We start from the raw sequence: 112652 nt of genomic DNA, 5'->3' as shown, positions 1-112652 counted from the left end.
TCAGATTGTCTTTGGTGTGCAGGCGACCGGCGGTATCGGCGATCAATACATCGATGTTGCGCGCCTTGGCGGCCTGCACGGCGTCGAAGATCACCGAAGCGGAGTCGGCCCCGGTGTGCTGGGCGATCACTGGAATCTTGTTGCGCTCACCCCACACCTGCAACTGTTCAACGGCAGCGGCGCGGAAGGTGTCACCCGCAGCCAGCATGACTTTCTTGCCTTCTGACTGCAGTTTTTTGGCCAGCTTGCCGATGGTGGTGGTCTTGCCGGCGCCGTTGACACCCACGACCAGGATCACGAATGGCTTGTTCGGCGTGATCACCAGCGGGGCTTCCACGGGCTTGAGCATCGCGGCCAGCTCGGCCTGCAGGGATTTGTAGAGTGCGTCGGCGTCGGTCAATTGCTTGCGCGCAACCTTTTGGGTCAGGCTCTGGATGATCACCGCGGTGGCTTCAACGCCCACGTCGGCGGTGAGCAGACGCGTTTCGATGTCTTCCAGCAGTTCGTCATCGATGACCTTCTTGCCCAGGAACAGGCTGGCCATGCCTTCGCCGATGCTCGCACTGGTCTTGCTCAGGCCCTGCTTAAGGCGAGCGAAGAAGCCGGTTTTGCCGGCCTCGGCAACAGCGGCGGCGACAGGTTCCGGCTCGATCACAACCGCAGGCACCGACTCTACGACCGACGGCGCTTCGACCACCACCGCCACGGGCTCAATGACGGCGGGAATCGGTGGCGCGATATGTTCGGCCTGCACATCTTCAACCAGTGCCACGGGCTCTTCGGCCACCGGTAGCTGCGGCCACGGCGTATGGGCTGGAGCCTGTGCCTGTGCCGGGATCGGCTCAGGCTCAGGTTCAGCCTCGACCACCGGCTGCAACACCGGTTCAACCATCGGCAACACCACCGGCACCGGAGTTTCGGCAACCGGCTCGGCCTCTACCAGGGGCTCAGGAATCGGCTCAGGTTGAACCTGCGGCTGTTCGACGACGGGTTCCTGCGGCTTTTTGCGCAGCCATCCGAACAGGCCTTTTTTCTCGCCAGCCGCAGCTGGGCTCTTCTTGTCGTCGTTGGAACCAAACATGGAGGACGGCTATCTCAAAGTAGCGATGCGCCAAGGCGCCTCGGTAAATAAATTCGATGCAGAACAGACTGCTTTAAGGCCCGCTTGTTCATGCGCAACATTTTCAAGGGCATAAATAAAGGCCCTGACAAATCGATTCAATATAGGACTGAAGCGATAACATCGGCGAAAAAGGGAAGATCGTCGGTGAAACCTACGTTCTATTCCAAAATTCCGACGACTGAACCCGGGACAAGATGACCGCCGCAGTGGCCGTGCCCAAATCGGATCAGTATCCTAGCACCTCCTCGCCCGCCGACGCTAAGACCAAGCGGGCAGCCCAACAGGTTTAAAAACGAATGAATGCTCTAGCCCGCCGCGCCGCAGGCCTGCTGCTCAGCACAGTTTGTCTGCCCCTTTCAGCTTTCGCTGCCGACCCACAACCTACCCATGAATTCACCCTGGATAACGGCCTCAAAGTGGTCGTGCGCGAAGACCATCGCGCACCGGTGGTGGTTTCCCAGGTTTGGTACAAGGTAGGTTCGAGCTATGAAACCCCGGGCCAGACCGGTTTGTCCCACGCCCTGGAACACATGATGTTCAAGGGCAGCGCCAAGGTCGGCCCCGGCGAAGCCTCGCTGATCCTGCGCGACCTGGGCGCCGAAGAGAACGCCTTCACAAGCGACGACTACACCGCCTACTACCAGTTGCTGGCCCGCGATCGCCTGGGCGTAGCCTTCGAGCTGGAGGCCGACCGCATGGCCAGCCTGCGCCTGCCGGCCGATGAGTTCAGCCGCGAAATCGAAGTGATCAAGGAAGAACGCCGCCTGCGCACCGACGACAATCCAATGTCCAAGGCCTATGAGCGTTTCAAGGCCATGGCCTACCCGGCCAGCGGCTACCACACGCCGACTATCGGCTGGATGGCAGACCTTGAGCGCATGAAGGTCGAGGAGCTGCGTCACTGGTACCAATCCTGGTACGTGCCGAACAATGCCACCCTGGTGGTAGTCGGCGACGTAACGCCGGACGACGTTAAAAACCTGGCCCAACGCTATTTCGGCCCGATTCCCAAGCGTGACGTACCACCGGCCAAGATCCCGTTGGAGCTGGCCGAGCCCGGCGAGCGCCTGCTGACCATGCACGTGCAGACCCAACTGCCGAGCGTTATCCTCGGCTTCAACGTACCTGGCCTGGCGACTGCCGAAGACAAGCGCTCGGTACAAGCGCTGCGCCTGATCTCCGCCTTGCTCGATGGCGGCTATAGCGCGCGTATTTCGGAGCAACTGGAGCGCGGTGAAGAACTGGTTTCCGCCGCCTCCACCAGCTACGACGCCTATACCCGTGGCGACAGCCTGTTTACCTTGACGGCCACGCCGAACCAACAGAAGAAAAAGACCGTGGCCCAAGCCGAAGCCGGCCTGTGGCGCCTGCTGGACGAACTGAAAGCCAAACCACCGACCGCCGAGGAACTGGAACGCATCCGTGCCCAGGTTATTGCCGGCGTGGTCTACCAGCGCGACTCCATCACTAGCCAAGCCACGGCCATCGGCTCGCTGGAAACCGTCGGTCTGTCCTGGAAGCTGATGGACACTGAATTGGCCGAGTTGCAAAGCGTGACCCCGGAAGATATCCAGAAAGCCGCGCGCACCTATTTCACCCGCGAGCGTCTGAGCGTCGCCCATGTTCTGCCCGAGGAGACCGCTCATGAGTGATCGCAAAAGCAGCCGCCTGATCTTTCCTGGCCTGATCGTCATTACCCTTATCGCCGCCGGCACCGTGTACTTCCTGCGTCCAGGCGAATCCGTCGCCAGCCAGGCGTTGGACAAGGCGCAATCGAGCAACACACTGCAATCCCTGGCCGAGCTGGATGGCAAGGCGCCAACCAACCGCAAGCTCGATGTGCAGACCTGGAACACCGCTGAAGGCGCCAAGGTCCTGTTCGTCGAAGCCCATGAACTGCCGATGTTCGACATGCGCATCCTGTTCGCCGCCGGCAGCAGCCAGGACGGCGACGTTCCGGGCCTGGCGCTGATGACCAACGCCATGCTCAACGAAGGTGTGCCGGGCAAGGACGTGAGCCAGATCGCCAGCGGCTTTGAAAGCCTGGGCGCCGACTTCGGCAATGGCGCTTACCGCGACATGGCGCTGGTGTCCTTGCGCAGCCTGAGCGACAGCGATAAACGCGAAGCCGCCCTGGCGCTGTTCGATCAGGTGATCGGCAAGCCGACTTTCCCGGCCGACTCCCTGGCGCGCATCAAGAACCAGATCCTTGCCGGTTTCGAATACCAGAAGCAAAACCCCGGCAAACTGGCGAGCCTGGAGCTGTTCAAGCGCCTCTACGGCGACCATCCTTATGCACATCCAAGTGAAGGCACGCCCGAGAGCGTTCCAAAAATCACCCTCGCCCAGCTGCAGGCGTTCCACGCCAAGGCTTACGCCGCGGGCAATGCAGTGATTGCGGTGGTGGGCGACCTGACGCGCGCCGAAGCCGAAGCCATGACAGCCAAGGTTTCCGCGTCGCTACCCAAAGGTCCGGCCCTGGCCAGGATCGCCCAGCCAACCGAGCCCAAAGCCGGCCTGAGCCACATCGAGTTTCCATCCAAGCAGACTCATCTTCTGTTCGCCCAACTGGGTATCGACCGCGCCGATCCGGACTACGCCGCTTTGTCCCTGGGCAACCAGATCCTCGGCGGCGGCGGCTTCGGCACTCGCTTGATGACTGAAGTGCGCGAAAAACGCGGCCTGACCTATGGCGTGTACTCCGGTTTCTCGCCGATGCAGGTACGCGGTCCGTTCATGATCAACCTGCAGACTCGCGCCGAAATGAGCGGCGGCACCCTGCGCCTGGTAGAAGACGTGCTGGCCGATTACCTCAAGACCGGCCCGACGCAAAAGGAACTGGATGATGCCAAGCGCGAGTTGGCCGGTAGCTTTCCACTGTCGACGGCCAGCAACGCCGATATCGTCGGGCAGCTGGGCGCCATGGGTTTCTACAACCTGCCGCTGAGCTATCTGGAAGATTTCATGAAACAATCCCAGGCCCTGACCACAGAACAGGTCAAGGCTGCCTTGAACAAACACTTGAGCGCCGACAAGATGGTCATCGTGACCGCCGGCCCGACGATTGCGCAAAAGCCACTACCGCCCCCCACTGATAAACCCGCCGAGCAGCCGCTCGGGGTTCCGGAGCATTAATGGCCAGTTCATCTCGCCCGAAAAAACCTGTCCACAACGTCCATAACGGCGTGGGCCAACTGCGCATCATTGGTGGTGAATGGGGCAGCCGCAAGCTGAGCTTCCCCGATGTCGTGGGCCTGCGCCCAACGCCGGATCGCGTGCGTGAAACCCTGTTCAACTGGCTCGCGCCGTACATCGGCGGTGCCAAGGTGCTGGACCCGTTTGCCGGCAGCGGCGCGCTGTTCCTGGAGGCCCTGTCCCGTGGCGCGGCCCAAGGCCAGGCGCTGGACGCCAGTAATGTGGCGGTGTCCAGCCTCAAGGAACACCTGGGCACCCTGCGCTGCACCACCGGCCAGGTCCAGACCGCCGACGCATTGCGCTACCTGGAAAACCAGCCGGCCAGCGAATACGACGTGGTGTTCCTCGACCCACCGTTCAACCAGAACCTGTTGCCGACCGTCTGCACGTTGCTGGAAGAACGCCAATGGCTGGCAGCCGATGCCTGGATCTACACTGAAAGCGAGACCGCACCATCCACCCTTGGCTTGCCGGGCAGCTGGCGCCTGCATCGAGAGCAGAAGTCCGGTCGGGTGTATTACGCGTTGTGGCACCGTTTGGTATAGGGGCGGGCTTGCTCGCGAAGATCCTCAACGATGACACGGAAAACAGGGAGCGCGCGGTGACCTTGGATTTTTCGCGAGCACGCTCGCGCCTACAGAGCAGGTGCTCATGACCCCTTCTTCCGACCTGTTCAAACCCGCCTTCGGCCTCGGCAACCCACACCTGCAAACGCTGTGGGGGCCTTTATGGCGCCCGACCACCCACATCGAGCGCCAACGCGAGCGCTTATGGCTGGAAGACGGCGACTTCCTCGACCTCGACTGGCATGGCCCCCACGACGCCCAGGCACCTTTGGTGCTGGTGCTGCATGGACTGACCGGCTCATCCAACTCACCCTATGTGGCCGGCCTGCAAAAAGCCCTCGCCGCGCAAGGTTGGGCCAGTGTGGCGTTGAACTGGCGCGGCTGTTCAGGTGAGCCGAACCTGTTGGCACGCAGCTATCACTCGGGTGCCAGTGAGGATTTGGCGGCGGCGATTGCGCACCTGCGCGCCAAACGGCCGTTGGCACCGCTGTATGCGGTGGGTTATTCGTTGGGCGGCAATGTGCTGCTCAAGCATCTGGGCGAAACCGGTGAACTGTCGGGCTTGCAAGGCGCAGCAGCGGTATCGGTGCCGTTTCGCCTGGATCAGTGCGCAGATCGCATTGGGCTGGGGTTTTCCCGGGTTTATCAAAAGCATTTCATGCGCGAAATGTTGGCCTACATCCGCGTCAAGCAGAGCCGGTTCCTATTGGATGGACGTGCTGAAGGGCTGAAAACCCTGGAGGCGCTTGGCTCATTGGAAAAGATGCGCACGTTTTGGGATTTCGACGGGCGGGTGACGGCACCGCTGCACGGTTTTCTCAGTGCCGAGGACTATTACCGCCGTGCATCGAGCCGTTACTACCTGGGTGAAATCCGCACGCCAACCCTGATCATCCAGGCTGCCGACGACCCCTTCGTGTTCCCCCATAGCCTGCCCGAAGCCAGCGAACTGTCGGATTGCACCGAGTTCGAGCTGCTGGCCAAGGGTGGGCATGTGGGGTTTGTGGACGGCTCGCTGAAACAGCCGGGTTACTACCTCGAACGACGAATCCCGCAGTGGCTACAGACACAACGCGGTTGAATTTCGATCGGAATTACCTCGGTAGCTTCAGTCGCCGGTCGCAATCCCACGCGTCGGATCGGTAATCCACTCGCTCCACGATCCCGCATACAACTTGCCCAATGGATAACCGGCCAGGCTCAAGGCGAACAGGTTGTGACACGCCGTCACGCCTGAGCCGCAATACGCCACCAGCTCATCCGGCGAGCGACCTTGCAACTGCGTGGCGAAACGCTGCTTGAGCTGTTCCGCCGGCAGGAAGCGCCCGTCACTGCCCAGGTTTTCACTGAATGCCGCACATTGCGCGCCAGGAATATGCCCGGCGACCGGATCGATGGGCTCCATTTCGCCGCGAAAACGTGGCTGAGCGCGGGCATCGATCAATGTCATGCCCGGATCACCCAAACGTTTTTGCAAATGTTCGGCATCCAACAGCAGATGATTGTCCGGCGTGCCGGTAAAAGCTCCCGGCTCAATCACCGGTGCGTCCAGGCTCAACGGGAAACCGGCCGCATGCCAAGCCTTGAGACCACCGTCCAGAATAAACACACCATCACGCTTGCCCAGCCAGGCCAGCAGCCACCAGGCGCGGGCGGCATAGGCGCCAGGGCCGTCGTCATACAGCACAATGTCGGTGTCGGCGTTGATGCCCCACGCCCGCAACTGTTGCACCAAGGTGTCCGCCGCCGGCAACGGGTGACGACCGGTCACGCCCTTCGTCACCGGGCCGCTGAGGTGACGCTCCAGGTCAGCGTATTGCGCACCTTCGATATGCCCTTCGGCATAGCTGCAAAGTCCATAGTCGGGGTCTTCCAGGGCAAAACGGCAATCAAGGATCACCAGCCCTCCACGCTGTTGGCGCTCGGCCAGTTGCTGAGGGCTGATCAGTTGCGCAAGCGGCATGACGGACTCCTGTGAACAGATTAGGGAAAGGTCCTACTTCACTTCTTCCAGTGCCTGATTCAACGGCACGTAAAACTCTTTGAACAGCGCATCCACCGCGTCTTTCGCCTGGGGCGTGACAAACCCCGCCTCCAGCACCAGCACCTGATACACCCCACGCTTGATCGCTTCAGCGCTCAAGTGGGCAGAGTTTTCATTGGTGGTACACAGGAAACGCACCCAGGACGTGAGGATGATCCAGGCGTTGAGGGTCAGGGCTTCGGTTTGCACCTTGTCCATATTGAGGATGCCGGCATCGACAAACCCCTGGTAAATAGCGCCGCCCTGGGTCAGGCAACGCTGGGAGAAACGCCGGTAACCGGTGGCCAGTTCCGGGTCGCTTTCCAGCAAGTGTTCCAGGTCACGGTGCAGGAATCGGTAGCGCCACATGCCGGCCAGCACGGCCTGCAGATAGAAGCGTTTGTCTTCAACGGTGACGGCGCGGCCTTGGGGCGGGCGCAGGAAGCTGTCCACCAGGGCTTCGTATTCACGAAACAGTACGGCGATGATCGCCTGCTTGTTAGGGAAGTGGTAGTACAGGTTGCCCGGGGAAATTTCCATATGGGCGGCAATGTGGTTGGTGCTGACGCTCCGCTCGCCCTGCTGGTTAAAAAGCTCCAGGCTGGTTTGCACAATGCGCTCGCTGGTCTTTACTCGTGGTGCCATAGGGGATCAGCTTCTGTACACGTGATGAGGCATCTTACGGCCTATCCTTGCCAGGATAAATCCGCATGTTGCTGCAATGTTATTTGACAATTTAGAGCAATGACTCTAATAAATGGTACATTCCAATAATAGTCGGGAAGTGCGCCATGTCTGCCAACGTTGCCTACCTGCAAGATTCCCAGGAGCTGGATCAACTCCAGCACCTGTTCGCTGCCCAACGTCGAGCGTACGCGGCCAACCCGATGCCGCCGGCCGAGCAACGCCAGCAATGGCTCAAGGCTCTGCGCGATCGGCTCAGTGACGAGCGCCAGGCGCTGATCAATGCGATCAGCCAGGACTTCAGCAACCGCAGCGCCGACGAAACCCTCTTCGCCGAATTGATGCCCAGCCTGCATGGCATTCACTACGCGAGCAAACACCTCAAGGGCTGGATGAAACCATCCCGCCGCTCCGTAGGCATTGCCTTTCAACCGGCCTCGGCCAAAGTCATCTACCAACCGCTGGGTGTGGTGGGGGTGATCGTGCCCTGGAACTATCCCTTGTATCTGGCTATTGGCCCGCTGGTTGGAGCTTTGGCAGCAGGTAACCGGGTGATGCTCAAGCTCAGCGAATCGACCCCGGCCACCGGTGAGCTGCTCAAAGCACTACTGGCGAAAATCTTCCCCGAGGACCTGGTGTGCGTGGTGCTGGGCGAGGCCGAAGTGGGCATGGCGTTTTCCAAGCTGCCCTTCGATCACCTGCTGTTTACCGGTGCCACCAGCATCGGCAAGCATGTGATGCGCGCTGCCGCCGAGCACCTCACGCCGGTCACCCTGGAACTGGGCGGCAAATCTCCCGCCATCGTTTCCGCCGACGTACCGCTCAAGGATGCCGCCGAACGCATCGCCTTCGGTAAAGCCTTGAACGCCGGGCAGACCTGCGTGGCACCGGACTACGTGTTGGTGCCGGAAGATCGCGTCGAGGGTTTCGTCCAGGCCTACACCCAAGCCGTGCGCGGCTTTTATCCGACCCTGGCCGACAACCCGGACTACACCGCCGTCATCAACGAACGCCAATTGGCTCGGCTCAATAGCTATGTCAAAGACGCGACCGACAAAGGTGCCACCCTGATTCCGCTGTTTGACCAGGGCCAGGCGCGGCGCATGGCCCACAGCCTGCTGCTTGACGTCAGTGACGACATGATCGTGATGCAGGATGAAATCTTCGGCCCTTTGCTGCCGATTGTGCCTTATCACGGTCTCGACCAAGCGTTTGCCTACATCAACCAACGCCCTCGCCCATTGGCCCTTTATTACTTCGGCTACAACAAGAGCGAACAGAACCGTGTGCTCCACGAAACCCATTCCGGCGGCGTGTGCCTGAACGACACCCTGCTGCACGTGGCTCAGGACGACATGCCGTTCGGTGGCATCGGGCCGTCAGGCATGGGCCACTACCATGGCCATGAAGGCTTCCTGACATTCAGCAAGGCCAAAGGCGTACTGGTGAAACAGCGCCTGAACGCGGCAAAGTTGATCTACCCGCCCTACGGAAAATCGATCCAGAAGCTGATCCAAAAGCTGTTTATCCGTTGATATCACCACCTTCGGGACAATAAAAACAATGAACCCCAGCCTGACTGAATCACCCGCGCTGTCACGGCGCGGCGTCTTGAAAATCGGCCTGTGCGCCAGCGCTTTTCTGGCCACCGCCGGGTTGGGCGCCAGCCTCAGCGGTTGCTCCAGCAGTACCCCGGCCAGCGGCTTTGCCATGCTGCGCAGCAGTGACCTGCCCTTCCTGCGCGCGGTCATCCCGGTGCTGCTTGAAGGCGCGGCCAGTGCCCAGGCAGTGGCCGACGGGATTGAAGAGACCCTGAAGAAACTCGACTACAGCCTGCAACATCTGTCGCCGGAGATGTTCAAGCTCACCCAGCAACTGTTCGATGTATTGGCCATGGGCATCACCCGTGGGCCGCTGACCGGGGTCTGGGGCAGTTGGGAAAACGCCAGTGCAGAGCAGATCCGCAATTTCCTGCACCGCTGGGAAAACAGCTACCTGAACCTGCTGCGCATGGGCCAGGGTTCGCTGCTCAAGCTGGTGATCATGGCCTGGTACTTCCGACCGGGATCCTGGGCCCATTGCGGCTACCCCGGCCCGCCGAAGATCTGATGCGTACCTTCCATCATAAAAACAAGAGACGACCCTGATGCCCGTACCCGATCTGTTCCGCGACGGCCTTGCCCGCGGCTGGAAAACCCACAATGGCGCCGCCCTCGACAACGACCTGACCCTGGAAGCCGATGTGGCGATCATCGGCAGCGGCGCCGGCGGCGGCACAACGGCTGAAATCCTCAGCGCCGCGGGTTACAAGGTGCTGCTGATCGAAGAAGGTCCGCTCAAGACCAGCAGCGACTTCAAGCTGTTGGAAGATGAGGCCTACGCCAGCCTGTACCAGGAAGGCATCGGCCGCATGAGCAAGGATGGCGCAATCACGATCCTGCAAGGCCGGGCGGTTGGCGGTACGACGCTGATCAACTGGACCTCCAGTTTTCGCACGCCCGACGCCACGCTTACCCACTGGGCCAGCGAATATGCGGTCAAAGGCCACAGCAGCGCCGAGATGGCGCCGTGGTTCGAGAAGATGGAGCAACGGCTTGGCATCGCCCCCTGGGCCCTGCCGCCCAACGCCAACAACGATGTAATTCGCAAAGGCTGCGAAAAGCTCGGCTACAGCTGGCACGTGATCCCACGCAATGTGCGCGGCTGCTTCAACCTGGGATATTGCGGCATGGGCTGCCCGGTCAACGCCAAGCAATCAATGCTGGTGACCACCATTCCCTCCACCCTGGAAAAAGGCGGCGAACTGCTCTACCTGGCCCGTGCCGAACATCTCAAGTACAGCGGCGACACCATCAGCAGCCTGGAATGCGTGGCCATGGACGAACGCTGCGTGGCCCCCACCGGGCGCAGGATTACGGTCAAGGCCAGGCATTACGTGCTGTGCGGCGGCGGCATCAACAGCCCGGCATTGCTGATGCGCTCGGATGCGCCCGACCCGCATTCGCGCCTGGGCAAGCGTACGTTCCTGCATCTGGTGAATTTTTCCGCCGGGCTGTTCGATGAGGTGATCAACCCATTCTATGGCGCGCCGCAATCGATCTATTCCGACCACTTCCAATGGCAGGACGGCACTACCGGGAAAATGTCCTACAAGCTTGAAGCGCCGCCTCTGCATCCAGGTTTGGCCAGCACCTTGTTCGGTGGCTATGGCACGCAAAACGCGCTGGATATGGGCCAACTGCCCCACACCCACGCCATGCTGGCGTTGCTGCGCGACGGCTTTCATCCCGACAGCCAGGGCGGCACCGTGGGCTTGCGCGGGGACGGCACGCCGGTGCTCGACTATCAAGTTTCACCTTACGCCTGGGACGGTCTGCGCCGGGCGTTTCACAGCATGGCCGAGATCCAGTTCGCCGCCGGCGCCAAGTCGGTCAAGCCGCTGCATCACGACGCTCGTTATGTGAACACCTTGGCCCAAGCGCGTGAGCTGATCGACGGTCTGAATCTGGAACTGCATCGAACCGTGCTGGGCAGCGCCCATGTAATGGGCGGTTGCGCCATGGGCGAAGACCCGAAAATCGCGGTGGCCGACAGCCTCGGCCGCCATCACCAACTGCGTAATCTGTCGATCCACGACGGCTCGCTATTCCCCACCAGCATTGGCGCCAACCCGCAATTGTCGGTATATGGCTTGACGGCGCAACTGGCGACGGCGTTGGCCGAACGTCTGAAAACAGCATGAAAAAACCGGGTATTCACGGTATCTATCTACATAAGTCGACTTGGCCGACCGGGATGGCTGCGATACCATCCGGTTCCCCAACGGACTCCGCCAGGACGACGCGATGAACCGAGTGTTGTACCCAGGTACCTTCGACCCGATTACCAAAGGCCATGGCGATCTGGTCGAACGCGCCTCTCGCCTGTTCGACCATGTGATCATCGCAGTCGCGGCCAGCCCCAAGAAAAACCCGCTGTTTCCCCTGGAACAGCGCGTGGAGCTGGCGCGTGAGGTCACCAAGCACCTGCCCAACGTGGAAGTAGTGGGTTTCTCCACACTGCTGGCTCACTTCGCCAAAGAGCAGAACGCCAATGTATTCCTGCGTGGCCTGCGTGCGGTGTCGGACTTCGAATACGAATTCCAGCTGGCCAACATGAACCGCCAATTGGCGCCGGACGTGGAAAGCCTGTTCCTCACGCCGTCGGAACGTTATTCGTTCATATCCTCGACCCTGGTCCGTGAAATCGCGGCCTTGGGCGGCGATATCACCAAATTTGTGCACCCGGCCGTCGCCGATGCGCTGACGTTACGCTTCAAGAAGTAAGAATTATTGTGGTGAGTGAGCTTGCTCCCGCTGGACGGCGCAGCAGTCCCAGCCTCGTCAAGCAAAGAGCCGGGGCCGCTTTGCGCCCCAACGGGAGCAAGCGCCCTCGCCACAGGCTCGCACTACGAGCGCCAATGCGGCACAATTGCGCGCATTAGTTTTCAGATGCCTTGGCTGACCGCCCTGGCAGGAGTTCCCATGTCCCTGATCATCACCGACGATTGCATCAATTGCGACGTCTGCGAACCCGAGTGCCCGAACGCTGCAATTTCCCAGGGCGAAGAGATCTATGTGATCGACCCCAACCTGTGCACCCAGTGCGTCGGCCACTACGACGAGCCTCAGTGCCAGCAAGTGTGCCCGGTGGATTGCATTCCACTGGACGAAGCTCATCCGGAATCGCATGAGCAATTGATGGAGAAATACCGGAAGATTACCGGTAAGGCCTGAAGAATTATCAGCGCCCCCGCGGGCCTCATCGGGAACAAGCCCGCCCCACAGTCAACCGCATCCTCATCTTGAAGCCTGGTCAACTGTGGAAGACGGTTTGCTTCCGATGGCGATACCGGTCATCACCCAGCAATCAACGCTGGCATTTAGGGCAAAACACGCTCGCCCGCTGCCCCAGCACCACATTGCGCAACTCGCTCCCGCAGACCTTGCACGCCTCGCCTCCGCGACCGTAGACGAACAGTTCCTGCTGGAAATACCCCGGCTGCCCGTCACCCCCGATAAAGTCCCGCAGGGTGGTGCCGCCACGCTCGATGGCGGCCGCCAGCACGCGTTTGATCTCGATCGCCAGCTTCAAATACCGCGCTCGCGAAATACCACCGGCCTCTCGACGCGGATCAATCCCCGCCGCAAACAGCGCTTCCGTCGCGTAGATATTGCCCACGCCCACCACCACCGCGTTGTCCATGATGAACGGCTTCACTGCCATCGAACGACCACGGGACAACTGGAAGAGGCGATCGCCATCGAACAGGTCGGTCAACGGCTCCGGCCCCAGGCGGATCAGCAGTTCGTGGTTGTGCGGGTCCTGGCTCCACAGCATCGCACCGAAGCGCCGCGGGTCGGTGTAGCGCAGGGCCAGCCCCGACTCCAGCTCGATGTCCACATGCTCATGCTTGGCCGCCGGCATGCCGGTTTCCACCAAGCGCAGGTTGCCTGACATGCCCAAATGGCTGATCAGGGTGCCCACTTCAGCATTGATCAACAGGTACTTGGCCCGCCGTTCCACCAGCACGATACGCTGCCCGGACAGGCGCACATCCAGGTCCTCCGGGATCGGCCAGCGCAGGCGCCGTTCACGCACCACCACGCGGCTGACGCGCTGGCCTTCCAGGTGCGGAGCAATCCCGCGTCGGGTGGTTTCGACCTCTGGTAACTCGGGCATGTATACCTCTTGAAGACAGGTTTAGTGGGCGCCCAGTTCGCGGATCGACAATTTCATGCTTTCGAAGTCGTAGTCCGACAGGCCCACGTAGTCCAGCACCAGATGGCCGATGGCGTTCCACTCATGGTCCACCGCCTGGTTACCCAGCACGCGGCAGGACGAACAAATGTGCTCGGCCATTTTCAGGATCGCCAGCAGGTTTTTCAGTTGCGAATTACGCGATGACTCATCGCTGAAAATCGCCAGGGCGTTGTGATGGTTGGCGATGGCGTCGGTCACATGCTCCGGCAGGCGCCAGGATTTGGCGGTGTAATAGCCGACCACGGCATGGTTGGTGTGGAAGGCGTTGTTCTCCGTGTCGACTACGCGGCAATCCGGGCCGGCGTTGGCGTACGCCTCTTCCAGCACCGCCATGTAGTTGGGAAAACGCTTGAGCATCAACGGCACGCCGCAATCGTGGAACAGGCCCAAGGCATACGCCTCGTCGACCGCTTGCGAGCCGGTGCGCTTGGCCAGGGTCAGGCAAGTCATGGCCACGTCCTGGGCGGTGTCCCAAAAGCGGTTGAGGGTGACGATGGTGTCGTCGCTCATCTCGCCCTTGATCGACTGCGCGTTGATCAGGTTGATGACCGAACGGCTGCCCAGCAGGTTCACTGCGCGCTGGATCGAGGCGATCTTGTTGCTCAGGCCGTAATACGGCGAATTGACGATTTTCAGCAAGGCCCCGGAGAGGCCCGGGTCCTGGGCGATCAACCGGGCGATCACTTCCAGGTCCGGGTCGGGCATGTACTGCTCCATCTGCAAATCCACCATGATTTGCGGTTGAGGCGGCACGCTGATGCCTTGCAGGGCCTGTTGGATCTGTTCGGCGGAAAGCTCTTGGGACATAAGTACACACTCTGGGCTAGGCGGGGATTCTACCCCTTATCAGGCACTGCCCGACACCTTCCCGCACATCCGGCTACCCGGCCATTTCCTGCACAACAAGGTATACTCCCGCTCTTTTTTCCGGAGCGACGTCATGTCCCTGCCAAGCCTGCGTCTCAAAGCCAACGCCGATCGTCGTTTGCGCAACGGCCACCTGTGGGTCTACAGCAACGAAATCGACGTGGCCGCCACCCCCCTTCACGGCTTCCAGGCAGGCGACCAGGCTATTCTGGAAGCGGCCGGCGGCAAGACGCTGGGGATCGTGGCCATGAGCCCGAACAACCTGATCTGCGCCCGCCTGCTGTCGCGCGACATCAAGTTGCCACTCGACAAGTCGCTGCTGGTGCACCGCCTCAACGTCGCCCTGTCCCTGCGCGAGCGCCTGTTCGACAAGCCTTTCTACCGCCTGGTCTACGGCGACTCAGACCTGCTGCCGGGCCTGGTCGTCGACCGTTTCGGTGACATCCTGGTAGTGCAGATCGCTTCGGCGACCATGGAAGCGCACAAGGACGACGTGATCGCCGCCCTGACCCAGGTGCTCAAGCCCAGCGGCATCCTGTTCAAGAACGACTCCGCCGCGCGCGATGCCGAAGGCCTCAACCGCTACGTCGAAACCGTGTTCGGCCTGGTGCCGGAGTGGGTGGCGCTGGAAGAGAACGGCGTGAAATTCGAAGCCCCGGTGATCCAGGGCCAGAAAACCGGCTGGTTCTACGACCACCGCATGAACCGCGCCCGCCTGGCCCCGTACGCCAAGGGCAAGCGCGTACTGGACCTGTACAGCTACATCGGCGGCTGGGGTGTGCAGGCTGCAGCCTTTGGCGCCAGTGAAGTGTTCTGCGTCGACGCCTCCGCCTTTGCCCTCGACGGCGTGGAGCGCAATGCCGCGCTGAACGGCTTTGCCGAGAAGATGACCTGCATCGAAGGCGACGTGTTCGAAGCCCTCAAGGAACTGAAAGCCAGCGAAGAGCGCTTCGACGTGATCGTCGCCGACCCGCCGGCCTTCATCAAACGCAAGAAAGACATGAAAAACGGCGAAGGCGCCTACCGTCGCCTGAACGAGCAAGCCATGCGCCTGCTCAGCAAGGACGGCATCCTCGTCAGCGCCTCGTGCTCCATGCACCTGCCCGAAGACGACCTGCAGAACATCCTGCTGACCAGCGCCCGCCACCTGGACCGTAATATCCAGATGCTGGAACGCGGCGGCCAGGGTCCGGACCACCCGGTGCACCCGGCGATTGTCGAGACGCGGTATATCAAGAGCATTACGTGCCGGTTGCTGCCTAATAGCTAAAAATGTTGGAGGGGCTTGCCCCCTCCCACCTTTTGATCCCGATACTGACCAGCGCCCTGGCCGTGACGCTGGTTCGTCCGGCGGCGATTTCAGCGGCTGGTTGACGAGCTTACGGATCGGGCGCTACCGCTCCTACAGGGGAAGATGGGTCATAGCCAGATGGCATCCCATAGCGGGTACTGACCAATGTGCTCGACCAAACCTGCACGCAAAGGATTCGCGACGATATAGCGGGCCGTTGCTTTCAAGTCATCCTCACGACGCAATGCCCGGTCGAAATAGCCTTTTTGCCAAAGCGTCCCGCAGGAGCCCCTTGCCCTGTTTATCGCGCGGGCACTTCGCGACTTGGTTATTCGCATCAACCTTGGTAAGTCGCCATTGTGCAGTTCGACCAGCCAATGAAAATGGTCAGGCATCACGACCCAGGCCAGCGAGGTCGCCTCACCGTCTTCCTGAGCTTTCCTGAATTCGCTGACGAGCAGGCGACCCGTGCGCCAGTCCTGAAAAATTGATTGTCGTTGGTAAGTAACAGCGGTGATCAGGTACACGCGGCCCGATTCTGAATAACACCCGGTGCGTAGGCGATGGGCATTCTGTTGCGTGGACATTCCGTCGTCCTCTTCTGTGATTGGAAGATAAACGGTAGGAGGCGCAACATCTGAAGGCCTTTAAACAATGGTTCTGAATATCTCCTGGCTGTTTAGGCGCGAGCAAGCTCGCGCCTACAGGAAGACGGTGTAGAATCGGCCTATTCATCGCCAGTCATCCCCCGGCGGGTTTATGAGCTCGAGGCCCACGCAAGCGGCGATCCCGCGATGCGAGTGGCAACTTCCGGACACACGGCCATTTTTCGGGTGTTCCAGTGGTCAATAGAAGCTCACTCCCCTTTAGTACTTGATTAGCCGCCCGGAGTGCTCCAATGCCTGATTACCGCTCGAAAACATCCACCCACGGCCGCAATATGGCCGGCGCGCGCGCACTGTGGCGTGCCACGGGGATGAAGGATGACGACTTCAAGAAGCCGATCATCGCGATTGCCAACTCGTTCACTCAGTTTGTACCTGGTCATGTCCACCTCAAGGACCTGGGACAACTGGTCGCCCGCGAGATCGAACGCGCCGGCGGTGTGGCGAAAGAATTCAACACCATCGCCGTGGACGACGGCATCGCCATGGGCCATGACGGCATGCTGTATTCCCTGCCGAGCCGCGAAATCATCGCCGACTCCGTGGAGTACATGGTCAACGCCCATTGCGCCGACGCCATCGTGTGCATTTCCAACTGCGACAAAATCACCCCTGGCATGCTGATGGCTGCCCTGCGCCTGAACATCCCGGTGATCTTCGTGTCCGGCGGCCCAATGGAAGCCGGCAAGACCAAGCTCGCCTCCCACGGCCTGGACCTGGTCGACGCCATGGTGATCGCCGCCGATTCCAGCGCTTCTGACGAGAAGGTCGCGGAATACGAGCGCAGCGCCTGCCCGACCTGCGGTTCATGCTCCGGCATGTTCACCGCCAACTCGATGAACTGCCTGACCGAAGCCCTGGGCCTGGCCCTGCCGGGCAATGGTTCCACCCTGGCCACCCACAGTGACCGCGAGCAGCTGTTCCTGCAGGCCGGCCGCACCATTGTCGAGCTGTGCAAGCGTTACTACGGTGAGAACGATGAGTCGGTGTTGCCGCGCAACATCGCCAACTTCAAGGCGTTCGAAAACGCCATGACCCTGGACATCGCCATGGGCGGTTCCACCAACACCATCCTGCACCTGCTGGCTGCCGCCCAGGAAGCCGAGATCGATTTCGACCTGCGCGACATCGACCGTCTGTCCCGCCACGTGCCGCAACTGTGCAAGGTCGCGCCGAACATCCAGAAGTACCACATGGAAGACGTGCATCGCGCCGGCGGGATCTTCTCGATCCTGGGCTCCCTGGCCCGTGGTGGCCTGTTGCACACCGACCTGCCGACCGTGCACAGCCGTAGCATGGAAGAAGCCATCGCCAAGTGGGACATCACCCAGACCAACGACGAAGCGGTGCATCACTTCTTCAAGGCCGGCCCGGCGGGCATCCCGACCCAGACGGCATTCAGCCAGTCGACTCGCTGGGACACCCTGGACGACGACCGCGAAAACGGCTGCATCCGCAGTGTCGAACACGCTTACTCCCAGGAAGGCGGCCTGGCGGTGCTGTACGGCAACATCGCCCTGGACGGCTGCGTGGTGAAAACTGCCGGCGTGGATGAATCCATCCATGTGTTCGAAGGCAACGCCAAGATCTTCGAAAGCCAGGACAGCGCGGTGCGCGGCATCCTCGCTGACGAAGTGAAAGAGGGCGACATCGTGATCATCCGCTACGAAGGCCCGAAAGGCGGCCCAGGTATGCAGGAGATGCTCTACCCGACGTCCTACCTGAAATCCAAAGGCCTGGGCAAAGCCTGCGCCTTGCTGACCGACGGCCGTTTCTCCGGCGGGACCTCGGGCCTGTCCATCGGCCACGCCTCCCCGGAAGCGGCTGCCGGTGGCGCAATTGGCCTGGTGCAGGACGGCGACAAAGTGCTGATCGACATTCCAAACCGTTCGATCAACCTGTTGATCAGCGATGAAGAACTGGCGGCTCGCCGGGTCGAGCAGGACAAAAAAGGCTGGAAACCGGTGGAGAAGCGTCCGCGCAAAGTCACCACCGCACTGAAGGCTTACGCCCTGTTGGCCACCAGTGCCGACAAAGGTGCGGTGCGTAACAAAGCGATGCTCGACGGCCTGTAAGCCTCGCCCATAAAAATGCCCCGCACTTGGCGGGGCATTTTTTTGCCTGGAGATAACCCTCCAACAAAGAAGATCAACCGTGGGAGCGGGCTTGCTCGCGAATTGCGGTGTGCCGGCCACTGAATACGCAGGCTGCTGCACCTTCGCGAGCAAGGCCCGCTCCCACAGTGTTGACCGGGTACTTCCGTGCTTACTGAATCTCGTCCGGCTTGACGATCACCCAATTCTTATCGGCCGTCACCGGCAACCCTTCCTTGGCCTGCGCCGCCGCATGCTTGGCCATCATGCCGTTGAGCTGGGTCATGTATTTGTCCTTACGGTTGACCCATAAGTGAATACCACCCTTGGCCACGTCCACATCGTGAAACAGCATGTAGCCATCGCTGGTTGGGGTATCACCCCCGACGATCACCGGTTTTTTCCATTCGTCGATGTAAGTGAGGATCGCCGCGTGCTTGCCGGCCATCCAGGTTGCCGGGGTCCACAGGTAGGGAGTGAGTTCCAGGCCGAGGTTGGCTTTCTCGTCATATTTGCCGGCCGCAATCTGCTTGCGTGCAGTGGTCAGCTCGCCGGTCTTGCGGTCCTTGAGCAGGGTGCTGACGCCGATGACGTTCTCGGGTTTGACGTTATAGCCGTACTTCGGATCGGCAGCGACCATGCGCACCAGTTCCTCCGAGGCCGCCGTCATCACGTACACCTCGATGCCGTTTTCCATCAGCTTGTTGTACAGCTCGGCCTGGCCGGTAAAGACTTTCGGCGGTTGGACCTCGGAGGTCTTCACCACATCACCTTCGTAATAGGTGACTGGCACGGGCTTGCCGGAGGCCATCAACTCATCCACATAACCCTTGAGTTCCTTGAGAGTGAAGCCGGAAAAGATCTGCGCAACCCACGGGTAGCAAACCATGTCGTCGACTTCACACAGGCGGTAGTAGTAGCTGAACAGGCTTTCCTTGTGGTCGGCAGTGTCCTTGAACGGCATCAGCTTCAGGGACGGGTCCATGGTCTCGCGGGTGATCAGGCCCTTGTTTTCCAGGTACGGCAGCAATGACTCTTCGAGGTCGTAGCGGTAGCTGGTGTTGTCCATGTCGAACACCGCGAAGTTACCTTTGTTGGCGTTCGCGGCGATCATCTTGTTCAGTTGCTCGGCGGCGGGCGCCGGCCAGTGCTTCAACTCGGTTGCGGCAAATGCCTGGTTGGCGAGACCGAGGCAGAAGGCGGCGGCAAGTAATGTTGGCGCGAGCTTCATAAGCGTTTTACCCCTGAGTGAAAGACATCGACGCTAACAAATCTGTATGACAGTTATCGCCCGAGCACGACCGCTTCCATCGTGATCACGCCAGGGACATGTGCCTGGGCGTCAAACGCTTATTCCAAAAACGACAGACACCATTCCATATCGGTATTAAATCAATATATTTCAAACTGTTAGGCTTCCCGGTTCGCAATCGCAGGCTCGTGCGATTGGCTGCCTTCTCAACGGAGCTTCAATGAATCTGCCCCTGATTCTCAACTTACTGGTGTTCGTGGCCCTGTTGCTGGGCCTGGCACAAACCCGTCGGACCCAATGGAGCCTCGCCAAGAAGGTCCTGTTCGCCCTCGCCCTGGGCGTGGTGTTCGGTACGGTCCTGCATACGATCTACGGTGACGGCAATCCAGTCCTCAAGGCGTCCATCGGCTGGTTCGACCTGGTCGGCAACGGCTACGTACAACTGCTGCAGATGATCGTGATCCCGCTGGTATTCGCCTCGATCCTCAGTGCCGTGGCGCGCCTGCATAACGCCTCATCCCTGGGCAAGATCAGTTTCCTGACCATCGGCACGCTGCTGTTCACCACCGCGATTGCGGCGCTGATCGGCATCGGCCTGACAAACCTGTTCGGCCTCACCGCCGAAGGCCTGGTAGCCGGCACCCAGGAAATGGCGCGCCTGCAAGTGATCCAGAGCGATTACGCGGGCAAGGTCGCCGACCTGAATATCCCGCAGTTGCTGCTGTCGTTCGTGCCGGCCAACCCGTTTGCCGACCTGGCCCGGGCCAAGCCGACGTCGATCATCAGTGTGGTGATTTTCGCCGCTTTCCTCGGGGTTGCCGCGCTGCAACTGCTCAAGGACGACGTGGAAAAAGGCCAGAAAGTGCTCAATGCCATCGACACCCTGCAAGCCTGGGTGATGCGTCTGGTGCGCCTGGTGATGAAGCTGACCCCTTACGGCGTATTGGCGCTGATGACCAAAGTGGTCGCCGGCTCCAACCTGCAAGACATCATCAAGCTCGGCAGTTTTGTGGTGGTGTCGTACCTGGCCCTGGGCCTGATGTTCGTGGTGCATGGCCTGCTGCTGTCCCTGGCCGGTGTCAACCCGCTGCGCTTCTTCCGCAAAGTATGGCCGGTGCTGACGTTTGCCTTCACCAGCCGTTCCAGCGCGGCGGCGATCCCGCTGAGCATTGAGGCGCAGACCCGCCGGTTGGGCATCCCGCAGTCCATCGCGGGGTTTGCTGCGTCGTTCGGCGCGACCATTGGCCAGAACGGTTGCGCAGGGCTTTATCCAGCCATGCTGGCAGTGATGGTTGCACCGACCGTGGGCATCAACCCGCTCGACCCACTGTGGATCGCGACCCTGGTGGCGATTGTGACCTTGAGTTCGGCCGGGGTGGCCGGTGTGGGCGGCGGTGCCACCTTTGCCGCGCTGATCGTGCTGCCGGCCATGGGTTTGCCGGTGTCACTGGTGGCGCTGCTGATTTCCGTGGAGCCGCTGATCGACATGGGCCGTACGGCGTTGAACGTGAACGGTTCGATGACGGCGGGGGCAATTACCAGCCAGATCATGGGGCAGACGGATAAAGAGCTGCTGAATGCCGATGAGCATGCTCAGCTAGCCAGCTGAGTTGCATGCTATAAGCCTCAAGCTGCAAGAAAGAGCACCGCGCTTTTACTTGCAGCTTGTGGCTTAAAGCTAGTGGCTGCTTCTCTCCCAGACTTCGAAGGTGTACGCCGGCTTATCGGCGTCGGCCGGGTTCTCGACGTTCGACACCAGCTTCCACCGGTTCAGGTCAAACTCCGGAAACCACGCATCCCCTTCCGGGCTCAGTGCTACCCGCGTCAGATACAGGCGATCCGCCTGCTCCAGTCCCTGCGCATATAACTGCGCACCACCAATCAGCATCAGTTCGTCCACGCCTTGCGCCTTGGCCCATGCCTCAGCGCGCTCTACCGCAGCGTCCAATGACGGAAAAACTTCCGCACCTTCAAGCTCAAGATCGGTCTGACGGCTGACCACGATGTTCAGGCGCCCCGGCAACGGTCGGCCCAGGGAGTCCCAGGTCTTGCGCCCCATGATGATCGGCTTGCCGAGCGTGGTGGCCTTGAAGTATTTGAAATCCCCCGGCAAATGCCAGGGCATGCTGTTGTCGACGCCGATCACACGGTTTTCACCGAGGGCTGCGATCAGGCTTAAAGGGAGAGTTTTTTTCATGGCGACGAGAATACCAGAGGCTCGTGCAGCTTTCCCCAACAGGGTGCACTGGGGTTATGCTCCCAACTCACTCACACAACAGGACGGCGCGTGACTGCACTGAACCCGCTGCACTCTCTCTGGCTGACAGAAACCGTGCGCCTGCGTGAAGAACACGCCGGCCCCCTGGAGGACCTGGAAGCCAACCGCCTGGCCCGCACCGCCGGTGGCGACCTGCCGACGCGCATTCAACAACGTGCCCTGCACCTGGCCGAGCGCGATGGCCTGACCGCCGCCCTCACCCGCTGGCTGCAAGGCGCACGTTTGGCCTTGGGGTTGCTGGCAATCGTCGCCATCGTCAGCGGCGCGGGCCTGGCCTTTGCCGCGCTGGGCAACGGGCTGACACCGGTCAACGTGTTCTGGGCCTTGGGCAGCCTGCTCGGCTTGAACCTGATCCTGCTGGTCAGTTGGGCCCTGGGCTTGCTATTTGCCGGTGAGCACGGCGCCAGCCTTGGACGCTTATGGTTGTGGCTCAGCGAAAAGCTCGCCCGCGATGCCAAGGCCGCACAGCTGGCGCCGGCGCTGCTGTTGTTGCTGCAACGGCAAAAGCTCAATCGCTGGGCGGTCGGCGTGCTGGTCAACAGCCTGTGGTTTCTCGCCTTGCTCAGTGCCATGGCGATTTTGCTGACGTTACTCGCCACCCGCCGCTACGGTTTCGTGTGGGAAACCACCATCCTCGGCGCCGACACCTTCGTCGCCGTGACCCAGGCGCTGGGTGCCCTGCCCGCCTGGCTGGGCTTCAATGTACCGACGGTCGAGATGATCCGCGCCAGCGGCGATTCTGCGTTGAATATCGAAAGCGCCCGCCAGGCCTGGGCCGCGTGGCTGGTGGGTGTGTTGCTGGTTTACGGCATTCTGCCAAGACTGATTCTCGCCCTGCTGTGCCTGTGGCGCTGGAAACGCGGGCGCGCCGCCTTGCGCCTGGACCTCAACCTGCCCGGCTACAGCCAGTTACGTGAACGCCTGATGCCCAGCAGTGAACGGCTGGGGGTCAACGACGCCGCGCCGGAGCAACTGCACCACGTCAGCGGAGGCATCAGCGAATTGCAAAGCGACGGTGCCTTGCTGGTGGCCATCGAACTGGACGACCAACACCCATGGCCGCCCAAATTGCCAGCCAACGTGAAGAACGCCGGTATCCTCGACAGCCGCGAATCACGCCACAAACTGCTGGAGCAACTCAGTCGCTTCCCGCCCGCACGCCTGGCCATCGCTTGTGACCCACGCCGCTCTCCCGATCGCGGCAGCCTGGCGTTGATCGCCGAACTGGCCCGTAGCGCCACGGCCACCCGCGTGTGGCTGCTGCAAGCGCCGCCCGGCCAGTCCCTGGATGCCGAACGCCTGGGTGACTGGCACACGGCGCTGCACCAGCTTGAGTTGCCATTTGCCGACTGCGCACCGCTGAACTGGCTGGAGACCGGTCATGACTAAACCGCTGAAACTTGCCGTGGTCGGCCACACCAACGTCGGCAAGACCTCGCTGCTGCGCACGTTGACCCGTGATGTGGGCTTCGGTGAAGTCTCCCATCGCCCCAGCACCACCCGGCATGTCGAAGGTGCGCGGTTGTCGGTGGACGGCGAAGCCTTGCTGGAGCTGTACGACACGCCCGGCCTAGAAGACGCCATTGCCCTGCTCGACTACCTGGAGCGCCTGGATCGCCCCGGCGAACGCCTCGATGGCCCGGCGCGCCTGGCGCGTTTCCTGGATGGCAGCGAAGCGCGCCAACGTTTCGAACAGGAAGCCAAGGTGCTGCGCCAACTGCTGGCTTCAGATGCTGGCCTGTATGTAATCGACGCCCGCGAGCCGGTGCTGGCCAAGTACCGCGATGAGTTGCAAGTGCTGTCCAGCTGCGGCAAGCCGTTGCTGCCGGTGCTCAACTTCGTCAGCAGCAGCGACCACCGCGAGCCGGACTGGCGTGACGCCCTCGCCCGCCTGGGCCTGCATGCGCTGGTGCGCTTCGACAGCGTGGCGCCCCCGGAAGACGGTGAACGGCGTTTGTATGAAAGCCTCGCGCTGCTGCTGGAAAACGCCCGGCCGCAGTTGCAACGGTTGATCACAGATCAGGAAGCCCAACGCCAGGCCCGCCAGCAAAGTGCCGCACGCTTGATCGCCGAGCTACTGATCGACTGCGCCGCTTGCCGTCGCAGCGTGGTCATCGAAGATGAGCAGCAAGCCATCGGCGATTTGCGCAAGGCCGTGCGCCAGCGCGAACAGAAATGTGTGGAAGCCCTGCTCAAGCTGTTCGGCTTCCGACCGCAGGATGCCGCCGCCAGCGACCTGCCACTGTTGGACGGCCGCTGGGGCGATGACCTGTTCAACCCGGAAACGCTCAAACAGCTGGGCGTGCGTGTCGGTGGCGGGATCGCCGCGGGAGCGGCAGCCGGTGCTGGTGTTGACCTGTTGGTCGGCGGCCTGACCCTGGGTGCCGCCGCCCTGGCCGGTGCGATTGCCGGTGGCGCACTGCAAACCGCGCGCAGTTATGGCAGCCGCCTGTTGGGCAAGATCAAAGGCCAGCGCGAACTGACCGTGGACGACAGCGTGTTGCGCCTGCTCGCCCTGCGCCAGCGCCAACTGCTCAAGGCCCTCAACCTGCGTGGCCATGCGGCCATGCACAGCATCAAGGTCGACACGCCACAAGACAAAACCTGGCGCGAAGGCAAGCTGCCGGACGCGCTGCACAAAGCCCGTGCGCATCCGCAATGGTCGTCGCTCAACCCTCACGCCAAACTGAGCCAGGCCGAGCGTCAGGAACAGGTCGAAGCGCTGGCCCAGCGTCTGGACGATACCTAAGCCGCCAATACTTGCCGCGCCTTGGCCTTGAGCACATCAAGGTCGAGTACCGGCACCTGCATTTCCTTGGCCTGTTCGTCCCACTGACGCATGCGCAAACTCACGGCGCACAGCGGGTCCTGCTCGAACGCATGGGCTTCTTCGGCGCTCATCACGCCCCCCTGGTAAGCCAGGGTGCGGCGACTCGCTTCACTCAGGCTTGCGTAGTAGCCGGGCTGGCTGAAGGTCAGGTAACGCTTGGCTTGCACGTGATACTCCACCAACCGGGCCATGCGCTCGCTGAAGCCTGCGCGGCGCAGGTAATCGGCCCCCAGCCGCTCATGGCTGACCACTCCATAACCGCCCATATTTTCGCCACCCTCGCCGCACAGATGCCCGATATCGTGGAAAAACGCGGCCAGCACCACTTCATCATCAAAGCCTTCGGCCATCGCCCGTTGCGCGGCCTGGGACATGTGCTCGATCTGCGACACCGGCTCGCCGATATAGTCTGCGGTGCCGTACTGCTCGTACAGGCCGAAGACATCGGCAATTGCCTGTTCCGGGTTCATCACGCCTCTCCCCACAATATGCCGATATTTCGCTCGGCCATTGCCGGCCCCACGCTCATGCCGACACCCGTGTGCATCAAGGCTGCGCTTACCCCCGGTGCCGCGCGCAGGAACGAAAACGGCCCCGGCCCGCGCGAGCCGTACACGCCCTGCCAGCGCTCCACCACCTGGATCCGGCAGCCCAGGGTCTGCTCGGCCAGTTCGATCATCCAGTCGTCGATCTGCTCGGCATTGAACGGCGATGCATCGCTGCCGTAGTCATGGGAGTCGCCAATGATCAGTTCGCCATGGGGCGTCGGGCTGATCAGCAGATGGATGCCGTGTTCGTTCAAGTGTGGCGCTTCACGCAGAATCTGCGCCTGCACCGGCGCAGCTTCCGGCAAATCGGCAAAGGCGCCGTAATGCACACAGCTCAGGCCGGTGAGTAAAGCGTGCTGCAGGTTCAGGTTCACCGCTGGGCGCGCGCGGAGCATTTGCAGGCGGCAGATGCTCGGTTTGAGTTCAGCGATCGATTCGGCCAGCAGGGTCTGGTAGTCGTGGCCGGAACACACGATGATCTGCTCGCCGCGAAAACTGCCCGCCGTACTGTGCAACTGGCCCGGCTCTACGTCGCGCACGAGGGTGGAGAAATGAAATTCCACCTTGAGTTCACTGCGAAGGTAGTTGATCAACGCCGGAATCGCTTCCCGCGAATACAGTTGTTGATCGTCCTTGCCATGCAATGCAGCGCGATGATGGCGGAACTGTCCGCCGTATAGATCCGTCATCGCTGCGCCTTGCAGCAGTTCGACGTTGTAGCCGTGCTCTATGGCGCGGCCGGCGCAGAAGGCTTCCAGCAGATGTTCTTCCGCTTCGGTGCGGGCAAACAGATAGGCGCCGTTACGCTTGAGTTGCAGCCCGGCTACCTGCGCCCAATGCCCCCAGATGTCACGGCTTTCCCGCGCCAGGTCCAACATCGGTCCCGGCGGCTGGCCGGTGACCAGCGCCTGGCCGAAGTTGCGCACCGAGGCGCCCAGTGGTGTAGCGCTGCGTTCGAAAACTGTGACCTTCAGGCCGCGTTTGGCCGCGGCATAGGCGTGGGACAAGCCGAGGATGCCGGCGCCGATGATCAGCAGGTCGCTGTGGTGTGTCATGAAGTGAAGTCCTGAATTCGAGGCCGCCATCGCGGGCAAACCCGCTCCCACCTGCAAAAGCTGTAAACCTTCAAAGGTGGGAGCGGGGTTGCCTGCGAAGAGGCCATCTGCCCTGACGAAAATCTTACTGGCCGGCGACTTTTTCCGACTTGCCGTCATAGCGCTTGCGCCATTCGGTCAGGATGCTGTCGCGGTTCTTCGAGGCCCAGGCAAAGTCGTTCTTGATCAGGCGCTGCTCGTAGTCGGCCGGCAGTTCGGTCTGCGGCTTGGCGATGCCTGGTTGGGCGAGGACGGCGAAGTTGTCCTTGTACAGGTCCATCGCAGCGGGGCTTGCGGAGAAGTCGGCGAGTTTCTTCGCGGCGTCTGCGTGAGCAGTGCCCTTGAGCACAGCGGTGGCCTCAATGTCCCAGCCCAAGCCTTCTTTCGGCAGGATGATATCCAACGGTGCGCCCTGGCGCTTCAGCTGCACGGCTGGGTATTCAAACGAAATGCCGATCGGGAACTCCCCCGAAGCCGCCAGCTTGCACGGCTTGGAACCGGAGTGAACGTACTGGCCGATGTTCTGATGCAGGTCGTCCATGTACTGCCAGCCCTGCTTCTCGCCGAAGGTCTGCAACCAGGCGCTCACATCGAGAAAGCCGGTGCCGGACGATGCCGGGTTAGGCATCACGATCTTGCCCTTGTACTCAGGCTTGGTCAGGTCCTGCCAGCTCACCGGCTTGGTCAGGCCCTGTTTCTCGGCCTCGACGGTGTTGAAGCAGATGGTCGCAGCCCAGACGTCCATGCCGACCCAGGCCGGTGGGTTGGCGGCGTCGCGGTAGTTCTTGCCTATCTTGTCCAGGTCCTTGGGCGCGTAGTTGTCCAGCATGCCCTGCTGGTCGAGGATGGCCAGGCTCGATGCCGCCAGGCCCCACACCACGTCGGCTTGCGGGCGAGCTTTCTCGGCCAGCAGCTTGGCAGTGATGATGCCGGTGGAGTCGCGTACCCACTTGATCTCGACGTCAGGATTGGCTTTTTCGAAAGCCTGCTTGTAGGTTTTCAACTGCTCGGCTTCGAGGGCCGTGTACACGGTCAGCTCGGTTTTTGCGGCAAAGGCATTCAGGCTGAATGCGCTGAGTACGGCAGCGGCGAGCGCCAGGGACTTGAACATGGACTACCTCCTTCAGGGATGGATTACTGGCCGGGCGCGATTTGGCGCCAGGCCTGGGAGCGCCGCAACAGGCCGCGTGAGGCCCACGCCAGCAGCAGCGAAACGCCGGCCGAGGTGAACAGGATCAAGGTGGACATGGCCGCCGCACCGCCCACGTTGCCGGCGTCGTCCATGTTCAATACGGCGACGGCGGCAAGAATGGTGTCGGGGCTGTAGAGGAAGATCGCGGCGGACACGGTGGTCATCGCCGACACGAACAGGTAGCGCACGATGTCCAGCAGCGCCGGCAGGCAGATCGGCACGGTGACGCGAAGATAGTGGCGGTACAGCGGCGCCTTGAGGGACAGCGCGGCGGCTTCGAACTCGGCATCCAACTGGCGCAAGGCGGTGGTCGCGGTCATTTGTGCGGTGGTCAGGTAGTGGGCAATGGTGCACACCACCAGCAACGTCATGCTCCCGTAGAACACATGCAGTGGGTTGCCGTTGAGGTTGAAAAAGAACACGTAGCCCAGGCCCAACACCAAGCCCGGCACAGCCATCGGCACGAAACTGAGCATGCGCAGCGCCAGGTTCAGGCCTTTCTGGCTTTTGGTTTTTTCCATCAGGTAGGCACCGGTAAAGATCAGCACGCTGCCGACCAATGCCGTGCACAGGGCCATGGTCAAGCTGTTGCGATAGGCCAGCCAGCCGCCGCCCGCGGTATCTTCGAACTGGTAGTGGTTGAGTGACAGCGCCAGGTTGTACGGCCAGAATTTCACCAGTGAGGAGTACACCGCCATGCCGAATACCAGCAGCAACGCTGCGCAGATCAGCATTACGATGACCAGGTAACACCCGTCGCGCAGCCGTGATGGAGCAGGCTGGAACACTTGGGCACGGCCGCTCATGGCGTCGCCATGCCGACGGCGCAACCAGGTATCCATCCCGAAACTGAACAGCGCCGGCAGCAGCAACACCATGCCGATCAATGCACCGCGACCGAACTGCTGCTGGCCGACCACCGCCTTGTAGGCTTCCAGCGCCAGCACCTGATAATCCCCACCCACCACCACCGGCACACCAAAGTCAGTGATGGTCAGGGTGAACACCAGACAGAGCGCAGCAAACACGGCTTGACGCGTGGCCGGCCAGGTAATGCTGCGAAACGCCCGGGCCGGGCTCGCCCCCATGCTGGAGGCGGCGTCGAACAGGCGCGCATCCGCCAGGGACAGCGCCGACAGCAGAATCATCAAAGCGTGTGGGAAGGTGTAGATCACTTCGCCCAGCACGATGCCCCAGAAGCCGTAAATGTTGTCCGAGAGCAAGCCGCGCAACATGCCCTGGTTACCGAACAGGTACACCAGCGCAATCCCCGGCAACATCGACGGCGCCATCAATGGCAGCAACGACAGGCCGCGCCAAATGGCCTTGCCGGGAATCAATGTGCGTTGCAGAGCGTAGGCAAACAGGTAAGCCAGCGGTACGACGATGGCCGCCACGCTGAGGGACACTTTCAGGCTATTGCCCAGCAGCCAGTGGAAATTGTCGCTGGTCACCAGTTCTCGCGCGGCGACCCATCCGCCGCCCTGGCCGGCTTCGCTGCTGAAACCACGCCAGAAGATCGCCAGCAATGGCAGCAGCACCGCGACACCCAGCAGAAACAGCCACAGCAGTTTGCCGCCGACCACAAAAATACGATCGCCCATTTGCGCACGGGACACCTGACGAGCTATCGGCAGTGTCATCACCGCGGCCATCTCAGGCAAACACCTGCAGGCTGCGTGGCGGCAGCGCCACCCAGATATCCTGGGCGCCCAGGCGTGGCATGGCTTCCGGCGCCAGTTCGGCCAACAATGGATGACCGGGCAATTGCTCCAGCTCAAAGCTCATGCGGCAGCGGTTGCCGAGAAAAGTGATCTCGCGGACTTTGGCCGGGAACAGGTTTTCTTCATGCACCGGCGGGTTGACGCTGATGGCTTCCGGACGGCAGAACAAACGCCCGGACTTGGCCACGCCGGCATCGTCGGCCAGGCGCAGGTTCATCCCTCCGACCTGGGCGTGGCTGACACTGTTACGGCTGAACGGCAACCAGTTGCCCTGGCCGACAAATTCCGCCACAAACGGTGTGGCCGGGCGGTCATAGATTTCCTGGGGCGTGGCGTATTGCTCGACCTTGCCGTTGTTCATCACCGCAATGCGGTCGGCCATCAACATGGCCTCATCCTGGTTGTGGGTGACCATCAATGTGGTGATGCCCAGGCGCCGTTGCAGTTGGCGCAACTCGGTGCACAGATGCTCGCGGACACGGGCGTCGAGGGCCGACATCGGCTCATCCAGCAACAGCAGCGAAGGTGCCGGCGCCAACGCCCGTGCCAGTGCGACACGTTGCTGTTGGCCGCCGGACAACTGGCCGGGGTACTTCTTTTCGCTGCCCAGCAGGCCCACCAGTTCCAGCATCTGGCCAACGCGCTTGCGCACTTCATCGCGGCCGCTGCCGGTGAGGCCGTAGCCGATATTTGCTTCGACGGTCAGATTGGGAAACAGCGCGTAGGACTGGAACAAAATCCCGTAGTCCCGCGCCTGAGGCGGGAGTAGGGAAACGTCGCGCTTGCCCAGGCGCAGCTCACCGCTGTCCTGGCGCTCCAGGCCGGCGATGCAACGCAACAAGGTGGTCTTGCCGCAGCCGGACGGGCCCAGCAGGCACACCAGTTCGCCGGCGGCGATATCCAGGGACACGTTGTCCAGAGCGGTAAACGCGCCGAAGCGTTTCTGGATACCGCGCACCGTCATGGACGCGCCGGGGTTGGTCAGGGCTGTGTTCATGCAAGGCACCTCATCAAACTGATGAAGGCCATGCTAGGCGGGCAATGCGTCGCTCATGTGGCAGGAAGGCAAAACACGGCGATAGTCGTATTGGTAGATTTTGTAGTGAGCAGGGCTGGCCCGCTTATTACAGAACTACAGTCAGAGCGGCGACATTTCCTGTGCTAACCCCAGAAACGCAGCGGGAAGACGTGCGCCTTTTCTTTCCTTGAGGCAGTACAGATACTCTGGAATCTGCGGTGCATTTTCGATGGTCAGCACGCGCAACTGTGGGTCATGGGGCACTTCCTGGCGTGCAATGATGCTGATGCCGATGTTGCGCAGCACCGCCTCGCGGATCGATTCCCGGCTGCCGATTTCCAGCAACGGGCCGTAACTCACCCCCGCACCTTGCAGCATGTCTTCCGTCAGGCGCCGCGTAGTCGAACCCGCTTCGCGCATCAGCAAGGTATGCCCGGCCAACGCGGTCAGTGGTACAGGGTCCAGCGCTGCCAGCGGATGATTGCGATGGACCGCCAACACCAACGGGTCGGTGCCGAGCACGCGGCGGATCAAGCGCGGGTCTTCCAGCAATTGTGAGGACGCAGCAACGTCGACACGGTAATCGTCCAGTGCTTCAAGCACCTGTTGGGAGTTGCCGATTTCCACCGACACCTCTACCTGGGGCAAGCGTTCACGAAAGGCTTTGACCAGGTCGAGGATGTAATACGGCGCTGTCGCGGCAATCCGCAGAGCGCCCTGGACCTGGCCGTTGTTACGCAGGAAAAACTCGATATCCGCTTCCTGCTGCAACAGCGCCTTGACCATCGGCAGCAGGCGCGCGCCTTCGTCGCTGACAGTGAGGCGGCGCCCTCCACGGTAGAACAGTTCAACACCGTACTGGCTTTCCAGATTGCGAATCTGGGTGGTGACGGTGGGCTGGCTCAGGCCGAGCTTTTTCGCCGCCTGAGTAATGCTGCCCAGGCGGGCGACCATGAAAAACGCCTTCAACTCGGCACTCAGCACACCACCCTCTCACCTCTATTTGCGCAACAGGCGCAGGCCATTGAATACCACCAGCAGGCTGACGCCCATATCGGCGAACACCGCCATCCACATGGTCGCCATGCCCAGGAAAGTGACCGCGAGGAAGATCGCCTTGATCACCAGCGCAAGGATGATGTTCTGCTTGAGGATACTCGACGTTTGCCTGGAGAGCCGAATGAATGCCGGAATCTTGCGCAAATCATCGTCCATCAAGGCCACGTCGGCGGTCTCGATGGCCGTGTCGGTGCCGGCAGCGGCCATGGCAAAACCGATCTCGGCGCGAGCCAGGGCCGGCGCGTCGTTGATGCCGTCGCCGACCATGGCGACACGATGGCCTTGGGCATAAAGGGTTTCGATGGCTTGCAGCTTGTCGGTGGGCAGCAGGTCGCCTTGGGCTTGATCGATGCCGACCTGAGCACCAATCGCTTGGGCGGTGTGAGTGTTGTCGCCCGTGAGCATGAGAGTCTTGATGCCCAGCTCGTGCAGTTGCTGGATGGCTTCGCGGCTGCTGTCTTTTACGGTGTCGGCCACGGCGAACAGCGCCAGGGGGCCGGACTTGTCGAGCAACAACACCACGGACTTGCCTTGTTTTTCCAGGGCGAACAGTTTTTCCTCGAGCGCCGGCGAGCACAAGCCAAGGTCTTCCACCAGCCGGTGGTTGCCCAGGTGATAGGTTTCGCCGTTGATATCACCGCGCACGCCCCGACCAGCCAGCGCTTCGAAGTTATCCACAGCGTGCACGGGCAGCTTTTTCTCCACCGCAGCGTTGGCAATAGCCAGGGACACAGGGTGGTCGGAACGTCCGGCCAGACTGGCGGCCAGAGCCGGCGCGCTGTCCGCGACGGTGGGGAACAGTGCCAGGTAGTCGGTCTGCACCGGCTTGCCATGGGTGATGGTGCCGGTCTTGTCGAGCGCCAGGTAGTCGAGCCTGTAACCGCCCTCCAGGTACACGCCGCCCTTGATCAGAATGCCTTTACGCGCCGCCGCCGCCAGGCCGCTGACGATAGTCACCGGGGTGGAGATCACCAATGCGCAAGGGCAGGCAACCACCAGCAACACCAGGGCACGGTAGATCCAGTCAAACCAGGCGCCCGCCATGAACAGCGGCGGGATGATCGCCACACCCAGCGCGAACAGGAACACGGCTGGGGTGTAGACCTTCGAGAAACTGTCCACAAAGCGCTGGGTCGGTGCCCGTGCGCCCTGAGCCTGTTCCACCGCGTGAATAATGCGCGCCAGCGTTGAATTGCCGGCTGCGGCGGTGACCTTGTACTCCAGGGAACCGGCCTGGTTGATGGTGCCGGCGAAGACTTTATCGCCCAAGGTCTTTTCAATCGGCAGGCTTTCACCGGTAATCGGCGCCTGGTCGATGGTGGACTGGCCTGCGGTGACTTCACCGTCCAGGCCGATGCGCTCGCCGGGCTTTACCCGAACGATCGCGCCAAGATTAATGCTTTTGACCTCCTGTTCCAACCATGAACCGTCGGCCTGCTTCACCGTGGCCTGCTCCGGCGTCATCTGCATCAAGCCGCTGATGGCGTTGCGGGCACGGTCCAGGGATTTGGCTTCGATCAACTCGGCCACGGTGAACAGGAACATCACCATGGCCGCTTCGGGCCACTGGCCGATCAGCACAGCACCGGTGACGGCAATGCTCATCAGCGCGTTGATGTTCAGGTTCAGGTTCTTGAGCGCAATCCAGCCCTTCTTATAGGTGGTGAGCCCACCGCTGAGGATCGACACCAATGCCACCACGGCAATCACCCAAGTGGGCGCGACACCGGTGAAATGCAGCACTTCGGCAGCCAATGCTCCCACGCCGGACACCGCCAACGGCCACCAGTGTTTCCTGGCGGGAGGTTCGGCGGCAGTGGCGCCCTCTTCAATCGGGTCGGCCTGCATGCCTAAGGACTTGATGGCATCGATGATCGGCGCGGTGCTCGGCAGGTCATGGGTGACGCCGAGGATGCGGTTGATCAGGTTGAATTCCAGTTGCTGCACGCCGGCGAGCTTGCCCAGTTTGTTCTGGATCAGTGTCTGCTCGGTGGGGCAGTCCATGGCTTCGATGCGAAAAGTGCTCAAGCGCGAGCCCGCAGTCAGTGCTTCGCTCAGTGTCACCACCGCAGGCGCGGCTTTGCTCGAACAGCAAGAACCCGCATGGCTGGCATGATCATGCTTCTTGACCGGCGTCAGTTTGGCGCCATGGTCGTGGCTATGTTCATGATCGTGGTTGTGTTCATGATCGTGGTTGTGATCATGCTTATTCGGGGTGTGGATGGAATCGCTCATTCTGTCGCGTCCGTAAAGGTGCCTGTTGCCAAGTAAAGACCCTGTAGCCACTATAGGGTCAAGCACCCATTTGGAGATTGCTGCAATGAAGATCGGCGAACTGGCCAAACTGACCGACTGTCAGGTGGAAACTATCCGTTATTACGAGAAAGAAGGCCTGCTGCCGCCCCCGGCGCGCACCGACGCCAACTACCGCGTCTATACCCAGGCCCACACCGAACGGCTGATCTTCATCCGCAATTGCCGCAGCCTGGATATGACGCTGGAAGAAATCCGCAGCCTGCTCGGGCTGCGAGACAGCCCTCAGGACCAATGCGAAAGCGTGAATGCGCTGATCGACGAGCATATCCACCACGTAAAAGCGCGGATCGATGGGCTGCTGGTGTTACAGGAACAATTGCTCGACCTGCGCCAACGCTGTGGCGGTGGGGCGGATCTGGATCAGTGTGGGATTTTGCAGCGGCTGGAAGTCAGCGGGAGTGTGGCGGCCAGCGAGGCTGAGCCTTCACATGTGGGCAGAAGCCACGGCCATTGATTCAGCCTGGAAACCGCCCCACCCACACAAGCCCGCATCTTCCTTGAGCAGCCTTCAGATCGCGACGTCGGCCTTGATGCTCGGGTCAGCGTCGTAGCCCACAATTTCGAAGTCTTCGAACTTGTAGTCGTAGATCGAAGCAGGTTTGCGCTTGATCACCAGTTCCGGCAGCTTTTTCGGCGTACGCGCCAGTTGGGTGCGGATCTGCTCCATGTGGTTGCTGTAGGCGTGGGTGTCGCCGGTAGTGACGATGATCTCGTGGGGGATCAGGTCGCACTGCTGGGCCAGCATATGGGTGAGCAACGCCAGCGCGGCGGTGTTGTAGGGCAGGCCCAGGAATACATCGGAGCTGCGAATATACAACTGCATCGACAGGTGGCCGTCATGCACGAACGCCTGGTACAACAGGTGGCACGGCGGCAGGGCTTGCTTGCCGTTGCGCGCGTTTTCCTGGGGGCTCTTGGTTTCGTCCGGCAGGTACTCGACGTTCCAGCCGTGGAACAGGATGCGACGGCTGTTCGGGTTGGTCTTGAGCGTGTGGACCATGTAGTCGATCTGATTGATCTTGCCGCCATCCTTGGTCGGCCAGGCGGTCCATTGCTCGCCATACACCGGGCCCAGGTCACCTTCTTCGGTGGCCCATTCATCCCAGATGCGCACACCGTTTTCGTTCAGCCACTTGATGTTGGTGTTGCCGCTCAACATCCAGATCAATTCGTTGGCGATACTTTTGAAATGAAGCTTCTTGGTGGTCAGCAGCGGGAAGCCGTCGGCCAAGTTATGCCGATACTGACGGGCAAACACGGCCTTGGTGCCGGTGCCGGTGCGGTCGCCCTTGGTCAATCCGTTGGTCACGACGTCGTTCAGTAGTTCGAGATATTGCTTCATGTTATTACCCGTATCGTTGAAGCCGGGCTGCTCGGCTTGCAAGCAGCCCGGCATTCGAATTGTTAAACCGCGGTGCTCTTCAGCGGCTGCGGACGGTTGTACGCCCACCACAACAGGCCCAGGCCGGCGATGATCATCGGCAGGCTGAGAATCTGCCCCATGGTCAACCAGCCCCACGCCAGGTAGCCCAGTTGCGCATCCGGCACGCGCACGAACTCGACGATGAAACGGAAGATCCCGTAGAACAGCGCGAACATGCCGGAAACCGCCATGGTCGGACGCGGCTTGCGCGAAAAAATGTACAGAATCAGGAACAGTGCCACACCTTCCAGGGCGAACTGGTAGAGCTGCGACGGGTGGCGCGGCAATTGCGCCGGGTCGCTGAACGGCGGGAACACCATGGCCCACGGCACGTCGCTCGGCTTGCCCCATAGCTCGGCGTTGATGAAGTTACCGATGCGCCCGGCACCCAGGCCGATCGGCACGAACGGTGCGACGAAGTCCATCAGTTGGAAGAACGACTTGCCGTTGCGGCGGCCGAACCACCACGCGGCGATCATCACGCCGACAAACCCGCCGTGGAACGCCATGCCGCCCTTCCAGACTTCGAAGATCAACGTCGGGTGGGCGATGTACGCCGGCAGATCGTAGAACAACACATACCCGAGGCGCCCGCCGACAATCACCCCCATCGACATCCAGAACACCATGTCGGAGAGCTTCTCCTTGGTCCAGGTCGGGTCGAAACGGTTCAGGCGCCGGGAAGCCAGCAGCCAGGCACCGCCGATGCCGATCAGGTACATCAACCCGTACCAATGGATTTGCAGCGGACCGATGGCCACGGCCACCGGGTTGATCTGCGGGTAAGGCAGCATTGCGACTCCTCGTTAAATCATTAGTCATGGCGCACCGGACCTTGCCGGTGTGCGATTAAGCCTGCGTTACAGCCGCTATTTCAAATTAAGAAGTTCACACGCACCGAACCGGCTGGCATGTTAACGGATGGAAGGCGTGCGACCCAACTTCGATGCGATGGAACGCGCGCCGCTGTGTGAGTAGAGTGGCAAAAAACACAAAAGGGATCACCTGATGTGCCTGATAGTTTTCGCCTGGCGGCCGGGCCACGCCCAACCGCTGATCGTCGCGGCCAACCGTGATGAGTTCTACGCCCGCCCCAGCCTGCCGCTGGCCCAGTGGCCAGATGCGCTCCAGGTCTACGCCGGTCGCGATCAGGAGGCGGGCGGTACTTGGCTGGGGGTGAACGCCGATGGACGTTTTGCCGCGCTGACCAACATCCGCGACCCGCACCAGCCGCCGGCACGCAAGTCCCGTGGCGAGCTGGTGGCGCGGTTTCTCAGCGGTTCACTGCCAATTGAGGACTATTTGGCCGACGTTAACGGACGATCGATTGAATATGCCGGGTTTAACCTGCTGGTGGGCACGCGGGATGAACTGTGGCATTACAACGCCAACGAAACGGCGCCAACACGCTTGAAAGCCGGGGTTTACGGGCTGTCCAATGCCGGCTTGAATACGCCGTGGCCGAAGTTGCTCAAGGCCAAGGCGGCGTTGAAGGCTGTGTTGGATGATCCACAGCCGGAGGCGTTGCTGGGGATTTTGAGTGACCCGCAAACAGCGCCGTTCGCCGACCTGCCGGATACCGGCGTGGGGTTGGCGACGGAAAGTCTGCTGTCGAGCGTGTTTATCGCCAGTCCCAGTTATGGGACGCGAGCGAGTACAGCGCTGATTGTGAATGCCGATGGCACGCGGCGAATGGTGGAGCGCAGCTTTGGGCCGCTGGGTGGCAAGCTGGGCGAGGTCGAACTCAACATTCAGCCATAGCGCAAACCTGATGTGGCAGCAGGCTTGCTCGCTGCCACATTTTGATCGGCGCCAGGCCCTACAAAGTTTTGGCGGAGGCCGGATTGATCATCCGCGTCAGCCCCAGGTTCTTCAGCGCTAATTGCAGCGAACTGTGGATAACTTGCGGGTTGTCGATGGTCATCAACTCGGCCAGCAACTCCTTGGCCATGCTCAGTTCGACCTGGCGCAGCATCCACTTCACCTTCGGCAGGTTGGTGGCGTTCATCGACAAGCTGTCAAAGCCCATAGCCATCAACAGCACCGCCGCCGCCGGGTCACCGGCCATTTCGCCACAGATGCTTACCGGCTTGCCTTCGGCATGGGCTTCACGCACCACATGCTGCAGGGCTTGCAGCACCGCCGGGTGCAGGTAGTCGTAAAGGTCGGCCACCCGTGGGTTGTTACGGTCCACGGCCAGCAGGTATTGGGTAAGGTCGTTGGAGCCCACCGACAGGAAGTCCACCTGCCGCGCCAGTTCCTTGGCCTGGTACACCGCTGCCGGAATTTCGATCATCACGCCAATCGGCGGCATCGGCACGTCGGCGCCTTCGTCGCGCACTTCGCCCCAGGCACGGTGGATCAGATGCAGCGCTTCTTCCAGCTCATGGGTACCGGAAATCATCGGCAGCAGGATACGCAGGTTGTTCAGGCCCTCGCTGGCCTTGAGCATGGCGCGGGTCTGCACGAGGAAAATTTCAGGGTGGTCGAGGGTAACGCGAATGCCGCGCCAACCGAGGAAAGGGTTGTCTTCCTTGATCGGGAAATACGACAGTGACTTGTCGCCGCCGATGTCCAGGCTGCGCATGGTCACCGGCAACGGGTGGAAGGCTTGCAGTTGCTCGCGATAGATCGCCAGCTGCTCCTTCTCACTCGGGAAGCGTTGGTTGATCATGAACGGCACTTCGGTGCGGTACAGCCCTACACCTTCGGCGCCACGCTGCTGCGCGCGGGCCACATCAGCCAGCAGGCCAGTGTTGACCAGCAATGGCATGCGGCGGCCATCGAGCGTGACACACGGCAGTTCGCGCAGTGAGTCGAGCCCCAGCGCCAACTGCTTCTCTTCTTCGACGACCTCGGCATATTGCTTGCGCAGTACGTCGCCGGGGTTGGTGTAGACCTCGCCGCGATGGCCATCGACGATCATGTCGATACCATCGACCTTGGAATACGGCAGGTCCACCAGGCCCATCACCGTCGGGATGCCCATGGCCCGGGCCAGGATCGCGACGTGGGAGTTACCCGAACCCAATACCGAAACCAGACCCACCAGCTTGCCTTCCGGCACTTCGCCGAGCATCGTGGCGGTCAGCTCTTCACTGATCAGGATGGTATTGTCGGGGTAAACCAGGTTGGTGCTGCGATCTTCCTGCAGGTAGGCCAGCAGGCGACGCCCCAGGTCGCGCACATCCGAGGCGCGCTCACGCAGGTAGTCGTCATCCATCATTTCAAAACGGTTGACGTGATCGGTGACCACTTGGCGCAACGCGCCCTGGGCCCACTGCCCGGTCTTGATCACGTTCTTGACTTCGCTGCCCAGGGACGCGTCGTCAAGCATCATCTGGTACACATCGAACAAGGCCCGCTCTTCAGGGCGCAACTGGGTGGCCAGCTTGGTCGAAAGGTTGCGCATGTCGGCGCGCACGCCTTCCAGTGCGGTCTTGAACAATTTGATTTCAGCGTCAATGTCACTGACGGTCTTGTCCGGCACCACATCGAGGTCGGCTGGAGGCAGCATGACCACCGCCGTACCCACCGCTGCGCCCGGCGAGCCCGGAACACCGACGAACTTGGCTTCCTGGATACCCTTGCCCTGGCGCCCGAGGCCGCGAATCGAGCCCGTCGCCTCGGCGTGAGCGATAACCCCGGCAAGCTGCGCGCTCATGGTCACGAGGAAGGCTTCTTCACCCTCATCGAACTGGCGGCGCTCTTTTTGCTGGATGACCAATACACCGACGACGCGGCGGTGGTGAATGATCGGTGCGCCGAGGAACGAGGCATAACGCTCTTCACCGGTTTCGGCAAAATAGCGATAACGCGGGTGATCGGCCGCATTTTCAAGGTTGAGGGGTTCTTCACGCGTCCCCACCAGGCCCACCAGACCTTCATTTGGCGCCATGCTGACCTTGCCGATGGAGCGCTTGTTCAAGCCCTCGGTGGCCATCAGCACAAAACGATTGGTCTCGGGGTCCAGCAGGTAAACCGAGCAGACCTGGCTGCCCATGGCTTCCTTGACGCGCAACACAATAATCCCCAACGCCGCCTTGAGATCCTTGGCGGAGTTAACTTCCTGGACGATCTTGCGCAGCGTATTGAGCATGGCTCGGGGTCGAACTCCGTCGTCAGTCGCGCGTTAAAAGGCGCGGGGCAAGCTCTTTAAGAGCGCGACGATAAACCTCGCGCTTGAATGTCACCACCTGGCCCAACGGGTACCAATAGCTGACCCAACGCCAGCCATCGAACTCCGGTTTACCGGTCAAATCCATCCGCACCCGCTGCTCATTGGAGATCAGGCGCAGGAGAAACCATTTCTGTTTCTGGCCGATGCACAGCGGTTGGCTGTGAGTACGCACCAGGCGTTGCGGCAAACGATAGCGCAACCAGCCACGGGTGCAGGCCAGAATTTGCACATCTTCGCGCTCAAGGCCGACTTCTTCGTTCAACTCACGGTACAAGGCGTCTTCAGGGGTTTCGTCGGGGTTGATCCCGCCTTGAGGAAACTGCCAGGCATCTTGGTTGATTCGGCGAGCCCATAGCACCTGTCCGGCATCATTCGTAAGAATAATCCCGACATTAGGACGGAAACCATCGGGGTCGATCACGGCAACAACCTCGCAAACGCATGTCGCCGCATTGTTCCACAAAGCTTGCTGAAGCGGCAACGAGGCTTCTTACCTTATGTGCACTCTTGTGAAAAGACCGTATTCTGGACGCCTTTTTACAGACTTTTCAGCGAGTAACTGCAATGCGCCTGGCTTTATTCGACTTGGACAACACCCTTCTCGGCGGTGACAGCGATCACGCCTGGGGCGATTACCTGTGCGCCCGCGGGATTCTTGACCCGGTGGCCTACAAGGCCCGCAACGACGCGTTCTACCAGGACTACCTGGCCGGCAAGCTGGACAATGCCGCCTACCTGAACTTCAGCCTGGAAATCCTCGGCCGTACCGAAATGGCCCAGTTGGAAGAATGGCACAACGACTTTATGCGCGACTGTATCGACCCGTTGATGCTGCCGCTGGCAGTGGAGCTGCTGGCCAGACACCGTGCCGCCGGCGACAAACTGGTGATCATCACCGCCACCAACCGCTTCGTCACCGCACCGATTGCCGCGCGCCTGGGCGTTGAAACACTGATCGCCACCGAGTGCGAGATGGACAATGGCCGCTACACAGGGCGCAGCACCGACGTGCCATGCTTCCGTGAAGGCAAGGTGACACGCTTGAACCGTTGGCTGGAAGAAACCGGGTATAGCCTGGAAGACAGCTACTTCTACAGCGACTCGATGAATGACTTGCCGTTGCTGGAGCAGGTGACCCACCCGGTGGCGGTGGATCCGGACCCGAACTTGCGCGCCGAAGCCGAGAAGCGCGGGTGGCCGGTGATTACGCTGCGTAGCTGATACCAACTCTGCAGGAGCGAGCTTGCTCGCGAAAAACCTGAGAACACCGCGTGCATCCAGGCCAACCGCGTCATCCTGACGTTTTCGCGAGCAAGCTCGCTCCTACACGGGCTTGGCGCCCATCAACCCGGCAATCGCCACAAACCCCACCACGCTGATCACCGCCAGCACCAAGGTGAAATTCAGGCTGCCGCCCTCGCCCTTGCGCAGGCGGTTAAGCCGCGCCACCAGCCAGAACCAGGCCAACGCCGCCACGCTGTAGAGAAGGCTGGAGCCCAGAATCCAGGTCTGCCCCAATGGCCAGCCGATCAGATGCACCAGCCACCAGCCGGTAAACGGCATGCTCACCAGGCAAATCCCCATCAGCAGCCAGACAAACGCCCACGGGCGTTGCACGGTCACCGCCGGGCCGGCGCTGCGTTTGCGCCAGGCCAATACCGCCAATCCGAGGCCGCTGAGCAACAACAACACGGTGGCGGTGATGTGGATAACCTTGAGGGTGGTCAGCGTTTCCATGGTCTCGATTTCCTTAAAGGCCGCTCAGTCAGCGTAGTCGCTCAACCGAGGAACAGTTGGTAGGCCGGGTTTTCGCTTTCATCCCAGTACGGGTAGCCGATTTCCAGCAACGCAGCAGGCACCAGGTGGCGCTCGTCCGCCGGCACTTGCAGGCCGGCGACCACACGCCCATCCGCCGCACCGTGGTTGCGGTAGTGGAACATCGAAATATTCCAGCGCCCGCCCAGCTTGTTGAGGAAGTTGAACAACGCTCCCGGGCGCTCCGGGAACTCGAAGCGAAACACCAGCTCATCGCTGACTTTGGCGGCGTGCCCGCCGACCATGTGGCGTATGTGCAACTTGGCCAGTTCGTTTTCGGTCAGGTCCAGCACCGGGAAACCCTGGCTGGTGAGACTGGCGATCAGCGCGCTGCGCGGGTCGTTGTCCGGGTGGGTCTGCACACCGACGAAGATGTGCGCCTCGCTGCCGGAATGGTAGCGGTAGTTGAACTCGGTGATCTGGCGCTTGCCCACGGCTTCGCAGAACGCCTTGAAGCTGCCCGGTTTCTCGGGAATGGTCACGGCGATGATGGCTTCGCGGCCTTCACCCAGTTCGGCGCGCTCGGCCACATGGCGCAGACGGTCGAAATTGACGTTGGCGCCGGAGTCGATGGCCACCAGGGTCTGCCCGCTGACACCTCGGGTGTCCACATACTTCTTGATGCCGGCCACGCCCAATGCACCCGCCGGCTCGGTAATAGAGCGCGTGTCGTCGTAGATGTCCTTGATCGCCGCGCAGATTTCATCGGTGCTGACGGTGATCACTTCATCCACGTAGTCTTTGCAGATATCGAAGGTGTGCTGGCCGATCTGCGCTACCGCCACCCCATCGGCAAAGATGCCGACAGTTGGCAGTACCACTCGCTCCCCTGCGGCCATGGCGGCCTGCAGGCAGTTGGAGTCGTCCGGCTCGACGCCGATGATCTTGATTTCGGGGCGCAGGTATTTCACGTACGCCGCGATACCGGCGATCAGCCCGCCGCCGCCCACCGGTACGAAAATCGCGTCCAGCGGCCCTGGGTGCTGGCGCAGGATCTCCATCGCCACGGTGCCCTGCCCGGCAATGGTGTGGGGATCGTCGTAGGGGTGAATGTAGACGTAGCCTTTTTCATCGACCAGTTTGAGCGAGTACGCCAGGGCTTCCGGGAATGAGTCACCGTGCAGCACTACTTTGCCGCCACGGGAGCGCACACCTTCGACCTTGATCTCCGGGGTGGTCTTGGGCATCACGATGGTGGCCTTGACCCCCAGCACCTTGGCCGCCAGGGCCAGGCCTTGGGCATGGTTGCCCGCAGAAGCGGTGACCACGCCACGTGCACGTTCCTCGGCCGACAGTTGGGTCAGCTTGTTATAGGCGCCGCGAATCTTGAACGAGAACACCGGCTGCAAGTCTTCACGCTTGAGCCAGACCTTGTTGCCCAGCCGCTCGGAGAGCTGGCGAGCGGTCTGCAACGGGGTTTCTACGGCAACGTCATAAACGCGCGAGGTGAGGATCTTTTTGACGTACTGTTCAAGCATCGGCGAAATCACTGGGCGAGTTGGGCAGGGCCGAGGAGTCTAACCCGGCTTTTGGCCGGACGACCACACGAATCCCGAGGTTTTGTTGGGTTATACTCGCGCCCCTCTTTACTCCCCGCCCGCTCCGGAGCCCGCATGACCCAGGATCAACTCAAACAGGCAGTGGCCCAGGCCGCCGTCGATTTAATCCTTCCTAAACTCGACGACAAAAGCATCGTCGGCGTCGGCACCGGCTCCACCGCCAACTGCTTCATCGACGCACTGGCCCAGCACAAGGGCGCGTTCGACGGCGCCGTAGCCAGCTCCGAAGCCACCGCCGCGCGCCTCAAGGGCCATGGCATTCCGGTGTACGAGCTCAACACCGTGAGCGACCTGGAGTTCTACGTCGACGGCGCCGATGAAAGCGACGCGCACCTGAACCTGATTAAAGGCGGCGGCGCAGCCCTGACCCGCGAGAAGATCGTCGCAGCCGTGGCCAAGACCTTTATCTGCATCGCCGACGCCAGCAAACTAGTACCGGTACTCGGCGCGTTCCCGCTGCCGGTGGAAGTGATCCCGATGGCCCGCAGCCACGTGGCCCGCGAGCTGGTGAAACTGGGCGGCGACCCGGTGTACCGCGAAGGCGTGTTGACCGACAACGGCAATATCATCCTCGATGTGTTCAACATGCAGATCACCAACCCGGTGGAGCTGGAAACCCGGATCAATGCGATTGTCGGTGTGGTCACTAATGGGTTGTTCGCCGCGCGCCCGGCCGATGTACTGCTGCTGGGTACCGCCGAAGGCGTGAAAACCCTTAAGGCTTGAGCGTTTTCTTGAAGGTGTAGAACAGGTTGGGTTCGCTGACCAGGTACAAACTACCCGCGTCATCCATGGCGATCCCTTCGGCCTGCGGCACCCGCTTTGTCAGGCCATGGCGCCCGCTCAGCAGTGACAGACTGCTCAGCGGGCGACCGTCGATATCCAGCTCCAACACCAAGAACGACTCATCCGACAGCGCCAGCAGATGGCCGCTGCGCTCGTCGTATTGCAGGCTCGAGAAGTCGCGCACAAACAACCCTGCGTCGCGCTTGGGGTTGTTGATCACGTGCACTGAGTAGGTTTTTTCCGGTTTGAAATGGGGAAAACCGCGCACCTCATAGATCAGCATAGGGTCGCGCTCTTTGGCCACGAACAGGCGCTTGCCCACCGAATCGTACGCCAACCCCTCGAACCCTTTGTTATTTCCGGTATGCACACCCAAGGTCATCTGCTCCGCATCGGCGGCGTCGAGAAACCGGGTGTCGTCGTCCACATGCACCTTGATCAGCCGCTGTTGGCGCTCATCGCTGATCACGTAGATGTTGTCGCTGATGAACTCCACGGCCTCGGCATCGCCAAATCCGATCAACGGGATACGCCGCACAATCACGCCGTCCAGGGACAGCTCGATCAATTCGGGTTTTTTATTGGTCACCGTGAACAGGCTTTTGCGCACCGGATCATAGGTGAGCGCCGAGACGTCATCGTCGAGCCCTTCGATGACCTTGGCTTCGAGGGTGACGCGGTAATCGGCCAGGCCAATGGAGCGTTCGTCAGCCGGCTGACGCCACGCCTGGAGGTTGAACCAGGCCCGCTCGAACAGGCGAAAGTGCTGTGCGACCATCCCGGCGGCAACCAGGCCGATCAGCAAGAATACGGAAAACGCAGGTAGGGGACGGGCAAGTCGACGCATCAGGGAGTCTATTTCTGCTTTTCGAAGCGATAGAAGAGGTTCGGCTCGCTGACTATATACAACGTACCGTCCTCGTCCATGGTGACGCCTTCTGCACGGGGAATGGTGTGCTTGAGGCCGTTGAAACCACCGAGCAAGGTCATGAAGCTGACTTGCTTGCCCTTCTCATCCAGCTCCAGGAGCATATGGGAGTCTGCCGACAGCACCAGCATGTGCCCGGTACGTGGGTCGATGGCCAGGGCGGAGAGGTTGCGCATGTCCAGCTCGGTGCTGGCGAGCTTTTGCTTGTCGCCCGTCAACGTGCCGCCATCGCTTTTCCAGGTAAACAGCGCCGGTGGGCGCTCTTCTCCGAGTACGACTTGCTGGTTGCGCTTGTCCCAGGTGACGGCCTCAAAGGCTTTGTTCTGATCCTTGGACGGGCCCAGGTCATAGCTTGTGAAATCGGCTTTGTTCAGTTGGGTGGTGGCCGCATCGACCTTGACGACGGTCAGGCTGTGGTCACGCTCGTCCACCACGGCCATCAGACCGTTCTCCATCACGGTCACGCCTTCCGGGTTGTTCCAGCCGTTGAGCGGCATTTTGCGCAGCACATCGCCTTGCAGGCTCAACTCAACGAGGAACGCGTTCTTGCCCATGACCGAGAACAGGGTTTTGGTCTGCGGGTTGTAGGAGACATCCGAGGCCTCGTCCTTTTCCATGCCGGGCAGCAACTTGGCGTCAATCACCGCCTGGTAGTCAGGCAGCCAAATACTGGCCTGGCGTTCGGCTGGCGTTTCGAAGCCCTCGGCAACCCACAACAGGCCTCGATCATCCCAGTGCATCGCCCAGGAGACGCCATAGATGACCACACCAACCAGAAATAACCAGGAATACCAGCGTAGGACGAAGCGCGAGCGGAGCTTAGGTTTCGAAGAGGGAAGAGACACGGCCATTGAGCGCTTTCCGGAAAGACAGCTATAGGGGATAGCACAGGATCTGAAAACCCGCGCGCAGGAGGCTGCGAATTATCCGGATGGCGTGTGAAAAAAATGCAAAACCTTCACTGCAGCGGCGATTCAGAGGCCGGATGCCAGTCAGTCAAGGCTATTTGTTGGAGCGAGCTTGCTCGCGAAAAACCCACAGACGCCGCGTTCATTCAGGCGACACGCGTTATCGTTGAGGCTTTTCGCGAGCAAGCTCGCTCCTACAGACGGCAGTTACGCTTAACTGACTGGAGGGCTTGCCCCTTCTCACACTCGAGATGGGTTTCGCCAGGCAATCAGCGAACGTTGCTTTCGAAGCGGCTCACGCCCGACAACTCCAGCACCAGCTCATCACCCACGTTCAACGGCCCCACACCCGCCGGAGTGCCGGTGAGGATCACATCGCCGGCCTGCAGCGAGAAACAGCCGGCCATGTGCTGGATCATCGGGATGATCGGGTTAAGCATCTGCGCGCTGTTGCCGTCCTGACGCACTTCGCCATTGATCGTCAGGCGAATGCCGATATCGGTCATGTCCGGGAAGGTGCTGCCGACCACGAACGGCGCAATCACCGCCGCACCGTCGAAGGACTTGGCGATTTCCCAGGGCAGCCCCTTGGCTTTCAGCTCGGCCTGCTTGTCGCGCAGGGTCAGGTCCAGGGCCGGGGCGAAACCGGAGATAGCGTCCAGCACTTCCTCGCGGCTGGGCTTGGTCGACAACGGCTTGCCGATCAATACAGCGATCTCCGCTTCGTAATGCACCGAACCGCGCTCGGTCGGAATGGCAAAACCGCCCTCCAGCGCCACGACGCAACTGCCCGGCTTGATGAACAGCAACGGCTCAGTCGGCACCGGGTTGTCCAGTTCCTTGGCATGTTCGGCGTAGTTACGCCCGATACACACCACTTTGCCCAGCGGAAAGTGGATGTTGGTGCCGTCGACATACTTGTGCTGGTAGCTCATGGAACGCCTCCTGGAGGGCGGTTAAACAGCGAAGATCTTGCCGGGGTTCATGATCCCGTTCGGGTCGAACACCGCTTTGACGGCTTTCATGTATTCGATCTCTACTGGAGAACGGCTATAGCTCAGATAATCGCGCTTGGTCATCCCCACACCGTGTTCGGCGGAGATCGAGCCGTTGTACTTCGCGACGGTTTCGAACACCCACTTGTTCACGGTGGCGCACTTGGCAAAGAACTCGTCCTTGCTCAGGTTTTCCGGCTTGAGAATGTTCAGGTGCAGGTTGCCGTCGCCGATGTGGCCGAACCAGACGATTTCGAAGTCAGGGTAATGTTCACCGACGATTGCATCGATTTCCTGCAGGAACGCCGGTACTTTGGAGACAGTGACCGAGATGTCGTTCTTGTACGGCGTCCAGTGGGAAATGGTTTCGGAGATGTACTCGCGAAGCTTCCACAGGTTGTGCAGCTGGGTTTCGCTCTGGCTCATCACGCCATCCAGCACCCAGCCCTGCTCAACGCAGTGTTCGAAGGTTTCCAGAGCGTGGTTGGCGACTTCTTCGGTGGTGGCTTCGAACTCCAGCAGCGCATAGAACGGGCACTCGGTTTCGAACGGTGCCGGCACGTCGCCGCGACCGAGGACTTTGGCCAGGGCCTTGTCGGAGAAAAACTCGAACGCGGTCAGGTCCAGCTTGCTCTGGAACGCGTGCAGCACTGGCATGATCGAGTCGAAATCGGTGGTGCCGAGCACCATCGCGGTGAGGTTCTTCGGTGCCCGGTCCAGGCGCATGGTGGCTTCGACCACGAAACCCAGGGTGCCTTCCGCGCCGATAAACAACTGACGCATGTCGTAACCGGTGGCGTTCTTGATCAGGTCGCGGTTCAGTTCCAACACATCACCTTTGCCGGTGACCACTTTCATGCCGGCAACCCAGTTTCGGGTCATGCCGTAGCGAATCACCTTGATCCCGCCGGCATTGGTGCCGATATTGCCGCCGATCTGGCTGGAGCCGGACGAAGCGAAATCCACCGGATAGTACAGGCCGTGTTCTTCGGCAGCGTTCTGCAACTGCTTGGTGACCACGCCCGGCTGGCAGACGGCGGTGCGGTCGGTGAGGTTCATGTCGAGGATCTGGTTCATATAGTCGAACGACACCACCACTTCGCCATTCGCCGCCACCGCTGCCGCCGACAGGCCGGTACGACCGCCAGATGGCACCAGCGCCACCTTGCGCTCGTTGGCCCAGCGGACGATGGCCTGCACCTGCTCAATGGTCTTGGGGAAGACGATGGCGGTAGGCGCGGGTGCGAAGTGCTTGGTCCAATCCTTGCCGTAAGCCTCCAGGGAGTCTGCATCGGTCAGCACTTTGCCAGGCTCAACCAGGGTCTTTAGCTCATCAATCAGGGCAGGATGGGTCATTGACAGAACTCTCGAACAATTCATGGTCATCCTGAGAACGCTTCACGTCGCAGGAATGAGTGTTTAGCGGGGCGCGTATGCTAGCATACCGCCCCCGCAGGACAGAGCCCAAGGGCGTTTCTGCGGTGACGGCTTTCCTGCCGTCCGGGTCAGCTTAAGTGATCCGACTCCCTGCCATTTTTCTCCGGGATACAGGTTTACGCAGATGAGCAAGACTTCTCTCGATAAGAGCAAGATCAAGTTCCTTCTTCTGGAAGGCGTCCACCCATCGGCTGTCGACGTTCTGAAAGCCGCCGGGTACACCAGCATTGAGTACATCACCAGTTCTCTGCCGGAAGCCCAGCTCAAGGAAAAGATCGCCGACGCGCACTTTATCGGCATTCGCTCACGCACTCAGTTGACCGAAGAAATCTTCGATCACGCCAAGAAACTCGTGGCGGTCGGCTGTTTCTGCATCGGCACCAACCAGGTCGACCTCAACGCAGCGCGCGAGCGCGGCATCGCTGTGTTCAACGCACCGTACTCCAACACCCGTTCCGTTGCGGAGCTTGTGTTGGCGGAAGCCATCCTGCTGCTGCGCGGTATCCCAGAGAAGAACGCTTCCTGCCACCGTGGCGGCTGGATCAAGAGCGCGGCCAACTCCTTCGAAATCCGCGGCAAGAAGCTGGGTATCGTGGGTTATGGCTCGATCGGTACTCAGTTGTCGGTCCTGGCTGAAGGCTTGGGGATGCAGGTGTTCTTCTACGACACCCTGACCAAACTGCCATTGGGCAACGCCACCCAAGTGGCCAGCCTGACCGAGCTGCTGGGCATGTCCGACATCGTGACCCTGCACGTTCCGGAAACCGCTGAGACCCAGTGGATGATTGGCGAGAAGGAAATCCGTGCCATCAAGAAAGGCGGCATCCTGATCAACGCCGCACGCGGCACCGTGGTCGAACTGGATGCCCTGGCTGAAGCGATCAAGGACAAGCACCTGATCGGCGCCGCCATCGACGTCTTCCCGGTAGAGCCTCGCTCCAACGATGACGTCTTCGAAAGCCCGCTGCGTGGCCTGGATAACGTGATCCTGACCCCGCACATCGGCGGTTCCACCGCCGAAGCCCAAGCCAACATCGGCCTGGAAGTCTCGGAGAAGCTGGTCAAGTACAGCGACAACGGTACGTCCGTTTCGTCGGTGAACTTCCCGGAAGTGGCCCTGCCGGCTCACCCTGGCAAACACCGCCTGCTGCACATCCACCAGAACATCCCTGGCGTGCTGATGGAGATCAACAAGGTCTTCGCGGAAAACGGCATCAACATCTCCGGTCAGTTCCTGCAGACCAACGAGAAAGTCGGTTACGTGGTCATCGACGTCGACGCCGAGTACTCGGACTTGGCGCAAGAGAAGCTGCAGCACATCAAAGGCACGATTCGTAGCCGCGTGCTTTTTTAGAGACTAGGTACTAGTCAGCTGTAAGCTGCAAGTTTGAAGCTGCAAGCAAAAGCTGTCGCTTGCAGCTTATAGCTTGAAGCTTGAAGCTTGAAGCTTGCAGCTTGCAGCTTGCAGCTTGCAGCTTGCAGCTATAAAAAACGGGAGCCCCGCCAGGGACTCCCGTTTTTTATTTCACATTAACCGTGATCACTTTCGAGGCCACAGTCGGGTTGAACTGCATGTGCAGTTTGTCGCCGGCCACCAGTTGCAAGGTGTGCTTGCCTGGGGTGAGGGTCAGTTCGGTCTCGGTCTGGGCCTTGCCGTAGTGGATCACGGTCTCGGTGGCCGGGATCGGTACGCTGGCATCCGGCAGCTCTTTCTGGTCGATCAACAGGTGGTGGTGGCCGGTGCCCGGGGCCTGTTCAGTGGCCGGGGCCAGCTTCAAGCCTTCCATGCCGAATTTGACGGTAAAGGTCTTATCCACAGTGGCGCCATCCTTGGGCGACACGATAAATACTTTGGCACCTTCAGGCGGCGCGCTACGCGGGATGCCGTCGGCGGCGGTGGCCAACATCGAGGCACCCAGCAGCAGGCTGGCAATCGTTGCACGGGACAATAAGGCTTTCATTCGCTTCTCCAGTTTCTGCAGGAAATCTGTTGGGTTATGACAACTTCGCGACAAATTGCTGTCCAAGGCACTCAACACCATAGCAAAGCGATGCTGGGCGGCACCTCGCACAGCTGAATTCTTTAGGAGCGACCATGCGCTTTTCGCCTGGCCTTGTACTTTTACTTCCCCTTTTGAGCCCTTTGGCCCATGCCGAACTGATCGACGATGTGTTTGATCGCGGCGAACTGCGCATCGCACTGGAAGCCAACACCCCGCCCCTCAACTTCAAGGACGGCAATAAGCTAACCGGTTTTGAAGTGGAGTTGGGTGAACAATTGGCCAAGGAAATGGATGTGCGTCCCTCCTTTATCACCACCGATGACGGCGACCTGTTGTCGGGCGTCGAAACCGGCAAATATGACGTGGCCATCAACCATATCGCTATGACTGCGCAGCTCAATGATCGGTTCGATTTCAGCGAGGCTTATCTCGAAAAGCCGGAACTGGCGATTCCGTTCCAGAAGGGCAACCCGGCGTTCAAGAGCAGCCTGGACAGGGCACTGCAGCAGATCAAGGCCGATGGCCGCTTGAAAGCGCTCTCGCACAAGTGGTTAAAGGACCAGCCCCTTACAATTGCGCCAGTGCCTGAACCGCTTCAGGCAACTCCTGCTCACTGAACACCAGCACCCCATGATGCTTGAGCAACGCCGCCGTCACACCCTCGCCGCTCACCTTGAGACCGCTGAAGGTGCCGTCATAGATCAGCAGGTTGCCGCAGGATGGGCTGTTGGCCTTGAGGATGGCGATGCGGATGCCGTGGCGCTGCACCAATGCTAGCGCCTGGCGGGCGCCATCGAGGAAGGCGGCGCTGAAGTCTTCGCCCTCGGCGGTGAGCACCCGCGCACGACCTTCCCACACGTCGACGCCCTGCCCGCCCGCGATTTCGGCGGGTGGCCGTGGCGTCGGCAAGCCGCCCGAGACCTCTGGGCAAATCGCGACCACTCGCCCCTCGGCCTGCCACTGCACCAAGGGATCGAACGGGCCGCTGGCTCCGCCGTCATAACGCACCTTGTGTCCAAGCAGACAGCGGCTGACCAGAATCTTTTCCATATCAAAACGGCTCGTTGCCCCGCCGGCGAAACCAGCCGGTCAAGGACAAGCGCTCGCGCGTAGCGGGCAGGACTTCGTGGGGCACTTCCCCCGACAGGAACACCACCAGGCAACCGCCGGTGGGTTCCACATCGTATTCGACGCCGTCCTTGAGGTACATGCGCAACTGGCCGCCATGCTCAGGCAACCAGGCGTCGTTCAAATAGACCACTGCCGAAACCGTGCGCCGGTCATCATCGCGAAAACGGTCCAGATGCTTGAGGTAAAACGCACCCGGCGGGTACATCGCGAAGTGGCTTTCGAAGTCTTCTAGGCCCAGGAACAGATCGCGATTCATCGCCAGCCGCAGGCCGTCCATCAATCCCATATAGGTCTGGCAGACCGCTGCATCGCCCTCTTCCAGCCACTGGATATGGTCACCGCGAATGCCCTCGCGAATCTCCTGGGCCGGCCCTCGCCCTACAGCGGCAGGTACCAATTCACCCTCGGCCGCACGTTTACGGCACTCAGCCGCCAGTTCCAGGGTCAGAGCCTGGGGCAGGAAGCCGTTCTGCTGCGACCAGCCTTTTTCGGCCAGGTCGTCGACGATACGTTGCAGCAGCGGGTGATCGAAGGATATTTGCATGGCGCGCATAGTATCCATACGCCTGTGAATTCGACAGAGCCGCCGAGCGTCTGCACACACTTTAGTCAGGTGACTGATAGGATTTCTCGACAAATCCTACGCCCGACACGGACAATAGTGGCCGACTGACAGGAGTCCCTATGCGTCGTTTGTTTTTTTCCGTGCTGATGTTCTGCGTTTTGCCCGCTTGGGCAGACAGCCATGACCAGTTGTACAAAGTCGCCGGCTGGGCCGAACAACGTGCGCATTTCAATGACGCCCTCAGTGCCGCCCAGCAACGCTACCGCAATAGCCTGCCGCCGGCGGTGTACCAGGCGCTGGTGGACAACAGCAACAAACGCTTTGCGGCCCAGGCCGTTGATCAGCGTGCCGAAGCGCAGTTGCGCAAGCACCTGGCCGACCCCAAGCCCGCGCTGGCGTTCTTCCAATCGCCCCTGGGCCGCAAGATTGTCGATGCCGAATTGCTCGCCACCCGCCGCGACCAGTTGGCGAAAAACGCCAAGGGCTTGCCCCACATGGAAGCCGACGCGACCCGCAGCCTGATCATCGGACACCTGGCCCAGGCCCTGCCGGCACGCGAAGCCGGTGCGGAAGTCAGCCTGGCAATTGCCGGTGTCGCGGCTGACAGTTTGAGCCAGATGATTCCCGGCCTGCTGGGCGGTACCCAGGCCCAGGGCATGTTGAATGGTCAGCGTGAGCGCCTGATGCAGCAGATCGGCAACGACCTGAACAACACGCTGCTGTACGTCTATCGGAACCTGTCCGACCCGGAGCTGGAAGAGTTCGCTACGTTTGCGGAGTCACCGGAAGGTAAAGCGTATTACCAGGCAGCGTTGGCAGCGATCAGGGCTGGGCTTGCCGTCGGCCAAAGCACGTCCAGCCTGACGCAGTAAAGTGCGCAAGGGGGCGTGCCCCCCCTCCCGCACTGAGCCCGTTACTTCAGGTGGTCTGTCAGGAAGCTGAAGTATTGCTGGCGAATCTCGGGAATCTCATTGGCCAGGTGATGCCTGCCACGCGGCAGCATCAACACCTCAGGCCGGTCGAACTTGCCCTGCAGCACTTGCAAGTTGTGCTGCCAGTCCACCGTCATGTCTTCCTCCCCCTGAACGATCAGTGGCCGCCGTGGGCTGTGCGGGGCGGCTTCGATGCGCTTGATCCAGCGCGCCAGCGCGCCGACCCAGGCCGTGGGCAGTTGGCGGGGTTGCAGCGGGTCGGCCTCCAGGAACGGCTTGAAGTCCGGGTCGTTGGTATTCTCGCTGAACCGGCGAGCGATGCCTTTTACAAACGGACGCAGCAGGTAATAGCTGACCTGCGACCAGCCCCAGGCCCGTGGCCGTACCAAGGGCGACAGCAGAAAGGTCTGGCCCTGGGCCGGGCTGTCGAGGCCATGGTTGAGCAAATGGTCGACCACTACCGCACCGCCCGTGCTTTGTCCGAACAAGTGCCAGGGTTGCGGCAGTTGCAGCGCCTGGGCCTGGGCAAACAGCGCCTGCACCACCGCCTGATACACCGCAAAATCATCGATGCTTGCACGGGCGCCGCTGGACAAGCCATGCCCCGGCAAATCGCAGGCGATTACCACGAACCCACGGTCCAGCGCCCAATCCACTACGTGGCGGTACAGCCCCATATGGTCGTAGAAGCCGTGGAACATAAACATCGTCGCCACCGGCTGCACTGGCCACCAGACTTGCGCCACCACCTGGAAGCCTTCCACTTCAAAGCGTCCCAAGCGGCTGGCGACCGGCACTTTGCGCGCCGGCAGGTCCAATCCATAGAAGCGCTGGTAGACCCGTGCCTCCACGGAAAGCGGCTGCGCATCCACCAGGGGCCGCAAGCTTTCGCGTAGATGATCGGGGTCAAAGCTGACAGGCATAAAGGGTTCCAGACTCTCAGGGAAGATGAATATCGAGCTGCGATATTCATCTGTCAGGGCAAGCATGGCAAGCTACGCGACCTCCGAGGAAAGATCCAAATGCGACAGCACCTGCGCACCGCCCTGTTCGCCAGCCTGATTCTGGTCATTTGCACCGGTGTGCTGTGGGCCGCCTATGACTGGTTCCAGGGCCGCTATCTGCGTGCCTTCAGCGAACACACCGCGGTGTTCTCCGGCGACGCCTTGCGCCTGCCTGCCGAACTCGCAGGCCCCGGCCCGATACGCCTCGTGCACTTCTGGGACCCGGCGTGCCCGTGCAATGTCGGCAACCAGCAGCATTTGGACGAACTGATCGAAGAGTACGCGCCTCAAGGCGTGGAGTTTTATGCTCTGCAAAAGGCCGGCAGCCACGGCCAACTGCCTGACAAACTGCGCAAGATGAAACCCCTCAACGCTCTGCCCGGTGCCGACCAGGTGCCGGCGACGCCGGCCGTGGGCATTTGGGACCGCACGGGCAAGCTTGCGTACTTCGGCCCCTACAGTGAAGGGCTGACGTGTAATTCCAGCAACAGCTTTATCGAACCGATCTTGAAAGCCCTTGGGGCCGGGCGCGAAGTGAGTGCCACCCACACGCTGGCGGTTGGTTGCTATTGCCAGTGGCGCGAGGAGTCAAACTGAACACAGGCTGTTCGAGCGGCAAACTCCAGTCACCCAGGCGGCAGGCTGCTGTATCGTACGCCCTCGGCAGGATTGTAAGCACAGGAATACATGAGCCAGTTAACCATCATCCTCTGGATACTCAACGTTATCGTCGACACGTCCGGCCAGCTGGCCTTCAAGGCCGCGGCGTCAGCCAGCGCCGAGCATGACGGCCTGGCCCACTGGAAACACATGCTCAAACGGCCGTGGATCTGGCTCGGCGTTATCTGTTACATCTTCGAATTCGTGTTGTGGCTGGCCTTCCTGACACTGGTGCCACTGTCGGTCGGTGTGATGCTGGGCTCGATCAATATCGTGGTGATCATGATTGCCGGCCGCTTCCTGTTCAAGGAAAGCCTGAGCAAATGGCGGTTGATCGGCATCATGCTGATCGCCTGTGGCGTGACCGTCGTGGGGTTTGAATAATGAAACGCTTTTATATCCTGGGTTTTCTCGCGCTGATCATTTTCGACACCTTGGCGCAGGTCAGCTTCAAATTCGCCTCGGTGCATGCCGAACCCCTGACGATGGACACCGCCTGGCTGGTGCGTGTGTTTGGTGCTCCATGGATCTACGGCGCTTTTGTAGGTTACATCGGTGCCTTCTTCACCTGGATGACCTTGCTCAAATATGCCCCGGTAGGTCCGGCATTTGCGGCCTCGCACCTGGAACTGATCAGCGTCACGCTGATTTCCGTGTGGTTGTTCGATGACAGCCTGACCCTGCCGAAGATCATCGGCGGCGCGTTGATCATTGCCGGCATCCTGTGCCTGGCCCGCAGCGAAGACGAAGCCGGTAAAGTCATCGGTGCCGGTCGTTCCGAGACGCTGGCGTAATGACTCGCCGGGAGATTCCGCCTACCGCAGGGTTGCCCCTGCGCTGGTGGGACCTGTTCGGTTTGTCGGGCGACCTGGCCCCTGCCCTGGCCCGCCAGTTATCGATCCCGCTGCCGGCGCTGCCTTGCTCCGGGACCGCCGCGCTGGTCATCGCCCTGCGGGTATTGCAACAGCGGATGCCGGGGCGTACCCGCCTCATCGTGCCGGCCTATACCTGTCCACTGGTGGCCTTGGCCGCCCATTACTGCCCGCCGTTGCGGGTGGTGCCCTGTGATTTGCAGCCCAACAGCATCGACCTGGACGAACAGCACCTGGCGCAGTTGTGCGACGAAAGCACCCTGGCGGTGGTGGTCACCCATCTGGCCGGGCGCGTAGCTGATGTCGACACTGCCAGGCGCATTGCCGGCGCCATCGGCGCGGCGGTCATCGAAGATGCCGCGCAAGCCATGGGGGCGCTGGATGATGGCCACAGTGTCGGGCTCAAAGGCGACGTGGGTTTTTTCAGCATGGCGCTGGGTAAAGGCCTGACGACGGCAGAGGGCGGCGTGTTGTTCAGCCGTGACCCGGTGTTGCATCAGGCGCTGCACCGCCAATGTCGCCAGGACCTGCCGTTCAGCCTGCACTGGGAGTTGCGGCGCAGCGCCGAGCTGTGGGGATATGCCCTGCTTTATCGGCCGTACGGCTTGTATTACGTGTATGGCAAGGCATTGCGCACGGCACTGGCACAAGGCGATGAAATCGCCGCGGTGGGTGATGATTTCTCGGTCAACGACATCCCGCTGCATCATTTGGGCGGTTATCGCCGCAGGGTCGGCGCCGCTGCACTGGCTCGCTTGCCCGATCACCTGCAACAAGGCCGCACCCGGGCATTACGCCGTGCCGCACGCTTGAATGCCCTGCCCGGTGTCTCGGTCATCCTCGACCGGCCGGGGCAGCAAGGGACCTGGCCTTTTCTGATGGTGATGATGCCCTCGGCGCACACCCGGGATGCGGCGATGGCGCAGCTTTGGACCTCGGGGCTGGGCGTGACGCGCCTGTTTATTCACACCTTGCCGGATTACCCCGACGTGGCCCCCTTGCTGGAGCCGGGCAGCCAGATCACCCAGGCCCAGGCTTTCGCCCGCCGCACACTGTCGATCAGCAACAGCCCTTGGCTGACCGACGAGCTCTTCGAACAGATCCTCGCCAGGCTGAAGGTTATCGTTTCCACGCCTGATTGATGCGCGCGACCAGACGGCCATTCAACTCGTTCTGCTGCTGTTGCCAAATCTGCACCTGCGCCTCAGGCAGTTCTTCCTGGCCATCAGACGCGCTCAGCCAGCGCTTGAACCTGCTTTCATAGTGATAGGCCGATACGTCCCCGGTGACGTCCGCGCCAATGACCTGGCCCTGGCAGGCATCGATCAGATCATTCAAATGCTGTTCCAGGAATTCACCCTGGTCCCAATTGGTGTTCACCACCTGTGGGCTTAGCACGTCTTTGTCGATGGACAGGTACACCGGCAGCGAGCGATCAAGCTGGGCCAGAAACGCACGCATCAACTCATCCGGATGGCCGAAGGCGCGATTGCTCGGCCCGGCGCCGATCCAGTTCATCCAGCGCGTATCGACGTTGACGTTCCAGTAGGTCAACTTGCGCTTGAGCAGCGGCGACCAGTGATTCTCCCAGGCGTGGCCCAAGGCAATGTCCTGCGAACCTATACCCAGCACATGCACATGCTCGACCTGGGGCAAGCGGCTGGCCCAATAGACCCAAGAACCGCAGTGGATGCCGAACGGGTAGCGCATATTGTCGGGGTGGTTGTCGCAGATGATCAGTTGGTACTTCTGTTGAGTGGGCAGGCGGTTCAACAGAAGCTGGCTGAGGTGGTGGTAGTCGCCACTGCCGGTAAACACGCAGCCGTAATCGCTGGGCATCTGCGCGTGCAGGGCGGTTTCCAGTTCCTTGAACTGGGCCCAACGACAGCCGAAGCGGATTTTTTCCTGCCACGCCTGCAGCGGTAAGGTGACTGCACCGGGAATGTCGCTGACGGCACCATCGAAATCGAGAATCAGCGGCGCTCGGTCCTGGCTCATGCGGTTTTCTCCTGGTGCCACTGCAAGTCACTTTCAAAGTGATGCCGGAACCGGTTGCCCAGCTTGCGCAACAGCGGGTTGCGTATCCACACCAGGTGACGGGTAAAGGTAAAGTCGGCGCCGAGGTTGGCCTTGACTTGCGGGTCGGTCCAGCCCGCCACATAAAATTTCAGCCCATGGGCCACCGCGTACTCCAGATTCACAAACCAGCTGACAAAGTACAGGTTGAACTCCAGCGCCTGCGGGTAATTAAGGCCGATGTATTTGTCGAGCAGCTTGTCGCCCTGCACATAGCACAGGTTGTAGCCGATCAGTTCGTCGCAGTGCCAGTAGCAGAACACCCGGCCATTGCTGCCGGAGTCCCTCAGCAACCCGCTGAAAAACTCCGGTGCGAGCAGGTCGAAATGGATCTCGCTCTGGTCGTACACCGCCTTGTACAACCCGTACAGCTGCGCCAGCCAGGCATCATCGTTGAAGCGTGCATCGCCGGTATCCAGGACCTCCACGCGCAACGCTTCACGACTGCGTAATTTGCGTCGGATATTGCGGCGACGGCTGTGGGACAAGCGCCCAAGATATTCATCGATGGTGGTGAAGTTGATGGGCACATAAGCCAGTGCCTGGCCCTCAAGGCTGATGAAACCACGCCGAGTGCAATCATCGATCAAGGCTTGCGCGTAACGGTTGTCGGCCTCGCTGAGCAACGGGGAATTGTGCGGCACGTCTTTGACAATGGTGAGTTTGCGCTGCGGGGCGCATTCCTCTTGCAGCCACTGCGCAAGGTGCTCGGGCGATACGTCCTGAGGGAACGGCGCGTACTCAGTGACCGTCGTGCCCACAAAGCAACTGTCGACACGCAACCACGAATGCCACACGGCATAGCCCGGCCAACCGCGAACACGCTTGACGAACTCATCGTCGGCGGTGGTCAACAGATCGAACGGGGTGAAGAAGTACGGCAAGCCCTGGTCGGACAGCCTGGCGTCAAAGCCGACCGGCGGATGCTGCAAAAAGCGGCTGATCAGCGATTGCGCTTCCAGGCTACAGACGTAGGCAACGTCTGCATGGCTGGGATCTGGCTTGGGTTGCGTGGCGCAGGTCATGAAAAAAGGCTCAAGGACGACGGGCGCAATAGTAGCTCATCCACAGCGCCGGTCACTTGAACCTCGGCTGTCACAACGGCGCATCAGCATTTCCTCAGTCTCCATCAAACCTATTAGACTCCGTTGACCTTCAAGGTGACTGACCCAAGGACCGTCCATGAAACGCAGCCTGACCGTGCTCGCTCTTCTGATTGCCATTCTCCTGGCCGGTGCCGGCTGGTATGTCTACAGCAAGCAACCCACCCGTCAGGGCACGGTCATGCTGAGCAACCTGCAAGGCGCCGTCACAGTGCGTTACGACGACCGTGGCGTGCCGCACATTCGCGCCGAGAACGAGGCCGACATGTATCGCGCCCTGGGCTATGTGCACGCCCAGGACCGGCTGTTCCAGATGGAGATCATGCGGCGCCTGGCCCGTGGCGAGCTGGCCGAAGTCCTGGGCCCCAAGCTGCTGGAAACCGACAAACTGTTCCGCAGCCTGCGTATTCGTGAGCGTGCCTTGAGCTACGTGGAACACATCGACCACGACTCGAACGCGTGGAAGGCCCTGCAAGCCTACCTCGATGGGGTCAACCAGTATCAGGACAGCCACGCCAGCCCCATGGAGTTCGATGTGCTGGGCATCACCAAACGGCCCTTTACACCCGAAGACACCATCAGCGTCGCCGGGTACATGGCCTACAGTTTTGCCGTCGCGTTTCGTACCGAGCCTGTGCTGACTTACGTGCGCGACCAACTGGGCAGCGAATACCTGAAAGTCTTCGACCTGGACTGGCAACCCAAGGGTGCGCTCAATCTGGCCGCCGGCGACTGGAAAAGCCTCGGCGCCCTTGCCGCCCTGAGCGACAGGGCCCTGGCCGACAACGGCCTGCCGCAGTTCGAGGGCAGCAACGCCTGGGCCATCAGCGGCAGCCGTACCCAAAGTGGCAAGCCGTTGCTGGCGGGCGACCCGCATATCCGCTTCTCGGTGCCGTCGGTGTGGTACGAGGCGCAGCTGTCGGCGCCGGGCTTTGAGCTGTACGGCTATCACAACGCGCTGGTACCGGTGGCGTTCCTGGGGCACAACCTGGATTTCGGCTGGAGCCTGACCATGTTCCAGAACGACGACCTCGACCTGATCGCCGAGAAGGTCAACCCGGATAACCCCAACCAGGTCTGGTACCACGGTCAGTGGGTCGACATGACCAGCAGCGAACAGCAGATTGCCGTAAAAGGCCAGGAGCCGGTCATTCTGACCCTGCGCAGTTCACCCCACGGCCCGATCATCAATGACGTGCTCGGCGAGAATGCCGGCAAGACGCCTATCGCCATGTGGTGGGCGTTCCTCGATACCGAAAACCCGATCCTCGAAGGCTTCTACCAGCTCAACCGTGCCGATACCCTGGCCAAGGCGCGTGCGGCAGCCGCCAAGGTTTCGGCACCCGGGCTGAATATCGTGTGGGCAAATGCCAAGGGCGATATCGGCTGGTGGGCCGCGGCGCAATTGCCGATCCGCCCGGCCGGCGTCAACCCGGCCTTCATCCTCGACGGTAGCACCGCCCAGGCCGACAAGCTGGGCTTCTACCCATTCAGCGCCAACCCTCAGGAAGAGAATCCCGCGCGTGGTTATGTGGTGTCCGCCAATGCCCAGCCGGCCTCGCCCACCGGCATGGAGATCCCCGGCTATTACAACCTGCCCGACCGTGGGCAGCAGTTGAACACGCAACTGAGCGACAAAAGCGTGAAGTGGGACCTGAGCAACAGCCAGGCCCTGCAACTGGGCACCACAACTGCCTACGGCCCACGTTTGCTGGCGCCATTGCTGCCGGTGTTGCGTGACGTGGTCAAGGACCCGGCCCAGTTGAAGCTGGTGGAACAACTGGCCAGCTGGAAAGGCGATTATCCGCTGGACTCCACCAGCGCCACGCTGTTCAACCAGTTCCTGTTCAACCTCACCGACGCAACCTTCCACCCGAAGCTGGGCGACGCCCTGTTCAAGACCCTGCTCACCACCCGAATGATCGACGCCGCATTGCCGCGCCTCGCTGCTGCAGCGGACTCGCCGTGGTGGGACGGCAAACGCGCCGACACCGTCAAGCTGGCCTGGGACAATAGCCTGGCGCACCTCAAGGCCACACTCGGCGACGACCCGGGCCAGTGGCAGTGGGGCAAGGCGCACACGTTGACCCATGGGCACCCGCTGGGCATGCAGAAGCCATTGGACAAACTCTTCAACGTCGGCCCGTTCCCCGCACCCGGCACACACGAAGTGCCGAACAACCAATCGGCGATGATCGGCCCCGCGCCCTGGCCGGTGACCTACGGCCCATCGACCCGCCGATTGATCGACTTCGCCGACCCGGCCCATGCTCTGACCATCAACCCGGTGGGGCAAAGCGGCGTGCCGTTCGATCGGCACTATGGCGACCAGGCGCAAACCTACATCGAGGGTGGATACGAGCAAGCACATTTCAGTGATGAGGAAGTCACGGCGAATACCCGTGGCATCCTGAAACTATTGCCAGCCAGATAACCTTCCTTCCCCATTCAAACCGGTGCCGCAAAGTTAAGGCGAAACTGATGCGGCGTCACACCCAGCCGGCGGTTGAACACGCTGCGCATGTGCTGGGCATCGCGAAACCCGCATTGATAGGCCACCGTCTTGAGCGGTGCGCTGCTGCTTTCGAGCATTACCCGCGCCGCATCCACCCGCGCTCGCTCGACAAACTCGGCCGGGGTTATCCGCGCTTCACGGGCAAATACCCGGGAAAAATTGCGCGCGCTCATATTGGCGGCCTTGGCCAGGTCGGCGATGGTCAGATCCCCCGTCAGATTCGCCAATACGTACAACTGCACCAGTGCCACCGCCGAGGTGGTTTCGGCGTGAGGTGTGAGGAACGGGCTGAACTGCGACTGCCCCCCGGAACGCTGAGTGAACACCACCAGGCGCTTAGCCACGCTCAGCGCGACTTCCGGACCGTGGTCCCGGGCCAACAGGTACAACGACAGGTCGATGCCTGCGGTCACCCCCGCCGAGGTGAAGAGGTTACCGTCCTGTACGTAGAGGCGGTCGGCATCGATGTGGGCGGTGGGACACAGGCGCGCCAGATCCGCGGCATCGTTCCAGTGGGTGGTGATGGTTTTACCGTCCAGCAAGCCGGCTCGGGCCAGCATGAAGGCGCCATTACAGATCGAGCCAAAGCGTTGCGCACGAGCAGCGGCACCGCGCAGCCAAGCGTCGAACAAGGCACCGAAATCTTCGAAGGGTAACTGCGGGCCTCCGGCTACCAGCAACAGGTCATAGGCTTGCAGGGCTTCGCTGTAGTGCCGATGGGCCTGCAGTGACAGGCCGTTGGAGGCCGCCATGTTGCCGTGAGCGAGACCGATGACCTCCAGCTGGTAATGGTCTTGCGGCGGCAAAAAGCGGTTGGCCTCGCAGAACACATCCATCGGGCCGCTCACGTCCAGCGACTGGACGCCGGGGAAGATCAGGATGGCGACGGTCTTGCCCATGCTCAAAAACACCTTTTCTGACTGAATAAATGCACACCCTGCGCAGAGGCGCCTGGACTCCCGATTGCTGAGTGTCCGGCACCTACTGTGCAACTGAACCACCGCGATCGAGAGCAAGCCCCGCTCCTGCATCCGGATTCTCGCAGCCTACACCCTAGCCGGTTTTGCCTTGGCACGATGTACCACCACATTGGCCGGGATAGCGCCCTCGCCGCGATGGCCCCTTCGCGGGCGCGCGACCAGACTGGAATCTTTCCAGAGGAGAATCACCATGAGCACCACCATCGCCGGTATCCGAATACCCGACAGCGCTTTGGCCAAAGCCACCACCGAATACATCCGCGACATCGAATCCGATCTGCTTTATCACCACTCGCGCAGGGTATTCCTGTTCGGCGCCTTGAGCGGTGAACGCCAACAACTCTCCTACAACCCGGAGCTGCTCTACGTCGGCGCCATGTTTCACGACCTGGGACTGGTCGAAGGCCATCGCAGTGACGACGAGCGCTTCGAGGTGGATGGCGCCAATGCGGCAGCGGCGTTCCTCAAGCCTTATGGGCTGAGCGATGACGACATCGAACAGGTGTGGTTGTCCATCGCCCTGCACACCACGCCGGGCGTACCGAAGCATCTGCGCCCCACCGTGGCACTGGTGACGGCCGGTGTCGAGATGGACGTGCTGGGCATGGACTACGCAGCCTTTGACGCCACGCAGCGCGAGGCAGTGGTGCATGCGCATCCACGGGGTGAAGGGTTCAAGGAGTGCATCATCTGCGCCTTTGCCGACGGCTTACGCCATCGCCCGCAGACCACGTTCGGCAACGTGAAGACGGATGTACTAGTGGATCAGGAGCCGGGCTTCAAGCCGATGAATTTTGTCGAGGTGATCCGCAAATCGCCTTGGGCAGCATAATCGGCCTGGGCTGCAATCAAATGTGGGAGCAAGGCGGATCGTCGCACCGCTGCTCCCACATTTTGATCCGGTTTCTTCCGGTAGCCCTGACTAGACCGGTGCCGAAGCTCTGCGCTTGTCAGGCTGCTGCCAGCCATCTGCCGCCGCTTCTTCGATGGCCTGCTGAATGGCTTTCTTGCGGTGTTCCTCGGCACGACGGCTGAAGAACCACACCAGGAAGGTCACCAGCGACACCGCCAACAGAATCAGGCTGGCCACGGCATTGATCTCGGGCTTGACCCCAAGGCGCACCGCCGAGAACACTTCCATCGGCAGGGTCGTCGAGCCCGGGCCCGATACGAAGCTGGCCAGAACCAGGTCGTCGAGGGACAACGCGAACGACATCATGCCGCCCGCCGCCAACGACGGCGCGATCATCGGGATAGTGATCAGGAAGAACACCTTCCACGGCCGCGCCCCCAGGTCCATCGCCGCCTCTTCAATCGACAGGTCCAGCTCACGCAGGCGCGCCGACACCACCACCGCCACATACGCCGCACAGAACGTGGTGTGAGCGATCCAGATCGTGACAATGCCACGCTCCTGGGGCCAGCCGATCATCTGCGCCATGGCCACGAACAACAGCAACAGCGACAGACCAGTGATCACTTCCGGCATCACCAGCGGCGCGGTCACCAGGCCGCCGAACAGCGTGCGGCCCTTGAAATGGCTGATGCGCGTCAGCACAAAGGCCGCCAAGGTGCCCAGGGCTACCGCAGCCACCGCCGTGTAGCAGGCGATTTCCAGCGAGCGCCCTACCGAACCCATCAACTGGGTGTTATCCAACAGGCCTACGTACCACTTGATCGACCAACCGCCCCACACCGTTACCAGTTTGGATTCGTTGAACGAATAGATCACCAGGATCAGCATCGGCAGGTAGATGAACAACAACCCCGCCACCAGCATAAAGCTGGAGAAACTGAAGCGCTTCATATCTTGCCCTCCATCTCTTTGGCTTGGCTGCGGTTGAACAGGATGATCGGCACGATCAGGATCGCCAGCATCACCACCGCCAGGGCAGACGCTACCGGCCAGTCACGGTTATTGAAAAACTCTTGCCACAACACTTTACCGATCATCAGGGTTTCCGGACCGCCCAGCAGTTCCGGGATCACGAACTCGCCCACCACCGGGATAAACACCAGCATGCAGCCGGCGATGATGCCGTTCTTGGACAGCGGCACGGTGATTTTCCAGAAGCTGTTGAAGGTGCTCGAACCCAGGTCAGACGCAGCCTCCAGCAGGCTCTGGTCGTGTTTCACCAGGTTGGCGTACAACGGCAGGATCATGAACGGCAGGTACGAATAGACCACACCGATATACACCGCGATGTTGGTGTTGAGGATCTGCAGCGGTTCGTTGATCAGCCCCATGGACATCAGGAAGCCATTGAGCAAGCCGTTGTTGCTGAGAATGCCCATCCACGCATACACACGGATCAGGATCGCGGTCCAGGTCGGCATCATGATCAGCAGCACGAGAACGGTCTGGATCTCCTTGCGCGCCTTGGCGATGGCGTAGGCCATCGGGTAGCCGATCAGCAGGCACAACAGCGTGCTGAAGAACGCCATCTTCAGCGACCCCAGGTACGCCGAGATGTACAACTCGTCGTCGCCCAGCATCGCGTAGTTGGCCAGGTTGAGCACCAACTGCAATTTCTGCTCAACGAAGGTATAGATCTCGGTGTAGGGCGGGATCGCGACGTCGGCCTCGGCAAAACTGATCTTCAGGACGATGAAGAACGGCAGCATGAAAAACAGGAACAGCCAAAGGAAAGGAATCCCGATGACCGCATGCCGGCCAGTGGGGGTTATTCGCTGCAGCTGGCGCTTGAACTTCTTCATATTCATGAGCGAAGTACCACGCCGCTGTCGTCTTCCCACCACACGTATACCTGGTCGCCCCAGGTTGGGCGCTGGCCACGGCGCTCGGCGTTGGCGACGAAGGACTGCACCAGCTTGCCGCTCGGCAGTTCCACGTAGAACACCGAGTGACCGCCGAGGTAGGCGATGTCGTGCACTTTACCGCTGGACCAGTTGTGCTCGCAGGTCGGCATTTCAGACGTGACCAACAGTTTTTCCGGGCGGATGGCGTAGGTCACCGACTTGTCTTCCACCGAGGTGGCGATGCCGTAACCCACGTAGATATCGCGGTCCAGGTCGGCGCACTTGAGCACGGCGTGGCCTTCGGCGTCGTCCACTACCTGGGTTTCGAAGATGTTGACGTTGCCGATGAACTCACACACCAGGCGGCTGGTAGGAGTTTCGTAGATATCGATCGGGCTGCCGATCTGGGCAATCCAGCCCAGGTGCATGATCGCGATACGCTCGGCCATGGTCATGGCCTCTTCCTGGTCGTGGGTCACCATGACGCACGTCACGCCCACCCGCTCGATGATCTCAACCAGTTCAAGCTGCATCTGCGAACGCAGTTTCTTGTCCAGCGCGCCCATCGGTTCATCGAGCAGCAGCAGTTTCGGGCGCTTGGCCAGGGAACGGGCCAGGGCCACGCGCTGGCGCTGGCCACCGGACAATTGGTGCGGCTTGCGCTTGGCGTACTGGCTCATCTGGACCAGCTTGAGCATCTCGGCCACACGGGCGTCGACCTCGGCCTTGGGGATCTTGTCCTGTTGCAGGCCGAAAGCGATGTTCTGCGCCACAGTCATGTGGGGGAACAAGGCGTAGGACTGGAACATCATGTTGATCGGCCGCTCATAGGGCGGCATGTCGGTGATGTCCACGCCGTCGAGATAGATGCGACCTTCCGTTGGGCGCTCGAAGCCTGCAAGCATACGCAGCAAAGTGGATTTGCCCGATCCCGAACCGCCGAGCAAGGCGAAGATCTCGCCTTTTTTGATTTCCAGGGACACATCGTCCACCGCAATCGTCTCGTTGAACTTCTTCGTGACCCGGTCGATTTTGACCAACACCTTCTTCGGTGTCTGGTCGCCCTCGAGGGCTTTCTTATAGGCGCCGGAGGCAACTGCCATTACGAAACTCCCAGAAAAAAAGAGTGCAGATCGTCCAGTACGGACGAACCTTGGATAGGTTGAGCCTTACTTGCCCGTCTTGACCTTGGTCCAGCTACGGGTCATCAAACGCTGCACTTTCGGGGGTAGCTCGAAGTTGACGAATGTCCGATCGAGAACCGCCTGCGGTGGGTAAACCGCTGCGTCAGTGCGTATCGATTGCTTCATCAGTTTGTCCGCCCCCGGGTTAGGGTTGGCATAACCGACGTAATCACTGACCTGAGCGATCACCTCAGGTTGCAGCAAATAGTTGATGAAGGCGTGGGCCTCTTTGACGTTGGTGGCATCCTTGGGGATCGCCAGCACGTCAAACCACAGGTTGCCGCCTTCTTTCGGAATCGCGTAGGCAATGTTCACGCCTTTGTCGGCTTCAGCCGCGCGGGCCCGGGCCTGGAACACATCGCCGGAGAAACCCGCCGCCACGCAGATGTTGCCGTTGGCCAGGTCCGAGATGTATTTGGAAGAATGGAAATAGGTCACGTAGGGCCGCACTTTGAGCAGCTTCTCTTCGGCCTTCTTGTAGTCTTCGGGGTTGGTGCTGTTAGGGTTCAAGCCCATATAGTTGAGCACCGCCGGCAGCATTTCATCCGCCGAGTCCATGAACGATACGCCGCAAGTGGCCAGCTTCTTCATATTTTCCGGTTCGAACAGCACGGCCCAAGAGTCGATATGATCGACGCCCAGCACTTCTTTGACTTTGTCGACGTTGTAACCGATGCCGTTGGTGCCCCACAGATACGGCACGGCGTACTGGTTACCCGGATCGTTCTTTTCCAGACGCTTGAGCAGCGCCGGGTCAAGGTTGGAGTAGTTGGTCAGTAGCGACTTGTCGAGTTTCTGGAACGCCCCGGCCTTGATCTGCTTGCCGAGGAAGTGGTTGGACGGCACAACCACGTCGTAGCCGGTACGCCCGGCCAGCAACTTGCCTTCCAGGGTTTCATTGGAGTCAAACACGTCATACACAGGCTTGATGCCGGTGGCCTTCTCGAAGTTGGCCAGGGTGTCGGTGCCGATGTAGTCCGACCAGTTATAAATATGCACAGTCGGTGCGGCCTGTACGCTGACAGCCAGCGCGATACCCGCACCCGCCAGCAAGGCTTTGCGAAATAAAGAAATTGGCAAGTGGAGGTCCTCTTAAATAGTTGGGCCCAAAGTTGTTGCCCGGCAACAAAACCGGCGCGCAACTTACCCTCGATAAACCGATCCGGCAAAACTTTCTGTCATTTAATTATCAGGTTGGCCACCGCGAACGCCGCGGTGGCCAACAAAGCCCGGCTTATTTACCGGATTTGATCTTGGTCCAGCTGCGCGTCATTTCACGCTGAGTCGCCGCCGGCAAATCAGCAATGGCGTAGAGCTTGGCTTGCACATCGGCTGGCGGATAGATGCCAGGGTCGCTGGTGATGTCTTTGTCGACCAGTGCGGTGGCCTTCTCGTTACCGTTCGGGAAACGCACGCTGTTGGTGATCCCTGCCATGACTTTCGGTTCGAGCAGGTAGTTCATGAACTTATAGGCGGCGTCGACGTTTTCGGCATCTTTAGGGATGGCGACCATGTCATAGAAGCTGCCTGCGCCTTCTTTCGGAATGTCGTAGGCCACCTTGACCTTGCCACCGGCTTCAGCCGCGCGGGACTTGGCCTGCTGGATGTCACCCGAGTAACCCACGGCCACGCAGATGTTGCCGTTGGCCAGGTCCGAGATGTACTTGGACGAGTGGAAGTAGCCGATCGAAGGGCGGATTTTCAGGAACAGGTCTTCAGCTTGCTTGAGCTGTTTCTTATCCTGAGTGTCGGTTGGCAGGCCCAGGTAGTGCAGCGCCACCGGCAGCATTTCGGTTGGCGAATCGAGGAAGCTCACGCCGCAGCTCTTGAGCTTGGCGATGTTTTCAGGCTTGAGCAGCACGTCCCACGAGTCGATCTTGTCCACGCCCAGCGCAGCCTTGACCTTCTCCGGGTTGTAGCCGATGCCGATCGAGCCCCACATGTACGGGAAGGCGTGCTTGTTGTCCGGGTCGCTGATCGACACGGCTTTAAGCAGGGATTTGTTCAGGTTGCCATAGTTGGACAGCTTGGACTTGTCCAGCTCCTGGTACACACCGGCCTTGATCTGCTTGGCGAGGAAGTTGTTCGACGGTACGACAATGTCGTAGCCGGACTTGCCTGCCAGCAACTTGGCTTCCAGGGTTTCGTTACTGTCGAAAACGTCGTACACCACTTTGATGCCCGACTCTTTTTCAAAGTTGGCGATGGTGTCCGGTGCAATGTAGTCAGACCAGTTGTAGACGTGCAGCACTTTATCGTCTGCCTGGGCCGCACCCGCCATTGCGCCCATCAGGGACAAGGCGAGGAGGGTCTTGCCAGCGTTCTTCAAACCTAATGCCTTCATTATGGTGATGCTCCAATTTTTTCTTTTTTGGGCCACGTTCTTTTATGTTCAGCGGCCCTTCCAGAGGGCAACAAAACAGAGGGACAGTCTGGCAAGTTCAGGGGCCGGCTTTCAACCAAAGCCCCTACATTTATAACTGCTCAGTGCACTGCGCACTGAGCCTAGCACTTAGCCCTGCAATGCCGCCAAAGTCAGGTCCAGGCATGTACGCGCCTTGCTCACCAGTTCGTCGATTTCGGCCTTGCTGATTACCAGCGACGGCGAAATGATCATGGTGTCGCCCACGGCGCGCATGATCAGCCCGTTGTTGAAGCAGAAGTTGCGGCAAATCATGCCCACGCCCTTGCCTTCATAACGCTTGCGGGTGGCCTTGTCCTGAACCAGCTCAATCGCACCCAGCATGCCTACGCCGCGAACTTCACCCACCAACGGGTGGTCAGCCAGTTCCCTCAGACGTTTCTGCAAATACGGTGCCGTTTCTTCGTGCACGCGGTTAACGATTTTTTCATCGCGCAGGATGCGGATGTTTTCCAAGGCCACCGCCGCCGCCACCGGATGGCCGGAGTAGGTGAAGCCGTGGTTGAAGTCACCGCCTTCGTTCAGCACGGCAACCACATCGTCGTGCACGATCAGGCCACCCATGGGCACGTAGCCCGAGGTCAGCCCTTTGGCAATGGTCATCATGTGCGGTTTGAGGTCGTAGAAGTCGCTGCCGAACCACTCGCCGGTGCGGCCGAAACCACAGATCACCTCGTCGGCGACAAACAGGATGTCGTACTTGGCGAGGATTTCCTTGATGCGCGGCCAGTAGGTTTCCGGCGGCACGATCACACCACCAGCGCCCTGGATCGGCTCGGCAATAAAGGCACCGACGTTGTCCACGCCCAGTTCCAGAATCTTCTCTTCCAACTGGTTGGCGGCCCAGATCCCGAACTCTTCAGGGCTCATGTCGCCGCCTTCGCCGAACCAGTACGGTTGGGCGATGTGGGTGATGCCCGGAATCGGCAAGTCGCCCTGCTCATGCATATATGTCATGCCGCCCAGGCTCGCGCCGGCCACGGTGGAGCCGTGGTAGCCGTTCTTGCGGCTGATGATGACTTTTTTATTCGGTTGGCCTTTGACCGCCCAGTAGTGGCGGACCATGCGCAACATGGTGTCGTTGCCTTCGGAGCCGGAGCCGGTAAAGAACACATGGTTCATGCCGGCCGGTGCGATGTCGGCAATCACTTTGGCCAGTTCCAGCACCGGCGGGTGAGCCGTCTGGAAGAACAGGTTGTAGTACGGCAGCTCTTTCATTTGCTTGGCGGCGGCGTCGGCCAGTTCATCGCGACCGTAACCGATCGCCACGCACCAGAGGCCGGCCATGCCGTCGAGGATTTTGTTGCCTTCGCTGTCCCACAGGTAAACGCCGTGGGCTTTGGTGATGATCCGTGGGCCCTTCTCTTTCAATTGCTTGAAATCGCTGAACGGCGCCAAGTGATGATCGCTGCTCAAGGCTTGCCATTCACGGGTTTGCGGGTTGTTGCTGGACATACCAATCTCCTAGACTTTTCAGTGAAGGGCGCGCTGCTCCCACAGCGCGCCCGGCGCATCAGACGGCAAAGAGCAGGAATTCCCGCTCCCATGAACTGATCACGCGCTTGAAGTTTTCATGCTCGGCCCGCTTGACCGCGACGTAGCCTGTGATGAATTTCTGCCCCAGGTATTTCTCGATGGTCTTGCTGTTTTCCATGCGCTCCAAGGCATCTTCGATGGTCAACGGCAGGCGCAGGTTGCGTCGCTCATAACCACGGCCCACCACCGGTGCGCTCGGGTTATGGCCTTCGACCATGCCGATGAAGCCACACAGCAAACTGGCGGCAATCGCCAGGTACGGGTTGGCGTCGGCGCCCGGCAGGCGGTTTTCCACGCGGCGGTTCTGCGGGCCGGCATCCGGTACGCGCAGGCCGACGGTGCGGTTTTCTTCGCCCCACTCCACGTTGACCGGTGCCGAGGTGTCGGGCAGGAAGCGACGGAACGAGTTCACGTTGGGGGCAAACAACGGCAGCAATTCAGGGATGAATTTCTGCAGGCCGCCGATGTGGTTGAGGAACAGCTGGCTCATGCTCCCGTCTTCATTGGAGAAGACGTTCTTGCCGGTGGCGATGTCGATGATGCTCTGGTGCAGGTGCATGGCGCTGCCGGGCTCGCCGGTCATCGGCTTGGCCATGAAGGTGGCGGCCACGTTGTGCTTGAGCGCGGCTTCACGCATGGTGCGCTTGAATACCAGGATCTGGTCGGCGAGGGACAGGGCATCGCCATGACGGAAGTTGATTTCCATCTGCGCGGTGCCGTCTTCGTGGATCAGGGTGTCGAGGTCCAGCTCCTGCAGTTCGCACCAGTCGTAGACGTCTTCGAACAGCGGGTCGAATTCGTTGGCCGCTTCTATAGAGAAGGACTGGCGACCGGTTTCCGGGCGACCGGAGCGGCCAATCGGCGGCTGCAGCGGGAAGTCCGGGTCTTCGCAGCGTTTAGTCAGGTAGAACTCCATCTCCGGCGCCACGATGGGCTGCCAGCCTTTATCGGCATAGAGCTTGAGGACTTTCTTGAGCACGTTGCGCGGCGACAGCTCGATCGGGTTGCCTTGCTTGTCGTAGGTGTCGTGGATCACCTGGGCGGTCGGTTCGATAGCCCAAGGCACCAGAAATACGGCGTTCTGGTCGGGGCGGCAGATCATGTCGATGTCGGCCGGGTCGAGCAATTCGTAGTAGATGTCGTCTTCGACATAGTCGCCGGTGACCGTCTGCAGCAGAACACTCTCGGGCAGACGCATGCCTTTCTCGGCGATGAACTTGTTGGTCGGCGAGATCTTGCCCCGGGTGATGCCGGTGAGGTCGCCAATCATGCATTCGACTTCTGTGATCTTGTGGTTTTTCAACCAATCGGTGAGCTGGTCGAGGTTGTTACTCATAAATGCCTCTGGGCTGGGTTTCCTGACATCCATTAAAGGTCAGGCGTTGGTTGACGCAGCATCCGCGTCGTTTTTTCGTTCAGGGTAGGAGCTTACCTGCCATTTGCTGCAACGTTGCATTCCTCAAGCCAAAGTTGTGCAGAATCATGATCGGCAGCGCGGATGGCTGCCGATCAGTCGTCGTTGAGGAGGCAAAGAAGAGGTCGGACGGGCCGTCAAGAATAATGGCCGGTGCGTGGGCACTCACGCGGGGCGATCGGACTGCGGACAACGCCTGGCTGAAGCAGGCAGAGACGCCGGATGGCGGCAGGTGAAACATGAAGCACCCCGGTATTATTGCTGTTATGGGTTTGAATCGAGCTTAGCCTTGTTCATTTTTTTACACAACACCCCCGTAAAAAATACAACACGGCCCGCTCAAGCCTGCGAGTCCCAAGCCCTTCAAACCCAAAAAACCGCCCCAAAAAGCCCCAAAAATGCCCTCAAGGCGCTTTTTTAGGGCAAAAAAGGCCTCGCTTGACTTCGGCATGCCGTTCGGGTTGACTGAAACCAGAAAAGATCAATGATTGATATTTTTAACAACAAAGGTGTTGCATCATGTCGGTACCCCCGCGTGCCGTTCAGCTTAACGAAGCGAACGCGTTCCTTAAGGATCATCCTGAGGTTCTGTACGTAGACCTTCTAATTGCGGATATGAATGGTGTGGTGCGCGGCAAGCGCATCGAACGCACCAGCCTCCACAAGGTTTACGAGAAGGGCATTAACCTGCCTGCCTCTTTATTTGCCCTGGATATCAACGGCTCAACGGTGGAAAGCACCGGCCTGGGCCTGGACATCGGTGATGCTGACCGAATCTGTTATCCAATCCCCGATACCCTGTGCAATGAACCCTGGCAAAAGCGCCCCACCGCGCAACTGCTGATGACCATGCACGAACTTGAAGGTGAACCTTTCTTCGCCGATCCGCGCGAAGTGCTCCGCCAAGTTGTAAGCAAATTCGACGACCTTGGTCTGACAATCTGCGCCGCTTTCGAACTTGAGTTCTACCTGATCGACCAGGAGAACGTGAACGGCCGCCCACAACCACCCCGCTCGCCGATTTCCGGCAAACGTCCGCACTCGACACAGGTCTACCTGATCGACGACCTCGACGAATACGTCGACTGCCTCCAGGACATTCTGGAAGGTGCCAAAGAACAAGGCATCCCGGCCGACGCCATCGTCAAGGAAAGTGCCCCGGCGCAGTTCGAAGTGAACCTGCACCACGTGGCCGACCCGATCAAGGCTTGCGACTACGCCGTACTGCTCAAGCGCCTGATCAAGAACATCGCCTACGACCATGAGATGGACACCACCTTCATGGCCAAGCCTTACCCAGGCCAGGCAGGCAACGGTTTGCACGTACACATTTCGATCCTGGACAAGGACGGCAAGAATATCTTTGCCAGCGAGGATCCCGAGCAGAACGCCGCATTGCGTCACGCGATCGGCGGTGTGCTCGAGACCCTGCCCGCCCAGATGGCGTTCCTGTGCCCCAACGTCAACTCCTACCGTCGTTTCGGTGCACAGTTCTACGTGCCGAACTCGCCGTGCTGGGGCCTGGATAACCGCACCGTAGCGATTCGCGTACCGACCGGCTCGTCCGACGCCGTGCGTATCGAACACCGTGTGGCCGGCGCCGACGCCAACCCTTACCTGCTGATGGCTTCCGTCCTGGCAGGCGTGCACCACGGCCTGACCAACAAGATCGAGCCTAACGCACCCGTGGAAGGCAACAGCTACGAGCAGAACGAGCAGAGCCTGCCGAACAACCTGCGCGATGCGTTGCGCGAGTTGGACGACAGCGAGGTGATGGCCAAGTACATCGATCCTAAATACATCGATATCTTCGTCGCCTGTAAGGAAAGTGAGCTGGAGGAGTTCGAACACTCCATCTCCGACCTTGAGTACAACTGGTACCTGCATACCGTGTAAACGGTTGCTGCGCTAACAAGGAACGCCGCTGACTTTGGTCAGCGGCGTTTTTTTGTGGGTTTCTTTTGGCAGACCGAGTCGGCCTCATCGAGAGCGAGCCCCCTTCCCACACGTGACTGCATTCCAGGTTGGAACGTGGTCCGGTTTGGGAGCAGGCCTGCCTCCCGAGGGCGACCTGGCAGACAACACACCTTCCTGCTCATACAATGCCCGCTGCCTTGTAGGAGACTTCCATGACCACCCGCCCCACCGCCCCTCGCAAACCCCGTGCCCGCAGCCAGGGCCGGATTGACGCGATCCTCGACGCCGCCCGCACCTTGCTGGCCGCCGAAGGCGTGGCGAGTCTGTCTATCTACAGTGTGGCCGAGCGGGCACAGATTCCGCCGTCGTCGGTGTATCACTTCTTCGCCAGTGTGCCGGCGCTGCTGGAAGCGTTGACGGCCGATGTGCACGCCGCTTTCCGGGCGGCCATCCAGGCGCCCATCGATCATGAATCACTCAGGCACTGGCGCGATCTGTCCTACATCGTCGAACAGCGCATGCTCGCTATCTACGACCAGGACGCCGCCGCTCGCCAGTTGATCCTGGCCCAGCACGGGCTCACTGAAGTGACCCAGGCCGACCGCCAGCATGATCTGGAATTGGGCGACCTGATGTTCACCGTGTTCAATCGCCATTTCGACGTGCCGGCCTTACCCGCCGATGTGGATGTGTTTGCGTTGGCATTGGAGCTGAGCGACCGCGTGTATGCGCGCTCGGTGCATCAGCATGGGCTGATTACGCCGCGCATGGCCGAGGAAGGGATGCGGGTGTTTGATGCGTACGTGGGGCTTTATTTGCCGACCTACCTGCCCAAGCGTTGAATCCTGGGTTGGCCGGGCGCGCCTCGCTGAGGTAAGCCCCCTCCCACACTTGAATATGTTCACAGATCAAAGTGCGGGAAGGGGTTTGGCTGCGATGACGGCTTCAAGAGCGACGCGAATCACAACTTGGCGATCGACACCTCGGTGGATTTCACGAAGGCAATCACCTCACTGCCAATCACCAGCTCGAGCTCCTTGACCGAGCGCGTGGTGATCACCGAAGTCACAATGCCCGACGCAGTCTGCACATCGATTTCCGACAGCACGTCGCCGACCACGATTTCCTTGATGGTGCCTTTGAACTGGTTACGTACGTTGATGGCTTTGATAGTCATGATGATCTTCCTATATGAGTTATTGAGCCCAACGCAATTGCGTAGGCAACGGTGAAACAGGTTCGGGTTCCGGCGGCGAGCCGGGCAGCGACAGCACACGGTTGAGCACTTCGGCTTCCAGCGCGGCCAGGCGGTGTGAGCCTCGGGCTCGGGGGCGTGGCAGGTCGACGACCAGGTCCAGGCCGATTTCACCGTCTTCGATCAGGATCACCCGGTCGGCAATGGCCACGGCTTCGCTGACGTCGTGGGTCACCAGCAACACGGTGAAGCCGTGTTTCTGCCAAAGGTTTTCGATCAGTTGCTGCATCTCGATGCGGGTCAGTGCGTCCAACGCGCCCAACGGCTCGTCGAGCAGCAACAGGCGCGGCTGGTGAATCAAGGCGCGGGCCAGGGCCACGCGCTGCTTCTGGCCACCGGACAAGGCTGCCGGCCATTCATTGGCACGCTCGGCCAGGCCGACCGCCTCCAACGCCTCCAATGCTTTGGGACGCCAGTTGCCCTTGAGGCCAAGGCCCACGTTATCGATGATCTTTTTCCACGGCAGCAAGCGCGCTTCCTGGAACATCAACCGCGTATCTTCAATCGCTGCTTCGAGCGGCGCGGAACCGGCCAGCAGTTCACCGCCGCTGGCTTTGTCCAGGCCCGCCAACAAGCGCAGCAAGGTGCTTTTACCGCATCCGCTGCGGCCCACCACCGCGACGAACTGGCCGGCCGGGATATGCAGGTCTATCTCTTTGAGCACTTCCCGCGCACCAAAGGCCTTGCGCAACTTGCGCACTGCCAGCGGGATGCCTTTAAGCAGGCGCGGAGGTTGTTGAGCGGTCATGCCGCACCTCCTTTATTCACTTGGTAAGCCGGGTGCCAGCGCAGCCACACACGCTCCAGGCCACGGGCGGCGAGGTCGGCCAATTTGCCGAGGACTGCGTACATGACGATGGCCAGAACGACGACGTCGGTCTGCAGAAATTCGCGAGCGTTCATTGCCAGGTAACCGATGCCCGAACTGGCCGAGATGGTTTCCGCCACAATCAGGGTCAGCCACATAAAGCCCAGGGCAAAGCGCACACCCACCAGAATCGACGGCAGCGCCCCGGGCAGAATGACCTGACGGAACAGGCTGAACCCGGACAGGCCATAGCTGCGCGACATCTCCACCAACGCCGGGTCGACGTTGCGGATGCCGTGGTAGGTGTTCAGGTAGATCGGGAACAGCGTGCCGAGGGCGACCAGGAAAATCTTCGCGGTCTCGTCAATGCCGAACCACAGGATCACCAATGGAATCAACGCCAGGTGCGGCACGTTGCGGATCATCTGCACCGAGCTGTCCAACAGGCGCTCGCCCCACTTCGACAGGCCGGTGATGAAGCCCAGGGCCAGACCGATACTGCCACCAATCACAAACCCCAGGCCGGCACGCCAACCGCTGATAGCCAGGTGCGTCCAGATTTCGCCGCTGCGCACCAGGTTGATCCCGGCTTCGATCACAGCGCTCGGTGCCGGCAGAATGCGCGTCGACAACCAGCCCGCCGATACCGACAACTGCCACACCGCCAGCAACAGGATCGGCAGCACCCAAGGTGCGACGCGATGGCTCAGTTTTTCAAAGTTCATGGCGCCGCCTCAGCTCTGTGATGCAGCTTTGGGAAGGATGTCGTTGGCGACCATTTCACCGAACGGGCTGACGTAGCCAGCGCTTTTCGGCAATTCGGGACGTTCGATATCCAAGTGCGGGAACAACAGCTCGGCCACCCGATACGACTCTTCCAGGTGTGGATAACCGGAGAAGATGAATGTATCGATGCCCAGGTCGGCGTACTCCTTGACCCGCGCCGCGACCGTCGGACCGTCGCCCACCAGCGCCGTACCGGCACCGCCACGCACCAGGCCGACGCCAGCCCACAGGTTGGGGCTGACTTCCAGGTTGTCGCGACTGCCGCCATGGAGCGCGGCCATGCGTTGTTGGCCAACCGAGTCAAAACGCGCCAGGGACGCCTGGGCACGGGCGATGGTGTCGTCGTCCAGGTGGGAGATGAGTTTGTCGGCGGCTTGCCAGGCTTGCTCGTTGGTTTCGCGCACGATCACATGCAGACGAATACCGAAGCGCACGGTGCGCCCAAGCTTGGCGGCCTTGGCACGTACCTGTTCGATTTTCTCGGCGACGGCGGCCGGTGGCTCGCCCCAGGTCAGCACCATTTCCACTTGTTCGGCAGCCAGGTCCTGGGCCGCTTCGGAGGAGCCGCCGAAATACAGCGGCGGGCGCGGTTGCTGGATGGGTGGATAGAGCAATTTCGCGCCTTTGACGCTGATGTGCTCGCCGTCGTAATCCACCGTTTCGCCTTCCAGCACGCGACGCCAGATGCGGGTGAACTCCACCGAGGCCTGGTAGCGCTCTTCATGACTGAGGAACAAACCGTCGCCAGCCAATTCCTCCGGATCGCCACCGGTGACCAGGTTGAATAACGCACGCCCTCCGGACAAACGATCCAGAGTGGCTGCCTGACGCGCGGCCACCGTCGGGGAAATGATCCCGGGGCGAAGCGCGACAAGGAATTTCAAACGCTGGGTCACGGGGATCAGCGAGGCAGCCACCAGCCACGAGTCTTCGCAGGAGCGGCCGGTGGGGATCAGTACCCCGCCGAAGCCCAGGCGGTCGGCGGCCTGGGCCACTTGCTGCAAATAACCATGGTCGACGGCGCGAGCGCCTTCGGCGGTGCCAAGGTAATGGCCGTCGCCGTGGGTAGGCAGGAACCAGAAAATATTGAGGCTCATGGAGTTGTCTCCTGAAGAAGTCGGATTACGGCGCTTTGGCAACGGCGGCGGGTGGGGTCCAGATCACGTCCTTGATGCTCAAGGGTTTGGGGATCAATTTGAGTTGATAGAAGCTGTCGGCGATTTTCTGCTGGGCGGCGACCACCTCGGGTGTCAGGAACAGCGCGCCGTAGCCCTGGCGCTTGACCGAGGTCAGGGTGATGTCGGCCGGCAGGCCGAGCAGCGGTGCGACTTGTTGGGTGACTTCCTGCGGGTTGGCCTTGGACCATTCGCCCACCGCGCGCACTTCTTCCACCAGCGCCTTGATCACATCCGGGTGCTGCGTGGCGTAAGGCTTGGTGGCAAGGTAGAACTGGTGGTTGTCGGCAATGCCGGTGCCGTCACGCAGGGTGCGCGCCTGCAGTTGTTTCTCGGCGGCGGCCTGGTAAGGGTCCCAAATCACCCAGGCATCCACGCTGCCCCGCTCGAATGCGGCGCGGGCATCGGCGGGCGGCAGGAATACGGTTTGCACGTCGGTGTATTTGAGGCCGGCGTCTTCCAGGGCACGTACCAGCAGGTAGTGCACGTTGGAGCCTTTGTTCAGCACGATTTTCTTGCCCTTGAGCTCGGCCACCGATTTGATCGGCGAGTCTTTCGGCACCAGGATCGCTTCGCTGGTCGGCGCCGGTGGCTCGTAGGCGACGTAAAGCAGGTCGGCGCCGGCCGCCTGGGCGAAGACCGGCGGGGTTTCACCGGTGACGCCGAAGTCGATCGAGCCGACGTTCAAGCCTTCCAGCAACTGCGGGCCGCCGGGGAATTCAGTCCATTGCACCTGCACGCCCTGGGCGGCCAGGCGCTTTTCCAGACTGCCCTTGGCTTTGAGCAACACCAAGGTGCCGTACTTCTGATAACCGATCCGCAGGGTCTCGGCCGCTTGAGCTTGAACAATGGCGCCGAAGGACACAGCCGCAGCAAACAGTGCGACCAGACCACGACGCAAAATGACAGTGCGCATGGCGCTCTCTCCAAATTTGCGATGAGGGGGTTGGCTGCACCTGCTTGGCCGTTGGCGGCTGAGTAAGGTGAGTCCTACAAAAAACAGTACGGCTTAAATGCTCCAGCGAGCACTCAACAAACGTTCATTCAACACATGGGGGTCCAGCGGTTTCGGGCGACGAGCCATGGCGCCATAGAGTGTCTCCAGGGCCTCATGCAAACGCTGTTCGAGCACAGGCACCAGTTGTGCCTGGGCGCTGCCCTCGCCATAGGCGATCTGGCTGTCTTCGGCAAAGATGCCGTGGAGCAATTCCTGGGCTTTCAGGGCCGAGAGCACGGGCTTCAAGGCGTAATCCACCGCCAGCATGTGGGCGATGCTGCCGCCGGTGGCCATGGGCAACACGATCTTGTGGGCCAGGGCGCGTTCGGGCAGCAGGTCGAGCACGGTTTTCAGCGCGCCGGAAAACGAGGCCTTGTACACCGGAGTGGCGATGACCAGGCCGTCGGCGTTGGCCACTTGCTGCAACAGGTCGATGACTTTGGGGCTGTCGAAGCGGGCGTGCAGCAAGTCTTCGGCCGGGAAGTCCCGTATCTGATAACTCACCACTTCCACGCCTTTTTGCTGTAGCCACTGACGGGTTTTATCCAGCAAGACCCCGGAGCGGGAACGCTGGCTGGGGCTGCCTCCAAGTGTTACGACCAGCATGCAGGTATTCCTTGAGCAAGTGTCGGCGGTTCGCTGGGTGGCGATGGCGCCAAGATGGAACAGACCATATCAGCTGATTTATATATCTATAAATCTTATTTTTTCATTTGTTTATTCCATAAAAATATATTTGATTCATAAATCCCAAGGCGAAAAAAAAGGCCGTCGAAACGGCCTGAAAACCCCTGCTATGTGATCCGTTGAAACTCAGCGATTCGGTTGTGGTGTCAGCCTCAGGTACGGCTTCACCGCGCGATAGCCCTTCGGAAAGCGCTTCTTGATCTCTTCTTCGTCCTTGAGTGACGGCACGATCACCACTTCATCGCCGTCCTGCCAGTTGGCGGGCGTGGCGACCTTGTGGTTATCGGTCAACTGCAACGAGTCGATGACCCGCAGGATTTCGTGGAAGTTGCGACCCGTGCTGGCCGGATAAGTAATCGTCAGGCGAATCTTCTTGTTCGGGTCGATCACGAACAGGGAACGCACGGTGAGGGTGTCGCTGGCATTCGGATGGATCAAGTCGTAAAGGTCCGACACCTTGCGATCGGCGTCGGCCAGGATCGGGAAGTTGACGACCGTGTTCTGGGTTTCGTTGATGTCTTCGATCCACTTGTGGTGCGAGTCCACGGGGTCTACCGACAGAGCGATGGCCTTTACACCGCGCTGGGCGAACTCGTCCTTGAGCTTGGCGGTAAAGCCCAGCTCGGTGGTGCACACAGGCGTGAAGTCCGCCGGGTGTGAAAACAGCACCCCCCAGCTATCGCCCAGCCACTCATGGAAACGAATCTTGCCGGCGCTGGAATCCTGTTCGAAGTCGGGGGCGATATCGCCCAGTCTTAGGCTCATGGTGTAGCTCCTGATGAGTGCTTATGGAGCCCACTGTGCATGGGTTGCGGATTATTTAAAAAGAATAAATATCGATTTATCTAGACGATAAAGGAATATTAAAAATCTGTTCATTGGACTTGGCAAGAAGCGAGGATCAACATCGGTTCCAAGGTTCGAGAAGGCCTTGAGACGCTGTACAAAGAGGGGTCGGGAAGGGCTTGCGGGGGTTGAGCCCGACCTGAAAGCAACACACCTTGCCCGGCATTGCGCCGGGCAAGGTTTCAAGCGCTTACAACAGTGGGATCGAGTAGCTGACGATCAGACGGTTTTCGTCTTGGTCGCGGGTAGCGATATCGGTACGCCACATAGCGTTTTTCCAAGCCACACCGAGGTTTTTCAGCGGCCCTTCTGGAACAACGTAAGCCAGAGTCAGATCACGTTCCCATTCGGTTTTATCACCAGTAGGGTTGGAGATGTTGGTACCACGCAGGTAAACCACACCGGCGGTCAGGCCAGGTACGCCGACTTTGGCGAAGTCATAAGCGTAGCGAGCTTGCCAGGTACGCTCGCCAGCGCGGGCGAACTTCTGGATTTGCATGTCGGTGATGGTGCTGTTCGACGAGCCGTCACCTTGGTTCAGCCAAGGGAAGTCACTGTCGCCCTTGGTGTACTGGTAACCGCCACCAAAGGTGTGACCAGCAACCGAGTACAGTGCCAAGTAGCTGTAGAGATCGTTGTCGACCTTGCCCTTGGTGGTGGTGCCGCCGTAGTAACCAGAGGTGTAGTAACCGGCGGTGTCACCATTGGCACCGTTGTCACGGCTACGGTAGTAGCGCAGGTCGCTTTTCAGCACGCCCGGGCCGATTGCCCAGTTGTGTACCAAACCCAGGAAGTTCTGCGAGTAGAAGTCTTTCAGCTCGCCGTAGTAGTAAGAAGCGGTCAGGTCTTTGGTGATTTTGTAGTCAGCACCGGCATAGTAGAACTTGTTGACGAAGTTACCTGCGTCATAGTTCGAGCTACCGTTGGCACCAGCCAGGGACAGACCTTCGTTGTTGCTGGAGTTACGGCCCTTGGCGTGCTCGATTTGACCAGCGGTCAGGGTCAGGTCTTTGATCTCGTTCGACGTGATCTGGCCGCCCTGGAAGGTTTGTGGCAGCAAACGACCGTCGTTGGTCTTGATGACCGGGTTGTTTGGCTGCAGGGTGCCGATTTTCAGCTCGGTCTGGGAAATCTTGACCTTACCGGTCAGGCCCAGGCTGGCGTAGTCGCGGACAGCCTTGTTGCCATCGCTTGGGAAGACGGTACCGCCGGAAGCTGTACCGGTGTAGTTACCGTGGTCTGCACGGCTGGAATCCAGGCGCAAGCCATACAGGCCGATAGCATCAACACCAAACTGAACGGTACCTTGGGTATAACCCGAGATGAAACGCAGATCGAAGCCTTGGCCCCATTCGGCGTTTTTGCTACGAGTGTTGGCGCCGCTGCCAGTTGCTGCAGGCTGGCCATCACGGTTGTCAGTGTTGATGTAGAAGTTACGCAGACCCAGAGTGGCCTTGCTGTCTTCGATGAAACCGGCGGAGTGTGCCTGTTGTGCAATTGCAGCCACAGCCACGGCCAACGCCAATGTTGACTTCTTCATGTACCGCTCCTCTCATTTCTAATTTTTGTATTTCTTAGGTCTCGGGTCTAACGCCCTTGATCCACAGATGCGCGATTAGCGCCAGATAGTGACTACCAAGTCAATCGTAACCTGATATGTCTACTACCTTCGTCTAATCGCAGTTAATTTGGTCCCTGCAGGGTAATGAGTTTTTCATACACCCAAAAAGAATTATTTCATTCTTTTTCATACCATTCAGGAATAAGCTTTTCAGGTAAGCGAGTCGACCAGCGTAGACCAACCGCGCCATAAGCTAATACCCAAATGGTCTTTAACAGCCTTTTTTAGATCGATTGACGTGGCCGTACCGTTGCATACGTCACCCACGATCAAAAAGGCGACGCCATCATGGCCAAAGGCACATCCTCCCGTCAATTTGTTACAGTTTTTGTGTCACTAATAATTTCTTTTGCTGTCAAAGCGGCCCGCAAGTCGTCAGGTGAGGGTGCCAGGCTTCGCGTAGCGACGACTTCACTCAATGTATCGATCGTGACGTTTAGCGTATCGGCCCAGATCAATGCTTCTTAAGCGTGGGGCGATGCGTCATGGCAAAAGCGTTTGGGGACAGGGCGGAGTTTTTGAAGATGGGGAAGGCGCAAGGCGCTGTTGCCGGGTTGTTCAGCGCTCGTCAGCGACACATGCATCAAGATAAAACGCAGGCGAATGTGAGAGGGGCTTGCTTGCGACAGCAGTCATCCAGCCAGCCCCTCATAAGTGACTGACCCACCGCTATAGGGAGTAAGCCCCCCTTTTAGTTAGAGCGCTTTCTCGAAAATTTTCGAATTACGCTGGTAGTTGTAGAGCGACGCCCGCGCCGACGGCAGGCGATCCACGCTGCTCGGCACAAAGCCGCGCTCGCGGAACCAGTGAGCGGTGCGGGTGGTGAGGACAAACAGTGTCTTCAACCCCTGCGCCCGGGCACGGGTCTGAATACGTTCGAGCAACACATCACCACGCGCACCATGACGGTACTCGGGGTTCACCGCCAGACACGCCAGCTCACCGGCATCCGAATCCGCAATCTGGTACAGCGCCGCGCAGGCGATGATCATGCCTTCACGCTCGACCACGCTGAACTGCTCAATCTCACGCTCCAGGACTTCACGCGAACGGCGTACCAGAATGCCCTGCTCTTCCAACGGGCTGATCAGGTCGAGCAAGCCGCCCACGTCTTCAATCGCCGCTTCGCGCACCTGCTCGAATTGCTCCTGGGCCACCAGCGTACCGCCGCCGTCCCGGGTGAAGAGCTCGGTGAGCAAGGCGCCGTCTTCGGCGTAGCTGACGATATGGCTGCGCCCTACTCCTCCGCGGCAAGCCTCGGCGGCCGCGTCGAGCAATTCGGCCTGATAGTTGCTCGCACCCAGGCGTTGCAAGTGCGCCGGCACTTGCTGGGGGCGCAGTTCGCGCACCAGCCGGCCGTTTTCATCGATCAGGCCCATGTCGGCCCCGAACAGCAGCAGTTTGTCGGCACCCAGGTCGATAGCGGCGCGCGTGGCGACGTCTTCGCAGGCCAGGTTGAAGATCTCACCGGTGGGCGAGTAACCCAGGGGCGACAGCAGCACAATGGAGCGCTCGTCCAACAGGCGGTTGATACCCTTGCGGTCGACCCGACGCACTTCGCCGGTGTGGTGGTAATCCACACCTTCGAGCACGCCGATCGGGCGGGCAGTCACCAGGTTGCCACTGGCGACACGCAGGCGCGAGCCCTGCATCGGCGAAGACGCCATGTCCATGGACAGGCGCGCTTCGATCGCAATACGCAGGTGGCCGACGGCGTCGATCACACATTCCAGCGTCGCGGCATCGGTGATGCGCAAGCCTTCGTGGTAAGCCGGAGTCAGGCCGCGGGCCTCAAGGCGCGCCTCGATCTGAGGGCGCGAGCCGTGTACCAGCACCAGCCGCACACCCAGGCTGTGGAGCAGCACCAGGTCGTGGACGATATTGCCGAAATTCGGATGCTCCACACCATCGCCCGGCAACATGACCACAAAGGTGCAGTCCCGGTGAGCGTTGATGTAGGGCGAAGCGTGACGAAGCCAATTGACGTATTCGGGCATAAAACCTGGGCCTGTAATAAGTAGCAGCCAAACAAGGATGAATCGTGAAAGCGCACAGCGGGCTGGTGGCTATCGTCGGAACAGGCTTGGCGACACGCTCGCTCTCCTTCTATGTACGAATGGACAAGGCTTAATTTATGCGGGTTTAAGGCAGTAATGCTCGATCAGATCCCGCAATAGACGCACTGTAGGCGTCAAGCGTGACATTTCCAGGTACTCGCCCGGCTGGTGCGCGCAGGCGATGTCGCCAGGGCCAAGCACCAGGGTTTCACAACCGAGGCGCTGAAGATAAGGCGCTTCAGTGCCGAACGCTACTGCTTCGGCGCGATGACCGGTCAATCGCTCCGCCACTCGAACCAGTTCGGCGTCTTCCGGTTGCTCGAACGGCGGTACTTCGGGGAACAACGGCGCGTAGTCGATCTTGACCTGATGACGCTCGGCCACGGGTTGCAGCTTTTGCCGGATCGCATCGCGCAACACCCGAGGGTCCATCCCCGGCAGGGGGCGCAGGTCGAACTCCAGGGAACACTGGCCGCAGATGCGATTGGGGTTGTCGCCACCATGGATACAACCGAAGTTCATAGTCGGCTGGGGCACACTGAACTGCGGGTTGCGGTACTCGCGCTGCCAGGCCAGGCGCAGGCCGCGCAACTCGCCGATGGCGTCGTGCATGGCTTCGAGAGCACTGTGGCCCAGGCTCGGGTCCGATGAATGGCCACTTTGGCCAAGGATATCGATGCGTTCCATCATCACGCCTTTGTGCAGGCGGATCGGCTTGAGGCCGGTAGGCTCGCCAATCACCGCAGCGCGTCCCAACGGTCGGCCGGCTTCGGCCAGCGCACGGGCGCCGGACATCGAGCTTTCTTCGTCACAGGTCGCAAGGATCAGCAACGGTTGCCTGAACGGTTGATCCAGCAGCGGCAACACGGCTTCGATTACCAGCGCAAAAAAACCTTTCATGTCGCAACTGCCCAGCCCTATCCAGCGGCCGTCGACTTCCGTCAGTTTCAGCGGGTCGGTCTTCCACAATGCTGCGTCATAAGGAACCGTGTCGCTATGCCCCGCCAGCACCAGGCCGCCCGGGCCGCTGCCGAAGCTGGCCAACAGGTTGAATTTGCCGGGGCTGACCTGCTGGATGTCGATGGCAAAACCCAGGTCGCCCAGCCAGTCGGCGAGCAGATCGATCACCGGGCGGTTGGTCTGGTCGAGAGACGCTTGGGTGCAACTGACCGACGGCGCGGCAATCAGCGCAGCGAATTGCTCTTTCAAGGTGGGTAACGGCATACGCGGTCTCTCAACTTCCCGGATGAGGCCCACTATAGAGCCATCTGCACGACACAATAAACCGTTGCGGCGCGTTGCCGGGCTCAGTCCTGTACACTGCACGACCTTGGCAGCCACTCTTTTCCCCGGCTGCGCTCCCGATCCTGGATGTTCCGGCCATGCAAAAAGAAACCGAAATCAAGCTGCGCGTCAGCCGCGAGACCCTCGCCGCACTGCGTGAGCACCCGCTCCTGAAAAAACGCAACAAAAGTGGCTGGGAACGCCGTGAGTTGATGAACCAGTACTTCGACACCCCAGAGCGTGACCTGGCCCAGGCCAAAGTCGCACTGCGCCTGCGCAAGGACGGTGACGACATCATTCAGACCCTCAAGACCCGTGGCCAGAGTGTCGCCGGCTTGTCGGAACGTAACGAATACAACTGGGAGCTGCCCAAAGCCAAGCTCGACGTGAAGAAACTCGACGGCGAGTGCTGGCCCGAGCAGCTGGCCGAACTGGACAAAAAAACCCTCAAGCCGATCTTCACCACCGATTTTGTGCGCGAACGCGCCGAGATCGCCTGGGGTCGCGGCAAAGCCAAGGTGGTCATCGAAGCTGCCCTGGACTTGGGCCATGTCGTGGTCGGCAAGCAGAAAGAAGAAATCTGCGAACTGGAACTGGAACTGCGTGAAGGCGAACCGGCCGCCTTGCTGGAACTGGCCGCCGAGCTGGCCGCCACCCTGGCGTTGATGCCGTGTGATATCAGCAAGGCCGAACGCGGCTATCGCCTGTATGACGCCGGCAGCTACTCCCTGAGCCTGCCGGCGCCGCAGATTCACGCCGAAATGCCGTTGGACGACGCCTTCGCCGCCATCATGTGGCATCTGTTGGGCAGCAGCCAGCGCCTGGCCGAGCAGTACCGCTTCAATGGTCACTGGCGGCTGTTGCAGGACTGGGTCGACAACCTCGGCGAATTGCGCGCCTTGATCGGCAGCCTCGGTCAGGCAGCTCCGCGTCAATCCACCAGCGAGCTGCGCAGCGCGCTGGATGCATTGCTGGAAGACTGGCGCCCACTGGTGCAGGCCGGTGACGATGATGAAGACATACGCAAAGCTGCGCCGGAACAGTTCATCGAAGAATTGGAAGACGTGCGCTGGGGCCTGTTCTCACTGAACGCTTCCCGCTGGCTGCTGGCCCGCACCTGGACTGCCGACCGCAACGTGCGGGGCAACCGCCAGGGCGCCGCGCAGATCACCAACTGGCTGCCACGCCTGCTGGCCGAAGATGCTGTCGCCCTGCAACTGCCGCGCTACCAGCAGCAACCAGAAGACCTGGCCGAGCAACTGCCACGCCTTGAACGCATCCAGGCCTGGCTGCACCATGCGCGCCAGGTGGTGGATATTCCGGAACTGGACCGCCTGTACGGTGAACTGAACAAGCTGGTGCAACTGGCCAACCAACCGATCACTGACGAGTCGCTGGATGCGCGTATGCACCAGGCGATTGCGGTGTTCCAGAATCGCGCGTGGAAAACCCTGCTGCGTCTGTGATATCGCCATCGGGGGCGGTGCGATCTGCCCCCGATGAGGCCAAGCCTGTCAGCGCAACACTGGCAGGCTGGTGGTGGATTTGATCTCCGACAACGCCACGATTGAGTTGACCTCCTGGATGCCCGGCACCATGGACAGCTTCTCGAAGAAAAACCGCTCGTACGCTTCGATATCCGAGGTCACGATGCGTAGCAGAAAATCCACCGCCCCCATCAGCACGTAACACTCCAACACTTCCGAAAACCCGCGAATCGCTTCGGTGAACTCTGTGAAGTTGGAGCGGCCGTGGGCGTTGAGTTTGACCTCGGCAAAAATCTGCGTGTTGAGGCCGATTTTCTTGCGATCCAGCAAGGTGACCTGACCACGAATCACCCCCTCCTCCTTGAGCCGCTGAATACGCCGCCAACAGGGCGACTGGGACAGGCCAACCTGTTCGGCGATCTGCGCACTGGACAGCGAAGCATCCTCTTGCAGCAAGGCCAGGATACGGCGGTCGTAGGCGTCCAACTCACTGTGCATAGAATTACCTATAAATGCGTCACTCTTGAATCACTTGATTCGATCATTCGCAATTTACGCGAATATCAGGCAAGAAATCTCCGCTGGCGAATGTAAAAATTTCTCCAGCCTGATTTGGAGATTTCTCATGCACGCCGTCGAAGCCACCCTGCCTGCTGCCCGCATTGACGCGTGGGCCGTCAACAACGCCCATTGCCAGGCACATTACCGCATCGTTGCCGAGGCTGAGCCCGATGTGTTGTGCCGCGCGCTCAACTATTTCGCTTTGCAAAGCCTGACGCCACGGCAAGTCAATGTAGACCGCAAGGATGACCTGTTGAGCATTGATATCGTGATGGACGGTTTGAGTTGGCACCGCGCCCAGGTGATCGGTGAAAAGATTCGAAACCTGATCAGCGTGTACTCGCTGGACCTCTGGCCGGCTGATTCTGCGGGGCTTCAAGCATGGGTGGCGAGCGCTCGGTAAAGCCATGAAATACACGCTGGGAGGAAGATGTTCAGGGGCTGGCTAGCCTGGGGGTTGTTCTCTACTTCCCCAGGAAACCCCATGCCTGTTGACCAACGACTGGAACTTCAACCGATGCTGCCGGCATTGATCGATGGAGGGCTGATTACAACCGACATTGCACAGCGCTTGGCGAGGCTACCGGCCGGCAACACCCAGCATCCCCTGGAATATGTCGCCGCCCAGGGGCCCTGCCTGGAAGCCTTGACCCAGTGGCTGGCCCGGCACGCCGGGCAACCTTATTTGCGTATCGACCCGCTGAGGATCGACGTGGCGGCGGTCGTGCCATTGATGTCCCACGCCTTCGCGCAGCGCCACGCCATTCTCGCGGTGGCGGTAGACGCCCAGAGCGTCACCATCGCCAGCGCACAACCCTATGTCACCGGCTGGGAAGCCGGCTTGGCGCAAGTGCTCAAGCGCTCAATCAAACGCGTGGTCGCCAACCCCCGGGATATTCAGCGCTGCATCGACGAATTCTATCGACTGGCCAGGTCGGTCAGTGGCGCAGATCAGAAGGTGGCGGCCCCGGGCAACTTCGAACTGCTCAACCTTGGCGCCAGCGACAAGGAGCCGGACGCCAATGATGCGCACATCGTCAACATCGTCGACTGGCTGCTGCAGTACGCCTTTGGCCAAAGGGCCAGCGACATCCATATAGAACCGTGCCGCGAACAGAGCCGTGTGCGCTTGCGCATCGATGGGCTGTTGCACGACGTCTATCAGTTCCCGCCCCAGGTCACCATGGCGGTGGTCAGCCGCCTGAAAAGCCTGGGCCGGATGAATGTGGCAGAGAAACGCAAACCCCAGGACGGCCGGGTCAAAACCAAAAGCCCCACGGGCGCCGAAGTGGAACTGCGGCTTTCAACCTTACCGACGGCATTTGGCGAAAAGCTGGTGATGCGGATTTTCGACCCCCAGGTATTGCTCAAGGATTTTGACCAGCTGGGTTTGTCGCCCGCTGACCAGCAGCGCTGGCAGGCAATGACCCGCCAGGCCAACGGCATCATTCTGGTTACCGGCCCTACCGGCTCAGGCAAGACCAGCACGCTTTACGCCACGCTCAAGCAACTGGCGACCCGCGAGGTCAACCTGTGCACAGTGGAGGACCCGATCGAGATGGTCGAGCCCGCCTTCAACCAGATGCAAGTGCAGCACAACATAGGCCTGACCTTCGCCGGCGGCATACGCGCGCTGCTGCGCCAGGATCCGGACATCATCATGATCGGCGAAATTCGCGACCAGGAAACCGCAGAGATGGCAATCCAGGCCGCACTCACCGGGCACTTGGTGCTGTCGACCCTGCACACCAACGATGCACCCAGCGCCATCAGCCGTTTGCAGGAATTGGGCATTGCTCATTATTTGATCAAAGCTACGCTGATAGGAGTGATGGCGCAGCGTTTGGTGCGCCTCTTGTGCCCTCACTGCAAGCGAACGGTGAATGTACTGGAGAACGCCTGCGAGGCGGTCGGATGCGTGGAGTGTCGCGACAGCGGTTATCGAGGCCGAGCCGGGCTCTACGAAATCATGCTGATGGACGAACCGCTCAAGGCATTGATCACTCCCGGTGCCGACGTGCAGGCGCTGCGTCGGGCGGCTATTGAGCAAGGCATGTGCAGCCTGCGCATGGCGGGCCTGGAGAAAGTGAACGCCAGCCTGACCACGCTGGCAGAAGTATTACGGGTAACTCCTGGTGATTCAGAAACAAATCCTTTGATTGTTGAGCCGTGAAACCGTCCTTATCCGTGACCAGACCGCTACAATCGGCCGAACGTCGTTTTACTGACACCTTCAGATAGGGAATCGCCATGCAGATCGGAACCGTACTGCTTTTGTTCGTGGGATTGGCCGTCGCCATCCTGTTCATGGGTTTTAAAGTGGTGCCCCAGGGCTACCAGTGGACAGTCGAGCGTTTCGGCCGTTACACCAACACCCTTAAACCCGGCCTGAATATCATCATCCCGGTCATGGACCGCATCGGTCGCAAGATCAACGTGATGGAAAGCGTGCTGGATATTCCGCCCCAGGAAGTGATTACCGCCGACAACGCCACCGTGCAGATCGACGCCGTGTGTTTCTTTCAGGTGGTCAATACCGCCCAGGCCGCCTACGAGGTCAACAACCTCGAACATGCCATCCGCAACCTGCTGCAAACCAATATCCGTACCGTGCTTGGCTCCATGGAGCTGGATGCCATGCTGAGCCAGCGTGACGGTATCAACGAAAAACTGCTGCGTACCGTCGACGAAGCCACGGCGCCATGGGGCATCAAGATCACCCGCATCGAGATCAAGGACATCAGCCCACCCGCCGACCTGATGGCCGCCATGTCAGGCCAGATGAAGGCCGAGCGGATCAAGCGTGCACAAATCCTGGAGGCCGAGGGCCTGCGGGCATCGGCGATCCTGACAGCCGAAGGCAAGAAGCAGGCGCAGATCCTGGAGGCCGAGGGTAGCCGCCAGGCGGCGTTCCTGGAGTCCGAAGCCCGTGAGCGTCAGGCCGAGGCTGAAGCCCGCGCTACCCAGGTGGTTTCAGAGGCTATTGCATCAGGCAACGTGCAGGCGGTGAATTATTTCGTCGCGCAAAAATACATCGATGCGTTGGGCAAGCTGGCTTCGGCCAACAACAGCAAGGTGATTCTGATGCCGCTGGAAGCCAGCCAAGTGATCGGCGCCGTCGGTGGTATCGGCGAAATCGTCAAGGCCACCTTCGACAACAAGAAAGGCTGAGGCACGCCATGTGGGATTTCCTGCAGCATCTGTCGTTCTGGGATTGGCTGGCACTGGGCACGGTGCTGTTGATTCTTGAGGTCTTTGGCGCAGGTGGTTACCTGCTATGGATGGGCATCGCCGCGGCGGCCGTGGGCGTGATCAAGTTCCTGATCCCGCCGCTCGGCCTGGAATGGCAGTTGCTGCTGTTTGCGGTGTTGTCGATCCTGACGGCCGTGTACTGGTGGAAACGCCAGCGCAGCAGCGCCAAGCTCAGCGACCAGCCAGGGCTGAACATGCGCGGGTCGGAACTGATTGGGCGCACCTTTGTGGTGCATCAGGCAATCGTCGATGGCCGTGGAAAGATAAAAGTCGGTGATGGCGTGTGGATGGTGACCGGGCCGGATAAGCCCGTAGGCTCTCAAGTACGCGTAATCGCGCAGAATGGGGCAGTTTTGCAAGTCGAAACTGTTTAGTCAGTGATGGAACTCGGTTGGGTTAACTACAATCAAAAGGTTCAGATAACCCACCCGGAGTCACCCATCATGCGTCTTAAATATGCTGTCGCAACCCTCGCCGTGCTTTCTCTTCCTGTCGGCTCAGCCATGGCCGACAGCTTCTGGCGCAACGTCATCTCATCGGGCGCTACCACCGGCTCGACGTACCTGACCTTCAAAGACCACAAGATGGTCGTTGCTGCTCAAGACGACGCCGGCAGCTTCGTCGCCAGCGACGGTGGTATCCGCGGCCCATACCTGGAAGCCGCCATGCAAAAAGTCCGTGCCGACAACCCTGGCCTGAAGGCTACCGACATGGAACTGGCCAATGCGATCCTGGCGAAGAATGCCATTGCCGAGTAATAGCACTGCCTGAAAAAATGCCGCTTTTTGAAGCGGCATTTTTTTGTCCGTATCATGACGATTCATTCACGCGTGACAGGCTATATTCAGTCAAACCGTGCAACCATGCGGTACTGATACGTCTATTACTCATCGCCTACCTGAAACGGATGCCTTCTTCGTCATGAGCCAACAGCCTTTCCTGCCGTTTTCCAAACCTACCATTGATGAAGCCACCATCGCGGCAGTCGGCGATGTACTGCGCTCCGGCTGGATCACCAGCGGGCCGAAGGTGCAGGCATTCGAGGCTCAGTTATCGGAATACTTCGGTGGCCGCCCGGTGCGCACGTTCAACTCGGGGACCTGCACCATGGAGATCGCCTTGCGCATCGCCGGTATCGGTGCCGGCGATGAAGTCATCACCACCCCGATCTCCTGGGTCGCCACAGCCAACGTGATCCTGGAAGTAGGCGCCACGCCGGTGTTTGCCGATATCGACCCGGTCACCCGCAATATCGACCTGGCCCAGGTAGAAGCAGCCATTACACCGCGCACCAAGGCAATCATTCCGGTGTACCTGGCTGGCTTGCCCCTGGACATGCCAATGCTTTATGCGCTGGCGAACAAGTACAACCTGCGCATCATCGAAGACGCCGCCCAGGCGCTGGGCTCCAGCTGGGACGGCGAGCGCATCGGCGCTACCGGTGACTTCGTGTCGTTCAGCTTCCAGGCCAACAAAAACATCACCTCTTCTGAAGGCGGTTGCCTGGTATTAAACAACGCCGAGGAAGCGCGTCTGGCGGAGAAATATCGCCTGCAGGGCGTGACCCGCACGGGTTTCGACGGCCTGGATGTGGATGTGTTGGGTGGCAAGTTCAATATGACCGATATCGCCGCCGCCATCGGCCTGGGGCAATTCGCTCATATCGAGAAGATCACCGCACATCGCCAGAACCTGGCACGGCACTACCTCAAATGCTTCGGCAGTGACTTCGAAGAAAAATACGGCGCGCAACTGCCGCCAGCCGATTTCGAAAACAGTAACTGGCACCTGTTCCAACTGGTACTGCCTGAACGTCAGGATGGCCTGCCGGCGCGCGCGACATTCATGGAGCAAATGCAGGCCCACGGCGTCGGCATTGGCTACCACTACCCGCCGATCCACCTGCTGAGCCTGTATCGGGCACAGGGGTTCAAGGAAGGCATGTTCCCGGTAGCCGAGCGTGTTGGGCGTTTGATCGTGTCGTTGCCGATGTTCACGGCGATGACTGAGGCGGACGTAGAGCGGTCGGTAGCCGCTGTAAAAGCGGTATTGCAGCGCTGAAGGCAAGTTGCTGGAGCCGGATTGCCCGGCTCCAGCGTCAGCATCACTCGCCGATGGCGGCTTTGTAGCCAGCAGCATCCAGCAGTTTTTCCAGATCAGCCGGGTTGCTTGGCTTGAGCTTGAAGATCCAGGCACCGTACGGATCGGTGTTCAAGCGTTCTGGTTCAGTGCTCAGTTCTTCGTTCACCGCGATCACCTCGCCAGCAATCGGCGAGTAGATATCCGAAGCCGCTTTCACCGATTCAACCACACCCGCCTGAGCCTCTGCGGCAAACACGTTGCCAACTTCAGTCAGCTCAACGAACACCACATCACCCAGAGCTTCCTGAGCATGGTCGGAGATCCCGACGGTCACCGTGCCGTCCGATTCCAGACGGGCCCATTCGTGACTTTCGGCAAAACGCAGTTCGGCAGGGATATCGCTCATAGTCTGTGTCCTCAAGAAGAAATGTCAGCGGCCTTCGGCCTGCCGGAAATAGGTTAGATCAAGGTTTTGCCATGGCGCACGAAGGTCGGCTTGACCACTCGAACCGGGTACCACTTGCCGCGGATTTCCACTTCGGCCCGATCGGCGGTGGCCGTCGGTACACGCGCCAAGGCAATGGATTTGCTCAGCGTAGGAGAGAAACTACCACTGGTGATCTCTCCTTCGCCAACATTGGCGATACGAACCACTTGATGAGCGCGCAAAACCCCGCGTTCCTCCAGCACCAGCCCGACCAATTTGAACTGCACACCTGCGGCTTTTTCCGCCTCCAGTGCAGCGCGGCCGATGAAGTTGCGTTCGGCAGGCTCCCAGGCAATGCTCCAGCCCATATTGGCCACGAGCGGTGAAACGCCCAGGTGAATATCCTGGCCATACAGGTTCATACCGGCTTCCAGGCGCAGCGTATCGCGGGCCCCAAGGCCGATGGGTGAGATGCCGGCGCCCACCAGGTCGTTGAAAAAGCCCGGCGCCTGATCGGCGGGCAGGACAATTTCCAGACCGTCTTCGCCGGTATAACCCGTGCGGGCAATAAACCAGTCGCCGTCGGCCTGCCCCTCAAAGGGCTTGAGCTGGTGGATCAAGGTGCTGCGCGACTGGGTAACCAGTTCGGCGATTTTCTGCCGGGCATGCGGGCCTTGAATAGCCAGCATGGCCAACTCGGACCGCTCCTGCAGTTGCACTGAAAAACTGCCCAGCTGTGCCCGTATCCAGGCCATGTCCTGGTCACGGGTGGCGGCGTTGAACACCAGCCGATAACCGGTTTCGGTGCGGTAGACGATCATATCGTCGACCACGCCGCCCTGCTCGTTGAGCATCGCGCTGTACAACGCACGGCCGCAGCCATGCAAACGATCCACATCATTGGCCAGCAGATACTGCAGCCATTCCTTGGCCTGTAGGCCTGTGACATCGATCACGGTCATATGGGATACATCGAACACCCCGCAGTCGCGTCGCACCTGATGGTGTTCTTCAACTTGCGAACCGTAATGCAGGGGCATATCCCAACCGCCAAAATCGACCATTTTCGCGCCGAGGGCGAGATGCAGGTCATACAGAGGCGTACGCTGTCCCATGGGTTTCTCCTTCCGGGCTTGGCGAAGGTGCGCGGAGCAGCTGTTCGCGCCTGAAGCCTCGAATTACAAGGCCTGCAGCCACGTCCAGCGACCCGCTCCGAAAGACGAAGCGCACCGAATGCCGCGCATTGTAGCTGCAAGCCGTAGCACTGACACCTAACCGATTTGCCGTGCAGACCTGCGAATCAACCCAATGACCGGCAACAAGCCAACCAATACCAGTGTCAGCGCCGGCAAAGAGGCCCGTGCCCACTCGCCTTCACTGGTCATTTCAAAGATACGCACCGCCAAGGTGTCCCAGCCGAACGGGCGCATCAGCAGGGTAGCGGGCATTTCCTTGAGGACATCCACGAACACCAGCAGCGCCGCGCTCAACGCTCCAGGAAGCAATAACGGCAGATACACTTTGCAAAACAGTCGCGGGCCACTGACACCGAGGCTGCGTGCCGCTTCCGGCAACGATGGGCGGATTCGCGCCAGGCTGCTGTCCAACGGACCGTAGGCCACCGCCAGAAAACGCACCAGATACGCCAGCACCAATGCCAACAAGCTGCCCAGCAACAATGGCTTGCCCGCCCCCCCCAACCAGCCCGACAGCGGCACCACCAGCTCGCGGTCCAGATAACTGAACGCCAGCATGATCGACACTGCCAGCACCGAGCCCGGCAAGGCATAGCCGACATTGGCCAGGCTGATGCCGGAGCGAATCGTTCGTGTCGGTGCCAGCCGGTTGGCGAAGGCCAATATCAACGCCACGCTGACCGTAATCAGCGCTGCAGTGCCCCCCAGGTAAAGGGTGTGAACAATCAGCCCGGCGTAGCGTTCATCCAGGTCGAAGCGGCCTCGCTGCCAGAACCAGGCAATCAGTTGCAGCATCGGGATCACAAACGCGCAAGCGAACACCAGCACGCACCAGCCGCTGGCCGCCACGGCCTTGAATCCGTGCAGGTGATACAGCGCCTTGCCCCGCGGCCGCTCGTTGCTCGGTCGACTCGCACCCCGGGCGCGCCGTTCGCCATACAGCACCACCATGACGACCAGCAGCAACAAGCTGGCAAGCTGCGCCGCGCCGGACAGGCTGAAGAAACCGTACCAGGTCTTGTAGATCGCTGTGGTGAAGGTGTCGAAATTGAACACCGACACCGCGCCGAAATCCGCCAGGGTCTCCATCAGTGCCAAGGCGACACCCGCACCAATCGCAGGCCTGGCCATGGGCAACGCCACACGCCAGAACGCTTGCCACGGCGACTGCCCCAGCACACGCGCCGCTTCCATCAGGCCTTTGCCCTGGGCGAGAAACGCGGTGCGCGCCAGCAGGTACACATACGGGTAGAACACCAGCACCAACACGATAATCACGCCGCTGGTGGAGCGTACGCGTGGCAGGCGCAACCCCGCACCAAACCACTCGCGCAGTAGGGTTTGCACCGGGCCTGCGAAGTCCAGCAGGCCAACAAACACAAAGGCCAGCACGTAGGCCGGAATCGCAAAGGGCAGCATCAGCGCCCAGTCGAGCCAGCGCCGCCCGGGAAACTCACACAGACTGGTCAACCACGCCAGGCTGACACCCAGCAGCGTCACGCCGGCACCCACGCCCAACACCAGGGTCAAGGTGTTGCCCAACAGGCGTGGCATCTGGGTCTGCCAGAGGTGAGACCAAATCTGCGGATCGATGCTTTGCCAGGACAATAGCAGCACGCTCAGTGGCAGCAGCACCAGGGCGGCGACGGTGAAGACCGGCAGGTACCAGCGGCGTTGGGCGGGATGGGCCAAAGTCAGTTCTCAATCAATGAATAGCTTGAAATCATTTCAATCCAATGTGGAAAGGGGCTTGCTCCCGATCGCGAAGTCCCAGCCCACCTATCAGGGGCTGATCCATCGCCATCGGGGGCAAGCCCCTTCGCGCAGTTGGAACTGCAGCGCGGCTTAGTTCCAGCCGGCGCGATCCATCAGCCGAATGGCCTCGGCCTGACGCTTGCCCGCCACTTCCACCGGCAGGGTATCCGCCACGAACTTGCCCCAGGTCGCCACCTCGGCCGAAGGTGGCACCGCCGGGTTGGCCGGGAACTCCTGGTTCACGTCAGCAAAGATCTTCTGCGCCTCAGGCGTGGTCATCCACTCCACCAGCGCCTTGGCCGCTTCCGGGTGGGGCGCGTGCTTAGTCAGGCCGATACCCGACAGGTTCACATGCACGCCACGGTCACCCTGGTTCGGCCAGAACAGTTTCACCGCCAGGTTCGGGTTCTGCTGGTGCAAGCGGCCGTAGTAGTAGGTGTTGACGATACCCACGTCGCACTGCCCGGCGTTGATGGCTTCGAGCACTGCGATGTCATCGGAGAACACGTCGGTGGACAGGTTATTGACCCAGCCCTTGACGATTTCTTCGGTCTTGGCCGCGCCATGGGTTTCGATCAATGTGGCGGTCAGCGACTGGTTGTAGACCTTCTTCGCCGTGCGCAGGCACAGACGACCTTCCCATTGTTTGTCGGCGAGGGCTTCGTAGGTGGTCAGGTCGCCATTTTTTACTCGTTCGGTGGAATAGGCGATGGTCCGGGCGCGCAGGCTCAAGCCTGTCCAGGCATGGGCAGAGGAGCGGTATTGCAGAGGGATGTTCTTGCTGATCACCTCGGAGGTGAACGGCTGCAGGATGCCCATTTGTTCGGCCTGCCAGAGGTTACCGGCGTCAACGGTGAGCAACAGGTCGGCGGTGGCGTTTTCACCTTCGGCCTTGATGCGCTGCATCAACGGAGCTTCCTTGTCGGTGATGAACTTCACCTGAACGCCGGTCTTGCGGGTGTAGGCGTCGAACACCGGCTTGATCAGTTCGTCGATGCGCGAGGAGTAGACCACGACTTCGTCGGCGGCCTGCACGGTAGTGCTGCCGATGAGGGTGAGTGCCAAGGCAGTCAGGAGGCGCTTGGGTGCCAACATGGGTGCGGTCTCTCATTTGCAAAAAGAAGGCAAATGATAAGGACTCACATTTGGTAGCGCTCAGCGGAGGCGTTACCAGATGTTGCACAGCGGCCTCAGGGCCTGGCCAGCTCCGGCAGATCGCCACTCAAGCCCAGGGCCTGGCGCACAAACACCGCCTTGGCCTCGGGCATCTGATCGACCATTTTCAAGCCAGCATTACGCAGCCAGCGCAACGGCAGTTGATCAGCCTGGAACAAGCGCTCAAAGCCCTCCATTGCCGCCATCAACGCCAGGTTATGCGGCATGCGCCGACGCTCGTAACGACTCAGTACCTTCACATCCGCCAGGCGCTCACCGCGCTCGGTGGCCGACAGCAACACTTCGGCCAGCACCGCCGCATCGAGGAAGCCCAGGTTCACACCCTGCCCCGCCAACGGGTGGATCACATGGGCCGCGTCGCCGATCAATGCCAGGCCCTCGGCCACATAGCGCTTGGCATGACGCTGGCGCAACGGCACGCAGACACGTGGATCGGCGCTGAGCACCGTGCCGAGTCGCCCTTCAAAGGCGCGCTCCAGTTCACGGCAGAAGCGTTCATCATCCAACGCCATCAAGCGCTCGGACTCAGCCGGCGTGGTCGACCAGACGATCGAACACCAATCCTCCTGCCCATCACGCACCAAGGGCAGGAACGCCAGCGGCCCGGTATCGGTAAATCGCTGCCACGCCGTGCGCTGGTGCGATTGGCTGCTGCGCACGCTGGTGACAATGGCGTTATGCAGGTAATCCCATTCACGGGTGGCCGTGCCGGTCAGGCGACGCACGGCGGAGTTGGCGCCATCGGCGGCGATCACCAGCGGCGCACGCAACGTGCGGCCATCGGCCAGGGTCAGCAGCCAGTCATCACCGGAGCGACGCATCTGCTCCAGGCGCGCATTGGCCAACAGGCCCAGGTCGCAATCATGCAAGCGGTCGAGCAAGGCATCCTGAACCACGCGGTTCTCGACGATATGCCCGAGCACTTCGGCGTGCACACTGGCCGCCGAAAAGTGGATCTGCCCCGTGCCGCTGCCATCCCACACCTGCATCTCGCCGTACGGGCTGGCACGCCGCTCGACGATGCCCTCCCATACACCAAGCCGCTCAAGGATGCGCTGGCTGGCGGCCGACAAGGCGCTCACGCGAGGCTCGAAGGCGGCCTCGCACTCGAATGGCTTGACACTCAGCGGGCTGCCATCGAGCAGCAGCACCTGCAGGCCACTGCCCTGCAACGCCAGCGCCAGGGCGCTTCCGACCATTCCGGCCCCGACAATCAGCACATCTGCGCGCATGTCCATGCTTTAAGCCTTGTCTCGTGTGCGGCACAGGCCGCGAATAAGGAGTGGTTCAAACATCGGGACGCGTGCCCAGGCCCATGGCCTGACGGGCGAACCAGCGTTTGGCCGGTGGTAGCAAATCCAGTCCCAGCAGGCCCAGGTTGCGGCCCAAGGCCACCACCGACTGTGTACTGCCAAACAGGCGCGTGACCTGATCGGAGAAACCCACGGTCAGGTTCTGGTCCCGGCGCTGGCGCTCGCGATAGCGCTGCAAGGTCGCCAGGTCGCCCGGTACCGCCGGCCCGGCCAACAGCGCCTCGGCCAGGGCACTGGCATCGCGCAGGGACAGGTTGAACCCTTGCCCGGCAATCGGGTGCAGGCTGTGGGCAGCGTTACCGAGGATGACCAGGTGCGAGCGTACCTGCTCTTCGGCCTCCACCAGCGTCAGCGGGTACAGATGACGGGCGCCGACTTGCTTGAGGGTGCCCAGGCGGTAGCCGAACACGCCCTGCAGTTCGCTCAGGAAACTGCGCTCGTCGAGGTTCGCCAGGCGCTGGGCGTCCATGCCAAGGCGCGTCCAGACCAGTGCACAACGGTTGTCCGGCAGCGGCAGCAGGGCCATCGGGCCTTCATCGGTGAAGCGTTCGAAGGCCTCGCCGTTGTGGGCTTCGCTCGGGGTGATGTTGGCGATCAGGGCGCTCTGGTTATACGGACGGGTTTTGACGCCGATGCCCAGTTGCTCGCGCAAGCCGGAGCGGCCGCCGTCAGCCAGTACGGCCAGGTCGCACTCCAGTACGGTTTCATCGTTGAGCGTCAGGCGATAGCCGTCGGGCAACGGCTCCATGCGGGTGACTTCCGCAGGGCAGCGCCAGCTGATCACGTCTTTGTCCAGACCTTGCCACAGGCATTGGCCGAGCCAGGCGTTTTCCACCACGTAACCCAGGGCAGGTACGCCCTCCTCCATGGCGGACAACCGCGCAGTGGAGAAACGCCCCCGGTCCGACACATGAATCTGCTTGATCGGCTCGGCGCGGCGGGAAATTTCCTGCCACACGCCCAGGCGCTGATAAATCTGCCGGGCACCAAACGACAACGCCGATGAACGCGCGTCATAGCTCGGCTGGTAAGTGTCACCGGGCGCGAACGGCTCGATCAGCACGATCTTCCAGCCCAGCGCCTTGGCCCCGGCCTGCAAGGCCAGCGCCAGGCTGGCCCCCACCAGGCCGCCGCCGATAATGGCCAGGTTGACCCGGCTCATCGGGCAGCCGCCATCAATGCTTCAATGTCGGCGACCGTCTTGGGCACGCCGCCGGTCAGGATCTCACAGCCTTGCTTGGTCACTACCACGTCGTCCTCGATGCGTACGCCAATGCCACGCCACTTCTTTGCCACATTCTGGTTGTCCGGCGAGATATAAATCCCCGGTTCTACAGTCAACGCCATGCCGACTTCCAGCACACGCCATTCACCGCCCACCTTGTACTCGCCCACATCGTGCACATCCATGCCCAGCCAATGGCCGGCGCGATGCATGTAAAAAGCGCGGTAGGCTTCGCTGGCGATCAGTTCGTCGACGTCACCCTGCAACAACCCCAGCTTCACCAGCCCGGTGGTGATGACGCGCACCGTCGCCTCATGGGCCTGGTTCCAATGCTTGTTCGGCGCGATCTCGGCAAAGGCGGCTTCCTGGGAGGCCAGCACAATTTCGTAGATCGCCTTTTGCTCGGGCGAAAACCTGCCGTTGACCGGCCAGGTGCGGGTGATATCACTGGCATAGCAGTCGATCTCGCAACCGGCGTCGATCAGCACCAGGTCACCGTCCTTCAGCACTGCGTCATTCTGCTGATAATGCAGGATGCAGCTGTTACGCCCGGCGGCGACGATGGAGCCATAGGCCGGCATCTTGGCACCACCCTTGCGGAACTCGTAATCCAGCTCGGCTTCCAGGCTGAACTCATGCAAACCGGCGCGGCTGGCCTGCATCGCCCTCACGTGGGCCGCACAGGAGATACGCGCCGCTTCACGCATCACCTTCACTTCTGCCGCCGATTTATACAGGCGCATGTCGTGGAGCAGATGATCCAGGGCAACAAATTCGTTCGGCGGCTGGGCACCCAGGTGCGCTTTGGAGCGGATCACGTTGATCCACTCCATCACATGCCGGTCGAACTCGGCGTTGCTGCCCATGGCCGAATACACCCGGTCGCGGCCTTCGATGAGGCCGGGCAGGATGTCGTCGATATCGGTGATAGGGAAGGCATCGTCGGCGCCGAAGTCACGGATTGCGCCTTCGGTACCGGCACGCAGGCCGTCCCACAATTCGCGCTCGGCATTGCGCTCGCGACAAAACAGCACGTACTCGCCGTGCAGGCGGCCGGGCATCAGCACGATCACCGCTTCCGGCTCGGGAAAACCGCTCAGGTACTGGAAGTCGCTGTCCTGGCGGTATACGTGCTCGACATCACGGTTGCGGATCGCCACGGCCGCAGCCGGCAGGATCGCGATGCTGTTGGGTTCCATCTGCGCCATGAGCGCCTTGCGGCGTCGGGTGTATTCCGCTCTGGGGATATGGATCATGGGCAGATGGGCGTCCTTTCTTAATGCAGCGAAGGCTTGGGGGCAGCAGGCTCAGCGGACTTGCGGGTCTCGGTGAACAGTAGCAGCGGCGCGACACGCAGGTATTCCATCACCTCCATGTAGTCGCTTTCACCGTCTTCGGATTCTTCCAGGGCGTCTTGCACCTGGGAGATGGCCGCCAGGTCCTGCAGCACTTCCTTGGCGTCGGCGCTCAATTCCAGGCCGGCGGCGTTGACGCCAAAGCCATGGAGGAAGCCCTGGCACCATTGGCCCAGCGCTGCGGCGCGCTCGGTAAGTGGCGCGTCGTCGGTCGGCAGCAGCAGGACCACAGTGACATCGTCACCCGTCAGCTCGCCCTTGACCATTTCCTGCAGGCCGATCAGCGCGTTGCGCACGTTATCTTCTGGCTCTTTCTCGAGCAGCTCGGCCACATCGGCCAGCCAATTGTCCGCGTCAAAGCCGACACCAGTGCAGCTGCGACCTACCAGCACGCCGTGCAGTTCGGCAGGCGAGCAAGGATGGCCGCTGGTGCTCAGCAGTTTGGAGAAAGCGTCATACGGGGAGTTCTGAATAGGCATGGTGAGCTAGGCGCCAGACGGCGCAATGTCTAGAATGAAGCGCTGTATCCTAGCACCGGCAGACGTACCAAGACTATCGAGGGCGTCAGATCGTTTATCCTGAAGTTGCCATTCATCAGACAAATCCAGTGGAACCCAATGGAAGACACCGACCTGCAAGCGCTGATGGCCAGACTCGAACTACTCATTGATCGGGTCGAGCAACTTAAGAGTCAAAACGGACTCCTATTAGCTCAGGAAAAGACCTGGCGCGAGGAACGCGCTCACCTCATTGAAAAAAACGAAATCGCCCGGCGTAAGGTCGAATCGATGATTTCGCGCCTGAAGGCCCTGGAGCAAGACTCATGAGTTCAAGCAATAGCGTAACCGTGCAGATCCTCGACAAAGAATATTCGATCATCTGCCCCCAGGAAGAGCGCAACAACCTGGTAAGCGCCGCCCGCTACCTGGACGGCAAGATGCGTGAAATCCGCAGCAGCGGCAAAGTGATCGGTGCCGACCGCATCGCGGTGATGGCCGCGCTGAATATCACCCACGACTTGCTGCATAAGCAGGAACGGCCTGACGTGCAGGCCAGCGGGTCGACGCGCGAACAGGTGCGTGACCTGCTGGAACGTGTGGATCTGGTGCTTTCCAGCGATTCGGACGCACCCAAGGGCTGATTGACGCCTCGGTTTAAGGTATACTCGCCCCACTCCCTGGCGTGTTTGCCAGTCGGCGATGTCCCTGAGCCGATTCGCACTACCCTGGAAGTTGCACGTTGGGCTGGTGTGCATGTCCGCTAGACGGAAAGCCTTAAAGCCTACTGCTTCTTCCACCTTGAACTTTCGGGTTCAAGGGCTAAGTCGACAGCGGCTCTGTCGGGGAGCCTGAATTCCCAAACTCAATGCCAGTCTCAGGACTGGCATTGTTTTATGAGCCGAAAAAACCATGACCGAACCTGCGCCGCTCTCCCGTCCGCAACTTCGACGCATGTTGCGCAAGGCCCGCCGCGAGCTATCGCCGAGCGAGCAGCGCAAAGCCGCCCTTGGCGTGTATCGGCAACTGGCACAGCACCCGCTGTTTCGCCGGGCCAGACATATCTCCCTGTACCTGCCGACCGACGGTGAAATCGATCCACGCCTGCTGCTGCGCGCCGCTCAACGTCGGGGCAAGGCCACTTATCTGCCGGTGCTGAGCGCCTGGCCGCGTACCAAGATGGTGTTCCAGCGCGTGCGGCCCGGGGATAAGTTGTCACCCAACCGCTTTCGCATTCTTGAGCCACAGGTGAATGCCAACCGCCAGCGTCAGGTCTGGGCGCTGGATCTGGTGCTGTTACCCCTGGTGGGGTTCGATGATGCCGGCGGGCGCCTGGGCATGGGCGGTGGGTTTTATGATCGCAGCCTGGCTTACCTGTCACGCCGCCGGAGTTGGCGCAAGCCGACGCTGTTGGGGTTGGCCCACGAATGTCAGAAAGTCGAGCGCCTGGCACAGGCAAGCTGGGATGTGCCGCTGGCGGGCACCGTTACCGATAGGCAGTGGTATGTCGCAGAAACGCCGCTGCAGACAGCGGCGCCTTGAAAGGAAGGGTCAACGCTTGAACGGTTGCTGCTGAGCCAATTCAACCGGCGCATCGGTCTTGTTCGACCACAAGCTCTGGGCATACCCGGTGGTCACGACGCCCAGACCAAACAAAATAACCAAAATCCATAGTAAATCCGGTTTACGTTGCATCGATTGCCCCCCTTCAGGCACCTCGTACACGATGACAACAACGTTCAAAAGTAGTCCGTTGCAGCTGCGTCAAGCTTAAAATCCCGGCATTTTGCGTTAACGTGAACCAACACGCAAACCTTGACGCCAACCGACTGTCGGTTTGTCATGGAATTGCCTGACAACTTGCCCAATGCCTTTTCCAGGAGCTTAAAAATGGCCTATTGGCTGATGAAATCCGAGCCTGATGAACTCTCCATCAACGGTCTGGAAAAGCTGGGCGAAGCCCGCTGGGACGGGGTGCGTAACTATCAGGCGCGCAATTTCCTGAGAAGCATGGCCGTGGGCGATGAGTTTTTCTTCTACCACTCCAGTTGCCCGGAGCCAGGTATTGCCGGCATCGGCAAAATCACCGCAGCGGCCTATCCGGACCCGACTGCGCTGGAACCTGAAAGCCATTATTTCGACGCCAAGGCCACCGCAGAGAAAAACCCGTGGAGCGCGATCGATGTGGCCCACGTGAAAACCTTTCCCAAAGTGCTGGGCCTCGGCTATCTGAAACAACAAGCGGCCCTCGCCGAACTGCCGTTGGTGCAAAAAGGCAGTCGCCTTTCCGTGATGGCCGTCACGCCAGAGCAATGGGCCGCCGTGATCAATCTGCTTTAACTGACCGGCATCAAGCCCTCCTCAGGGCACACCGGTCAAACTAGGACGCTAATGCCGCAGGATGCAGCCATGTCAACGAACCACACCCTGTCCCGCCTATTTGCCATTGCACTGATAGCCCTGCTGATCGGGGCCGGTGGCTTCGGTTACTGGCGCTCCACCCAGGACCGCCTGCCTGCCGGTTTGAGCATGGGCAATGGCCGCCTGGAATCCACCGAAGTGCAGATCGCCGCGAAAATTCCCGGGCGCCTGGCCGAAGTCCGGGTGGACGAAGGCGACAAAGTGCTCAAAGGCCAACTGCTGGCGCGCATGGACACCCGCACCCTCGAGGCCCAACGCGCCCAGGCCGAAGCCGAAGTGCTGCGCGCCAAGGAAAACTTCGCGGCCGCCGAGGCCAACGTGCAACTGCGCCAAAGCGAGCAGCTGCTGGCCAACCAGGAGCTCAGGCGCACCCAGGAGCTGTACAAGCGAGGCTTTGCCAGCAGCCAGTTGATCGACCAGCAGCAGGCTCGCCAAAACACCGGCAATGCGGCGGTGATTGCCGCACAAGCCCAGGTCAATTCGGTGAAGGCCGCCATCGGCGCCGCCGAGGCTCAAGTCGCCCAGCTCACCAGCGAGATCGATGACAGCAGCCTGCGCGCGCCCATTGACGGAATTATTCAACTACGCCTGGCCGAACCCGGCGAAGTGCTGGGCGCGGGCGGGCGCGTGTTGTTACTGATCGATCCGAACGATCAGTACATGAACCTGTACCTGCCCGCCTCCGTCACCGGGCGCCTGACCGTCGGCAGTGAAGCACGCATCGTGCTTGACGCTCTCCCTCAGCAGCCACTTCCGGCAAAAATCAGCTTTGTGGCCGCCAAATCCCAGTTCACGCCCAAAGAGGTGGAGACCCGCGACGAGCGCCAGAAGCTGGTGTTCCGCGTCAAACTGCACCTGACCCAGCCCACCGCCGTGCCTCAAGCCAAACCGGGCATGCCCGGGGCTGGCTATGTGCGCACGGCTGATATCACCTGGCCGGCCAACCTGCAATGACCGGCCTGGCGCTGCGGGCCACAGGAATCAACCACCGCTACGGCAAGCAACAGGCACTGGTCAACATCGCCTTCAGCCTGCCGGCCGGCACTCGCTGTGGGCTGATCGGCCCGGATGGCGCGGGCAAGTCGAGCCTGCTGGGGTTGATCGCCGGCGTCAAGAAACTCCAGGAAGGCCAGCTGGACGTACTCGGCGGCTCCATCGCAGACCGCCGCCACCGTAACAGCCTGTACCCGCGCATCGCCTTCATGCCCCAGGGCCTGGGTGGCAACCTGTATCCCGAACTGTCCATCCGCGAAAACATCCGCTTCTTCGCCACACTGTTCGGCCTGTCCAAAGCCGATTGCGAACAGCGCATGCACAACCTGCTGCTGGCCACCGACCTTGCACGCTTCGCCGAGCGCCCGGCCGGTAAACTTTCCGGCGGCATGAAACAAAAGCTCGGCCTGTGTTGCGCGCTGATCCATGACCCGGACCTGTTGATCCTCGACGAACCCACGACCGGCGTCGACCCCCTGTCACGCCGGCGCTTCTGGGAGCTGGTCGAAACCGTACGTAGCGAACGCCCGCAACTGACGTTGCTGGTGGCCACGGCCTATATGGAAGAAGCCGAGCAGTTCGAACACTGTCTGATGCTCGATCGCGGCACGCTGATCGCCGATGGCCTGAGCCGCGAGCTCGCAGCCGCCACACCCAGCGGCAAACTGGATGACGCCTTTACCCACTTCCAGGGTGACGGCGCCCACGACAACCAGCCCCTGGTGATTCCACCGCGTTCAGCCGACAACGCAGCCATCGCCATCGAAGCCCACGATCTGACCCTGCGCTTCGGCGACTTCACCGCCGTCAATAAAGTCAGTTTCGCCATCGGTCGTGGCGAGATTTTCGGTTTCCTCGGCTCCAATGGCTGCGGCAAGACCAGCACCATGAAAGTGCTCACCGGGTTGATGCCGGCCACCGAAGGCAGCGCGACACTCCTGGGCAACCCGGTGAACGCCAAGGACTTGGCGACCCGCAAGCGCGTGGGGTTCATGTCGCAAAGCTTCTCGCTGTATGGCGAACTCAGCGTGCGGCAAAACCTGGTGCTTCATGCGCAATTGTTCGACTTGTCCAAGGCCGACAGCGGCCCACGCATTGATGAACTGGTGCAGCGCTTCGACCTGGGCGATGTGGCCGAGCAACCCTGCGGCGAGTTGCCCCTCGGGCTGCGCCAGCGTTTATCGTTGGCCGTGGCGGTGCTGCATCGCCCGGAAGTGCTGATCCTCGATGAACCCACCTCGGGCGTGGACCCGGCCGCACGGGATGATTTCTGGCGACTGCTGATCGAGTTGTCCCGGGAACAGGGCGTAACGATCTTCCTGTCCACCCACTTCATGAACGAAGCCCAGCGCTGCGACCGTATTTCCCTGATGCATGCGGGTAAAGTGCTGGCCTGTGACACACCGCAGGCACTGCAACAGCAGTTCCACGGCGAGACCCTCGAAGCGGCATTCGTCACCTGCCTGGAACAGGCCCAAGGTGAGCCCGAACCCCAAGCGCCCAGTGCAACCTTCAGCGAAGCCAGCGCACCGCCCGTCGGCAAGCGCGGCTTCAGCCTGGCCCGGCTACTGGCCGTGGCCACCCGCGAAGGTAAGGAACTGCTGCGCGACAAAGTGCGCATGGCCTTCGCCCTGCTCGGCGCGATGTTCATGATGGTGATCTTCGGTTATGGCATTTCCCTGGATGTGGAAAACCTCGCCTTCGCCGTCTACGACCAAGACCAAAGCCCACAAAGCCGCGCCTACCTGGAAGCCTTCCGCAGCTCGCGCTACTTCGCCGAACACGCGCCGATTCACGACGCCAACGAATTGCACCGACGCCTGCAACGTTCGGAAATCAAACTGGCTCTGGAGATCCCACCCGGTTTTGGCCGCGACCTCTATGCCGGGCGCCAGCCCACGGTGGCCGCATGGCTCGACGGCGGCATGCCGTTTCGCGCGGAAACCAGCCGCAATTATGTAGAAGCGGTGCACCAAGGTAATCTCCAACAGTTGGCCGAACTGAGCAGCCTGCCCCGCAGCAACCAGGCCGCAGCCAAGCTGGAAACGCGCTTTCGCTATAACCAGGACGTGGTCAGCGTGAATGCCATCGGCCCAGGGGTAATGGCACTGATTCTGGCGTTTATCCCGGCCATGCTCACCGCTCTGGGCATCGTGCGCGAAAAAGAGCTGGGCTCGATCACCAACTTCTATGCCACGCCCCTGACCCGCCTGGAGTTCCTGCTGGGCAAACAAGCACCGTACCTGGCCGTAAGCCTGGTCAACCTGGCGCTGCTGGTGGCGATGAACCGCTGGTTGTTCGGCGTACCCTTCAAGGGCAGCGGCGTGGCGCTGGCGTTCGGCGGTTTTCTGTATGTACTGGCCACCACCAGCATGGGGCTGCTGATTTCCGCATTCACTCGCACCCAGATTGCGGCGATCCTCGGCACCATGATCATCACCAGCCTGCCGACCATCCAGTTTTCCGGGTTGATCGTGCCGCGCTCATCCCTTGAAGGCGCGGCCGCGTTGATGGGCATGCTGTTCCCGGCGGGACACTTCCTGGACATCGCCGTCGGCACCTTCACCAAAGCCCTGGACCTGCGCCAGTTGTGGCCGCAGTGCGTGGCGCTGTTCGGGTTTTTCGTCGGGTTCACCGGGTTGAGCCTGTTCATGCTCAAGAAGCAGGAGGCCTGATGCACACATTCGCGCATATCCTGCGCCTGGGTATCAAGGAACTGACCAGCCTGCGCCACGACAGCGTGTTGCTGCTGTTTCTGTTCTATGCCTTCACCGTGGCCATCTACATGCCCGCCGCCGGCTCGGTGATCGGTGTACACAACGCCAGCGTCGCCATTGTAGATGAAGACCACAGCGCGCTCTCGCGGCAGATGGCCGAAGCGTTGCAGCCGCCCGAGTTCCAGTCACCCGTGCCGCTGGCCTACGATCAGTTGGACAAGGCCATGGACAGTGGCGCCTACACCTTCGTGATCAATGTGCCAGCCAACTTCCAGTCGGACCTGCTGGCCGGTCGCCAGCCGGGCATACAGGTGAACGTCGACGCCACGGCAATGAGCCAGGCATTCATGGGCGCTGGCTATATCGGCAGGATTTTCCAGCGCGAGTTGCAGCGCTACAGCGGCCAGGCCGATGCCGTCAGCAAGGCGCCGGCGCAACTGACAACGCGTGCATTGTTCAACACCAACCTGGAAGGTGGCTGGTTCCTGGCAGTGATCCAGATCGTCAACAACATCACCATCCTTGCCATCGTACTGACCGGCACCGCGCTGCTGCGTGAGCGCGAACACGGCACCCTCGACCACTTGCTGGTGCTGCCGCTGACCGCTCTGGAAATCATGCTGGCAAAAATCTGGAGCAACATGCTGGTGGTGGTGCTGTGTACTTGGCTGTCCGTGGAATGGGTGGTCAAAGGCCTGCTCGGCGTGCCGCTGGCCGGCTCCCTGAGCCTGTTCCTGCTGGTCACCGCGCTGTATCTGTTTGCCAGCACCGCCTTGGGGATTTTCCTCGCCACCCTCGCGCGCTCGACGCCACAATTCGGCTTGCTGGCGATCCCGGTGATCATTCCGATGCTGTTGCTGTCCGGCGGCAGTACGCCGCTGGACAGCATGCCCGAATGGTTGCAGTGGGTGATGCAGGGTTCACCGTCGACGCATTTTGTCAGCCTGAGCGCGGCGATTCTGTTCAGGGATGCGGGCGTGAATGTGGTGTGGCCGGATCTGTTGGCACTGGCGGGGATAGGGCTGGTGTTCTTTGCGGTGGCGCTGGCCAGGTTCCGTAAAAGCCTGGCTTCCTGAGGCGTCTGTACCGCCGTCATGGGGCAAGCGCCTCCCGCATTTGATCGGTTCACACCGTCAAGTCTGGGAGAGGTTTGCCCCGATAAGTCGCGCAGCGACTACTGAATGATCAGGTTATTGAACAACAGGTCTTCCACCACTGGCTTACCGGTTTCGTCGTTCATGACTTGCTGGGTTTGCTTCAAGGCTTCCTGGCGCAGTTTTTCCTTGCCTTCGACCGTGCTCATGGCTTCGCTGGTCTGCTGGGTGAACAACGCCACCAATTGGTTACGAATCAACGCGTCGTTGGCTTTGACCGCAGCGGCCGCTTCAGGTCCGGTCACGCGCAGGGCGATATCTGCCTTGAACACCTTGAGTTTCGCCGTGCCGTCCAGGCCGTAGTTGCCCACGAACGGGGGGGTCAAGCTGATATAGCTGACCTTCGGCGCCTCGCCTTCTTTGGCTTCTTCGGCCTGGGCAGCCATCGGCAAGGTCAGGGCCAACATCAACAAAATCCACGCTTTCACAGTTCAATCCTCACATTCGGTTGCCCGGTAGCATAACGCTAGCAAGGCTGAGCACAAGCTTATGGCGACTTATCAGGCCCGGGCATGCTCGTTGACCCACGGGCGTACCCTCCTACACTTATCGGCCACGACGCCAAAAGGAATAGTCCGATGAAAGCTGTGCTGTGCAAAGCCTTCGGCCCCGCCGAAACCCTGGTGCTGGAAGAGATCGAGAGCCCGGCGATCAAGAAGAACGAGATCCTGCTGGACGTGCACGCTGCGGGGGTGAACTTTCCGGACACGTTGATCATCGAGGGTAAATACCAGTTCAAGCCGCCGTTCCCATTCTCGCCGGGTGGCGAGGCAGCGGGCGTGGTCAGTGAGGTCGGTGAAAAAGTCAGCCACTTGAAGGTCGGTGACCGGGTCATGGCGTTGACGGGCTGGGGCAGCTTCGCCGAGCAGGTCGCGGTGCCGGGCTACAACGTGCTGCCGATTCCGCCGAGCATGGATTTCAACACCGCCGCCGCGTTCAGCATGACCTACGGCACCTCGATGCACGCCCTGAAACAACGCGCCAACCTGCAGCCCGGCGAAACCCTGCTGGTGCTCGGTGCCTCCGGTGGCGTGGGCCTGGCTGCCGTGGAGATCGGCAAAGCCATGGGTGCCCGGGTGATCGCCGCCGCCAGCAGCGCCGATAAACTGGCCGTGGCCAAGGCCGCCGGCGCCGATGAGTTGATCAACTACAGCGAGGCGAGTCTCAAGGAGGAAATCAAGCGCCTGACCAACGGTAACGGCGTCGATGTGATTTACGACCCGGTGGGCGGTGATCTGTTTGACCAGGCCGTTCGCTCCATCGCCTGGAATGGTCGGCTGTTGGTGGTGGGTTTCGCCAGCGGGCGCATTCCCGAACTGCCGGTCAACCTGGCCTTGCTCAAGGGCGCGGCCGTGGTCGGCGTGTTCTGGGGCTCGTTCGCCCAGCGTCAGCCACAGGACAATACGGCGAACTTTCAGCAGTTGTTCACTTGGTATGCAGAAGGCAAGTTGAAGCCGTTGGTGTCAAAGTTGTATCCACTCGAACAAGCGGCCCAGGCAATCAATGACCTGGGGCAGCGCAAGGCGGTGGGAAAGGTCGTCGTCCAGACCCGCTAACCGATGTGAAACCGGTCAGATGTGGGAGCACGATCCCTCCCACATTGGCTCCCCCCATGTTCACAAGACCCCAATCACGACCGACACTTACCTATTAGCGACATGTTCGTAAGAGAACATGCAATCGCTCCGTTTTCGTGTGTTTGCGGATAAGAGGCAATGCTATTTTCGGTAACGAAACTGTAACATTCGCATCCGCAGTCAAAACAAGAAATTTGGAGCTCTTGAATGTTTGCTTTCTTTCGTCCTGCCGCACACCAGGCGCCCCTGCCTGAAGAAAAAATAGACAGTACCTACCGACGGCTGCGCTGGCAGATTTTCGCCGGTATTTTCTTCGGTTACGCCGGGTACTACCTGCTGCGCAAAAACTTCTCCCTGGCCATGCCCTACCTGATCGACGAGGGTTATACCCGTGGCGAACTGGGCCTGGCGATGTCGGCCATCGCGATTGCCTACGGCTTGTCCAAGTTCCTGATGGGCCTGGTGTCCGACCGCTCCAACCCGCGCTACTTCCTGACCTTCGGCCTGCTGGTTTCAGCGGGGGTGATGTTCATTTTCGGTTTCGCACCTTGGGCCACGTCCAGCGTGACCATGATGTTCATTCTACTGTTCATCAACGGCTGGGCGCAGGGCATGGGCTGGCCACCCAGCGGGCGGACCATGGTGCACTGGTGGTCGCAGAAAGAACGCGGCCGCGTGGTGTCGGTGTGGAACGTGGCGCATAACGTCGGCGGCGGCATGATCGGCCCGCTGTTTCTGCTGGGCATGGCCTGGTTCAACGACTGGCACGCGGCGTTCTATGTCCCGGCCACCGTCGCATTGCTGGTGGCGGCCTTCGCCTTCATCACCATGCGCGATACCCCGCAATCGGTGGGCCTGCCGCCCATCGAGCAATACAAGAACGATTACCCGGAAGGCTACAGCGCCAGCCACGAAGAAGAATTCAGCGCCAAGGAAATCTTCGTCAAGTACGTGCTGCGCAACAAAATGCTGTGGTACATCGCCTTCGCCAACGTGTTTGTCTACCTGCTGCGCTACGGCGTACTGGACTGGGCACCGACTTACCTCAAGGAAGCCAAGCACTTCGACGTGGATAAAACCTCGTGGGCGTACTTCTTCTATGAGTGGGCCGGTATTCCCGGCACGCTGCTGTGCGGCTGGATGTCGGACAAGATCTTCCGTGGAAACCGCGGCCTGACCGGCGTGGTGTTCATGGCGCTGGTGACCGTGGCGACTCTGGTTTACTGGCTCAACCCGCCAGGCAACCCAACCATCGACATGATTGCGCTGTTCTCCATTGGCTTCCTGATCTATGGCCCGGTGATGCTGATCGGCCTGCAGGCGCTGGAACTGGCACCGAAAAAAGCCGCGGGAACCGCTGCGGGCTTCACGGGGCTGTTCGGTTACCTGGGTGGTTCGGTGGCGGCGAGCGCCGCCATGGGCTACACCGTTGACCATTTCGGCTGGAATGGTGGGTTTGTGTTGTTGGTGGGCGCGTGCCTATTGGCCATCGCGTTCCTTATTCCAACGCTGTGGCACACCAACAGTGTCAGCGAGGCGCGGTCAGCTGCCGCCTAAGCAATCCTTGGCACAACGCTTGAGCCGCGCCTCCAGATTCTTGTCTGGCATGGCGTGGCTACGCAGGGCGTTCACGGTCTGCTCGACATAATCGCGAGTGGTGCCGTAACGCCCGCAAGCGCTTTGCAGCACATGATTGAGCACGATATCGGGCAAGTTGCCGGCGTAACTGGGCAAATGCCGCTCCAACACAAACCCCAACGCCTGTACCTGGCTGCCATCTTCCAGGCGGCAACTGAGCCAATGCGGCCGGTACGAGGGGTAAGGCATTTCGCGCTGCCACAGGGCGTACAACGAAGCTTCCAATTGATCTTCCGGCAAGCGGTAGGCAAACCCGCTGCAGGAACCACCGCGATCCAGGCCAAACACCAACCCCGGCAACTCCGGGGTGCCGCGGTGCTCGTGCGACCACAGGTACAAGCCCCGGTGATAACCGTGGACCCGCGCCCGCACCCGTTCGGTCGACGAACATTCAGGGCGCCAGATCAGCGAACCGTAAGCAAATAGCCAGACCGGCCCTCCCTTATGCCGAGCCATAGTGGCCTGCATGGAGCTCATCAACTGTTCGTGAGTGAGTTGCGGCCCAAGATCGAGCCGCGGAGGGTAAGCCAATTGCAAAAGATCGGTTTCAATGGCGGTCATGGCGAAAAGCAGTGCGCCTCCTGTGTATTACCAGTTGTAAGCAACTTTACCGTAATAAAACGCGCCGCTGTAACCGTACGGCGAAAAAGTGCTGTAGGCGAGGTTGCCGCCGCTGCTGGCGTAAGCGTTGACCTTCTCCGGGTATTTGTCGGTGATGTTGTCGCCACCCAGGGTGAAGGTCCAGTTCTTCAACTTGTAGTCCGCCGACAGGTCGAGCACCCAGGCGGCCTTGAAGGTTTGGTCGTTGACCTTGTCCGCCTGGTAACTGGTGAACTCGCCGTAACGCACCAGGTTGCTGTGCAGCGCCCAGTTGCCATAGGTGAAATCGTTACCCAGGCTCAGTTTGTGCTGCGGTGTGGTATCGCCGAGCAAACCGATGCGCTCACGACGGTCTACCCGCACCAGGTTGGCTCCCAGACTGTCCAGAATCGCCGGGTTGGCTTTCACATCGGTGACCTTGGTGTGGTTGTAGTTGTAGCCGACGGTGCTGTTCCAGCGAATGCCGTTATCAAATAGATAGCGGTAGTTGGCCACCAGATCGACGCCGTCAGTGCTGGTATCGGTAGCGTTGGTGAAGTAACGGGCGCTGGTGTAGTTGATGTTGCCGACACCGTTGGCTTGCAGGTAGGCGATAGTCGCCGGGTTCAGGTTGAGGTTGGACGACAGGCTGATGCGGTCACGGATATCGATGCGGTACACATCAAGCGTCACGGTCAGGTCATCGGCAGGCTCCAACACCAGGCCGAGACTGTAGTTGCGCGATTTCTCAGGCTTCAGGTCTTCGGCGCCGAGCAGGCGGGCGACTTGGCTATTGGCCGGGAAGGTGCCGGCCTCCTGGATGGTGCTGCCAATCAGCTGCGATGAGGTGTAGGCAAAGTTCTGTTGGGCCAGGGACGGCGCGCGGAAGCCGTTGGAGAGGCTACCGCGCAACGCCACTTGCGAGGTGAAGTCATAACGGGCTGAAAGCGAGCCGCTGACATTGGAGCCGAAGTCGCTGTAATCCTCATGCCGCACAGCGGCCGAG

The 112652-nt window shown here is 60.6% G+C and carries 107 protein-coding genes and 1 other RNA gene (2 of these 108 only partly in view); 46 read left to right on the top strand and 62 right to left on the bottom strand.

All coding sequences use genetic code 11. From position 1 onward, the window contains the following. On the bottom strand, window positions 1-1081 hold the 5' portion of the coding sequence (ftsY, locus tag EXW71_RS14855) for a signal recognition particle-docking protein FtsY (protein WP_134659204.1). The gene continues 320 nt to the left of window position 1, outside the view; 1081 of the gene's 1401 nt are visible here — the first part of the coding sequence; its start codon is at window positions 1079-1081; its stop codon lies off the left edge, out of view. 338 nt (window positions 1082-1419) lie between these two features. On the opposite strand from ftsY, the gene EXW71_RS14850 reads away from it, so the two are divergent. The 4 genes from EXW71_RS14850 (at window position 1420) to EXW71_RS14835 (ending at window position 5965) form a co-directional block, all read left to right on the top strand. Further along, the gene (locus tag EXW71_RS14850; RefSeq protein WP_134659206.1) at window positions 1420-2775 is read left to right on the top strand and encodes a pitrilysin family protein; all 1356 of its coding nucleotides are present in this window, start codon (window positions 1420-1422) and stop codon (window positions 2773-2775) included. After that, window positions 2768-4258: a pitrilysin family protein gene (locus tag EXW71_RS14845; RefSeq protein ID WP_134659208.1), complete on the top strand. Its 1491-nt coding sequence runs from the start codon at window positions 2768-2770 to the stop codon at window positions 4256-4258. Before EXW71_RS14850 ends, EXW71_RS14845 begins: the two co-directional genes overlap by 8 nt. Continuing rightward, window positions 4258-4863: a 16S rRNA (guanine(966)-N(2))-methyltransferase RsmD gene (rsmD, locus tag EXW71_RS14840; protein WP_134659210.1), complete on the top strand. Its 606-nt coding sequence runs from the start codon at window positions 4258-4260 to the stop codon at window positions 4861-4863. The genes EXW71_RS14845 and rsmD overlap by 1 nt, the downstream gene beginning before the upstream one ends. A 106-nt stretch (window positions 4864-4969) precedes the next feature. Further along, a complete protein-coding gene (locus EXW71_RS14835; RefSeq protein ID WP_134659212.1) occupies window positions 4970-5965 on the top strand; it encodes a hydrolase in 996 nt (331 codons plus the stop codon). A gap of 27 nt (window positions 5966-5992) precedes the next feature. On the opposite strand, the gene EXW71_RS14830 is transcribed toward EXW71_RS14835, so the two are convergent. Both EXW71_RS14830 and EXW71_RS14825 read right to left on the bottom strand, forming a co-directional pair. After that, window positions 5993-6847 (bottom strand): sulfurtransferase, encoded by an 855-nt coding sequence (locus tag EXW71_RS14830; protein WP_134659214.1) that lies wholly within the window; start codon window positions 6845-6847, stop codon window positions 5993-5995. A 33-nt stretch (window positions 6848-6880) separates the two neighbouring features. Beyond that, the gene (locus EXW71_RS14825) at window positions 6881-7552 is read right to left on the bottom strand and encodes a TetR/AcrR family transcriptional regulator (protein ID WP_123717155.1); all 672 of its coding nucleotides are present in this window, start codon (window positions 7550-7552) and stop codon (window positions 6881-6883) included. A gap of 146 nt (window positions 7553-7698) precedes the next feature. On the opposite strand from EXW71_RS14825, the gene EXW71_RS14820 reads away from it, so the two are divergent. From EXW71_RS14820 to EXW71_RS14800, 5 genes are all read left to right on the top strand, one after another. Beyond that, window positions 7699-9126: a coniferyl aldehyde dehydrogenase gene (locus EXW71_RS14820; RefSeq protein ID WP_134659216.1), complete on the top strand. Its 1428-nt coding sequence runs from the start codon at window positions 7699-7701 to the stop codon at window positions 9124-9126. Between the two features lie 28 nt (window positions 9127-9154). Then, on the top strand, window positions 9155-9700 hold the full coding sequence (locus tag EXW71_RS14815) for a twin-arginine translocation pathway signal protein (RefSeq protein ID WP_134659218.1): 546 nt from the start codon (window positions 9155-9157) through the stop codon (window positions 9698-9700). 37 nt (window positions 9701-9737) lie between these two features. Beyond that, entirely contained in the window at window positions 9738-11333 is a 1596-nt protein-coding gene (locus EXW71_RS14810) for a GMC family oxidoreductase (RefSeq protein ID WP_134659220.1), read from the top strand. A 103-nt stretch (window positions 11334-11436) separates the two neighbouring features. Beyond that, window positions 11437-11916 carry a pantetheine-phosphate adenylyltransferase gene (gene coaD / locus EXW71_RS14805; RefSeq protein ID WP_003176711.1) on the top strand — a complete coding sequence of 160 codons (480 nt, stop codon included), beginning with the start codon at window positions 11437-11439 and terminating at the stop codon, window positions 11914-11916. Window positions 11917-12114: 198 nt separating this feature from the next. Continuing rightward, the gene (locus EXW71_RS14800) at window positions 12115-12366 is read left to right on the top strand and encodes a YfhL family 4Fe-4S dicluster ferredoxin (protein ID WP_123717151.1); all 252 of its coding nucleotides are present in this window, start codon (window positions 12115-12117) and stop codon (window positions 12364-12366) included. Between the two features lie 133 nt (window positions 12367-12499). Here the strand turns inward: EXW71_RS14800 and mutM are convergent, their stop codons facing one another. Next, window positions 12500-13312, bottom strand: coding sequence for a bifunctional DNA-formamidopyrimidine glycosylase/DNA-(apurinic or apyrimidinic site) lyase (gene mutM, locus EXW71_RS14795; RefSeq protein WP_123717150.1), 813 nt, complete (start codon window positions 13310-13312; stop codon window positions 12500-12502). A 21-nt stretch (window positions 13313-13333) separates the two neighbouring features. Further along, window positions 13334-14146 (bottom strand): HDOD domain-containing protein, encoded by an 813-nt coding sequence (locus tag EXW71_RS14790; RefSeq protein ID WP_177421597.1) that lies wholly within the window; start codon window positions 14144-14146, stop codon window positions 13334-13336. A gap of 187 nt (window positions 14147-14333) precedes the next feature. Between EXW71_RS14790 and EXW71_RS14785 the strand changes: the two genes are divergently transcribed. Continuing rightward, a complete protein-coding gene (locus tag EXW71_RS14785; RefSeq protein WP_134659222.1) occupies window positions 14334-15530 on the top strand; it encodes a class I SAM-dependent rRNA methyltransferase in 1197 nt (398 codons plus the stop codon). Window positions 15531-15679: 149 nt separating this feature from the next. Here the strand turns inward: EXW71_RS14785 and EXW71_RS14780 are convergent, their stop codons facing one another. Continuing rightward, window positions 15680-16138 (bottom strand): transposase, encoded by a 459-nt coding sequence (locus EXW71_RS14780; protein WP_134659224.1) that lies wholly within the window; start codon window positions 16136-16138, stop codon window positions 15680-15682. Window positions 16139-16449: 311 nt separating this feature from the next. On the opposite strand from EXW71_RS14780, the gene ilvD reads away from it, so the two are divergent. Continuing rightward, on the top strand, window positions 16450-18291 hold the full coding sequence (ilvD, locus tag EXW71_RS14775) for a dihydroxy-acid dehydratase (RefSeq protein WP_123717146.1): 1842 nt from the start codon (window positions 16450-16452) through the stop codon (window positions 18289-18291). 190 nt (window positions 18292-18481) lie between these two features. Here the strand turns inward: ilvD and EXW71_RS14770 are convergent, their stop codons facing one another. Continuing rightward, a complete protein-coding gene (locus tag EXW71_RS14770) occupies window positions 18482-19540 on the bottom strand; it encodes a haloacid dehalogenase-like hydrolase (protein WP_134659226.1) in 1059 nt (352 codons plus the stop codon). Window positions 19541-19781: 241 nt separating this feature from the next. Here EXW71_RS14770 and EXW71_RS14765 point away from each other — a divergent pair, with 241 nt between their 5' ends. Next, window positions 19782-21170 (top strand): L-cystine transporter, encoded by a 1389-nt coding sequence (locus EXW71_RS14765; RefSeq protein WP_123717145.1) that lies wholly within the window; start codon window positions 19782-19784, stop codon window positions 21168-21170. 69 nt (window positions 21171-21239) lie between these two features. Here EXW71_RS14765 and EXW71_RS14760 read toward each other — a convergent pair whose 3' ends face one another. After that, window positions 21240-21758 (bottom strand): dihydrofolate reductase, encoded by a 519-nt coding sequence (locus tag EXW71_RS14760; RefSeq protein WP_134659228.1) that lies wholly within the window; start codon window positions 21756-21758, stop codon window positions 21240-21242. Between the two features lie 90 nt (window positions 21759-21848). Between EXW71_RS14760 and EXW71_RS14755 the strand changes: the two genes are divergently transcribed. Continuing rightward, window positions 21849-23228 carry a DUF2868 domain-containing protein gene (locus tag EXW71_RS14755; RefSeq protein ID WP_134659230.1) on the top strand — a complete coding sequence of 460 codons (1380 nt, stop codon included), beginning with the start codon at window positions 21849-21851 and terminating at the stop codon, window positions 23226-23228. Next, window positions 23221-24588 (top strand): DUF3482 domain-containing protein, encoded by a 1368-nt coding sequence (locus EXW71_RS14750; RefSeq protein ID WP_134659232.1) that lies wholly within the window; start codon window positions 23221-23223, stop codon window positions 24586-24588. Before EXW71_RS14755 ends, EXW71_RS14750 begins: the two co-directional genes overlap by 8 nt. Here EXW71_RS14750 and EXW71_RS14745 read toward each other — a convergent pair. The 7 genes from EXW71_RS14745 to EXW71_RS14715 all read right to left on the bottom strand — a co-directional run bounded on the left by EXW71_RS14745 (window position 24585) and on the right by EXW71_RS14715 (window position 33539). Continuing rightward, entirely contained in the window at window positions 24585-25139 is a 555-nt protein-coding gene (locus EXW71_RS14745; RefSeq protein WP_134659234.1) for a phosphonate degradation HD-domain oxygenase, read from the bottom strand. The two genes, EXW71_RS14750 and EXW71_RS14745, sit on opposite strands and share 4 nt — an antisense overlap. After that, a complete protein-coding gene (locus EXW71_RS14740) occupies window positions 25139-26272 on the bottom strand; it encodes a TIGR03364 family FAD-dependent oxidoreductase (RefSeq protein WP_134659236.1) in 1134 nt (377 codons plus the stop codon). Before EXW71_RS14740 ends, EXW71_RS14745 begins: the two co-directional genes overlap by 1 nt. Before the next feature lie 124 nt (window positions 26273-26396). Continuing rightward, entirely contained in the window at window positions 26397-27422 is a 1026-nt protein-coding gene (locus EXW71_RS14735; RefSeq protein ID WP_134659238.1) for a putative 2-aminoethylphosphonate ABC transporter substrate-binding protein, read from the bottom strand. A 23-nt stretch (window positions 27423-27445) separates the two neighbouring features. Continuing rightward, window positions 27446-29158, bottom strand: coding sequence for a putative 2-aminoethylphosphonate ABC transporter permease subunit (locus tag EXW71_RS14730; protein WP_134659240.1), 1713 nt, complete (start codon window positions 29156-29158; stop codon window positions 27446-27448). 1 nt (window position 29159) lies between these two features. Beyond that, on the bottom strand, window positions 29160-30224 hold the full coding sequence (locus EXW71_RS14725; RefSeq protein WP_134659242.1) for a putative 2-aminoethylphosphonate ABC transporter ATP-binding protein: 1065 nt from the start codon (window positions 30222-30224) through the stop codon (window positions 29160-29162). Between the two features lie 141 nt (window positions 30225-30365). Then, on the bottom strand, window positions 30366-31229 hold the full coding sequence (locus EXW71_RS14720; RefSeq protein WP_123717136.1) for a LysR family transcriptional regulator: 864 nt from the start codon (window positions 31227-31229) through the stop codon (window positions 30366-30368). A gap of 15 nt (window positions 31230-31244) precedes the next feature. Further along, window positions 31245-33539, bottom strand: a complete 2295-nt coding sequence (locus EXW71_RS14715) for a heavy metal translocating P-type ATPase (protein WP_134659243.1) — start codon at window positions 33537-33539, stop codon at window positions 31245-31247. An 85-nt stretch (window positions 33540-33624) separates the two neighbouring features. On the opposite strand from EXW71_RS14715, the gene cadR reads away from it, so the two are divergent. Further along, window positions 33625-34074 (top strand): Cd(II)/Pb(II)-responsive transcriptional regulator, encoded by a 450-nt coding sequence (gene cadR / locus EXW71_RS14710; RefSeq protein ID WP_134659245.1) that lies wholly within the window; start codon window positions 33625-33627, stop codon window positions 34072-34074. Between the two features lie 54 nt (window positions 34075-34128). Here the strand turns inward: cadR and EXW71_RS14705 are convergent, their stop codons facing one another. Together EXW71_RS14705 and lgt are read right to left on the bottom strand one after the other, a co-directional pair. Next, window positions 34129-34962 (bottom strand): thymidylate synthase, encoded by an 834-nt coding sequence (locus tag EXW71_RS14705; RefSeq protein ID WP_123717346.1) that lies wholly within the window; start codon window positions 34960-34962, stop codon window positions 34129-34131. A gap of 62 nt (window positions 34963-35024) precedes the next feature. Next, on the bottom strand, window positions 35025-35837 hold the full coding sequence (gene lgt / locus EXW71_RS14700) for a prolipoprotein diacylglyceryl transferase (protein ID WP_123717134.1): 813 nt from the start codon (window positions 35835-35837) through the stop codon (window positions 35025-35027). Between the two features lie 214 nt (window positions 35838-36051). On the opposite strand from lgt, the gene EXW71_RS14695 reads away from it, so the two are divergent. Continuing rightward, the gene (locus EXW71_RS14695; RefSeq protein ID WP_134659247.1) at window positions 36052-36804 is read left to right on the top strand and encodes an NRDE family protein; all 753 of its coding nucleotides are present in this window, start codon (window positions 36052-36054) and stop codon (window positions 36802-36804) included. A gap of 58 nt (window positions 36805-36862) precedes the next feature. Here EXW71_RS14695 and ptsP read toward each other — a convergent pair whose 3' ends face one another. Continuing rightward, on the bottom strand, window positions 36863-39142 hold the full coding sequence (gene ptsP / locus EXW71_RS14690; RefSeq protein ID WP_134659249.1) for a phosphoenolpyruvate--protein phosphotransferase: 2280 nt from the start codon (window positions 39140-39142) through the stop codon (window positions 36863-36865). 22 nt (window positions 39143-39164) lie between these two features. Next, window positions 39165-39644, bottom strand: a complete 480-nt coding sequence (locus tag EXW71_RS14685) for an RNA pyrophosphohydrolase (RefSeq protein WP_123717131.1) — start codon at window positions 39642-39644, stop codon at window positions 39165-39167. A gap of 143 nt (window positions 39645-39787) precedes the next feature. Here EXW71_RS14685 and EXW71_RS14680 point away from each other — a divergent pair, with 143 nt between their 5' ends. Continuing rightward, window positions 39788-40444, top strand: coding sequence for an HAD family phosphatase (locus EXW71_RS14680; RefSeq protein ID WP_134659251.1), 657 nt, complete (start codon window positions 39788-39790; stop codon window positions 40442-40444). A 102-nt stretch (window positions 40445-40546) separates the two neighbouring features. On the opposite strand, the gene EXW71_RS14675 is transcribed toward EXW71_RS14680, so the two are convergent. Continuing rightward, the gene (locus EXW71_RS14675; protein WP_134659253.1) at window positions 40547-40960 is read right to left on the bottom strand and encodes a DUF2269 family protein; all 414 of its coding nucleotides are present in this window, start codon (window positions 40958-40960) and stop codon (window positions 40547-40549) included. A gap of 41 nt (window positions 40961-41001) precedes the next feature. Then, window positions 41002-42516, bottom strand: a complete 1515-nt coding sequence (gene ilvA / locus EXW71_RS14670; protein ID WP_123717128.1) for a threonine ammonia-lyase, biosynthetic — start codon at window positions 42514-42516, stop codon at window positions 41002-41004. A 135-nt stretch (window positions 42517-42651) separates the two neighbouring features. Here ilvA and rpiA point away from each other — a divergent pair, with 135 nt between their 5' ends. Further along, on the top strand, window positions 42652-43323 hold the full coding sequence (rpiA, locus tag EXW71_RS14665) for a ribose-5-phosphate isomerase RpiA (protein ID WP_134659255.1): 672 nt from the start codon (window positions 42652-42654) through the stop codon (window positions 43321-43323). Here the strand turns inward: rpiA and EXW71_RS14660 are convergent. The 4 genes from EXW71_RS14660 to EXW71_RS14645 all read right to left on the bottom strand — a co-directional run bounded on the left by EXW71_RS14660 (window position 43313) and on the right by EXW71_RS14645 (window position 47570). Continuing rightward, entirely contained in the window at window positions 43313-44230 is a 918-nt protein-coding gene (locus EXW71_RS14660) for an SdiA-regulated domain-containing protein (protein WP_134659257.1), read from the bottom strand. The two genes, rpiA and EXW71_RS14660, sit on opposite strands and share 11 nt — an antisense overlap. An 8-nt stretch (window positions 44231-44238) precedes the next feature. Continuing rightward, the gene (locus tag EXW71_RS14655) at window positions 44239-45162 is read right to left on the bottom strand and encodes an SdiA-regulated domain-containing protein (protein ID WP_134659259.1); all 924 of its coding nucleotides are present in this window, start codon (window positions 45160-45162) and stop codon (window positions 44239-44241) included. A 326-nt stretch (window positions 45163-45488) separates the two neighbouring features. Beyond that, on the bottom strand, window positions 45489-46154 hold the full coding sequence (locus EXW71_RS14650) for a fumarylacetoacetate hydrolase family protein (protein ID WP_123717124.1): 666 nt from the start codon (window positions 46152-46154) through the stop codon (window positions 45489-45491). A gap of 21 nt (window positions 46155-46175) precedes the next feature. Further along, a complete protein-coding gene (locus tag EXW71_RS14645; protein ID WP_123717123.1) occupies window positions 46176-47570 on the bottom strand; it encodes an FAD-binding oxidoreductase in 1395 nt (464 codons plus the stop codon). 205 nt (window positions 47571-47775) lie between these two features. Between EXW71_RS14645 and serA the strand changes: the two genes are divergently transcribed. Next, window positions 47776-49005, top strand: coding sequence for a phosphoglycerate dehydrogenase (gene serA / locus EXW71_RS14635; protein WP_123717122.1), 1230 nt, complete (start codon window positions 47776-47778; stop codon window positions 49003-49005). Between the two features lie 166 nt (window positions 49006-49171). Here serA and EXW71_RS14630 read toward each other — a convergent pair whose 3' ends face one another. After that, the gene (locus EXW71_RS14630; RefSeq protein WP_134659260.1) at window positions 49172-49612 is read right to left on the bottom strand and encodes a DUF4399 domain-containing protein; all 441 of its coding nucleotides are present in this window, start codon (window positions 49610-49612) and stop codon (window positions 49172-49174) included. A gap of 134 nt (window positions 49613-49746) precedes the next feature. Here EXW71_RS14630 and EXW71_RS14625 point away from each other — a divergent pair, with 134 nt between their 5' ends. After that, on the top strand, window positions 49747-50271 hold the full coding sequence (locus EXW71_RS14625) for a transporter substrate-binding domain-containing protein (protein ID WP_134659262.1): 525 nt from the start codon (window positions 49747-49749) through the stop codon (window positions 50269-50271). On the opposite strand, the gene EXW71_RS14620 is transcribed toward EXW71_RS14625, so the two are convergent. Together EXW71_RS14620 and EXW71_RS14615 are read right to left on the bottom strand one after the other, a co-directional pair. After that, window positions 50222-50704: a DUF523 domain-containing protein gene (locus EXW71_RS14620; RefSeq protein WP_134659264.1), complete on the bottom strand. Its 483-nt coding sequence runs from the start codon at window positions 50702-50704 to the stop codon at window positions 50222-50224. The two genes, EXW71_RS14625 and EXW71_RS14620, sit on opposite strands and share 50 nt — an antisense overlap. A 1-nt stretch (window position 50705) precedes the next feature. After that, window positions 50706-51338 carry a 2OG-Fe(II) oxygenase gene (locus EXW71_RS14615; protein ID WP_134659266.1) on the bottom strand — a complete coding sequence of 211 codons (633 nt, stop codon included), beginning with the start codon at window positions 51336-51338 and terminating at the stop codon, window positions 50706-50708. Between the two features lie 131 nt (window positions 51339-51469). Between EXW71_RS14615 and EXW71_RS14610 the strand changes: the two genes are divergently transcribed. Beyond that, entirely contained in the window at window positions 51470-52222 is a 753-nt protein-coding gene (locus tag EXW71_RS14610; RefSeq protein WP_123716426.1) for a DUF2059 domain-containing protein, read from the top strand. A 41-nt stretch (window positions 52223-52263) separates the two neighbouring features. Here the strand turns inward: EXW71_RS14610 and EXW71_RS14605 are convergent, their stop codons facing one another. After that, window positions 52264-53205, bottom strand: a complete 942-nt coding sequence (locus EXW71_RS14605) for an alpha/beta hydrolase (RefSeq protein ID WP_134659269.1) — start codon at window positions 53203-53205, stop codon at window positions 52264-52266. 99 nt (window positions 53206-53304) lie between these two features. Between EXW71_RS14605 and EXW71_RS14600 the strand changes: the two genes are divergently transcribed. From EXW71_RS14600 to EXW71_RS14585, 4 genes are all read left to right on the top strand, one after another. Next, complete coding sequence (locus tag EXW71_RS14600; RefSeq protein WP_134659275.1) at window positions 53305-53883, top strand: DUF6436 domain-containing protein; 579 nt, start codon at window positions 53305-53307, stop codon at window positions 53881-53883. Between the two features lie 90 nt (window positions 53884-53973). Next, on the top strand, window positions 53974-54330 hold the full coding sequence (locus tag EXW71_RS14595; RefSeq protein WP_123716429.1) for an EamA family transporter: 357 nt from the start codon (window positions 53974-53976) through the stop codon (window positions 54328-54330). Next, window positions 54330-54740 (top strand): multidrug efflux SMR transporter, encoded by a 411-nt coding sequence (locus tag EXW71_RS14590; RefSeq protein ID WP_123716430.1) that lies wholly within the window; start codon window positions 54330-54332, stop codon window positions 54738-54740. The genes EXW71_RS14595 and EXW71_RS14590 overlap by 1 nt, the downstream gene beginning before the upstream one ends. Continuing rightward, complete coding sequence (locus EXW71_RS14585; protein WP_134659278.1) at window positions 54740-55960, top strand: DegT/DnrJ/EryC1/StrS family aminotransferase; 1221 nt, start codon at window positions 54740-54742, stop codon at window positions 55958-55960. The genes EXW71_RS14590 and EXW71_RS14585 overlap by 1 nt, the downstream gene beginning before the upstream one ends. Here the strand turns inward: EXW71_RS14585 and EXW71_RS14580 are convergent. Together EXW71_RS14580 and EXW71_RS14575 are read right to left on the bottom strand one after the other, a co-directional pair. Further along, the gene (locus EXW71_RS14580) at window positions 55938-56816 is read right to left on the bottom strand and encodes a hypothetical protein (RefSeq protein WP_134659280.1); all 879 of its coding nucleotides are present in this window, start codon (window positions 56814-56816) and stop codon (window positions 55938-55940) included. The two genes, EXW71_RS14585 and EXW71_RS14580, sit on opposite strands and share 23 nt — an antisense overlap. After that, window positions 56813-57919 carry a GNAT family N-acetyltransferase gene (locus EXW71_RS14575; RefSeq protein WP_134659282.1) on the bottom strand — a complete coding sequence of 369 codons (1107 nt, stop codon included), beginning with the start codon at window positions 57917-57919 and terminating at the stop codon, window positions 56813-56815. Before EXW71_RS14575 ends, EXW71_RS14580 begins: the two co-directional genes overlap by 4 nt. Window positions 57920-58076: 157 nt before the next feature. Here EXW71_RS14575 and EXW71_RS14570 point away from each other — a divergent pair, with 157 nt between their 5' ends. Further along, the gene (locus EXW71_RS14570; protein WP_134659284.1) at window positions 58077-60431 is read left to right on the top strand and encodes a penicillin acylase family protein; all 2355 of its coding nucleotides are present in this window, start codon (window positions 58077-58079) and stop codon (window positions 60429-60431) included. A gap of 14 nt (window positions 60432-60445) precedes the next feature. On the opposite strand, the gene EXW71_RS14565 is transcribed toward EXW71_RS14570, so the two are convergent. Continuing rightward, window positions 60446-61411 (bottom strand): GlxA family transcriptional regulator, encoded by a 966-nt coding sequence (locus EXW71_RS14565; protein ID WP_134659286.1) that lies wholly within the window; start codon window positions 61409-61411, stop codon window positions 60446-60448. A gap of 271 nt (window positions 61412-61682) precedes the next feature. Here EXW71_RS14565 and EXW71_RS14560 point away from each other — a divergent pair, with 271 nt between their 5' ends. Then, window positions 61683-62324: an HD domain-containing protein gene (locus tag EXW71_RS14560; protein WP_134659288.1), complete on the top strand. Its 642-nt coding sequence runs from the start codon at window positions 61683-61685 to the stop codon at window positions 62322-62324. 90 nt (window positions 62325-62414) lie between these two features. Here EXW71_RS14560 and EXW71_RS14555 read toward each other — a convergent pair whose 3' ends face one another. The 7 genes from EXW71_RS14555 to EXW71_RS14525 form a co-directional block, all read right to left on the bottom strand. Continuing rightward, window positions 62415-63299, bottom strand: a complete 885-nt coding sequence (locus EXW71_RS14555) for an ABC transporter permease subunit (RefSeq protein ID WP_123716758.1) — start codon at window positions 63297-63299, stop codon at window positions 62415-62417. Then, on the bottom strand, window positions 63296-64216 hold the full coding sequence (locus tag EXW71_RS14550) for an ABC transporter permease subunit (protein WP_123716436.1): 921 nt from the start codon (window positions 64214-64216) through the stop codon (window positions 63296-63298). Before EXW71_RS14550 ends, EXW71_RS14555 begins: the two co-directional genes overlap by 4 nt. Beyond that, window positions 64213-65355: an ABC transporter ATP-binding protein gene (locus EXW71_RS14545; RefSeq protein ID WP_134659290.1), complete on the bottom strand. Its 1143-nt coding sequence runs from the start codon at window positions 65353-65355 to the stop codon at window positions 64213-64215. The genes EXW71_RS14550 and EXW71_RS14545 overlap by 4 nt, the downstream gene beginning before the upstream one ends. Window positions 65356-65421: 66 nt before the next feature. Continuing rightward, window positions 65422-66516, bottom strand: coding sequence for a polyamine ABC transporter substrate-binding protein (locus tag EXW71_RS14540; RefSeq protein WP_134659292.1), 1095 nt, complete (start codon window positions 66514-66516; stop codon window positions 65422-65424). Between the two features lie 154 nt (window positions 66517-66670). Continuing rightward, window positions 66671-67765, bottom strand: a complete 1095-nt coding sequence (locus EXW71_RS14535; RefSeq protein ID WP_134659526.1) for a polyamine ABC transporter substrate-binding protein — start codon at window positions 67763-67765, stop codon at window positions 66671-66673. 183 nt (window positions 67766-67948) lie between these two features. Continuing rightward, window positions 67949-69313, bottom strand: coding sequence for an aspartate aminotransferase family protein (locus EXW71_RS14530; protein ID WP_123716438.1), 1365 nt, complete (start codon window positions 69311-69313; stop codon window positions 67949-67951). Between the two features lie 58 nt (window positions 69314-69371). Then, window positions 69372-70730, bottom strand: coding sequence for a glutamine synthetase family protein (locus EXW71_RS14525; RefSeq protein ID WP_134659294.1), 1359 nt, complete (start codon window positions 70728-70730; stop codon window positions 69372-69374). Between the two features lie 597 nt (window positions 70731-71327). On the opposite strand from EXW71_RS14525, the gene EXW71_RS14515 reads away from it, so the two are divergent. Continuing rightward, window positions 71328-72704, top strand: coding sequence for a glutamine synthetase family protein (locus EXW71_RS14515; protein WP_010207341.1), 1377 nt, complete (start codon window positions 71328-71330; stop codon window positions 72702-72704). Between the two features lie 233 nt (window positions 72705-72937). Next, window positions 72938-73567, top strand: a complete 630-nt coding sequence (locus tag EXW71_RS14510; protein ID WP_123716440.1) for a TetR/AcrR family transcriptional regulator — start codon at window positions 72938-72940, stop codon at window positions 73565-73567. Window positions 73568-73686: 119 nt separating this feature from the next. Here the strand turns inward: EXW71_RS14510 and EXW71_RS14505 are convergent, their stop codons facing one another. The 10 genes from EXW71_RS14505 to argE form a co-directional block, all read right to left on the bottom strand. After that, entirely contained in the window at window positions 73687-73902 is a 216-nt protein-coding gene (locus tag EXW71_RS14505; protein ID WP_003176783.1) for a molybdopterin-binding protein, read from the bottom strand. Between the two features lie 19 nt (window positions 73903-73921). Beyond that, window positions 73922-74728 (bottom strand): aliphatic sulfonates ABC transporter ATP-binding protein, encoded by an 807-nt coding sequence (ssuB, locus tag EXW71_RS14500; RefSeq protein ID WP_123716441.1) that lies wholly within the window; start codon window positions 74726-74728, stop codon window positions 73922-73924. Beyond that, complete coding sequence (ssuC, locus tag EXW71_RS14495; protein WP_123716442.1) at window positions 74725-75513, bottom strand: aliphatic sulfonate ABC transporter permease SsuC; 789 nt, start codon at window positions 75511-75513, stop codon at window positions 74725-74727. Before ssuC ends, ssuB begins: the two co-directional genes overlap by 4 nt. 9 nt (window positions 75514-75522) lie before the next feature. After that, window positions 75523-76671: an FMNH2-dependent alkanesulfonate monooxygenase gene (ssuD, locus tag EXW71_RS14490; protein WP_134659298.1), complete on the bottom strand. Its 1149-nt coding sequence runs from the start codon at window positions 76669-76671 to the stop codon at window positions 75523-75525. Window positions 76672-76696: 25 nt separating this feature from the next. Further along, window positions 76697-77665 carry a sulfonate ABC transporter substrate-binding protein gene (locus EXW71_RS14485; protein WP_134659300.1) on the bottom strand — a complete coding sequence of 323 codons (969 nt, stop codon included), beginning with the start codon at window positions 77663-77665 and terminating at the stop codon, window positions 76697-76699. Window positions 77666-77758: 93 nt separating this feature from the next. Then, window positions 77759-78352 (bottom strand): NADPH-dependent FMN reductase, encoded by a 594-nt coding sequence (gene ssuE / locus EXW71_RS14480; protein ID WP_123716445.1) that lies wholly within the window; start codon window positions 78350-78352, stop codon window positions 77759-77761. A gap of 207 nt (window positions 78353-78559) precedes the next feature. Continuing rightward, complete coding sequence (locus EXW71_RS14475; protein ID WP_015886425.1) at window positions 78560-79198, bottom strand: peroxiredoxin; 639 nt, start codon at window positions 79196-79198, stop codon at window positions 78560-78562. A gap of 271 nt (window positions 79199-79469) precedes the next feature. Next, entirely contained in the window at window positions 79470-80819 is a 1350-nt protein-coding gene (locus EXW71_RS14470) for an OprD family porin (protein WP_134659302.1), read from the bottom strand. 776 nt (window positions 80820-81595) lie between these two features. Beyond that, entirely contained in the window at window positions 81596-82897 is a 1302-nt protein-coding gene (gene argA, locus EXW71_RS14465; protein WP_123716448.1) for an amino-acid N-acetyltransferase, read from the bottom strand. 135 nt (window positions 82898-83032) lie between these two features. Then, window positions 83033-84181: an acetylornithine deacetylase gene (gene argE, locus EXW71_RS14460; protein ID WP_134659304.1), complete on the bottom strand. Its 1149-nt coding sequence runs from the start codon at window positions 84179-84181 to the stop codon at window positions 83033-83035. A 158-nt stretch (window positions 84182-84339) separates the two neighbouring features. Here argE and EXW71_RS14455 point away from each other — a divergent pair, with 158 nt between their 5' ends. Further along, complete coding sequence (locus EXW71_RS14455) at window positions 84340-85707, top strand: inorganic triphosphatase (RefSeq protein WP_134659306.1); 1368 nt, start codon at window positions 84340-84342, stop codon at window positions 85705-85707. A gap of 48 nt (window positions 85708-85755) precedes the next feature. Here EXW71_RS14455 and EXW71_RS14450 read toward each other — a convergent pair whose 3' ends face one another. Next, window positions 85756-86226 (bottom strand): Lrp/AsnC family transcriptional regulator, encoded by a 471-nt coding sequence (locus tag EXW71_RS14450; protein ID WP_060753552.1) that lies wholly within the window; start codon window positions 86224-86226, stop codon window positions 85756-85758. Between the two features lie 127 nt (window positions 86227-86353). On the opposite strand from EXW71_RS14450, the gene EXW71_RS14445 reads away from it, so the two are divergent. The 6 genes from EXW71_RS14445 (at window position 86354) to EXW71_RS14420 (ending at window position 91602) form a co-directional block, all read left to right on the top strand. After that, window positions 86354-86692, top strand: coding sequence for a hypothetical protein (locus tag EXW71_RS14445; RefSeq protein ID WP_134659308.1), 339 nt, complete (start codon window positions 86354-86356; stop codon window positions 86690-86692). 81 nt (window positions 86693-86773) lie between these two features. Continuing rightward, window positions 86774-88462, top strand: coding sequence for a GspE/PulE family protein (locus EXW71_RS14440; RefSeq protein ID WP_134659310.1), 1689 nt, complete (start codon window positions 86774-86776; stop codon window positions 88460-88462). Between the two features lie 77 nt (window positions 88463-88539). Further along, entirely contained in the window at window positions 88540-89460 is a 921-nt protein-coding gene (locus EXW71_RS14435; RefSeq protein ID WP_134659312.1) for an SPFH domain-containing protein, read from the top strand. An 8-nt stretch (window positions 89461-89468) separates the two neighbouring features. Beyond that, window positions 89469-89915: an NfeD family protein gene (locus EXW71_RS14430; protein ID WP_123716452.1), complete on the top strand. Its 447-nt coding sequence runs from the start codon at window positions 89469-89471 to the stop codon at window positions 89913-89915. 69 nt (window positions 89916-89984) lie between these two features. Then, window positions 89985-90299, top strand: a complete 315-nt coding sequence (locus tag EXW71_RS14425; protein ID WP_123716453.1) for a DUF2388 domain-containing protein — start codon at window positions 89985-89987, stop codon at window positions 90297-90299. Between the two features lie 163 nt (window positions 90300-90462). Next, window positions 90463-91602, top strand: a complete 1140-nt coding sequence (locus tag EXW71_RS14420) for a DegT/DnrJ/EryC1/StrS aminotransferase family protein (RefSeq protein WP_134659314.1) — start codon at window positions 90463-90465, stop codon at window positions 91600-91602. A 43-nt stretch (window positions 91603-91645) separates the two neighbouring features. On the opposite strand, the gene gcvH is transcribed toward EXW71_RS14420, so the two are convergent. From gcvH to EXW71_RS14380, 8 genes are all read right to left on the bottom strand, one after another. Continuing rightward, window positions 91646-92029: a glycine cleavage system protein GcvH gene (gcvH, locus tag EXW71_RS14415; protein ID WP_134659316.1), complete on the bottom strand. Its 384-nt coding sequence runs from the start codon at window positions 92027-92029 to the stop codon at window positions 91646-91648. A gap of 53 nt (window positions 92030-92082) precedes the next feature. Then, window positions 92083-93165 carry a glycine cleavage system aminomethyltransferase GcvT gene (gene gcvT / locus EXW71_RS14410; protein WP_123716456.1) on the bottom strand — a complete coding sequence of 361 codons (1083 nt, stop codon included), beginning with the start codon at window positions 93163-93165 and terminating at the stop codon, window positions 92083-92085. A gap of 156 nt (window positions 93166-93321) precedes the next feature. Continuing rightward, window positions 93322-94938 (bottom strand): iron ABC transporter permease, encoded by a 1617-nt coding sequence (locus EXW71_RS14405; protein WP_134659318.1) that lies wholly within the window; start codon window positions 94936-94938, stop codon window positions 93322-93324. Between the two features lie 153 nt (window positions 94939-95091). Continuing rightward, the gene (locus EXW71_RS14400) at window positions 95092-96096 is read right to left on the bottom strand and encodes an extracellular solute-binding protein (protein WP_123716458.1); all 1005 of its coding nucleotides are present in this window, start codon (window positions 96094-96096) and stop codon (window positions 95092-95094) included. Between the two features lie 95 nt (window positions 96097-96191). Beyond that, a complete protein-coding gene (locus tag EXW71_RS14395) occupies window positions 96192-97409 on the bottom strand; it encodes a 2-octaprenyl-3-methyl-6-methoxy-1,4-benzoquinol hydroxylase (protein ID WP_167659687.1) in 1218 nt (405 codons plus the stop codon). Window positions 97410-97464: 55 nt separating this feature from the next. Then, a complete protein-coding gene (ubiH, locus tag EXW71_RS14390) occupies window positions 97465-98652 on the bottom strand; it encodes a 2-octaprenyl-6-methoxyphenyl hydroxylase (protein ID WP_134659322.1) in 1188 nt (395 codons plus the stop codon). Then, complete coding sequence (gene pepP / locus EXW71_RS14385) at window positions 98649-99971, bottom strand: Xaa-Pro aminopeptidase (RefSeq protein ID WP_134659324.1); 1323 nt, start codon at window positions 99969-99971, stop codon at window positions 98649-98651. Before pepP ends, ubiH begins: the two co-directional genes overlap by 4 nt. A gap of 20 nt (window positions 99972-99991) precedes the next feature. Continuing rightward, window positions 99992-100549, bottom strand: coding sequence for a YecA family protein (locus tag EXW71_RS14380; RefSeq protein WP_123716462.1), 558 nt, complete (start codon window positions 100547-100549; stop codon window positions 99992-99994). Between the two features lie 138 nt (window positions 100550-100687). On the opposite strand from EXW71_RS14380, the gene EXW71_RS14375 reads away from it, so the two are divergent. The 4 genes from EXW71_RS14375 to EXW71_RS14360 all read left to right on the top strand — a co-directional run bounded on the left by EXW71_RS14375 (window position 100688) and on the right by EXW71_RS14360 (window position 102109). Then, window positions 100688-100897 carry a TIGR02449 family protein gene (locus tag EXW71_RS14375; protein ID WP_003177365.1) on the top strand — a complete coding sequence of 70 codons (210 nt, stop codon included), beginning with the start codon at window positions 100688-100690 and terminating at the stop codon, window positions 100895-100897. Further along, on the top strand, window positions 100894-101211 hold the full coding sequence (locus tag EXW71_RS14370) for a cell division protein ZapA (protein WP_003176812.1): 318 nt from the start codon (window positions 100894-100896) through the stop codon (window positions 101209-101211). The genes EXW71_RS14375 and EXW71_RS14370 overlap by 4 nt, the downstream gene beginning before the upstream one ends. Window positions 101212-101241: 30 nt before the next feature. Next, window positions 101242-101420, top strand: a non-coding RNA gene (ssrS, locus tag EXW71_RS14365) — 6S RNA. 59 nt (window positions 101421-101479) lie between these two features. After that, window positions 101480-102109, top strand: coding sequence for a 5-formyltetrahydrofolate cyclo-ligase (locus EXW71_RS14360; protein ID WP_134659326.1), 630 nt, complete (start codon window positions 101480-101482; stop codon window positions 102107-102109). A 9-nt stretch (window positions 102110-102118) separates the two neighbouring features. On the opposite strand, the gene EXW71_RS28790 is transcribed toward EXW71_RS14360, so the two are convergent. Then, entirely contained in the window at window positions 102119-102310 is a 192-nt protein-coding gene (locus tag EXW71_RS28790; RefSeq protein WP_134659328.1) for a hypothetical protein, read from the bottom strand. Window positions 102311-102457: 147 nt separating this feature from the next. On the opposite strand from EXW71_RS28790, the gene EXW71_RS14355 reads away from it, so the two are divergent. The 4 genes from EXW71_RS14355 to EXW71_RS14340 all read left to right on the top strand — a co-directional run bounded on the left by EXW71_RS14355 (window position 102458) and on the right by EXW71_RS14340 (window position 107774). Continuing rightward, window positions 102458-102907: an EVE domain-containing protein gene (locus EXW71_RS14355; RefSeq protein ID WP_134659330.1), complete on the top strand. Its 450-nt coding sequence runs from the start codon at window positions 102458-102460 to the stop codon at window positions 102905-102907. Between the two features lie 69 nt (window positions 102908-102976). Further along, window positions 102977-103942: an HlyD family secretion protein gene (locus EXW71_RS14350; protein WP_134659332.1), complete on the top strand. Its 966-nt coding sequence runs from the start codon at window positions 102977-102979 to the stop codon at window positions 103940-103942. Next, entirely contained in the window at window positions 103939-106656 is a 2718-nt protein-coding gene (gene rbbA / locus EXW71_RS14345) for a ribosome-associated ATPase/putative transporter RbbA (RefSeq protein ID WP_134659334.1), read from the top strand. Before EXW71_RS14350 ends, rbbA begins: the two co-directional genes overlap by 4 nt. Next, the gene (locus tag EXW71_RS14340) at window positions 106656-107774 is read left to right on the top strand and encodes an ABC transporter permease (RefSeq protein WP_134659336.1); all 1119 of its coding nucleotides are present in this window, start codon (window positions 106656-106658) and stop codon (window positions 107772-107774) included. The genes rbbA and EXW71_RS14340 overlap by 1 nt, the downstream gene beginning before the upstream one ends. A 98-nt stretch (window positions 107775-107872) precedes the next feature. Here EXW71_RS14340 and EXW71_RS14335 read toward each other — a convergent pair whose 3' ends face one another. Continuing rightward, entirely contained in the window at window positions 107873-108280 is a 408-nt protein-coding gene (locus tag EXW71_RS14335) for a flagellar basal body-associated protein FliL (RefSeq protein ID WP_123716468.1), read from the bottom strand. 150 nt (window positions 108281-108430) lie between these two features. Here EXW71_RS14335 and EXW71_RS14330 point away from each other — a divergent pair, with 150 nt between their 5' ends. After that, window positions 108431-109408, top strand: a complete 978-nt coding sequence (locus EXW71_RS14330) for an NADPH:quinone oxidoreductase family protein (protein WP_134659338.1) — start codon at window positions 108431-108433, stop codon at window positions 109406-109408. A 228-nt stretch (window positions 109409-109636) separates the two neighbouring features. Then, entirely contained in the window at window positions 109637-110986 is a 1350-nt protein-coding gene (gene glpT / locus EXW71_RS14325; RefSeq protein ID WP_134659339.1) for a glycerol-3-phosphate transporter, read from the top strand. On the opposite strand, the gene EXW71_RS14320 is transcribed toward glpT, so the two are convergent. Both EXW71_RS14320 and EXW71_RS14315 read right to left on the bottom strand, forming a co-directional pair. Then, entirely contained in the window at window positions 110972-111628 is a 657-nt protein-coding gene (locus tag EXW71_RS14320; protein ID WP_123716471.1) for a gamma-glutamylcyclotransferase, read from the bottom strand. The two genes, glpT and EXW71_RS14320, sit on opposite strands and share 15 nt — an antisense overlap. A 27-nt stretch (window positions 111629-111655) precedes the next feature. Beyond that, a protein-coding gene (locus tag EXW71_RS14315; RefSeq protein ID WP_134659341.1) for a TonB-dependent siderophore receptor crosses the window boundary here: on the bottom strand, window positions 111656-112652 show its final stretch. The gene runs 1391 nt beyond the window's last position; 997 of the gene's 2388 nt are visible here — the last part of the coding sequence; its start codon lies beyond the right edge, outside the window; it ends in the stop codon at window positions 111656-111658.

The sequence above is a fragment of the Pseudomonas sp. BCA17 genome (genome assembly GCF_004519405.1).
Lineage (GTDB): Bacteria > Pseudomonadota > Gammaproteobacteria > Pseudomonadales > Pseudomonadaceae > Aquipseudomonas.
The sequence above is the reverse complement of the archived record's forward strand: the minus strand, read 5'-3'. Positions and strand labels throughout refer to the sequence as shown.

Coding starts and splice junctions, on each gene's coding strand:
- EXW71_RS14595 (WP_123716429.1), top strand. CDS start 53,974: ATGAGCCAGTTAACCATCATCCTCTGGATACTCAACGTTATCGTCGAC.
- EXW71_RS14545 (WP_134659290.1), bottom strand. CDS start 65,355: ATGGCAGTTGCCTCCGGCGCCTATAAGAAAGCCCTCGAGGGCGACCAG.
- EXW71_RS14725 (WP_134659242.1), bottom strand. CDS start 30,224: ATGAACACAGCCCTGACCAACCCCGGCGCGTCCATGACGGTGCGCGGT.
- EXW71_RS14745 (WP_134659234.1), bottom strand. CDS start 25,139: ATGAACCCGGAACAGGCAATTGCCGATGTCTTCGGCCTGTACGAGCAG.
- EXW71_RS14560 (WP_134659288.1), top strand. CDS start 61,683: ATGAGCACCACCATCGCCGGTATCCGAATACCCGACAGCGCTTTGGCC.
- gcvH (WP_134659316.1), bottom strand. CDS start 92,029: ATGAGCGATATCCCTGCCGAACTGCGTTTTGCCGAAAGTCACGAATGG.
- EXW71_RS14770 (WP_134659226.1), bottom strand. CDS start 19,540: ATGAAGCTCGCGCCAACATTACTTGCCGCCGCCTTCTGCCTCGGTCTC.
- EXW71_RS14575 (WP_134659282.1), bottom strand. CDS start 57,919: ATGACCTGCGCCACGCAACCCAAGCCAGATCCCAGCCATGCAGACGTT.
- EXW71_RS14695 (WP_134659247.1), top strand. CDS start 36,052: ATGTGCCTGATAGTTTTCGCCTGGCGGCCGGGCCACGCCCAACCGCTG.
- EXW71_RS14655 (WP_134659259.1), bottom strand. CDS start 45,162: ATGGCCGTGTCTCTTCCCTCTTCGAAACCTAAGCTCCGCTCGCGCTTC.
- EXW71_RS14440 (WP_134659310.1), top strand. CDS start 86,774: ATGCCTGTTGACCAACGACTGGAACTTCAACCGATGCTGCCGGCATTG.
- EXW71_RS14395 (WP_167659687.1), bottom strand. CDS start 97,409: ATGCGCGCAGATGTGCTGATTGTCGGGGCCGGAATGGTCGGAAGCGCC.
- EXW71_RS14830 (WP_134659214.1), bottom strand. CDS start 6,847: ATGCCGCTTGCGCAACTGATCAGCCCTCAGCAACTGGCCGAGCGCCAA.
- rsmD (WP_134659210.1), top strand. CDS start 4,258: ATGGCCAGTTCATCTCGCCCGAAAAAACCTGTCCACAACGTCCATAAC.
- EXW71_RS14340 (WP_134659336.1), top strand. CDS start 106,656: ATGCACACATTCGCGCATATCCTGCGCCTGGGTATCAAGGAACTGACC.
- ubiH (WP_134659322.1), bottom strand. CDS start 98,652: ATGAGCCGGGTCAACCTGGCCATTATCGGCGGCGGCCTGGTGGGGGCC.
- EXW71_RS14530 (WP_123716438.1), bottom strand. CDS start 69,313: ATGTCCAGCAACAACCCGCAAACCCGTGAATGGCAAGCCTTGAGCAGC.
- EXW71_RS14375 (WP_003177365.1), top strand. CDS start 100,688: ATGGAAGACACCGACCTGCAAGCGCTGATGGCCAGACTCGAACTACTC.
- EXW71_RS14485 (WP_134659300.1), bottom strand. CDS start 77,665: ATGCGCACTGTCATTTTGCGTCGTGGTCTGGTCGCACTGTTTGCTGCG.
- EXW71_RS14835 (WP_134659212.1), top strand. CDS start 4,970: ATGACCCCTTCTTCCGACCTGTTCAAACCCGCCTTCGGCCTCGGCAAC.
- EXW71_RS14715 (WP_134659243.1), bottom strand. CDS start 33,539: ATGAGCGATTCCATCCACACCCCGAATAAGCATGATCACAACCACGAT.
- EXW71_RS14320 (WP_123716471.1), bottom strand. CDS start 111,628: ATGACCGCCATTGAAACCGATCTTTTGCAATTGGCTTACCCTCCGCGG.
- pepP (WP_134659324.1), bottom strand. CDS start 99,971: ATGATCCATATCCCCAGAGCGGAATACACCCGACGCCGCAAGGCGCTC.
- EXW71_RS14645 (WP_123717123.1), bottom strand. CDS start 47,570: ATGACCCATCCTGCCCTGATTGATGAGCTAAAGACCCTGGTTGAGCCT.
- ssuB (WP_123716441.1), bottom strand. CDS start 74,728: ATGACCGCTCAACAACCTCCGCGCCTGCTTAAAGGCATCCCGCTGGCA.
- EXW71_RS14455 (WP_134659306.1), top strand. CDS start 84,340: ATGCAAAAAGAAACCGAAATCAAGCTGCGCGTCAGCCGCGAGACCCTC.
- EXW71_RS14550 (WP_123716436.1), bottom strand. CDS start 64,216: ATGAATATGAAGAAGTTCAAGCGCCAGCTGCAGCGAATAACCCCCACT.
- glpT (WP_134659339.1), top strand. CDS start 109,637: ATGTTTGCTTTCTTTCGTCCTGCCGCACACCAGGCGCCCCTGCCTGAA.
- EXW71_RS14675 (WP_134659253.1), bottom strand. CDS start 40,960: ATGGAAACGCTGACCACCCTCAAGGTTATCCACATCACCGCCACCGTG.
- EXW71_RS14330 (WP_134659338.1), top strand. CDS start 108,431: ATGAAAGCTGTGCTGTGCAAAGCCTTCGGCCCCGCCGAAACCCTGGTG.
- EXW71_RS14620 (WP_134659264.1), bottom strand. CDS start 50,704: ATGGAAAAGATTCTGGTCAGCCGCTGTCTGCTTGGACACAAGGTGCGT.
- EXW71_RS14810 (WP_134659220.1), top strand. CDS start 9,738: ATGCCCGTACCCGATCTGTTCCGCGACGGCCTTGCCCGCGGCTGGAAA.
- cadR (WP_134659245.1), top strand. CDS start 33,625: ATGAAGATCGGCGAACTGGCCAAACTGACCGACTGTCAGGTGGAAACT.
- EXW71_RS14450 (WP_060753552.1), bottom strand. CDS start 86,226: ATGCACAGTGAGTTGGACGCCTACGACCGCCGTATCCTGGCCTTGCTG.
- EXW71_RS14430 (WP_123716452.1), top strand. CDS start 89,469: ATGTGGGATTTCCTGCAGCATCTGTCGTTCTGGGATTGGCTGGCACTG.
- EXW71_RS14420 (WP_134659314.1), top strand. CDS start 90,463: ATGAGCCAACAGCCTTTCCTGCCGTTTTCCAAACCTACCATTGATGAA.
- EXW71_RS14815 (WP_134659218.1), top strand. CDS start 9,155: ATGAACCCCAGCCTGACTGAATCACCCGCGCTGTCACGGCGCGGCGTC.
- EXW71_RS14625 (WP_134659262.1), top strand. CDS start 49,747: ATGCGCTTTTCGCCTGGCCTTGTACTTTTACTTCCCCTTTTGAGCCCT.
- EXW71_RS14475 (WP_015886425.1), bottom strand. CDS start 79,198: ATGAGCCTAAGACTGGGCGATATCGCCCCCGACTTCGAACAGGATTCC.
- EXW71_RS14735 (WP_134659238.1), bottom strand. CDS start 27,422: ATGTTCAAGTCCCTGGCGCTCGCCGCTGCCGTACTCAGCGCATTCAGC.
- EXW71_RS14705 (WP_123717346.1), bottom strand. CDS start 34,962: ATGAAGCAATATCTCGAACTACTGAACGACGTCGTGACCAACGGATTG.
- coaD (WP_003176711.1), top strand. CDS start 11,437: ATGAACCGAGTGTTGTACCCAGGTACCTTCGACCCGATTACCAAAGGC.
- ilvD (WP_123717146.1), top strand. CDS start 16,450: ATGCCTGATTACCGCTCGAAAACATCCACCCACGGCCGCAATATGGCC.
- EXW71_RS14600 (WP_134659275.1), top strand. CDS start 53,305: ATGCGACAGCACCTGCGCACCGCCCTGTTCGCCAGCCTGATTCTGGTC.
- EXW71_RS14650 (WP_123717124.1), bottom strand. CDS start 46,154: ATGAGCTACCAGCACAAGTATGTCGACGGCACCAACATCCACTTTCCG.
- EXW71_RS14355 (WP_134659330.1), top strand. CDS start 102,458: ATGGCCTATTGGCTGATGAAATCCGAGCCTGATGAACTCTCCATCAAC.
- ptsP (WP_134659249.1), bottom strand. CDS start 39,142: ATGCTCAATACGCTGCGCAAGATCGTCCAGGAAGTTAACTCCGCCAAG.
- EXW71_RS14360 (WP_134659326.1), top strand. CDS start 101,480: ATGACCGAACCTGCGCCGCTCTCCCGTCCGCAACTTCGACGCATGTTG.
- EXW71_RS14445 (WP_134659308.1), top strand. CDS start 86,354: ATGCACGCCGTCGAAGCCACCCTGCCTGCTGCCCGCATTGACGCGTGG.
- EXW71_RS14590 (WP_123716430.1), top strand. CDS start 54,330: ATGAAACGCTTTTATATCCTGGGTTTTCTCGCGCTGATCATTTTCGAC.
- EXW71_RS14850 (WP_134659206.1), top strand. CDS start 1,420: ATGAATGCTCTAGCCCGCCGCGCCGCAGGCCTGCTGCTCAGCACAGTT.
- EXW71_RS14350 (WP_134659332.1), top strand. CDS start 102,977: ATGTCAACGAACCACACCCTGTCCCGCCTATTTGCCATTGCACTGATA.
- EXW71_RS14400 (WP_123716458.1), bottom strand. CDS start 96,096: ATGTTGGCACCCAAGCGCCTCCTGACTGCCTTGGCACTCACCCTCATC.
- ssuD (WP_134659298.1), bottom strand. CDS start 76,671: ATGAGCCTCAATATTTTCTGGTTCCTGCCTACCCACGGCGACGGCCAT.
- gcvT (WP_123716456.1), bottom strand. CDS start 93,165: ATGGGACAGCGTACGCCTCTGTATGACCTGCATCTCGCCCTCGGCGCG.
- EXW71_RS14425 (WP_123716453.1), top strand. CDS start 89,985: ATGCGTCTTAAATATGCTGTCGCAACCCTCGCCGTGCTTTCTCTTCCT.
- mutM (WP_123717150.1), bottom strand. CDS start 13,312: ATGCCCGAGTTACCAGAGGTCGAAACCACCCGACGCGGGATTGCTCCG.
- EXW71_RS14615 (WP_134659266.1), bottom strand. CDS start 51,338: ATGCGCGCCATGCAAATATCCTTCGATCACCCGCTGCTGCAACGTATC.
- EXW71_RS14370 (WP_003176812.1), top strand. CDS start 100,894: ATGAGTTCAAGCAATAGCGTAACCGTGCAGATCCTCGACAAAGAATAT.
- argE (WP_134659304.1), bottom strand. CDS start 84,181: ATGCCGTTACCCACCTTGAAAGAGCAATTCGCTGCGCTGATTGCCGCG.
- ilvA (WP_123717128.1), bottom strand. CDS start 42,516: ATGCTTGAACAGTACGTCAAAAAGATCCTCACCTCGCGCGTTTATGAC.
- EXW71_RS14760 (WP_134659228.1), bottom strand. CDS start 21,758: ATGAAAAAAACTCTCCCTTTAAGCCTGATCGCAGCCCTCGGTGAAAAC.
- EXW71_RS14585 (WP_134659278.1), top strand. CDS start 54,740: ATGACTCGCCGGGAGATTCCGCCTACCGCAGGGTTGCCCCTGCGCTGG.
- EXW71_RS14740 (WP_134659236.1), bottom strand. CDS start 26,272: ATGACACACCACAGCGACCTGCTGATCATCGGCGCCGGCATCCTCGGC.
- EXW71_RS14845 (WP_134659208.1), top strand. CDS start 2,768: ATGAGTGATCGCAAAAGCAGCCGCCTGATCTTTCCTGGCCTGATCGTC.
- EXW71_RS14565 (WP_134659286.1), bottom strand. CDS start 61,411: ATGGGCAAGACCGTCGCCATCCTGATCTTCCCCGGCGTCCAGTCGCTG.
- EXW71_RS14605 (WP_134659269.1), bottom strand. CDS start 53,205: ATGCCTGTCAGCTTTGACCCCGATCATCTACGCGAAAGCTTGCGGCCC.
- EXW71_RS14765 (WP_123717145.1), top strand. CDS start 19,782: ATGAATCTGCCCCTGATTCTCAACTTACTGGTGTTCGTGGCCCTGTTG.
- ssuC (WP_123716442.1), bottom strand. CDS start 75,513: ATGAACTTTGAAAAACTGAGCCATCGCGTCGCACCTTGGGTGCTGCCG.
- EXW71_RS14510 (WP_123716440.1), top strand. CDS start 72,938: ATGACCACCCGCCCCACCGCCCCTCGCAAACCCCGTGCCCGCAGCCAG.
- EXW71_RS14750 (WP_134659232.1), top strand. CDS start 23,221: ATGACTAAACCGCTGAAACTTGCCGTGGTCGGCCACACCAACGTCGGC.
- EXW71_RS14785 (WP_134659222.1), top strand. CDS start 14,334: ATGTCCCTGCCAAGCCTGCGTCTCAAAGCCAACGCCGATCGTCGTTTG.
- EXW71_RS14730 (WP_134659240.1), bottom strand. CDS start 29,158: ATGGCCGCGGTGATGACACTGCCGATAGCTCGTCAGGTGTCCCGTGCG.
- rbbA (WP_134659334.1), top strand. CDS start 103,939: ATGACCGGCCTGGCGCTGCGGGCCACAGGAATCAACCACCGCTACGGC.
- EXW71_RS14820 (WP_134659216.1), top strand. CDS start 7,699: ATGTCTGCCAACGTTGCCTACCTGCAAGATTCCCAGGAGCTGGATCAA.
- EXW71_RS14435 (WP_134659312.1), top strand. CDS start 88,540: ATGCAGATCGGAACCGTACTGCTTTTGTTCGTGGGATTGGCCGTCGCC.
- lgt (WP_123717134.1), bottom strand. CDS start 35,837: ATGCTGCCTTACCCGCAGATCAACCCGGTGGCCGTGGCCATCGGTCCG.
- EXW71_RS14505 (WP_003176783.1), bottom strand. CDS start 73,902: ATGACTATCAAAGCCATCAACGTACGTAACCAGTTCAAAGGCACCATC.
- EXW71_RS14630 (WP_134659260.1), bottom strand. CDS start 49,612: ATGAAAGCCTTATTGTCCCGTGCAACGATTGCCAGCCTGCTGCTGGGT.
- EXW71_RS14800 (WP_123717151.1), top strand. CDS start 12,115: ATGTCCCTGATCATCACCGACGATTGCATCAATTGCGACGTCTGCGAA.
- serA (WP_123717122.1), top strand. CDS start 47,776: ATGAGCAAGACTTCTCTCGATAAGAGCAAGATCAAGTTCCTTCTTCTG.
- EXW71_RS14580 (WP_134659280.1), bottom strand. CDS start 56,816: ATGAGCCAGGACCGAGCGCCGCTGATTCTCGATTTCGATGGTGCCGTC.
- EXW71_RS14555 (WP_123716758.1), bottom strand. CDS start 63,299: ATGAAGCGCTTCAGTTTCTCCAGCTTTATGCTGGTGGCGGGGTTGTTG.
- argA (WP_123716448.1), bottom strand. CDS start 82,897: ATGCCCGAATACGTCAATTGGCTTCGTCACGCTTCGCCCTACATCAAC.
- EXW71_RS14610 (WP_123716426.1), top strand. CDS start 51,470: ATGCGTCGTTTGTTTTTTTCCGTGCTGATGTTCTGCGTTTTGCCCGCT.
- rpiA (WP_134659255.1), top strand. CDS start 42,652: ATGACCCAGGATCAACTCAAACAGGCAGTGGCCCAGGCCGCCGTCGAT.
- EXW71_RS14825 (WP_123717155.1), bottom strand. CDS start 7,552: ATGGCACCACGAGTAAAGACCAGCGAGCGCATTGTGCAAACCAGCCTG.
- ssuE (WP_123716445.1), bottom strand. CDS start 78,352: ATGCTGGTCGTAACACTTGGAGGCAGCCCCAGCCAGCGTTCCCGCTCC.
- EXW71_RS14470 (WP_134659302.1), bottom strand. CDS start 80,819: ATGAAGAAGTCAACATTGGCGTTGGCCGTGGCTGTGGCTGCAATTGCA.
- EXW71_RS14680 (WP_134659251.1), top strand. CDS start 39,788: ATGCGCCTGGCTTTATTCGACTTGGACAACACCCTTCTCGGCGGTGAC.
- EXW71_RS14380 (WP_123716462.1), bottom strand. CDS start 100,549: ATGCCTATTCAGAACTCCCCGTATGACGCTTTCTCCAAACTGCTGAGC.
- EXW71_RS14780 (WP_134659224.1), bottom strand. CDS start 16,138: ATGTCCACGCAACAGAATGCCCATCGCCTACGCACCGGGTGTTATTCA.
- EXW71_RS14570 (WP_134659284.1), top strand. CDS start 58,077: ATGAAACGCAGCCTGACCGTGCTCGCTCTTCTGATTGCCATTCTCCTG.
- EXW71_RS14660 (WP_134659257.1), bottom strand. CDS start 44,230: ATGCGTCGACTTGCCCGTCCCCTACCTGCGTTTTCCGTATTCTTGCTG.
- EXW71_RS14515 (WP_010207341.1), top strand. CDS start 71,328: ATGTCGGTACCCCCGCGTGCCGTTCAGCTTAACGAAGCGAACGCGTTC.
- EXW71_RS14525 (WP_134659294.1), bottom strand. CDS start 70,730: ATGAGTAACAACCTCGACCAGCTCACCGATTGGTTGAAAAACCACAAG.